The sequence below is a fragment of the Mycobacterium sp. NGS66 genome (genome assembly GCF_059812225.1).
In genome coordinates this window covers 504,090-619,432 of record NZ_JCALCG010000001.1, presented here as the reverse complement: position 1 = coordinate 619,432, position 115,343 = coordinate 504,090, and the positions used below count along the sequence as shown (strand labels likewise).

Annotated in this window: 101 protein-coding genes and 2 pseudogenes (2 of these 103 cut by a window edge); 55 read left to right on the top strand and 48 right to left on the bottom strand. The window is 65.3% G+C overall.

What is annotated here, in order from left to right:
• On the top strand, positions 1–440 hold the 3' portion of the coding sequence (locus AC5Y2L_RS03025) for a phosphoenolpyruvate carboxykinase (GTP) (RefSeq protein ID WP_499934377.1). It extends 1,390 nt beyond the left edge of the window; the window shows 440 of its 1,830 coding nt (coding positions 1,391–1,830); its start codon lies beyond the left edge, outside the window; its stop codon occupies positions 438–440.
• A gap of 279 nt (positions 441–719) precedes the next feature.
• On the opposite strand, the gene soxR is transcribed toward AC5Y2L_RS03025, so the two are convergent.
• Positions 720–1,184: a redox-sensitive transcriptional activator SoxR gene (gene soxR / locus AC5Y2L_RS03020; protein WP_499934379.1), complete on the bottom strand. Its 465-nt coding sequence runs from the start codon at positions 1,182–1,184 to the stop codon at positions 720–722.
• Between the two features lie 55 nt (positions 1,185–1,239).
• Between soxR and AC5Y2L_RS03015 the strand changes: the two genes are divergently transcribed.
• The 4 genes from AC5Y2L_RS03015 (at position 1,240) to AC5Y2L_RS03000 (ending at position 5,626) form a co-directional block, all read left to right on the top strand.
• The gene (locus AC5Y2L_RS03015) at positions 1,240–1,953 is read left to right on the top strand and encodes an SDR family NAD(P)-dependent oxidoreductase (protein ID WP_499934380.1); all 714 of its coding nucleotides are present in this window, start codon (positions 1,240–1,242) and stop codon (positions 1,951–1,953) included.
• On the top strand, positions 1,950–3,011 hold the full coding sequence (locus AC5Y2L_RS03010; protein WP_499934381.1) for an S-adenosylmethionine:tRNA ribosyltransferase-isomerase: 1,062 nt from the start codon (positions 1,950–1,952) through the stop codon (positions 3,009–3,011). The genes AC5Y2L_RS03015 and AC5Y2L_RS03010 overlap by 4 nt, the downstream gene beginning before the upstream one ends.
• 143 nt (positions 3,012–3,154) lie before the next feature.
• Positions 3,155–4,672, top strand: coding sequence for a fatty-acid--CoA ligase FadD4 (gene fadD4, locus AC5Y2L_RS03005; protein WP_499934382.1), 1,518 nt, complete (start codon positions 3,155–3,157; stop codon positions 4,670–4,672).
• Positions 4,673–4,675: 3 nt separating this feature from the next.
• The gene (locus AC5Y2L_RS03000; RefSeq protein ID WP_499934384.1) at positions 4,676–5,626 is read left to right on the top strand and encodes an enoyl-CoA hydratase/isomerase family protein; all 951 of its coding nucleotides are present in this window, start codon (positions 4,676–4,678) and stop codon (positions 5,624–5,626) included.
• 7 nt (positions 5,627–5,633) lie between these two features.
• On the opposite strand, the gene AC5Y2L_RS02995 is transcribed toward AC5Y2L_RS03000, so the two are convergent.
• From AC5Y2L_RS02995 to AC5Y2L_RS02985, 3 genes are all read right to left on the bottom strand, one after another.
• Positions 5,634–7,079 carry a hypothetical protein gene (locus tag AC5Y2L_RS02995; protein WP_499943540.1) on the bottom strand — a complete coding sequence of 482 codons (1,446 nt, stop codon included), beginning with the start codon at positions 7,077–7,079 and terminating at the stop codon, positions 5,634–5,636.
• Positions 7,080–7,237: 158 nt separating this feature from the next.
• The gene (locus AC5Y2L_RS02990) at positions 7,238–8,674 is read right to left on the bottom strand and encodes a DUF7937 domain-containing protein (protein ID WP_499934386.1); all 1,437 of its coding nucleotides are present in this window, start codon (positions 8,672–8,674) and stop codon (positions 7,238–7,240) included.
• Between the two features lie 281 nt (positions 8,675–8,955).
• A complete protein-coding gene (locus AC5Y2L_RS02985; protein WP_499934388.1) occupies positions 8,956–10,149 on the bottom strand; it encodes an acyl-CoA dehydrogenase family protein in 1,194 nt (397 codons plus the stop codon).
• Positions 10,150–10,157: 8 nt separating this feature from the next.
• Between AC5Y2L_RS02985 and AC5Y2L_RS02980 the strand changes: the two genes are divergently transcribed.
• Genes AC5Y2L_RS02980 through AC5Y2L_RS02970 form a run of 3 tightly spaced genes read left to right on the top strand, consistent with a single transcriptional unit; the run spans position 10,158 to position 13,662 of the window.
• Positions 10,158–11,174: a MaoC family dehydratase gene (locus AC5Y2L_RS02980; RefSeq protein WP_499934389.1), complete on the top strand. Its 1,017-nt coding sequence runs from the start codon at positions 10,158–10,160 to the stop codon at positions 11,172–11,174.
• A 35-nt stretch (positions 11,175–11,209) separates the two neighbouring features.
• Positions 11,210–12,364 carry a CoA transferase gene (locus tag AC5Y2L_RS02975; RefSeq protein ID WP_499934391.1) on the top strand — a complete coding sequence of 385 codons (1,155 nt, stop codon included), beginning with the start codon at positions 11,210–11,212 and terminating at the stop codon, positions 12,362–12,364.
• Complete coding sequence (locus AC5Y2L_RS02970; protein WP_499934392.1) at positions 12,358–13,662, top strand: amidohydrolase family protein; 1,305 nt, start codon at positions 12,358–12,360, stop codon at positions 13,660–13,662. The genes AC5Y2L_RS02975 and AC5Y2L_RS02970 overlap by 7 nt, the downstream gene beginning before the upstream one ends.
• Before the next feature lie 4 nt (positions 13,663–13,666).
• Here the strand turns inward: AC5Y2L_RS02970 and AC5Y2L_RS02965 are convergent, their stop codons facing one another.
• Entirely contained in the window at positions 13,667–14,566 is a 900-nt protein-coding gene (locus AC5Y2L_RS02965) for an alpha/beta hydrolase (protein ID WP_499934641.1), read from the bottom strand.
• A 121-nt stretch (positions 14,567–14,687) separates the two neighbouring features.
• On the opposite strand from AC5Y2L_RS02965, the gene AC5Y2L_RS02960 reads away from it, so the two are divergent.
• The 3 genes from AC5Y2L_RS02960 to AC5Y2L_RS02950 all read left to right on the top strand — a co-directional run bounded on the left by AC5Y2L_RS02960 (position 14,688) and on the right by AC5Y2L_RS02950 (position 18,198).
• Entirely contained in the window at positions 14,688–15,896 is a 1,209-nt protein-coding gene (locus AC5Y2L_RS02960; RefSeq protein ID WP_499934393.1) for an alpha/beta hydrolase fold domain-containing protein, read from the top strand.
• Positions 15,897–15,939: 43 nt separating this feature from the next.
• Entirely contained in the window at positions 15,940–17,349 is a 1,410-nt protein-coding gene (locus AC5Y2L_RS02955; RefSeq protein ID WP_499934394.1) for a WS/DGAT/MGAT family O-acyltransferase, read from the top strand.
• Between the two features lie 69 nt (positions 17,350–17,418).
• Positions 17,419–18,198, top strand: coding sequence for a crotonase/enoyl-CoA hydratase family protein (locus AC5Y2L_RS02950; protein ID WP_499934395.1), 780 nt, complete (start codon positions 17,419–17,421; stop codon positions 18,196–18,198).
• Positions 18,199–18,264: 66 nt separating this feature from the next.
• Here the strand turns inward: AC5Y2L_RS02950 and AC5Y2L_RS02945 are convergent, their stop codons facing one another.
• Positions 18,265–18,855 (bottom strand): TetR/AcrR family transcriptional regulator, encoded by a 591-nt coding sequence (locus AC5Y2L_RS02945; protein WP_499934397.1) that lies wholly within the window; start codon positions 18,853–18,855, stop codon positions 18,265–18,267.
• 77 nt (positions 18,856–18,932) lie between these two features.
• Between AC5Y2L_RS02945 and AC5Y2L_RS02940 the strand changes: the two genes are divergently transcribed.
• The 3 genes from AC5Y2L_RS02940 to AC5Y2L_RS02930 all read left to right on the top strand — a co-directional run bounded on the left by AC5Y2L_RS02940 (position 18,933) and on the right by AC5Y2L_RS02930 (position 21,331).
• A complete protein-coding gene (locus AC5Y2L_RS02940; protein WP_499934398.1) occupies positions 18,933–19,475 on the top strand; it encodes a methyltransferase family protein in 543 nt (180 codons plus the stop codon).
• Between the two features lie 69 nt (positions 19,476–19,544).
• On the top strand, positions 19,545–21,038 hold the full coding sequence (locus AC5Y2L_RS02935; RefSeq protein ID WP_499934401.1) for a class I adenylate-forming enzyme family protein: 1,494 nt from the start codon (positions 19,545–19,547) through the stop codon (positions 21,036–21,038).
• A complete protein-coding gene (locus AC5Y2L_RS02930; RefSeq protein WP_499934402.1) occupies positions 21,035–21,331 on the top strand; it encodes a hypothetical protein in 297 nt (98 codons plus the stop codon). The genes AC5Y2L_RS02935 and AC5Y2L_RS02930 overlap by 4 nt, the downstream gene beginning before the upstream one ends.
• Here the strand turns inward: AC5Y2L_RS02930 and AC5Y2L_RS02925 are convergent.
• A complete protein-coding gene (locus AC5Y2L_RS02925; protein ID WP_499934404.1) occupies positions 21,314–21,973 on the bottom strand; it encodes a TetR/AcrR family transcriptional regulator in 660 nt (219 codons plus the stop codon). The genes AC5Y2L_RS02930 and AC5Y2L_RS02925 overlap by 18 nt on opposite strands.
• 367 nt (positions 21,974–22,340) lie before the next feature.
• On the opposite strand from AC5Y2L_RS02925, the gene AC5Y2L_RS02920 reads away from it, so the two are divergent.
• The gene (locus AC5Y2L_RS02920) at positions 22,341–23,126 is read left to right on the top strand and encodes a crotonase/enoyl-CoA hydratase family protein (RefSeq protein WP_499934405.1); all 786 of its coding nucleotides are present in this window, start codon (positions 22,341–22,343) and stop codon (positions 23,124–23,126) included.
• Between the two features lie 108 nt (positions 23,127–23,234).
• Here the strand turns inward: AC5Y2L_RS02920 and AC5Y2L_RS02915 are convergent, their stop codons facing one another.
• The 4 genes and pseudogenes from AC5Y2L_RS02915 to AC5Y2L_RS02900 form a co-directional block, all read right to left on the bottom strand.
• Positions 23,235–24,707: an aldehyde dehydrogenase gene (locus tag AC5Y2L_RS02915; protein WP_499934406.1), complete on the bottom strand. Its 1,473-nt coding sequence runs from the start codon at positions 24,705–24,707 to the stop codon at positions 23,235–23,237.
• Between the two features lie 44 nt (positions 24,708–24,751).
• A complete protein-coding gene (locus AC5Y2L_RS02910) occupies positions 24,752–25,519 on the bottom strand; it encodes a class I SAM-dependent methyltransferase (RefSeq protein WP_499934408.1) in 768 nt (255 codons plus the stop codon).
• Positions 25,520–25,554: 35 nt separating this feature from the next.
• Entirely contained in the window at positions 25,555–26,934 is a 1,380-nt protein-coding gene (gene tnpB / locus AC5Y2L_RS02905) for an IS607 family element RNA-guided endonuclease TnpB (RefSeq protein WP_499934409.1), read from the bottom strand.
• A 1-nt stretch (position 26,935) separates the two neighbouring features.
• Positions 26,936–27,509: pseudogene (locus AC5Y2L_RS02900) on the bottom strand (IS607 family transposase).
• A gap of 84 nt (positions 27,510–27,593) precedes the next feature.
• Here AC5Y2L_RS02900 and AC5Y2L_RS02895 point away from each other — a divergent pair.
• Positions 27,594–28,748 (top strand): glycosyltransferase family 4 protein, encoded by a 1,155-nt coding sequence (locus AC5Y2L_RS02895; protein WP_499934411.1) that lies wholly within the window; start codon positions 27,594–27,596, stop codon positions 28,746–28,748.
• Between the two features lie 14 nt (positions 28,749–28,762).
• Here AC5Y2L_RS02895 and AC5Y2L_RS02890 read toward each other — a convergent pair whose 3' ends face one another.
• Together AC5Y2L_RS02890 and pgfA are read right to left on the bottom strand one after the other, a co-directional pair.
• Positions 28,763–30,493, bottom strand: a complete 1,731-nt coding sequence (locus AC5Y2L_RS02890) for an MmpA family trehalose lipid delivery protein (RefSeq protein WP_499934412.1) — start codon at positions 30,491–30,493, stop codon at positions 28,763–28,765.
• Between the two features lie 8 nt (positions 30,494–30,501).
• Positions 30,502–31,746, bottom strand: coding sequence for a cell envelope lipid trafficking protein PgfA (pgfA, locus tag AC5Y2L_RS02885; protein ID WP_499934414.1), 1,245 nt, complete (start codon positions 31,744–31,746; stop codon positions 30,502–30,504).
• Between the two features lie 161 nt (positions 31,747–31,907).
• Between pgfA and AC5Y2L_RS02880 the strand changes: the two genes are divergently transcribed.
• The gene (locus AC5Y2L_RS02880; RefSeq protein WP_499934415.1) at positions 31,908–33,071 is read left to right on the top strand and encodes an acyltransferase family protein; all 1,164 of its coding nucleotides are present in this window, start codon (positions 31,908–31,910) and stop codon (positions 33,069–33,071) included.
• Between the two features lie 9 nt (positions 33,072–33,080).
• On the opposite strand, the gene AC5Y2L_RS02875 is transcribed toward AC5Y2L_RS02880, so the two are convergent.
• From AC5Y2L_RS02875 to AC5Y2L_RS02865, 3 genes are all read right to left on the bottom strand, one after another.
• A complete protein-coding gene (locus AC5Y2L_RS02875) occupies positions 33,081–33,830 on the bottom strand; it encodes a PP2C family protein-serine/threonine phosphatase (RefSeq protein WP_499934417.1) in 750 nt (249 codons plus the stop codon).
• A gap of 126 nt (positions 33,831–33,956) precedes the next feature.
• Positions 33,957–35,429: an AMP-binding protein gene (locus AC5Y2L_RS02870; RefSeq protein ID WP_499934418.1), complete on the bottom strand. Its 1,473-nt coding sequence runs from the start codon at positions 35,427–35,429 to the stop codon at positions 33,957–33,959.
• Entirely contained in the window at positions 35,426–36,406 is a 981-nt protein-coding gene (locus AC5Y2L_RS02865; protein ID WP_499934419.1) for a phosphotriesterase family protein, read from the bottom strand. Before AC5Y2L_RS02865 ends, AC5Y2L_RS02870 begins: the two co-directional genes overlap by 4 nt.
• A gap of 118 nt (positions 36,407–36,524) precedes the next feature.
• Here AC5Y2L_RS02865 and AC5Y2L_RS02860 point away from each other — a divergent pair, with 118 nt between their 5' ends.
• From AC5Y2L_RS02860 to AC5Y2L_RS02850, 3 genes are all read left to right on the top strand, one after another.
• Positions 36,525–38,234 (top strand): acyl-CoA dehydrogenase family protein, encoded by a 1,710-nt coding sequence (locus AC5Y2L_RS02860; RefSeq protein WP_499934421.1) that lies wholly within the window; start codon positions 36,525–36,527, stop codon positions 38,232–38,234.
• A 245-nt stretch (positions 38,235–38,479) separates the two neighbouring features.
• Positions 38,480–39,151: a TetR/AcrR family transcriptional regulator gene (locus tag AC5Y2L_RS02855; protein ID WP_499934423.1), complete on the top strand. Its 672-nt coding sequence runs from the start codon at positions 38,480–38,482 to the stop codon at positions 39,149–39,151.
• Between the two features lie 10 nt (positions 39,152–39,161).
• Complete coding sequence (locus tag AC5Y2L_RS02850; RefSeq protein WP_499934424.1) at positions 39,162–40,100, top strand: R2-like ligand-binding oxidase; 939 nt, start codon at positions 39,162–39,164, stop codon at positions 40,098–40,100.
• A gap of 67 nt (positions 40,101–40,167) precedes the next feature.
• Here AC5Y2L_RS02850 and AC5Y2L_RS02845 read toward each other — a convergent pair whose 3' ends face one another.
• On the bottom strand, positions 40,168–41,544 hold the full coding sequence (locus AC5Y2L_RS02845; RefSeq protein ID WP_499934426.1) for an NADP-dependent succinic semialdehyde dehydrogenase: 1,377 nt from the start codon (positions 41,542–41,544) through the stop codon (positions 40,168–40,170).
• Positions 41,545–41,611: 67 nt separating this feature from the next.
• Between AC5Y2L_RS02845 and AC5Y2L_RS02840 the strand changes: the two genes are divergently transcribed.
• The 5 genes from AC5Y2L_RS02840 (at position 41,612) to AC5Y2L_RS02820 (ending at position 47,949) form a co-directional block, all read left to right on the top strand.
• Positions 41,612–43,261 carry an acetolactate synthase large subunit gene (locus AC5Y2L_RS02840; RefSeq protein ID WP_499934427.1) on the top strand — a complete coding sequence of 550 codons (1,650 nt, stop codon included), beginning with the start codon at positions 41,612–41,614 and terminating at the stop codon, positions 43,259–43,261.
• Positions 43,262–43,263: 2 nt separating this feature from the next.
• Positions 43,264–44,190, top strand: a complete 927-nt coding sequence (locus AC5Y2L_RS02835; RefSeq protein WP_499934428.1) for a LysR family transcriptional regulator — start codon at positions 43,264–43,266, stop codon at positions 44,188–44,190.
• Between the two features lie 225 nt (positions 44,191–44,415).
• Positions 44,416–45,678 carry a PucR family transcriptional regulator gene (locus tag AC5Y2L_RS02830; protein ID WP_499934430.1) on the top strand — a complete coding sequence of 421 codons (1,263 nt, stop codon included), beginning with the start codon at positions 44,416–44,418 and terminating at the stop codon, positions 45,676–45,678.
• Positions 45,679–45,809: 131 nt separating this feature from the next.
• Entirely contained in the window at positions 45,810–46,178 is a 369-nt protein-coding gene (locus tag AC5Y2L_RS02825) for a VOC family protein (protein WP_499934643.1), read from the top strand.
• 865 nt (positions 46,179–47,043) lie between these two features.
• A complete protein-coding gene (locus tag AC5Y2L_RS02820; protein WP_499934431.1) occupies positions 47,044–47,949 on the top strand; it encodes an Abi-alpha family protein in 906 nt (301 codons plus the stop codon).
• Here AC5Y2L_RS02820 and AC5Y2L_RS02815 read toward each other — a convergent pair.
• The 3 genes from AC5Y2L_RS02815 to AC5Y2L_RS02805 form a co-directional block, all read right to left on the bottom strand.
• A complete protein-coding gene (locus tag AC5Y2L_RS02815; RefSeq protein ID WP_499934432.1) occupies positions 47,929–49,290 on the bottom strand; it encodes a hypothetical protein in 1,362 nt (453 codons plus the stop codon). The genes AC5Y2L_RS02820 and AC5Y2L_RS02815 overlap by 21 nt on opposite strands.
• A 155-nt stretch (positions 49,291–49,445) precedes the next feature.
• Complete coding sequence (locus AC5Y2L_RS02810; RefSeq protein WP_499934434.1) at positions 49,446–49,682, bottom strand: hypothetical protein; 237 nt, start codon at positions 49,680–49,682, stop codon at positions 49,446–49,448.
• Positions 49,683–50,027: 345 nt separating this feature from the next.
• On the bottom strand, positions 50,028–50,435 hold the full coding sequence (locus AC5Y2L_RS02805; RefSeq protein ID WP_499934435.1) for an ankyrin repeat domain-containing protein: 408 nt from the start codon (positions 50,433–50,435) through the stop codon (positions 50,028–50,030).
• Positions 50,436–51,089: 654 nt separating this feature from the next.
• Here AC5Y2L_RS02805 and AC5Y2L_RS02800 point away from each other — a divergent pair.
• From AC5Y2L_RS02800 to AC5Y2L_RS02785, 4 genes are read left to right on the top strand one after another with little or no spacing between them, the layout of a single operon-like run.
• Positions 51,090–51,260: a hypothetical protein gene (locus tag AC5Y2L_RS02800; protein WP_499934436.1), complete on the top strand. Its 171-nt coding sequence runs from the start codon at positions 51,090–51,092 to the stop codon at positions 51,258–51,260.
• The gene (locus tag AC5Y2L_RS02795) at positions 51,260–52,510 is read left to right on the top strand and encodes a PucR family transcriptional regulator (RefSeq protein ID WP_499934437.1); all 1,251 of its coding nucleotides are present in this window, start codon (positions 51,260–51,262) and stop codon (positions 52,508–52,510) included. Before AC5Y2L_RS02800 ends, AC5Y2L_RS02795 begins: the two co-directional genes overlap by 1 nt.
• 10 nt (positions 52,511–52,520) lie before the next feature.
• On the top strand, positions 52,521–53,558 hold the full coding sequence (locus AC5Y2L_RS02790) for an FUSC family protein (RefSeq protein WP_499934439.1): 1,038 nt from the start codon (positions 52,521–52,523) through the stop codon (positions 53,556–53,558).
• A gap of 45 nt (positions 53,559–53,603) precedes the next feature.
• Positions 53,604–54,299 (top strand): alpha/beta hydrolase, encoded by a 696-nt coding sequence (locus AC5Y2L_RS02785; RefSeq protein WP_499934440.1) that lies wholly within the window; start codon positions 53,604–53,606, stop codon positions 54,297–54,299.
• 22 nt (positions 54,300–54,321) lie between these two features.
• Here the strand turns inward: AC5Y2L_RS02785 and fdhD are convergent, their stop codons facing one another.
• From fdhD to AC5Y2L_RS02765, 4 genes are read right to left on the bottom strand one after another with little or no spacing between them, the layout of a single operon-like run.
• A complete protein-coding gene (fdhD, locus tag AC5Y2L_RS02780; RefSeq protein WP_499934441.1) occupies positions 54,322–55,155 on the bottom strand; it encodes a formate dehydrogenase accessory sulfurtransferase FdhD in 834 nt (277 codons plus the stop codon).
• Positions 55,156–55,168: 13 nt separating this feature from the next.
• Positions 55,169–57,547 (bottom strand): FdhF/YdeP family oxidoreductase, encoded by a 2,379-nt coding sequence (locus tag AC5Y2L_RS02775; RefSeq protein WP_499943533.1) that lies wholly within the window; start codon positions 57,545–57,547, stop codon positions 55,169–55,171.
• Positions 57,544–58,647 (bottom strand): cytochrome d ubiquinol oxidase subunit II, encoded by a 1,104-nt coding sequence (cydB, locus tag AC5Y2L_RS02770; protein ID WP_499934444.1) that lies wholly within the window; start codon positions 58,645–58,647, stop codon positions 57,544–57,546. Before cydB ends, AC5Y2L_RS02775 begins: the two co-directional genes overlap by 4 nt.
• 27 nt (positions 58,648–58,674) lie before the next feature.
• Positions 58,675–60,123: a cytochrome ubiquinol oxidase subunit I gene (locus tag AC5Y2L_RS02765; RefSeq protein WP_499934445.1), complete on the bottom strand. Its 1,449-nt coding sequence runs from the start codon at positions 60,121–60,123 to the stop codon at positions 58,675–58,677.
• A gap of 601 nt (positions 60,124–60,724) precedes the next feature.
• Here AC5Y2L_RS02765 and AC5Y2L_RS02760 point away from each other — a divergent pair.
• The 3 genes from AC5Y2L_RS02760 to AC5Y2L_RS02750 all read left to right on the top strand — a co-directional run bounded on the left by AC5Y2L_RS02760 (position 60,725) and on the right by AC5Y2L_RS02750 (position 63,547).
• A complete protein-coding gene (locus tag AC5Y2L_RS02760; RefSeq protein ID WP_499934446.1) occupies positions 60,725–62,002 on the top strand; it encodes a sulfite oxidase in 1,278 nt (425 codons plus the stop codon).
• A 194-nt stretch (positions 62,003–62,196) separates the two neighbouring features.
• Positions 62,197–63,273, top strand: a complete 1,077-nt coding sequence (gene moaA, locus AC5Y2L_RS02755) for a GTP 3',8-cyclase MoaA (protein ID WP_499934448.1) — start codon at positions 62,197–62,199, stop codon at positions 63,271–63,273.
• 10 nt (positions 63,274–63,283) lie between these two features.
• On the top strand, positions 63,284–63,547 hold the full coding sequence (locus AC5Y2L_RS02750; RefSeq protein ID WP_499934449.1) for a MoaD/ThiS family protein: 264 nt from the start codon (positions 63,284–63,286) through the stop codon (positions 63,545–63,547).
• Here the strand turns inward: AC5Y2L_RS02750 and AC5Y2L_RS02745 are convergent.
• On the bottom strand, positions 63,509–64,825 hold the full coding sequence (locus tag AC5Y2L_RS02745; RefSeq protein WP_499934644.1) for an ROK family protein: 1,317 nt from the start codon (positions 64,823–64,825) through the stop codon (positions 63,509–63,511). The genes AC5Y2L_RS02750 and AC5Y2L_RS02745 overlap by 39 nt on opposite strands.
• Before the next feature lie 778 nt (positions 64,826–65,603).
• Complete coding sequence (locus AC5Y2L_RS02740; protein ID WP_499934450.1) at positions 65,604–65,816, bottom strand: TOBE domain-containing protein; 213 nt, start codon at positions 65,814–65,816, stop codon at positions 65,604–65,606.
• A 292-nt stretch (positions 65,817–66,108) separates the two neighbouring features.
• Between AC5Y2L_RS02740 and AC5Y2L_RS02735 the strand changes: the two genes are divergently transcribed.
• The 3 genes from AC5Y2L_RS02735 to AC5Y2L_RS02725 all read left to right on the top strand — a co-directional run bounded on the left by AC5Y2L_RS02735 (position 66,109) and on the right by AC5Y2L_RS02725 (position 70,189).
• The gene (locus tag AC5Y2L_RS02735) at positions 66,109–66,456 is read left to right on the top strand and encodes a hypothetical protein (RefSeq protein ID WP_499934645.1); all 348 of its coding nucleotides are present in this window, start codon (positions 66,109–66,111) and stop codon (positions 66,454–66,456) included.
• Between the two features lie 172 nt (positions 66,457–66,628).
• Positions 66,629–68,083, top strand: a complete 1,455-nt coding sequence (locus tag AC5Y2L_RS02730) for a catalase (protein WP_499934451.1) — start codon at positions 66,629–66,631, stop codon at positions 68,081–68,083.
• A 351-nt stretch (positions 68,084–68,434) separates the two neighbouring features.
• A complete protein-coding gene (locus tag AC5Y2L_RS02725; RefSeq protein WP_499934453.1) occupies positions 68,435–70,189 on the top strand; it encodes a GMC family oxidoreductase in 1,755 nt (584 codons plus the stop codon).
• Positions 70,190–70,300: 111 nt separating this feature from the next.
• On the opposite strand, the gene AC5Y2L_RS02720 is transcribed toward AC5Y2L_RS02725, so the two are convergent.
• The 4 genes from AC5Y2L_RS02720 to AC5Y2L_RS02705 all read right to left on the bottom strand — a co-directional run bounded on the left by AC5Y2L_RS02720 (position 70,301) and on the right by AC5Y2L_RS02705 (position 74,545).
• On the bottom strand, positions 70,301–71,551 hold the full coding sequence (locus tag AC5Y2L_RS02720) for a KasA/KasB family beta-ketoacyl-ACP synthase (protein ID WP_499934454.1): 1,251 nt from the start codon (positions 71,549–71,551) through the stop codon (positions 70,301–70,303).
• A 430-nt stretch (positions 71,552–71,981) separates the two neighbouring features.
• Positions 71,982–72,308: a GNAT family N-acetyltransferase gene (locus tag AC5Y2L_RS02715; protein WP_499934455.1), complete on the bottom strand. Its 327-nt coding sequence runs from the start codon at positions 72,306–72,308 to the stop codon at positions 71,982–71,984.
• Positions 72,309–72,415: 107 nt separating this feature from the next.
• A complete protein-coding gene (locus AC5Y2L_RS02710) occupies positions 72,416–73,093 on the bottom strand; it encodes a TMEM175 family protein (protein ID WP_499934457.1) in 678 nt (225 codons plus the stop codon).
• Between the two features lie 180 nt (positions 73,094–73,273).
• Complete coding sequence (locus AC5Y2L_RS02705) at positions 73,274–74,545, bottom strand: PucR family transcriptional regulator (protein WP_499934647.1); 1,272 nt, start codon at positions 74,543–74,545, stop codon at positions 73,274–73,276.
• Positions 74,546–74,733: 188 nt separating this feature from the next.
• On the opposite strand from AC5Y2L_RS02705, the gene AC5Y2L_RS02700 reads away from it, so the two are divergent.
• The 4 genes from AC5Y2L_RS02700 to AC5Y2L_RS02685 all read left to right on the top strand — a co-directional run bounded on the left by AC5Y2L_RS02700 (position 74,734) and on the right by AC5Y2L_RS02685 (position 78,636).
• Complete coding sequence (locus tag AC5Y2L_RS02700) at positions 74,734–74,898, top strand: hypothetical protein (protein ID WP_499934458.1); 165 nt, start codon at positions 74,734–74,736, stop codon at positions 74,896–74,898.
• Positions 74,898–76,073, top strand: a complete 1,176-nt coding sequence (locus AC5Y2L_RS02695) for a PucR family transcriptional regulator (protein WP_499934459.1) — start codon at positions 74,898–74,900, stop codon at positions 76,071–76,073. The genes AC5Y2L_RS02700 and AC5Y2L_RS02695 overlap by 1 nt, the downstream gene beginning before the upstream one ends.
• A gap of 290 nt (positions 76,074–76,363) precedes the next feature.
• Positions 76,364–77,134, top strand: coding sequence for a lysophospholipid acyltransferase family protein (locus AC5Y2L_RS02690; RefSeq protein ID WP_499934648.1), 771 nt, complete (start codon positions 76,364–76,366; stop codon positions 77,132–77,134).
• A gap of 14 nt (positions 77,135–77,148) precedes the next feature.
• Entirely contained in the window at positions 77,149–78,636 is a 1,488-nt protein-coding gene (locus AC5Y2L_RS02685) for a long-chain-fatty-acid--CoA ligase (RefSeq protein WP_499934460.1), read from the top strand.
• 86 nt (positions 78,637–78,722) lie between these two features.
• Here AC5Y2L_RS02685 and AC5Y2L_RS02680 read toward each other — a convergent pair whose 3' ends face one another.
• Positions 78,723–78,860, bottom strand: coding sequence for a hypothetical protein (locus AC5Y2L_RS02680; protein WP_499934461.1), 138 nt, complete (start codon positions 78,858–78,860; stop codon positions 78,723–78,725).
• Between AC5Y2L_RS02680 and AC5Y2L_RS02675 the strand changes: the two genes are divergently transcribed.
• From AC5Y2L_RS02675 to AC5Y2L_RS02650, 6 genes are read left to right on the top strand one after another with little or no spacing between them, the layout of a single operon-like run.
• Positions 78,859–80,100, top strand: a complete 1,242-nt coding sequence (locus AC5Y2L_RS02675; RefSeq protein WP_499934463.1) for a cytochrome P450 — start codon at positions 78,859–78,861, stop codon at positions 80,098–80,100. The genes AC5Y2L_RS02680 and AC5Y2L_RS02675 overlap by 2 nt on opposite strands.
• A gap of 52 nt (positions 80,101–80,152) precedes the next feature.
• Positions 80,153–81,154 (top strand): PDR/VanB family oxidoreductase, encoded by a 1,002-nt coding sequence (locus AC5Y2L_RS02670; protein WP_499934464.1) that lies wholly within the window; start codon positions 80,153–80,155, stop codon positions 81,152–81,154.
• Entirely contained in the window at positions 81,151–82,215 is a 1,065-nt protein-coding gene (locus AC5Y2L_RS02665; RefSeq protein ID WP_499934465.1) for a Rieske 2Fe-2S domain-containing protein, read from the top strand. Before AC5Y2L_RS02670 ends, AC5Y2L_RS02665 begins: the two co-directional genes overlap by 4 nt.
• Before the next feature lie 7 nt (positions 82,216–82,222).
• Positions 82,223–83,731 (top strand): flavin-containing monooxygenase, encoded by a 1,509-nt coding sequence (locus AC5Y2L_RS02660; protein ID WP_499934467.1) that lies wholly within the window; start codon positions 82,223–82,225, stop codon positions 83,729–83,731.
• A gap of 1 nt (position 83,732) precedes the next feature.
• Positions 83,733–85,304 (top strand): succinic semialdehyde dehydrogenase, encoded by a 1,572-nt coding sequence (locus AC5Y2L_RS02655; RefSeq protein ID WP_499934468.1) that lies wholly within the window; start codon positions 83,733–83,735, stop codon positions 85,302–85,304.
• Between the two features lie 11 nt (positions 85,305–85,315).
• Positions 85,316–87,061 carry a GMC family oxidoreductase N-terminal domain-containing protein gene (locus AC5Y2L_RS02650; protein WP_499934469.1) on the top strand — a complete coding sequence of 582 codons (1,746 nt, stop codon included), beginning with the start codon at positions 85,316–85,318 and terminating at the stop codon, positions 87,059–87,061.
• A gap of 66 nt (positions 87,062–87,127) precedes the next feature.
• Here AC5Y2L_RS02650 and AC5Y2L_RS02645 read toward each other — a convergent pair whose 3' ends face one another.
• The 4 genes from AC5Y2L_RS02645 to AC5Y2L_RS02630 form a co-directional block, all read right to left on the bottom strand.
• Entirely contained in the window at positions 87,128–88,570 is a 1,443-nt protein-coding gene (locus tag AC5Y2L_RS02645) for a lipase maturation factor family protein (protein WP_499934470.1), read from the bottom strand.
• Between the two features lie 69 nt (positions 88,571–88,639).
• A complete protein-coding gene (locus tag AC5Y2L_RS02640; RefSeq protein ID WP_499934649.1) occupies positions 88,640–92,851 on the bottom strand; it encodes an alpha-(1->3)-arabinofuranosyltransferase domain-containing protein in 4,212 nt (1,403 codons plus the stop codon).
• A 40-nt stretch (positions 92,852–92,891) separates the two neighbouring features.
• Complete coding sequence (locus AC5Y2L_RS02635; protein ID WP_067239410.1) at positions 92,892–93,065, bottom strand: DUF2613 domain-containing protein; 174 nt, start codon at positions 93,063–93,065, stop codon at positions 92,892–92,894.
• 186 nt (positions 93,066–93,251) lie between these two features.
• Positions 93,252–93,470: a hypothetical protein gene (locus AC5Y2L_RS02630; RefSeq protein ID WP_499934472.1), complete on the bottom strand. Its 219-nt coding sequence runs from the start codon at positions 93,468–93,470 to the stop codon at positions 93,252–93,254.
• Positions 93,471–93,602: 132 nt separating this feature from the next.
• Between AC5Y2L_RS02630 and AC5Y2L_RS02625 the strand changes: the two genes are divergently transcribed.
• The 4 genes from AC5Y2L_RS02625 to AC5Y2L_RS02610 all read left to right on the top strand — a co-directional run bounded on the left by AC5Y2L_RS02625 (position 93,603) and on the right by AC5Y2L_RS02610 (position 96,057).
• Complete coding sequence (locus AC5Y2L_RS02625) at positions 93,603–94,760, top strand: glycoside hydrolase family 3 N-terminal domain-containing protein (protein WP_499934474.1); 1,158 nt, start codon at positions 93,603–93,605, stop codon at positions 94,758–94,760.
• Positions 94,761–94,814: 54 nt separating this feature from the next.
• Entirely contained in the window at positions 94,815–95,456 is a 642-nt protein-coding gene (locus AC5Y2L_RS02620) for a TetR/AcrR family transcriptional regulator (protein ID WP_499934475.1), read from the top strand.
• A gap of 68 nt (positions 95,457–95,524) precedes the next feature.
• Positions 95,525–95,776: a type II toxin-antitoxin system Phd/YefM family antitoxin gene (locus tag AC5Y2L_RS02615; protein ID WP_499934476.1), complete on the top strand. Its 252-nt coding sequence runs from the start codon at positions 95,525–95,527 to the stop codon at positions 95,774–95,776.
• Positions 95,773–96,057, top strand: a complete 285-nt coding sequence (locus AC5Y2L_RS02610; protein ID WP_499934478.1) for a type II toxin-antitoxin system RelE family toxin — start codon at positions 95,773–95,775, stop codon at positions 96,055–96,057. The genes AC5Y2L_RS02615 and AC5Y2L_RS02610 overlap by 4 nt, the downstream gene beginning before the upstream one ends.
• A 47-nt stretch (positions 96,058–96,104) precedes the next feature.
• On the opposite strand, the gene AC5Y2L_RS02605 is transcribed toward AC5Y2L_RS02610, so the two are convergent.
• Together AC5Y2L_RS02605 and AC5Y2L_RS02600 are read right to left on the bottom strand one after the other, a co-directional pair.
• The gene (locus tag AC5Y2L_RS02605; RefSeq protein ID WP_499934479.1) at positions 96,105–96,947 is read right to left on the bottom strand and encodes a MaoC/PaaZ C-terminal domain-containing protein; all 843 of its coding nucleotides are present in this window, start codon (positions 96,945–96,947) and stop codon (positions 96,105–96,107) included.
• A gap of 21 nt (positions 96,948–96,968) precedes the next feature.
• Positions 96,969–98,333 carry a 3-oxoacyl-ACP reductase gene (locus AC5Y2L_RS02600; RefSeq protein WP_499934481.1) on the bottom strand — a complete coding sequence of 455 codons (1,365 nt, stop codon included), beginning with the start codon at positions 98,331–98,333 and terminating at the stop codon, positions 96,969–96,971.
• A gap of 163 nt (positions 98,334–98,496) precedes the next feature.
• On the opposite strand from AC5Y2L_RS02600, the gene AC5Y2L_RS02595 reads away from it, so the two are divergent.
• Positions 98,497–99,816 (top strand): acetyl-CoA C-acetyltransferase, encoded by a 1,320-nt coding sequence (locus tag AC5Y2L_RS02595; RefSeq protein WP_499934483.1) that lies wholly within the window; start codon positions 98,497–98,499, stop codon positions 99,814–99,816.
• Positions 99,817–100,134: 318 nt separating this feature from the next.
• On the opposite strand, the gene AC5Y2L_RS02590 is transcribed toward AC5Y2L_RS02595, so the two are convergent.
• On the bottom strand, positions 100,135–101,970 hold the full coding sequence (locus tag AC5Y2L_RS02590) for an acyl-CoA dehydrogenase (RefSeq protein ID WP_499934485.1): 1,836 nt from the start codon (positions 101,968–101,970) through the stop codon (positions 100,135–100,137).
• A 197-nt stretch (positions 101,971–102,167) separates the two neighbouring features.
• Between AC5Y2L_RS02590 and AC5Y2L_RS02585 the strand changes: the two genes are divergently transcribed.
• Both AC5Y2L_RS02585 and AC5Y2L_RS02580 read left to right on the top strand, forming a co-directional pair.
• Positions 102,168–103,193 (top strand): isopenicillin N synthase family dioxygenase, encoded by a 1,026-nt coding sequence (locus AC5Y2L_RS02585; protein ID WP_499934486.1) that lies wholly within the window; start codon positions 102,168–102,170, stop codon positions 103,191–103,193.
• A gap of 6 nt (positions 103,194–103,199) precedes the next feature.
• Positions 103,200–103,691, top strand: coding sequence for a flavin reductase family protein (locus AC5Y2L_RS02580; protein WP_499934488.1), 492 nt, complete (start codon positions 103,200–103,202; stop codon positions 103,689–103,691).
• Here the strand turns inward: AC5Y2L_RS02580 and AC5Y2L_RS02575 are convergent.
• From AC5Y2L_RS02575 to AC5Y2L_RS02555, 5 genes are all read right to left on the bottom strand, one after another.
• Entirely contained in the window at positions 103,688–103,843 is a 156-nt protein-coding gene (locus AC5Y2L_RS02575; protein WP_499934489.1) for a hypothetical protein, read from the bottom strand. The genes AC5Y2L_RS02580 and AC5Y2L_RS02575 overlap by 4 nt on opposite strands.
• Before the next feature lie 44 nt (positions 103,844–103,887).
• Positions 103,888–104,634, bottom strand: a complete 747-nt coding sequence (locus tag AC5Y2L_RS02570) for a succinate dehydrogenase/fumarate reductase iron-sulfur subunit (RefSeq protein WP_499934491.1) — start codon at positions 104,632–104,634, stop codon at positions 103,888–103,890.
• On the bottom strand, positions 104,634–106,562 hold the full coding sequence (locus tag AC5Y2L_RS02565; protein WP_499934493.1) for a fumarate reductase/succinate dehydrogenase flavoprotein subunit: 1,929 nt from the start codon (positions 106,560–106,562) through the stop codon (positions 104,634–104,636). Before AC5Y2L_RS02565 ends, AC5Y2L_RS02570 begins: the two co-directional genes overlap by 1 nt.
• Positions 106,563–106,590: 28 nt before the next feature.
• Positions 106,591–107,418, bottom strand: coding sequence for a succinate dehydrogenase subunit SdhC (gene sdhC, locus AC5Y2L_RS02560; RefSeq protein ID WP_499934494.1), 828 nt, complete (start codon positions 107,416–107,418; stop codon positions 106,591–106,593).
• A 74-nt stretch (positions 107,419–107,492) separates the two neighbouring features.
• On the bottom strand, positions 107,493–107,798 hold the full coding sequence (locus AC5Y2L_RS02555) for an Rv0250c family protein (RefSeq protein ID WP_499934496.1): 306 nt from the start codon (positions 107,796–107,798) through the stop codon (positions 107,493–107,495).
• Between the two features lie 83 nt (positions 107,799–107,881).
• On the opposite strand from AC5Y2L_RS02555, the gene AC5Y2L_RS02550 reads away from it, so the two are divergent.
• Positions 107,882–108,652 carry an isocitrate lyase/PEP mutase family protein gene (locus tag AC5Y2L_RS02550; protein ID WP_499934497.1) on the top strand — a complete coding sequence of 257 codons (771 nt, stop codon included), beginning with the start codon at positions 107,882–107,884 and terminating at the stop codon, positions 108,650–108,652.
• Positions 108,653–108,873: 221 nt separating this feature from the next.
• Here AC5Y2L_RS02550 and AC5Y2L_RS02545 read toward each other — a convergent pair.
• Positions 108,874–109,334 (bottom strand): annotated as a pseudogene (locus AC5Y2L_RS02545) (Hsp20/alpha crystallin family protein).
• Between the two features lie 214 nt (positions 109,335–109,548).
• Here AC5Y2L_RS02545 and nirB point away from each other — a divergent pair.
• Together nirB and nirD are read left to right on the top strand one after the other, a co-directional pair.
• Positions 109,549–112,098 (top strand): nitrite reductase large subunit NirB, encoded by a 2,550-nt coding sequence (gene nirB, locus AC5Y2L_RS02540; protein ID WP_499934498.1) that lies wholly within the window; start codon positions 109,549–109,551, stop codon positions 112,096–112,098.
• A gap of 13 nt (positions 112,099–112,111) precedes the next feature.
• The gene (gene nirD, locus AC5Y2L_RS02535; protein WP_499934499.1) at positions 112,112–112,468 is read left to right on the top strand and encodes a nitrite reductase small subunit NirD; all 357 of its coding nucleotides are present in this window, start codon (positions 112,112–112,114) and stop codon (positions 112,466–112,468) included.
• Positions 112,469–112,611: 143 nt separating this feature from the next.
• Here nirD and AC5Y2L_RS02530 read toward each other — a convergent pair whose 3' ends face one another.
• From AC5Y2L_RS02530 to AC5Y2L_RS02515, 4 genes are all read right to left on the bottom strand, one after another.
• Positions 112,612–113,064, bottom strand: coding sequence for a TetR/AcrR family transcriptional regulator (locus AC5Y2L_RS02530; RefSeq protein ID WP_499934501.1), 453 nt, complete (start codon positions 113,062–113,064; stop codon positions 112,612–112,614).
• Between the two features lie 31 nt (positions 113,065–113,095).
• Entirely contained in the window at positions 113,096–113,875 is a 780-nt protein-coding gene (locus tag AC5Y2L_RS02525) for a sirohydrochlorin chelatase (protein WP_499934502.1), read from the bottom strand.
• Positions 113,872–115,017: a uroporphyrinogen-III synthase gene (locus AC5Y2L_RS02520; protein ID WP_499934503.1), complete on the bottom strand. Its 1,146-nt coding sequence runs from the start codon at positions 115,015–115,017 to the stop codon at positions 113,872–113,874. The genes AC5Y2L_RS02525 and AC5Y2L_RS02520 overlap by 4 nt, the downstream gene beginning before the upstream one ends.
• A gap of 89 nt (positions 115,018–115,106) precedes the next feature.
• Positions 115,107–115,343: the 3' portion of a nitrate/nitrite transporter gene (locus AC5Y2L_RS02515; protein ID WP_499934505.1), read on the bottom strand. The gene runs 1,206 nt beyond the window's last position; 237 of the gene's 1,443 nt are visible here — the last part of the coding sequence; the start codon falls outside the window, past its right edge; its stop codon occupies positions 115,107–115,109.

Here is a 115,343-nt window from a genome sequence, read left to right as displayed (position 1 = left end):
TGGCCATGCTGCCGTTCCTGGGCTACCACGTCGGCGACTACTTCCAGCACTGGCTCGACCTGGGCAAGAACCACGACGAATCCAAGCTGCCGAAGGTGTTCTTCGTCAACTGGTTCCGCCGCGGCGACGACGGCAAGTTCCTGTGGCCCGGCTTCGGCGAGAACAGCCGCGTGCTGAAGTGGATCGTCGACCGCATCGAGCACCGGGCCGGCGGGCAGCAGACCCCGATCGGCATTGTGCCTGCCGTCGAGGACCTGGACTTGGAGGGGCTCGACGTGGACCCCGACGATGTTGCCAAGGCGCTGGAGGTCAAGCCCGACGAGTGGCGCAAGGAGCTGCCGCTGATCGAGGAATGGTTCGAGTTCGTCGGCGAGAAACTGCCCACCGGCGTCAAGGACGAGTTCGACGCCCTCAAGCAACGCTTGGCCGAGGCCGAGTAGCGCGAGGCCAAGTAGCGCGAGCAGACGTAAAATTCCCCCAAAACAGGCGTTTTGGGGGAATTTTGCGTCTGCTCGGCGCGCTGACCTTTTGGCTGTGAATCCTCGGCTTTGGCTGTGAATCCTCCGCTTTCGGTGTACGGCCAGGGTGGAAATTTGCGTGGATTCCGGCCCTACTGTCACACCGAAAGCCGTGAGTTCACACCGAAAGCCGTCAGTTCACACCGAAAGCCGTGAGGTCACAACGAAAGCCGTGAGGTCACACCGAACGCGCGACACGGATCACCCCTCCCGTGATCGGCGCAGCGACTTCGGCAGGTACACCGCACCGGGCCCTGCAGCCGCAGCCCAGTCGGCCGGATTGGAGATCGCGCACCGCTGCAGCGACAGGCAGCCGCAGCCGATACACGAGTCCAGGTTGTCGCGAAGCGCCATCAACCCGGCGATCTGCTCGTCCAGGCGGGCACGCCAGCTTTTGGACAATCGAGTCCAATCGGCTCGGGTCGGGTTGCGTCCGTCGGGCAGTTTGGCCAACGCCGCCGCCACTTCGTCCAGGCTCAATCCGACGTTTCGGGCAGCGCGGATGAACGCCAAACGCCGCAACATCTGGCGCTCGAACCGGCGCTGATTGCCGGCCGTGCGAGTCGCACGAATCAGACCCTGGCTCTCGTAGAACCGGATAGCCGACGGCGCGAACCCACTGCGATTCGCTATCTCGCTGACGGTGAACAAGTCCCGCTTGTCCATATCGGTTCCCCTTGGCCCTTGACTTAAAGTTAACTTTAACTACCAGTATGGCGGTATGACGCAATCTACGCCCCCTTCTGTTGCCATCGTCACCGGAGCCGCACGTGGGTTCGGCCGAGCCGTGACCGCCGCCTTGCTCGACCGCGGCTGGACCGTCGTCGGCGACGCCCGCCGCGCCGACGAGCTGGAAAAGACTGTCCGAGAACTGAATTCAGCGCGCCTGATCGCCAAGCCGGGTGACGTCACCGATGCCTCGCACCGGCGCGCACTGGTGGGCGCGGCCACCGCCGCCGGACCGCTTCGGCTGCTGGTGAACAACGCGAGCCGGCTGGGGCCAAGCCCACAACCGCTTTTGGTCGATTATCCAGAAACCGAGCTGCGGGCCGTCTACCAGACCAATCTGTTCGCACCGCTGGCCCTGATCCAGGCGACCCTGCCGGTGCTTGCCGACAACGCCGGGACCATCGTCAACCTGACTTCCGATGCGGCCGTTGAGCCGTACCCGGCGTGGGGCGGTTACGGCTCGTCGAAGGCCGCGCTCGACCAGCTGTCGGCCGTGCTGGCGGCCGAGGCCCCCGCCGTGCGGGTTTACGCATTCGACCCCGGTGACATGCGCACCGAAATGCATCAGGCCGCCTTCCCCGGCGAGGACATCTCCGACCGGGCCGAGCCGGAGTCCGTCGTGCCCGCGTTGCTGCGGCTGCTCGACACCCGACCGGCGTCGGGCCGCTACCGCGCGGCCGACCTGATGGCTGGAGCCGGCCGATGACCGTCGCCGCTCTCGGGACACCGCACACCCAGTTCCAGCGGCCGACGGCATCGGACGCCAGCGAACCACCGGAGGCGCGCGGCGTCGCCCGCGACGCGGTGAAATTGCTGGTCGCGCGGCCGGGACGGGTCAACCACGCCCGCTTCGCCGATCTCGGCGATTACCTCCAACCGGGCGACCTGTTGGTGGTGAACAACTCCGCCACCCTGCCCGCCGCGATCGACGGCGGTCGCAATGGGCAGCCCATCGCCGTGCATTTCTCCACCGCGCGCGCCGAAAAGCTATGGGTGGTCGAGCTGCGCTCGGCCGGCGCGGCGACAGGGCACTTGACCGACATCCGCCCCGGCGAACGCATTGAGATGCCCGGCGGCGGCGCGATCGTCATCCGGTCGTCCTATCCGGAACCCGGGACCGACGGCGCGCGGTTGTGGACGGCGCAGGTGGTGCTCGAAGGCGACGTGGTGAGCTACCTGGCCCGCTACGGGCGACCGATCCGGTATTCGTACGTGCCTCGGCCATGGCCGTTGCGCTACTACCAGACCGTATTCGCGCGGCATCCGGGCAGTGCCGAAATGCCAAGCGCGGCACGGCCGTTCAGCGCCGAACTGGTTGCCGGGCTGGTGGCCGACGGCATCGGGTTCGCGCCGATCACATTGCACGCCGGGGTCTCCTCGGCGGAGGCGGGCGAGCCGCCGGCCCCCGAGCTGTTCCAGGTGCCCGACGCCACCGCCCACCTGGTAAACCTCACACATTCCACCGGTGGACGGGTGATAGCCGTCGGAACCACGGTGACCCGGGCTCTCGAGTCGGCCGCCAATCCGGACGGGGTGGTGAACCAGGCCGTCGGCTGGACGGATCTGGTGCTCGGTGGGGACCGACCGGCCCGGGTGGTCGACGGACTCATCACTGGATGGCACGATGCCGGCGCCTCGCATCTGCTGCTGCTGGAGGCCGTCGCCGGCCCGGGCCTGGTCGCCACGGCGTATCGGGAGGCTGTCGAAAACGGCTATCTGTGGCATGAATTCGGCGACAGCGCTCTGCTGCTGCCGGACAAGTAGCGCGAACAGACGTAAAATCCCCTGAATCAGGCCTGATTCAGGGGATTTTACGTCTGCTCGGCAGGGTCACCCCGGTTCGCATTCCGGCGGCATGAAACCGACGCCTCGACGCCCGTCGCGTCTACGCATCGTAAAGTTCAGCCATGCAAATCCGTGAGCATGTCGGCAGCGGAAAACCGGCGGTCATCTTGCACCCGTCCGGCACGGTCATCACGTTCGACGAGCTGGAGGCTCGCGCGAATCGGCTGGCGCATTACTTCCGTCGCGCGGGCCTGCGCGAAGGCGACGCGGTGGCGATCCTGATGGAGAACAACGAGCACATCCACGCCGTGATGTGGGCCGCTCGCCGCAGCGGCCTGTACTACGTGCCGATCAACACGCACCTGACCGCGGCGGAGGCCGCCTACATCATCGACAACAGCGGCGCCAAGGCGATTATCGGGTCAGCCGTCTTGCGTGAGACCTGCCAGCAACTGCAGGAACACCTGCCAGGCGGACTGCCCGATCTGTTGCTCCTCGCCGACGCTGACTCGGACGGCTGGGAGCGCTACCCGGATTGCGTTGCGGACCAACCGGATACGCCGATCGGCGACGAGATCGAGGGTGACCTGCTGCAGTATTCCTCGGGCACCACCGGCCGGCCCAAGGGCATCAAGCGCGAACTGCCGCACCTGCCGCCCAGCGAGGTGCCCGGCATGATGTCGGCTTTGGTCGGGTTCTGGATGACACCCGAGTCGATCTATCTGAGCCCGGCGCCGCTTTATCACACCGCGCCGTCGGTATGGTCGATGAGTGCGCAGGCCGGCGGCATCACGACGGTCGTCCTGGAGAAATTCGACCCTGAGGGTTGCCTGGACGCTATCCAGCGCTACCGGGTGACCCACGGGCAGTTCGTGCCGGCGATGTTCACCCGGATGCTGAAACTGCCTGAGACAGTGCGTAATTCATACGATCTGTCCAGCTTGCAGCGAGTCATGCACGCGGCCGCGCCGTGTCCGGTGGAGATCAAGAAGCAGATGATGGACTGGTGGGGCCCGATCGTCGACGAGTACTACGCGTCCTCCGAGGCGATCGGGTCGACGTTGATCACCGCCGAGGACTGGCTGGCGCATCCCGGGTCGGTCGGCAAGCCGATGCTTTGCGAGATACACATTCTCGACGAGCACGGCAACGAATTGCCGCCGGGACAGCCCGGCGAGATTTACTTCGGCGGCGGATATGCGTTCGAATACCTCAACGACACGGCGAAGACCGCGGCGTCGCGGGACAAGCACGGCTGGGTGACGGTCGGTGACGTCGGCTATCTCGACGACGAGGGCTACCTGTACCTGACCGACCGGCGGCACCACATGATCATCTCCGGCGGGGTGAACATTTACCCGCAGGAAACCGAGAATCTTCTCGTCACCCATCCAAAGGTGTTGGATGCGGCGGTGTTCGGCGTTCCCGACGACGAGATGGGCCAACGGGTCATGGCCGCGGTGCAAACGGTGGATCCGGCCGACGCCACCGACGAGTTCGCCGACGAGCTGCTTGCCTGGCTGCGGGATCGGTTGTCGCACTTCAAGTGTCCACGGTCGATCGCGTTCGAGGCGCAACTGCCGCGCACCGACACCGGGAAGCTCTACAAGAACGAGCTGATTAAAAAGTATTCGGCCTGACCGATGCTGCGGCTGGTCGACCTGTCGAGTCCGCCGGATCCCGGCTCCGAGGTCCGCGCGGATTCTCCGCCGGGCGTCTTCGTCGCCTTCGGCTCGGCCGCCGATTTCGCCAACGCCGAAACATGGCTGGAAATAGCGTCTTTCACGCTGACGGAGGATCCCTGCCGAGATCGCCGAGTGGTCACCGTCGACTCGGTTCCCAAAGTGCTGGGCGAGCTGACGCAGCGCTGTGAGCGCTGGCCGCATGCCAGCAGCGTGTGCGACGACGTATTGCGTACCGTGGACCCGAACGGCGCGACGCTGGCCGGGGTGATAACCGAGTCGCTGGCTTACTCGACGCTGCAAGCCGGGCCGGAATTCGCGCGCTGGCTCGACGAACGCGGTCCGGCCCGCATGCCCGACATTGCCGAGCCCGTTCAGGCTGAGCGCGACGGCGATTCGCTGCGGATCAGGTTCAACCGGCCGCAGCGCCACAACGCGTTTTCCACCGACGCCCGTGCCGCACTGCTGGAGGCGCTCACCGTCGCGCAGCTGGACCCGTCAGTTAGCGAAATCGTCTTGAGCGGCAACGGGCCGTCGTTTTGCAGCGGCGGCGACCTCGCGGAATTCGGCACCTTCGCCGACCCGGCGAGCGCACACCTGGCGCGCACCCGCCACAGCCCCGCGCTCGCGCTGGACGCCCTCACTGCCCGGCTGGGCCGGGCTTGCCGCGCCGAGGTGCACGGCCGGGTGCTGGGCAGCGGGTTGGAAATGTCCGCTTTCTGCGGATGGGTTGAGGCACAGGATGATTCGGTATTCGGCCTGCCCGAGCTGGGCCTCGGTCTGATTCCCGGAGCCGGCGGCACCGTCAGCATCACCCGCCGGATCGGCCGTTGGCGCACGGCGTATTTAGTGTTGTCCGGTCACACCATCGACAAACCGACCGCGCTGGGCTGGGGCCTGATAGATGCTTGACCCGGTGTCAGCGTTCAGGGCGTGATAGGACTGCGATCTCTACATCGCCGGTCTCACCGATAATGATCGCTTTGTAGTCGCCCGCTTCGCCATCGCGGCCTCCGTCGAAACGGTGCTGGGCTTTACCGGACGGCGTGACGAGCGTGACGACCTCACATTCCCTGCTCTTGGTGTGGGTCTTGCAGTACACCGCGAACCCTTTGCCGTCCGGATCAGGGATGTTGACGACTGCGTACCCACCGTCAACGTAGGGGCCTATCGGTTCGACCTTGATCGTGGCGGTGCTATCGACGCGCACCGTACCGACGACCTTCGCGACTTTTGTCAGCTCGGTGGGGTCAGACCGGGTCAGCGCCTTGATGATTGGCAGCTCGGCATCTCCGATCCAGCTGAGCACGTCGGCAACCATCGCGAATACCGTGCGGGTGGCGCTGATCTTCCAGCCGCCGTCGGAGCGGACGGCCACCAGATAGTTCAGACGCTCGACCAGTGGGGTGAACGGGCCGATGGTCGACTTGTCCCCGAGGCAGGCTCGCTGATGGTTGCTCGGGTCGTCTTCCGTCAGGCAGCGGCCATCCCAGTCGATCGCATGCATTTCGCCGTCAGATGTGGCCATCAGGTGCAGATTCTCTGGCCGCACCCGGGCGGCGTTTTGGTCCAGGGAGATTAGGGTGAACCGGCTTTTGGTCACTTCGAGGGAAAAGTTACTGCGGCTCAGTTTGTCCAGTCTGGCGTCGAACAGGTTGCGGTAGGTCTGCAGGAGGCGGCCCTCCACCCCTCCCGTGGCACGAGCGAACTCGGTGATGTTACGGGCATTGAGCGTTTTGGCCAGCGCCGACACGTAGCCTTCGGCCGCTTCGACCGGGGAGGCGAAACCGGGCGAGTCGGTAACCGGTGAAGTTCCCCGGCCGTCTTCTTCGGAGATGTACTGGAAGAGGGTGTAAAGCGGGCTGACATACCAGCTGCCGCCGCGTTGGACCGTCATGACAAACGGCGACTGCTGGCGGCCATCGATCCGCAGGGTCCGGGTATGGCCGTCCGTCGTCACGTCGGCGCCGCGGACGGTGATGGTCGTTTGCTTGGCGGTCAATCCCTTGGTGTCGAAATACTTCTTGAGGGGACCGGATGCCTTCGCTGGAGCGAAAGACGCTGCGATATCGGCATTTTCGATGCTGACTTTTGTCAGCCCACTCTGTTGGGCTTCGGTGTTCAACTTGAGGTTCTTGACGCTCACCTGCACGCCGGCGTCCTTGGTGCCGCCGCGGAGATCGCTCTGCTCGCCGAGCGCGGACGAGATCCGCCTGGCTTGTTTCGCCACGTCAGTGAGCCCGGCGAGCTCGTCGGGCGGCAGCAACAACCCCAGCCGCGTCAGGTCACCGGCTTCGATGGCCGCGATTGCCCGGGTGACCGCCTCTTGCGGCGAGGCCGCCCCGCCGAAAAGCCGCGACAGCACGGTCCGGTGCAGCACGACGCCGCCTACCAGGAGTAGGCAGACGACGAGAGCTGTTGCGCTCCAGCGCAACAGCGTTGACCCGGTCGGACCCCGGCTGGGGTAATGCGGGCCCGGGAACGGCGCTGGTGCTTGCCAAGTCGCTTGCGGTCCTTGGGGATTCATGGCGTCGGCGGCCTCATCTGTTGGCGGGCGTGCAGCGCGGCGCGGACTTCGGGGTCGGTGGACTGCGCCAGCCAGGCAAGCAGATCGGGTGGCGCGGCCGGATTTCGTGCGATGATCGGCCACAATGCGCCGTGCTGCTGCGCGAGGCTGTACAGGACGTGGGGAGGCGTAGCGGGGTCAGCGGCGATGACGGCCGGATCCGGCGGACCGTTCATTGGTCCCGGAGCCGCCGTCGGGAAGAAGGACCGGATCGGGCTGGGCAGCGTCACAAATGCGGCGGCCGCGGCAGGCAAGGCGAACGCCGCGATCACCTGCGGGCCGGTCACCACTTCCCATCGGTTCGGGCTTGATCCCAGCACCAGGATCGACACCAAGCCGGTGACGCCTTGGACCGTCGACGCCACCAGGACGGGCATCCGGCAGCGTAATGCGTTGAGGGCGATCTGCTGTCGCGCCCAATCCGCCGCGACGGCGCCCAGCCCCGCGCAGATCAGGGTGGTGAACACCGCAGCGGTCAGTGCTCCGCTCAGGGTGACGTTGGCGATTATCTGTGCCAACAGCAATAGGTCTGCGACGACCACCAGGCCCAGGACGCCGCGGGCTGCGGCGAGCCACGGCTGTGCGCCGGATAGCTCGCCGGGTCGACGGAGCGAGGGAGAGGTGGCGATCAGCGCGGCGATCATGGTGAGAGAGAACCCGCCGAACGGCAGGTGCAACGACGCGGCAGCACCGAGACTGAATCGCCCGACGGCCGCAAGGACGCTCCACATCAACGCGCCCGCGCCGGCGGCGGCGAGCACCAGCCGCCCGGGCGAGTCACCGTGCGAGGCCCGGCGGGCCACCCTGCAGACCGCAATCACCCAAATCACCAGCAGCACCGCCTGAGTGACCGGCACCAAGACCAAGGCCCGCAATTCCAGCACCCCGGACAGCGACCGGTAGGCGGCGAGCAGCACGCCGAGCAATGCCAGTGCCGCGCACACCGGAAGTGCCGCGGACGTGACAGTCAGAACGGCTCGCCATAGGCGGGTGTTGCCCTGCGATCCGCCGTCGATCAGGTCCGAGCGGCGCGGCAGGGCGGCCAGCACCGACGCGGCCGCCGCGATCCACGCGCCGGGGGCGGGCGCGAATTTCGTGGGGCCCCCGTCGATGGAGCCGATGATCGCGTCGATGACGAAATAGGTTGCGGCGCAAAGCCCTAGCGGTGCAGCCGTGACGAGCTTGGCGATCCGGAGCTTGGCCGGCGTCCAGCTGGGGCCGAACATGCCGGTTCGGCTCAGGTAGGGCAGCACGGTCGCGCACAGCGCCAGCACGCAGCCGACGATGACTTCCGGTCGGCGGTAGGCCCTTTCGGCCATTGTCCAGGGCAGCAGCAGGATGACCGGCCACGCGACGACGGTGACGGCGTCCACCGCGAAGTCACCGCGCGGCACACCCGCGAACGGACTCGAGCGCGGTTTTCGCGGCGGTTGGAAAGGCGGTGGGAACTGCGGTGCCTGGAAAGGCGGCTGGAAAGGCGGTTGGAAAGGCGGCTGGAAGTGCGGGGGAGCGGCCGGGTATTGCGGGCCGTAAGCGGGCCACTCCGTCCCGCCCGGCGCGGTCTGCCACATCCCTGGCTCTGACAATGCGTTTCCTGTGATCTGGGTGCGCCGAAAGGCCGATGTCGACTAGATACTGCCACACCAAGGCGGGCGTCCGGTGCGCTCGGGCGCGGCTAAATCCCGCCCCTGGCGACCAACTGATCGGCGATCACGTTGCGCTGGATCTCGTTGGTGCCTTCACCGACGATCATCAGCGGAGCATCGCGGAAGTACCGTTCGACATCGTATTCGGTCGAATAGCCGTAGCCGCCATGGATTCGGACGGCGTTCAGAGCTATTTCCATCGCGGTCTCCGACGCGAACAGCTTGGCCATCCCGGCCTCCATATCGCAGCGCTCGCCACTGTCGTACCGCTCGGCGGCGTAGCGGGTCAGCTGACGGGCGGCGGTCAGCTTGGTCGCCATTTCGGCCAGATAGTTGCCTACGGCCTGATGCTGCCAAATCGGCCGGCCGAACGCTTCCCGTTGCTGGGCGTACGCCAACGCGTCCTCGAGGGCCGCCGACGCAACGCCCAGCGAGCGCGCGGCGACCTGGATACGGCCGGTCTCGAGGCCCTTCATCATTTGCGAAAAGCCTTGTCCCAGCTGGCCGCCCAAGATCGCCGACTCGGGAATCCGGTAGTCGTCGAACGACAGCTCGCAGGATTCGACACCCTTGTAGCCCAGCTTGGGTAGGTCGCGCGACACCGTCAGCCCGGGCCCGTGCCCCACCAGCGCGATCGAGATGCCCCGATGACGTGGCGTGGCATTCGGATCGGTCTTGCACAGCAGGGCGATCAGCCCGGAATGGCGTGCGTTGCTGATCCACGTCTTGGCACCGTTGATGGTCAAGCCGCCGGAGCCGTCCGGCAGCGCAGTGGTCGTCATGTTCTGCAAGTCCGAGCCGCCGCCCGGCTCGGTCAGCGCCATGGTGGCCCGCAGCTCGCCGGTTGCCATCGGCGGCAGATATGTCCGTCGCTGTTCCTCGGTGCCGAACAGCGTCAGCAGCTTGGCCACCACGGTGTGTCCGCCCATCGCGCCGGCCAGGCTCATCCAGCCGCGGGCCAGCTGTTCGGTGATGCGGACATAACACGGCATCGAAACCGGCGACCCGCCGTATTCCTCGGGAACAGCCAGGCCGTAGATGCCGATCCGCTTCATCTGCTCGATCCACGCCTCGGGGTAGGTGTTGGCGTGCTCGACGTCGCGGACGGTCGGTTTGACGTCGCGATCGATGAATGCCCGGACCGTGGCAATCAGCATCTCTTCTTCGTCGTTCACCTGAGACCGCCTCCCGCGTTGACCCTCGGTTGGACAGCCTGCCAGCATGTGGCGTGGTGAATGCGAACGGGTACGCGGGGGTGCGCGAGGGCGGGCCCTACTTCGACGACCTGTCCGTTGGGCAGGTGTTCGACTGGGCGCCGGCGGCGACCCTGTCGTCGGGCTTGGCCGCCGCCCACCAGGCCATCGTCGGCGACCGGATGCGGCTGGCACTCGATGCGCAACTGTGCGCCGCGGTGACCGGCACGCCTGGTCCGCAGGTACATCCGGGACTGGTGTGCGACGTCGCGATCGGGCAGTCGACGCTGGTGACTCAGCGCGTCAAAGCCAACCTGTTCTACCGCGGGCTCAGGTTTCACCGATTCCCCGTCATCGGTGACACCATCTACACCCGAACGGAAGTCGTTGGGCTGCGGGCGAACTCGGCCAAACCGGGGCGGGCGCCGACGGGCCTGGCGGCGCTGCGGATGATCACGATCGACCAGGCCGACCGGTTGGTGCTCGACTTCTACCGGTGCGCGATGCTGCCTGCGGGCCCGCAGTTCGATCCCGCCAATGCGCCGGCCGACGATCTGTCCGCCGTCGGCTCAGACCCATTGGCGCCGGCCTCCGATCCCACCGCGGACTGGGACGGCGAGGTATTCCGAAACCGCGTGCCGGGACCGCATTTTCACACCGGTCTCGCGGGTGCGGTGCTACACAGCACCGCGGACGTGGTCAGCAGCGCGCCCGAGCTGGCCCGCCTTACCTTGAACATTGCTGCCACACACCATGATTCGCGTGTCAACGGCGCTCGGCTGGTCTATGGCGGGCATACCATCGGGCTGGCCCTCGCCCAGGCCAACCGGCTGCTGCCCAATTTGGTGACGGTCCTGGGCTGGCAGTCCTGCGACCACACCGGCCCGGTATACGAGGGCGACACCCTGTACAGCGATCTGCATGTGGAGTCCGCGGAGGCGACGGACCACGGCGGGGTGCTGGGGTTGCGGTCGGTCGTGTACGCGGTCGGCGATTCGGCCGACGGGCCCGACCGGCCCGTGCTGGACTGGCGCTTCAGTGCACTGCAGTTTTAAATGCCCCATGCGGTGGCTACAGCACAATGGTGGCCATGACTGGTGAGCTGGCACGCTGGGCTGACAGCGGGCTGGCCTATCTGACCGGTCTGCCCGACGGGCCACCCGACTTCTCCCGGGCCAACGTGTTGACCCGTGCCGAACGGATCACCCCCGACGCGGCCTGTTTGCTCGCCGGCCGGGCCGGCTTGCTCGGGCTCAGCCGCGGCGGACGCATATCGGCCGGCGGCGCCACCCGGCTGCTGCGGACTCGGGACGGCTGGGGGGCGATCACGCTGTCCCGCCCCGACGACGTCGCCGCCGTACCCGCCCTACTGCAGGTCGACGACATGCCCGCCGACCCCTGGCCGAAGCTGACAGCTTGGGCCGCAACGCGTTTCGTCTCGGAAATGGTGGAGCGAGCACGGCTGCTCGACATTCCGGCTGCCGCATTGGGTGAGACAACCCCCACATCACCGCGGATTCGCCGAATGGGCGACGCGGTCCCCGGGCGCGGGCTGGCGGGTCTGCTGGTGGCCGATCTGTCGTCGATGTGGGCCGGCCCGTTGTGCGGGAAACTGCTGGCCCGCGCAGGAGCCACCGTGGTCAAAGTCGAAAGCCGCCGCCGCCCAGACGGAACCCGCGGCGGAAACCGAGCCTTCTTCGATTGGATCAACGGCGAAAAACTGTCCTACTGCCTGGATTTCGACCGCCAAGCCGACGAGTTGCGGCAGTTGCTCACCGTCGCCGACATCGTGATCGAGGGTTCGCGGCCCGCGGCGCTGGCCCGGCGTCGGCTCGGACCGGAACACATTGCACCGGGGGCGGGACGAATCTGGTTGCAAATCGGCGGATACGACGACCCCGGACGACCCGCCTTCGGCGACGACGCCGCGGTGGCCGGTGGCTTGGTCGGTGCCAGCAGCGACGGGCCGGTGTTCTGCGGGGACGCCATCGCCGACCCGCTGACCGGGCTGGAGGCAACGTTGGCCGTGACCGAATCGCTGGGCCGGGGTGGCGGCGAACTGGTTCAGGTGGCCATGGCGGCGGTGGCCGCCGGCTATGCGAACTTACCGGCGGTGTCGCCCGTCTCGGCGTATCCGGCACCGCCCCCGCAGCCTCCGGTGGTAACCACGTCAGCGCCCGAGCTCGGCGCCGACGACGCTAAGGTTCGCCGACTGATTGCCCAAAGGCGCTGTCTCTCATGCTGATTCAGGGTGCTACGCTGCTGGACGGCAGAACCGTCGACATCCGCGTCGGCGAGCAGATCGAGGAAGTCGGCAGCGGGCTGGTGGCAACGCCCGGGGAGGGTGTGCTGTACGCCGGGGGCGGAGCCGTGCTGCCCGGCCTGCACGACCACCATGTGCACGTGCGATCCGCTGCGTCGGCGTTGGATTCATTCTTGGTCGGGCCGCCCGGGGTCAGCACCAGAGATCAACTGGCGCAACTGTTATCGAACGCCACACCCGGTCCCGACGGATGGATCCGCGCGGTCGGCTATCACGAGTCGGTCGCCGGCGAGTTGGACCGTGCTGCCATCGACGCGGTGGTGCCCCACATTCCGGTGCGCATTCAGCACCGCAGCGGCGCACTGTGGATGCTCAACTCCGCCGCGCTGGGCCGCATCGGCATGGCCGAGCATGCCGACGGCCGCCTGCGCAGTGCCGACCCTGGCTGGTCGGACGCGGTGCAGCGGCGCGAGACAAATCTGGCCGAACTCAGTCGGCGGATCACCGCAACCGGCGTCACCGGCGTCACCGACGCAACGCCCGACGTCAGCGCCGACGACATGGTGTCGCTGATGGTCGCGCACCGCCGCGGTGAATTCCGGCCACGGCTGCATTTCTTGTCACCGGGCAAGATAATCCTGCAGGACGACCGGCTGGACCTGGACTCCCTGACGGCCTGGATCGCCGAGCAGCACGACGGTGGCCGGCCCGTGGCCGTGCACTGCGTGACCGCGGCTCAACTGGTGGTGACCATCGCGGCCCTGCGCGAGGCCGGCAGCCATCCACTCGATCGCATCGAGCACGCATCGGTTGTGCCAGACGACAATCTGAGCGACCTCGCCGATCTGCAGGTCACCGTCGTCACCCAGCCGAACTTCGTCGCCGAGCGCGGCGATCATTATCTCGCGGACGTCCCCGCCGCCGAGCACGGTCAGCTGTGGCGGGTGGCATCGTTGCTGAACGCGTCGGTGCCGGTGGCGCTTTCTACCGACATGCCGTTCGGGCACGGCGACCCGTGGACTGCGATGCGCGCCGCGGTATATCGCACTACGCTGTCCGGCGCCGTCCTCGGTGCGAACGAATGTGTCTCGGCGCGAACGGCTTTGGAAATGTTTTTGGGACGTTCCGATCAGCCGGGCCGGGTCAGGACGGTGGCGGTCGGGCAGCCGGGGGACCTGTGTGTGCTGAACGAGCCACCGGCGACGGTACTGGCCGAGCTGGACGCCGGCATGGTGGCCGCCACCGTCATCGGCGGTCAACTCGTGTATTTCGCCATGTGACCGCTCACACCGACAGCGCGAGCCCGGACCGCAGGGCATCGCATTGACTCGCGAAGAACCGTTGTGACACCGGCGCTTTCGGCGCAACCAGGTCGAAGCCGTGGAAGACACCCGGCACCACTTCGACCTGGCACGGTACGCCCGCATTCTGCAAGCGTTCTGCGTACGCAAGATCTTCGTCATGGAACAGGTCGTTGTCGCCCACGCCGATCCAGGCGGGCGGCAGGCCACTCAGGTCGGCGCGCCTGGCCGGAACAGCGACCACCGGATCGGCGGCACCCAGATACGCCGTCCAGCCGAACCGGTTGGCGCGCGCATTCCACAGCCGGTAGTTCGGCTTGTCGGCGGCCTCGCAACTGCGGTCGTCGAGCATGGGATACACCAGCAGCTGGAATGCCGGGGACACTTCGCCGCGGTCGTGGGCCAGCAGCGCCAAGGCCGCCGCCAGGCCACCGCCCGCGCTGGCGCCGCCGATCGCCACCCGGCCCGGGTCAACCGCAGGCAAGGTGGCCAGCCAGGTCAACGCCGCGTAGCAGTCCTCAAGGGGCGTCGGATACGGGTGTTCCGGTGCGAGTCGGTAGTCGACCGATGCGACGGTGATGCCCAGCCTTTTGCTGAAGCCGCGGCAGACCCGGTCGTCCTGCCGTGCGGTGCCCATCACGAATCCGCCGCCGTGAATCCACAGCAGGGCGGGCGTCGGTCCGTCCCCGCCGACCGGCCGGAACAGCCGGACGCCGGTCCCGGATTCCAGCGTGAGCACCTCGACGTCGTCGGACGGGCCGCGACCCCTTATCACCGCACTCAACCTGCGGACCAGCGGCAAGGTCCGCGGACCGACCAGTTGGCGTGGGGCGATGCGCGCGATGCGGCGCAGATCGGGGTGAACATCGGCGGTCGGAGCGATCGGCACCAATTCAGTATGCGTGCGGCGCCTCGGGGATCGGCGCGAGGCCAAATTTTCGCCGACGCAGATTTGGTGCCGCAAACGTGGTTGTCCCCATTCGGGTGGGGGTACGCTGCCAACCATGACGGCGAGGGGACCGCGCATGACGCCCTGTATGAGATGGTTGCTACGGGCCCGGCCCACCGACTATATGCTGGCCCTCAGCACTGCAGGGGCTTCGCTACCGATCGTAGGTAAGCGCCTTGAGCCGCTGGGCACAGTCACCGCCGTGAGTGTCTGGGGCGCCCGGCACGCGCCAGAATTCGCTGCCGCCGCGGCCCGCGGCTGGCTGACGCGAGGAGCCGATGTCAAAGAAGTCCGCCGCCGCGAACGCGAGAGCACACACGAGGTTTCCGTCACGGCGTTGCGCGGTGTCGTCTCGTCGGCGGACCTGGACGCCGAGTGGCCCACGGCCGAGCGCACGCCGCCGATTTGGGAGGCGTTGCGGCAGCGGCGGCACCTCTACCGCCGCGCCGTCCACTACGGCGACAGTCCCGCCCAGATGCTCGACGTCTGGCGGCGTAACGATTTGCCCACCGAGCCCGCCCCGGTGCTGATCTTCGTACCGGGTGGTGCCTGGGTGCACGGTAGTCGCACCCTGCAAGGTTCCGCGTTGATATCTCGACTGGCAGAACAAGGTTGGGTGTGCCTGGCGATCGACTACCGCGTCGCGCCGCACCACCGCTGGCCGCGCCACATCGCCGACGTCAAGACCGCCATCGCGTGGGCGCGGGCCAACGTCGACAAGTTCGGCGGGGACCGCAATTTCATTGCGGTGGCAGGCTGTTCGGCCGGCGGGCACCTGTCTGCGCTGGCCGGGCTCACCGGCAACGATCCCGCCTTCCAGGCCGCGCTGCCCGAAGGTGCCGACAGCTCGGTGGACGCGGTGGTGGGCATCTACGGCCGTTACGACTGGGAAGACCGCTCGACCCCCGAAAGGGTCCGGTTCGTCGACTTCCTGGAGCGGGTGGTGGTCAGGCGGTCGATAGACCGTCATCCCGAAGTGTTCCGGGCTGCCTCGCCGATCGCGCGTGTGCATCGAAATGCCCCGCCGTTCTTGGTAATTCACGGCAGCAAGGACACCGTGATCCCGGTGGAGCAGGCCCGTAGTTTCGTCGACCGGTTACGTTCGGTGTCCAACTCATTGGTCAGCTATGTCGAGCTGCCCGGGGCTGGTCATGGCTTCGACTTGCTCGACGGTCCCCGTGCGGGTGCCATGGCGCACGCGACGGCCCTGTTCCTCAATCAGGTGTATCGCAACCGCACGCAGTTCGCGAAACGGGTTATCTGAGCGGCTGCCGATTGTAAGGTTCCCGTATGAGTAGGGGCCTGCGGTGAAACGGCTCAGCGGCTGGGACGCGGTACTGCTGTACAGCGAAACTCCCAACGTGCACATGCACACCATCAAGGTCGCCGTGATCGAACTCGACGAGGAGCATCGGGGTTTCGATATCAAGGCGTTCCGTCAGGTCATCGCCGACCGGATGGACAAGCTCGTGCCGTTGGGCTATCAGCTGGTCGACGTCCCGCTGAAGTTTCACCACCCGATGTGGCGGGAGAACTGCGAAGTCGATTTCGAGTACCACATTCGTCCGTGGCAGCTGGCGCCGCCGGGTGGCCGTCGCGAACTGGACGAGGCGATCGGACAGATCGCCAGTACGCCACTGGACCGGGCCTACCCGCTGTGGGAGATGTACTTCGTGGAGGGCCTGGCCAACCACCGGATCGCCGTCGTGGTCAAGATCCACCATGCGCTTGCCGACGGTGTGGCGTCGGCGAACCTGATGGCGCACGGCATGGACCTGATGCCCACCCCGCAGAGCGGCTCGTACACGCCAGATCCGGCGCCCACCAAGGCGGAATTGATGACTTCGGCGTTCGTGGACCATATCCGCCACATCGGGCGAATCCCCGCGACGGTCCGGTACACGGCGCAGGGCATCAACCGGGTGCGACGCAGTTCGCGCAAGTTGTCGCCGGAACTGACGCGGCCGTTCACCCCGCCGTCCACCTTCATGAACCACATGCTTACCCCTGAGCGCCGATTCGCCACCGCCACACTGGCTTTCGCCGATGTCAAGGCGGCCGGCAAGAAGCTCGGCGTGACCATCAACGACATGGTGCTGGCGATGTCGAGCGGGGCGCTGCGCACCCTCCTGTTGCGGTACGACGGCAAGGCCGAGCCGCTGCTGGCGTCGGTCCCGGTGGCCTACGACTTCTCGCCGGAGCGGATCTCCGGAAACCGGTTCAGCGGCATCATGGTGGCGCTGCCGACCGACTGCGACGACCCGCTGGAACGCGTCCGGGCCGCCCACGAGAATGCGGTGTCCGCCAAGGAAAGCCACCAGCTGTTGGGGCCGGAACTGATCAGCCGCTGGGCGGCGTACTGGCCACCGGCGACGACGGAAGCCTTGTTCCGGTGGATGGCGGGCCGCGACGGGCAGAACAAGGTGCTGAACCTGAACATTTCGAATGTTCCCGGTCCTCGCGAACGCGGGAAGGTGGGCGGCGCGCTGGTCACCGAGATCTATTCGGTGGGTCCGTTGACCGCTGGCAGCGGCCTGAACATCACCGTGTGGAGTTACGTCGACCAGCTCAACATCTCCGTGCTCTCCGACGGCGCCACCGTCAAGGACCCGCACGAGGTAACCGAGGCCATGGTCGCCGACTTTGTCGAAATACGCAGGGCCGCTGGGCTTTCCGAGGATCTGACGGTCGTCGAGACCGCGATGGCGCCGGCTTGATCGAGGCTTGAGCCGCCATTACATTGACCGGCCGGTTCGTCAACCGGGCCGACCGTTACCATCTGCACTGTGAGCGACGAAGCGAACACCGAACCCGAGGTCCTGGTCGAGCAGCGGGACCGGATCCTGATCATCACCATCAACCGGCCCAAGGCCAAGAACGCGGTCAACGCGGCGGTCAGCCGAGGGCTGGCCGACGCGATGGACCGCCTCGACGGCGACAATGGCCTTTCGGTGGGAATCCTGACCGGCGCGGGTGGCTCGTTCTGCGCGGGCATGGATCTCAAGGCGTTCGCCCGCGGCGAGAACGTCGTCGTCGAAGGCCGCGGGATGGGCTTCACCGAACGTCCGCCCGCCAAACCGCTGATCGCGGCGGTCGAAGGTTACGCGCTGGCCGGCGGGACCGAGCTGGCGCTGGCCACCGACCTCATCGTGGCGGCCAGGGACTCCGCATTCGGAATTCCCGAGGTCAAGCGGGGGCTGGTGGCCGGTGGCGGCGGGCTGCTGCGGCTGCCGGAGCGCATTCCGTACGCCATCGCGATGGAGTTGGCGCTGACCGGTGACAATCTGTCCGCCGAGCGTGCGCACGAGCTGGGCCTGGTGAACGTCCTGGCCGAGCCCGGGAAGGCGCTGGACGCAGCGATCGCGCTGGCGGAAAAGATCACCGCCAACGGGCCGCTGGCGGTGGCCGCCACCAAGCGGATCATCGTCGAATCCCGCGGCTGGAGCCCGGAGAACAGGTTCGCCGAACAGGTCAAGATCCTGGCCCCGATCTTCATGTCCAACGACGCCAAAGAGGGCGCGATCGCGTTCGCCGAGAAGCGCCCGCCCCGCTGGACGGGGACTTAGCCTGCCGAGCAGACGCAAAATCCCCTATCCTGGGCCGAAATAGGGCGACTTTGCGTCTGCTCGCCACTATCCCGTCAGGTAGCGCTCGACGGTCGGGCCCAGCCAGGCGACCAGATCCTCGATGCTGGTCGACGCGATCGGCTCGATCTTCAGCTGGTAGCGGGCGAACGCCAGCCCGGCCAGGTGACTGGCCACCAACTCCACCCGCAGCTCCGCGTCCTGCACGCCGAACTCGGTGGCGACCCGCTCGGCCATCGGGCCGGCGAGGCTGTCGTGCAACACCTTTCGCGCCTGGGGGTGCATCGCCGCCGAGCGCCATAACGTCAGCAGCGGCTCATATTCGGCCCCGCGGTCCCAGTGTTCGAGGAATCGGCGGACCAGCCGCGCGCCGAGGTCTTCGGTGCCGTCCTCGAGCAGTGCGGCCAGATGCTGCAGGGGATGCTCGGGACCGGTCAGTGCCGACGCGGTGAAAAGCCCTTCCTTGCTGCCGAAGAAGTAGTAGACCATCGCCACGTCCACTTCGGCGTCGGCGGCGATGCCGCGCACGGTGGCCCGGTCGTAGCCGTCGTGCATGAAGCGTTCGCGCGCGGCATCGATGATGCGCTGCCTGCTCTGCTGACCGGTGCGCCACCGGCCGCTGCGCCGCGCCTCCGGCATCCCGGCAGCATACTTCAACGCCCGTTGATCAAACCGCCGACATGGGCGTACATTCATTCTTGAACGGAGGTTGAAGTATGGTTACCAACACGCATGAGCGACGGCTCTGGTGGCGCCACCTGCTCTCGATCCTGGTCGCGCCGATCACGATGACGCTTGTCATACCCGCGCTGATCGTGAGCCCGGCGAACGTGCGGACGCCGGACCTGAATTCGCCCGCGTCCATCGCGCTGGCGACCGTCGGCGTCCTGTTGATCGCCGCGGGACTGGCGCTGATGGTCTGGACGAACGTGCTGTTCCACCGCATTGGCAAAGGCACGCTCGGTGTGGGCCCGGTGCTGGGCGAGCCGGTGCATTTGGTCGTGCGCGGACCGTACCGGCACGTCCGCAACCCGATGATCACCGGGGTGCTCTGCGTCCTGCTGGGGGAGGCGGCGGTCACCGCGTCCGCCGCGCTGCTCGGTTGGTTCGCGATCTTCTTCACGGTGATGGCGGTCGTGATCCGGTTCTGGGAAGAGCCCCATCTGGTGCAGCGCTACGGCGCCGACTACGTCGAGTACCGGCGCAACGTTCCGCGATGGATTCCCCGAATGTCGCCCTGGCGGCAACCGGCGGCGTAACGAGCCCCCGTAGCATGGGTTACACTACGGCCTAGATTTGTAAAGGCCGAAAACCCGGAAAGATCGCGGATGAGCGTTTCGTTGCTGCTCGAGATGGCGGCGTCGAGTCACCCGGATCGCACGGCTGTCGTCGACGGCGACTTGCGGCTGACGACGCAGCAGCTCAGCGACCTCGCCGACGGCGGCGCGGGCGTCATCGCGGCTTCGAAAGCCCGCCACGTCGCCTACGTCGGCACTGGCGGTGCGCTGTTACCGGTGCTGATATTCGCCGCGGCGCGAGCCGGGCTGGCGTTCACCCCGATCAACTACCGGCTATCCGCCGACGGCATCCAAACCCTGATCCGCCGGTTGCCCGAACCGCTGGTGATCGTCGACGATCGCTATCGGGAGATGCTCGGCGACGTGGCGCAGCGGGTGATGGTCTCCGATGACTTCTTGACGGCCGCGCGCAGCGCCGAGCCGGTCGCCGAGTTCGCCGACCCCGACGCCGTGGCCATCGTGCTGTTCACCTCGGGCACCACCTCGCAACCCAAGGCGGTCGAGCTCTCGCACAACAACTTGACCAGCTATGTCACCGGTACGGTCGAATTCGAGTCAGCAGATCCCACGGACGCCGCGCTGATCTGCGTGCCGCCGTACCACATCGCCGGCGTCGGCGCCGCGCTGTCGAATCTGTACGCCGGCCGCAAGATGGTCTATCTGCCCAATTTCGATGCGCAGGAATGGGTTTCGCTGATCAACGCCGAACACGTCACCACCGCGACGGTGGTGCCCACGATGCTGGACCGCATCGTCACCGTGCTGGAGAGCGGGCACCACGAACTGCCCTCGCTGCGCAACCTGGCCTACGGCGGCTCGAAGGTGGGCCTGCCGTTGGTTCGCCGGGCGCTGCAGCTGTTGCCGAATGTCGGCTTTGTCAACGCGTATGGGCTGACCGAGACCAGCTCGACGATCGCCGTGCTGACCCCGGACGACCACCGCGCCGCGTTGTACTCCTCGGATCCGGCCGTCGCCAAGCGACTTGGATCGGTGGGGCAGCCGGTGCCCGGGATCGAGCTGCAGATCCGCGCCGAAGACGGCACCGTGTTGGGGCCGGGGCAGAGCGGCGAGTTGTTCGTGCGCGGTGAGCAGGTGTCCGGCCGCTACACCGGGATCGGCTCGGTTCTCGACGAAAATGGTTGGTTCCCAACGAAAGACATCGCCGTGCTCGATGCGGACGGTTACCTGTTCATCGGCGGGCGCAGCGACGACACCATCATCCGCGGCGGCGAGAACATCGCACCCGCGGAGCTCGAGGAAGTGCTGGTCGAGCACCCGCAGGTGCGCGATGTCGCCGTCGTCGGCGTCGAGGATCCGCAGTGGGGCCAGGCAATCGTCGCGGTGGTGGTGCCGGCCGACGACGTCGAGCCCGACCCCGACGAACTGCGGGAGTACGTCCGCGAGAGTTTACGCGGATCGCGTACCCCGGACCGCGTAGTGTTTCGCCACGAACTGCCAACTACCGCTACCGGCAAGGTACTTCGCCGAGAGATCATCGAAGAGCTAGAAGGATTACACGCATGATCAAGAACGGAACCCGCCTGGCCAGCCAAGTCTGCGACACCCAGGTGATCGTGGTCAGAAGCGCCGACAGCCTTGACGACCTGCGCTGCGGCGGTGTCCCGATGGTGGAGCTTGGTGGCGAGCGGAAGGGTGAACTCGACCCTGCCTTCGCCGACGGCACCATCATGGGCAAGCGCTACGTGGACGAAAACGGGGCCGAGGTGCTGGTGACCAAGCCCGGGGCCGGAAGCCTCAGCGTGGGCCAGACCGCGTTGCAGCTCAAAGAGGTCAAACCGCTACCCGCCAGCGACTGAACTGCTGCCCGCGGTCGCCCTTTGCGGCGGAACTTGCCGCGAGACGAATTCCCTTGCCTTGATTAGGAATTCGAGCTGTTCGGCAACTTGGCGCAACGGGAGCACGCTGCGCGTCGAGCGGCACAGCACTATTGCGCCCTCCATCGCGGAGATCGTCATCACCGCAAGCGAAGCGGCATCCGCGTCACCAAAGCCCTCGGCAACGAACGCGCGGGTCATCGCGGTACACCACCGCCCCAAGATGGCGCCCGCCTCCGCGGACAGCTCCGGTTCGTCGTCGGCGCCGCAGCCGATCGCCGCGGCGACCACCGGGCAACCGGCGTTGAAGTCTCCGTCGATCAGCAGGCGTTCCCAGAACTTGACGTACTCGCGCAGCAGGGCCTTGGCGCCCCGGTCGACGGCCTCGTCGATGGTGGCGGTGATCAGATCACCGGAGTACCGCAGCGCCTCGGCGAGGATCTGGATGCGGCCGTCGGGAAAGTGGTAGTACACCGAGCCGCGCGGCGCGCCGCTGCGGGCGAGCACCTCGTCGATCGTCACGCCGGCCGCACCGCGTTCGCGCATCACCTCGGCGGCGCTGATCAGCATCTTCGTCCGGGTGTCGCATCGCTTTGCCGACGCAGGATCCTTGAGCGGGGTCATGCAGCGTGATTCTGTCGCAGGGCCGGCCAGTGCATATTGCGTGGGTGAAACCAGGTCGGGCGACGGCGCAGGTCCGGCATCTCTCGGGTGAATTGATAGCCGGCCACGTTGAGTTCGAGGATCCACATAATCTTCTCCAGCCGTGGGCTGCTCCCTGGCGGGTGCTGCTCTTATGCGCCGGAGTTTCTCGCCGACCCATAATTATGGTGAATAGCATATGAGACAACCATCTAGTAAGCAAGTCCATTCCCGGTTAACAGTGCGTGTACTGGGAAGAGCCGTTTCGGGGCCTGAGCGGACGTGACGCTGATTCCGACCAAGAGTATGAGGTATTGCATATTAGCTAGGGCTGCGTTTGACTAGCCCGATGAACTTGGACACCGTGACCCTCGAGCGGGACGGGCACGTTCTGCTGATCGGCCTGAACCGGGCCCACAAACGCAATTCGTTCGACCGCGCAATGCTGACCGACCTGGCCCGCGCATACGGGCTGCTGGAATCCGACCCATCGATACGCGCCGGGGTGTTGTTCGCGCACGGTGACCACTTCACCGCAGGGCTGGATCTGGTCGACGTCGCTCCGGCCATCGCCGCCGGCGAGCGGCCGGTCCCGCCAGACGGCCGCGACCCCTGGCGGCTGGACGGGCCGTGGACCACCCCGCTGGTGGCGGTCGCACACGGTTGGTGCATGACCTTGGGCATCGAACTCCTGCTGGCAGCCGACATCCGCATCGCCGCCGCCGACACCCGGTTCACGCAACTCGAAGTGCAACGCGGGATCTATCCGTTCGGCGGCGCGACGATCCGCCTACCTCGCGACGCCGGCTGGGGCAATGCCATGCGCTGGCTGCTCACCGGCGACGAGTTCGACGCCGCCGAGGCGCACCGCATCGGCCTGGTCCAAGAGGTGGCCGACGACGCGGCGGCAGCGCAGGCCCGGGCCCGGGAGATCGCGCAGACCATCGCCGAACGCGCCGCGCCGCTGGGCGTGAGAGCCACGCTTGCATCAGCGCACACAGCACGTGAGCAGGGCGAGGCAGCCGCGATCCAGGGGCTCGTCCCGGCCATAACCGAATTGTTCGCCAGCGCGGACGCCGCAGAGGGCGTGCAGTCGTTCATCGAACGACGCCAGGCCCGCTTCCAAGGCCGCTAGCGACGCTAAACAGCCCCGGGGTGTCGCCCAGCCAAACGCCGAACGTGCTCTCACGGCGAAAATTTGGCCCATTTCTCGCCGTGAGAGCACGTTCGGCGCTAAGGGTCGCTAGCTCTGGACCGTGTAGCCCATCGGCATCAGCACGCTCTTCTGCTGGGTGAAGTGCTCGACGCCTTCCGGCCCGTTCTCGCGACCGATGCCGGAATTCTTGTAGCCGCCGAACGGACAGCACGGGTCGAAGGCGTACCAGTTGATCGCGTACGTCCCAGTGCGGATCTTCTCCGAGATCTCGATACCGTGCGGTACATCGGCGGTCCACACGCTGCCGGCCAGCCCATACACCGAATCATTGGCGATCTTGATCGCGTCGTCCTCGGTGTCATACGGGATGATGCAAAGCACCGGCCCGAAGATCTCCTCCTGGGCGATCGTCATCTTGTTGTCGACGTCGGCAAAGACCGTCGGCTGCACGAAGAAGCCGTTGTCCAGGCCCTCGGGACGGCCGCCGCCGCACACCAGTCGCGCGCCTTCCTCGACGCCCTTGGCGATGTAGCCTTCGACGCGGGCGCGCTGTTTCTCCGAGATCAGCGAGCCGATCTGGGCGGCCGGGTCCGACGGCGGCCCAACCGGTAGCGCCTGCACGAAATTGCTTACCGCCTCGACGATCTCGTCGTACCGCGAGCGTGGCGCCAGGATCCGGGTCTGGCCCACACAGGCCTGGCCGGTGTTCATGATCCCGGAGAACACCAGCATCGGCACCGCGGCGGCCAGGTCGACGTCGTCGAGCACGATAGCCGCCGATTTACCACCCAACTCCAAGGTGCACGGCTTGAGCATCTCGGCGGCGCGGCGGCCGATCTCCTTGCCGACGGCCGAGCTGCCGGTGAACGTGAACAGGTCGACGTCGCGGTTCGACGTCAGCGCCTGCCCGGTTTCGATCCCGCCGGGTACCACCGACAGCACGCCCTCCGGCAGGCCGGCTTCGGCGAACACCTCCGCCAAAGCGTTTGCGGTAAGCGGTGTTTCGGCGGCCGGCTTGAGCACCACCGTGCAGCCCGCCAGCAACGCCGGGCCCAGCTTGTTGACCGCCAAGAACAGCGGCACGTTCCACGCGACGATCGCGCCGACCACACCGATCGGCTCGCGATGGACAATGCTCTGCCCGTAGGAGCCGTTGCGGACCTCCCGCCACTTCACCTGGTCGACCGCCGGGCCGGCGAAGAAGTTCAGCGCGCCCATCGAACCCATCCAATGCATCGTTTCGACGGTGGTCGGCGGCTGTCCGGTCTCGTCGGCCAGCAGCTTGGCGAACAGCGGCTTACGCTCCTCCAGCACCTTGGCCGCCTTCGCGATGACGGCCGCGCGCTCCTTTGGCGGCGTCGAAGGCCAGGGGCCGTTGTCGAAGGCGGCGCGCGCCGCGGCGACGGCGGCGTCCACGTCGGCCGCGGCCGCCAACGGCACCCGGCCGACGTATTCGCCGGTGGCCGGGCAGTGCACCTCGATGACCTCCGACGTCGACGGCTCCGTCCACTTGCCGCCGATGAAGAGTTTGTCGTATTCGGTCGTTTGGCTGTGGCTCATGGCGCCACCCTACCCAAGCGGAAGCAAGATTAGAACATGTTCCATTATCGCGGTTGAAGCACCAGCACCAGATTGCTGACCAAGAACTCGCGCAGCACCGGCACCGACGTCATCCACCAGGCCCATCGCGGGTGGTAGCGGGGGAATGCGGCGATCGCAGCGCCGGTGCCGGCGGCCCACTTCAGGCCGTTGGCGGCGGATACCGCGAACAACGACGACCCGTAGTCGTTTTTAGCCGGATGACCGTGCTTACGGGCATACCGCGCCGCGGCCCGGTGTCCACCGAGATAGTGGCTCAGGCCCATTTCATGTCCGCCGAACGGGCCCAGCCAGACCGTGTAGGACAGCACCGCCAGCCCGCCCGGCCGGGTGACGCGCAGCATCTCGTCGCCCAGCTGCCAGGGCCGCGGCACGTGCTCGGCGACGTTGGACGACAAGCAGATGTCCACCGAGTCGTCGGCGAAGGGCAGCGCCATGCCCGACGCCCGGACGAACATGCCTGAGCCGCGGGGTGTGGCCGGCCCGGTCGCATGCATCTCGTTCGGGTCCGGTTCGACACCGATGTAGCGGATGCCGGCGTCGTCGAACGCGCTTCCGAAATAGCCCGGCCCGCCGCCGACGTCGAGTAGGGTGCGGCCGACGGGCGACTCACCGTGAATGGCCCGCCACAAATCACCGATCATGGTCGCGGTGTCGGCGGCCAGTGCGCCGTAGAAGCGCGCCGGGTCCGGCTGTTCGTAGCGGAACTCGGACAGCAGCCGCAGCGAGCGGGCCAGCGTCGCCCGCCGCGCGAAAATTTCGGTCGCCGCCACTCGCCACACCGTTGCAAGTGAGTGATCTTTAGTGGTCACGCGACTTGCACCCCGTCTCGGGGTTGTTCCCCGGCCGGGTAGCCGGTTCCCTTCCGCGCTTCACGGCCACCCGCCGGGTGAGGCCCGGTCTTACGGTCGGCTCCACGCTTGACGGCGGCCCCAACTGGGCCGACGACGCTAATGGTGTCCTCGTAGCGTGCGAGGTTGATCGCGGCGCAGTCATCACGCTGATGCGTGACCGAGCAGCCGTGGCATTGCCAGTGTTCGACCCAGCCGATGTCCTGCACATGCCCGCAGGCGTGGCAGGTTTTCGACGACGGGAACCAGCGGTCAGCGACCACCAGCGCCGACCCGTACCAGCCCGCCTTATAGGACAGGTGCCGGGCCGGAGTGCCCAGGGCGGCATCGGAGAGTCCGCGCCGTCTGGCACGCGCCCCCGCAAGGCCCTTTTGGCGCAGCATCGCGGCCGCGTCCAAGCCTTCGACAACGATGCGGCCGTGGGTCTTGGCCAATCGTGTTGTCAGACAGTGCAGGTGGTGGGTACGGACATCGTTGACCCGGCGGTGCAGCCGGGACATCTCGGTGGTGCGCTCACGGTAGCGCCGCGAGCCTTTCCTACAGCGCGACCGGGCCCGCGACACGTGACGCAGCTCGCGCAACGCGGCGTTAAGCGGGCGCGGGTTCTCGACGCGTTCGATCACGGTGCCATCTGGGGTGGCGATCGTCGCCAGCCGGCGGACCCCGACATCCACGCCGATCCGTGAGTCGGGCTGCGCAACCGTCGGTTGCTGCGGGCGCTGCACGAGTACTCGCACACTGGCGTCGAGACGGGTGCCGCTGCGGCGCACCGTGATTGCCAGCACCCGCGCCCGGCCTTTAGTGATGAGCCGCTCGATACGGCGGGTGTTCTCTTGTGTGCGCACCCTCCCGATGACCGGCAGCGTCAGATGGCGGCGATCAGGTTCCACGCGCATCGCTCCGGTCGTGAACGACACGCGATCGAAGTCGCGGCCCTTCTTCTTGAACCCAGGGAATCCGACGCGTTTGCCAGCGCGTGTACCCGCACGGGAACTCTGCCAATTCCAGTACGCGGCGACTGCGCCGGCAATGCCATCGGCGTAGGCCTCTTTCGAGCACTCCGGCCACCACACCACACCGGTCTCCGCGTTGACGCATACGTCGTCCTTGACGCTGTTCCACCGCTTGCGCAGCACCCGCAGCGACGGTTTCGCCGTTTCGACGCCGGTCTCACGCCACGCGTCGATATCAGCTTTCAGCGCGGCCACGGTCCAGTTGTAGGCCTTGCGGCGAGCACCGAAATGGCGCGCCAACGCGCGGGCCTGGTCGGCGGTCGGATCCAGCGTGAACCGGAACGCCTGCACCGTCCAGCCCTCAGAAATCTCGAACTTCGCCACCTCAGGCCGCCTCGCCTTTCCCGGCGTCAGCCGCCGCACCGACGGCACGCCTAGCACGGTTGGCAGCCGCGCGTTTGCCGTAGAGCCGCGCGCACATACTGGCGAGAAACTCCGTCATATCGCCCGCCAAATCATCATCGACCTCAGCTAAGTCGACCACGACCCGCTCGCGGCCCTGCGCCGCGAGCGCAGCTTCGACATACTCAGAGCCGAACCGGCAGAACCAATCCCGATGCTCCACCACGATCCCGCCCACCAACGAGTCGCGCAGCAACGCAACGAACTTACGGCGATGCTCCGACCCGACCTCGGTCACAACCTCATCGACCGAGATCTCGTCGGCCCTAGCCCACGCGGTCACCCACGCCACCTGCCGATCCCGATCGGGCTTTCTGGTCCGCTGACGACACCCGCGCGTACACCGCCGTCCGCCCACGACCAACGGTCTCGGCAACCGCATCGTTCACCAGAATCAGCCGTCCCACCTTCCGGGCCGGGCCCGGCAAAGCCCAGTGCGAAACCAGCGACTCCACCCGCGTAACACCGTCGCACCCCGCCCACACCGCCAAATTCATATACCTGTTCCTACAGCACACCACTGACAACGCGACGCAACACTCGCCACACCCTACGGCCGTCAACGGTTAGGCTGACGACTTATGTCTGACCTGCGCTCGGTGCTGCTCCTGTGCTGGCGCGACACCGGGCACCCGCAGGGCGGCGGCAGCGAGACCTACCTGCAGCGCATCGGCGCCCAACTGGCCTCCTCCGGTATCCAGGTCACCTTGCGCACCGCGCGCTACCCAGGCGCGCCACGACGTGAAGTCGTCGACGGTGTGCGCATCAGCCGGGCGGGTGGGCGGTACTCGGTATACATCTGGGCGTTGTTGGCCATGGTGGCGGCCCGATTCCGGCTCGGCCCGTTGCGGCGAGTGCGGCCCGACCTCGTGGTCGATACTCAGAATGGCTGGCCCTTCCTGGCCCGGCTGGTATACCGCCGACGGGTGGTGGTGCTGGTGCACCACTGCCACCGCGAGCAATGGCCGGTGGCCGGGCCGGTGATCGCCAAGGTCGGCTGGTTCGTCGAGTCGACGCTGTCGCCGCGGCTGCACCGGCAGAACCAGTACCTGACGGTCTCGCTGCCTTCAGCCCGCGATCTGGTTGCCCTGGGCGTGGGCACCGAGCGGATCGCGGTAGTACGCAACGGGCTGGACGAGGCGCCGGCACCGACGTTGTCCGGGCCCCGGGCCGCAGCCCCAAGGGTGGTCGTGCTGTCCCGACTGGTGCCCCACAAACAGATCGAGGACGCGCTGGAAGCCGTCGCGGAGCTACGGCCGCGCATCCCGGGTCTGCACCTCGAGATCGTCGGCGACGGGTGGTGGCGGCGGCGACTCGTGGAGCATGTGCAGCGGCTCGGCATCGGCGACGCGGTCACTTTCCACGGCCACGTCGACGACGTGACCAAACACCATGTGCTGCAAAGCGCATGGGTACACGTGCTGCCGTCGCGCAAAGAGGGGTGGGGACTCGCGGTGGTGGAGGCCGCGCAGCACCGCGTGCCGACCATCGGGTACCGGTCCTCCGGCGGACTGTCGGACTCGATCGTCGACGGGGTGACCGGGGTGTTGGCGGACGACCGCGCCCAATTGGTCGATCGGCTCGAACAACTGCTGTCCGATCCGCTGCTGCGCGACCAGCTCGGCACCAAGGCGCAGGTCCGCAGCGTCGAATTCTCCTGGCGGCAAAGCGCGGACGCGATGCGCACCGTGCTGGAAGCGGCGCAAGCCGGCGACTTCGTCAGCGGCCTGGTTTAGGGCGTCTGCTCGCGCTACGACGGGCGCCGCTGCCGACCGGTGAGCACTGCGCCGCCCACGCCGCCGACCACGAGCAGCGCCAGCCACGCCCAATGCGCCGTCATCGTCGCCCGCACACGAGTAACAGGCACGCCCTCGGTGTGCCCGCCGATCCAATACACGGCGATCTGGCCATCCCGATAGGCCGGTGTCAGCGCGTCGACCGTTCGCGCGGCGTCACCCATGTCGCCGGCGGTGTCTGACTCGACCACTAGCCACGTCACCCCGGCGGCGGCCAATGTGGTGGCATCCTGCCCGGACCGCAGCAACTCCTGCACCGAGCGCGCGTGCGTCCCCTCCCCGGGGACGGTCACCCCGGAAATGGTCAGATCGCCGGTGGACAGGACGTCGGCGCGCACCCAGCGGGGCAGTGGGTCGAGTACCGGCGCCGGACCCGACCAGAAGAACATCCGCATGGTCCCGGACGGCAGCACGGCCACCGTCCCGGGCCGCGCATTGATGGTGGCCGCCACCGCACTCCAGCCGGGCGGGTAGCGCACCGACTGAACCTTGCCCCAGACGCCCCAGGCCAGATCGGGCAAGGCCAGCATCAGCGCGACGCAGCAGACCAGCGCCGTCAACCCGGGCTGCGACAGGCGGCGCAGCGTCACCACCGCCCCCGCGCCGGACAGCGCGTATCCCGGCATCGCCAACGCCACCCACTTCTGCCCGTCGCGCAGCACACCGAAGCCGGGGAAGGCGTCGACCAGCCCCCGCAGCACCTGCAGGCCGGGACCCGTCGCCAGCGCGGCCGGGACCACCACCGCCACCGCCGCCAGCGCGAGCAGCGGCACCGCAGCCGGGCGCCGCGCGACCGACGGCAGCCCGACGGCCACCACGCCCAGCAGTACCACGGACGACGAGATGGCCAAAAGCGTTGTCCGCGAACTGGGTACGGCCTCGCCGTTCCAGATGCCGCCGAGGGCGGCCAGGCTGCCCAGCGTGCCCAGCCCAGGCTCGGCGCGAGGTGCAAAGGCGGTTACCCCGAGTGCGTTCGCCGGTTCCGACGGCAACGACGAGCCCAGCACCGCCGCCACGAGCCAGGGTGCCGCCGCCACCACCGTCGCTCCCAAAGCCACCGCGGCACAAAGCCAGCGGGGCTGGGACGCACCTGGGTCGGCAGCCGGAACGGCCACGCTGACCAATGCCACCGCTGCGGCCAGCAGCAGCCCCGTCGGGGTCAGCCCGGCCAACGCGATCCAGAAGCTCAGTCGGAGGAACCCGCTCCATGCCCCGTCGGGCACCGACCGCAAAGTCAGCATCGTCGCGGCAATCCACGGCAGGCAGCCATAACCCACCAGCAGGCTCCAGTGCCCCTGCAGCAGCCGTTCGGCGACATAGGGGTTCCAGATGGCCAGGGTGATGGCGACGAACTGGCCGGCGACGCCCGCCGCGGGGAGGGCCACTGCCACCAATCGTGCCGCGCCCCAGCCGGCCAACCACAAACCCAAGACGAGCAGCGCCTTCACCACGATGCCGCCGTCGATCACCTGGGAGGCCAGCGCCACGGCGAAATCCTGCGGGGTCGCCCGTGGCGCTGCCGTCAGCCCCAGGGCGGTGTCGGAAAGATACGACCGGGGGGTGGAAACGGCGTCGCGGAGCAGCAGATACCCGGGCTGTAGCACTGGCCCGACCACGAGTAGCGCGAGCAGCAATGCGTAGCCGGGCCGGGACCAGGACTGTGCCTGGCGCAGTGCTGCCGTCACCCCTGTCGTCAGGCCTGCACGGTTGGGGCGCCGGACTCCGGAGGATCGGGCGGCTTGGGATCCGGCGGGCTGGGCTCCGGATGCAGGTCCGGTCGCTGGGTGGGCAACTTCTCGGTCTCGGCTTCTGCGCCCGGCACCGGTTCGTCCAACCCGTAGTAGTCATGGTCGCCGCGATCCAGGCCCGGGTCGGTCAGGGCGCTCTCGGTGCGCAGGCTGAACGAGGCCAGCAATCCGCCGCCGACCAGCGCGATCAGGCCGACCGCGGTGAAGGTGATCGGCAGCACCCGCGACCACAGCGCCAGCCGGTCACGCTCGTCGCGGGCCGCGTTGACCTGGGATTCGACGGTCTCTTCGGTGGACGTGACCGTGTAGTCGGCCAGCCGCAACTCCGGCTTCATCTTGTCGCGGGCGAAGTAGTGGTTGGCATGCTCGGTTTGCTTGACGATGGTGCCGGTCACCGGGTCCACCCAGAAGGTCCGCTGCGCGGCGTAGTAGCGGGTCATGGTGATCTGTTCGTCCGGCTCGCCGGCGACACCCCACATCTTCGCCGAGGTGGTGATCTTGCCGTCCTCCCGGTTGGTCAACAGCGACGGGTACTCGATGGGATCGGCCAGCGCGCCGTCGGCGTTGTAGCCGACGTTCTGCTTGAACCGGTACGTGGTCAACCCATTGACGTCTTCTTCGGCCTCGAAGGAGGCGTCAAACGGCTTCTGCGCGATCGGGTCGAAGTATTGGTACGTCTGCTTCTGCGTGTGGAACGGGAACCGGTAGGACAGCCCGGTGTGGCGCAGCGGGGTGGTGGTCGGCGGGCTCTCGTCGTTGAAGGCGCGCGGCTTCTGCACGGAACCGCCGGTGTGGGTGTCGTCGGAAACCGCCATCGCCGTCTTGCGGTTGAGCGTGACGAAGTCCACGATCGCCAGCAACAGTCCACTGTCTTTTTGCTTGTCGGTACGCCGCACGGAAGTACCCACCTGAAACGTCACAACGTCGGCGGTGGCCGGGTTTTCGACGGTGATCTGCTGCTGGGACACCAGCCGCACGTTCTGGTTGGTGACGACGTGGTCAGTCGACAAGGACGCCGCGTCGATCGCGGTTCCGCTGCCGTTGCTGACCAGGGTGGCGTCGAGGTTCAGTGGGATTTTGGTGATCCGGCTGCTGGTATAGGTCGACAACAGCAATGCCGCGATCAGCAGAGCGGCCCCGAGCCCGATGATCCCGCATGCGCCGAATCGCAACATGACTGCTCGGTTCACGTTCGCTGGGACCTCCTCCTGATGCATTGCAGCCCATGGGACTCGTCGGTCGCGACCCGCTAAGACCTGACCAAGCAGCGAGGCAAACCCGTTCGACCCTAACAGCTACGTATTCGGGTGTACCCGATTGTCCCGCGCCGCAGCCCGGGCAAACTAGGACGATGAGCGATGCCCAGCAGGTCGGTGGGGTGCGCAGATTTCTGCCCGCGGTCGAGGGCATGCGCGCCTGCGCGGCCGTCGGCGTCGTGGTCACCCATGTCGCATTTCAGACCGGCCACTCCAGCGGGGTGTTCGGCCGGTTGTGCGGCCGGTTCGATCTGGCCGTCGCGGTGTTCTTCGCCTTGTCCGGGTTCCTGTTGTGGCGCGGACATGCCGCGGCCGCACGCGATCTGGGGCCACGTCCGCTGACCGGGCACTACTTGCGGTCACGGGCGGTCCGCATCATGCCGGCCTATTGGGTGGCGGTCGTGGTCATTCTGCTGCTGCTGCCGGACGCGGACCATGCCAGCCCCACGGTGTGGCTGGCCAACCTGACGCTCACCCAGATCTATGTGCCGCTCACGCTCACCAGCGGATTGACCCAGATGTGGAGTCTGTCCGTCGAGGTCACGTTCTACCTGGCGCTGCCGGTCCTGGCGTGGCTGGCCCGCCGGATTCCGGTGGCCGCGCGGGTGCCGGCGATTGCGGGGCTGGGCGCTCTTAGCTGGGCGTGGGGCTGGGTACCGCTGAGCGGCGGTCCGGGGATCACGCCGCTGAACTGGCCGCCGGCGTTTTTCTCCTGGTTCGCCGCGGGCATGCTGCTGGCGGAGTGGGCTTACAGCCCGATCGGGTGGCCGCACCGGATGGCGCGCCGCCGGCTGCCGATGGCCGTGATCGCGGTGCTGGCCTATCTGGTGGCGGCATCCCCGCTGGCCGGTCCGGAGGGGTTGGTGCCGAGCACCGCCGTCCAATTCGCGGTGAAGACGGCGATGGGTTCGCTGGTGGCGTTCGCTCTCGTGGCGCCGTTGGTGCTGGACCGGCCGGACACGTCGCACCGGCTGCTGGGCAGCCCGGTGATGGTGACCCTGGGACGTTGGTCGTACGGCCTTTTCATCTGGCACTTGGCCGCGCTGGCGATGGTTTTCCCGGTGATCGGCACGTTCCCGTTCACCGGTCGGATGCCCACGGTGCTGGTGCTGACGGTGATTTTCGGGTTCGCGATCGCCGCCGTGAGTTACGCCCTGGTCGAGTCGCCATGTCGGGATGCGTTGCGGCGCTGGGAGAAACGCGCACATGCGGCGGACACCGCGGTGGTTGATCCGGAAGCGGAAGCCATCGCTCCCTGACGCGCGGTGTTACCCGCCGACGACGTCGATGACGATGGTGGTGATGTTGTCGGGTCCGCCGCCGTGGTTGGCCGCGTCGATCAGCGCCGCGCAGGCATCGCGGGGATTGGGTTGGGAACCCAGGATCTGCGCCAGCGACGCGTCGTCGACGACTCCGTGCAGACCGTCGCTGCACAGCAGCATGCGGTCACCGGGCTGGAGATCGACCGGGGTGACGTCGGGATGGGCCGGCGGCGGCATGCCGACATGCCGGGTGATGACGCTTCGGGACGGATGCTCGCGGGCATTCTGCGGCTCGACTTCTCCCGCGTCGACCAACGCCTGGACCAGGCTGTGGTCTCGCGTCAGGCGATGCAGCTGCTGGTTGCGGTACAGGTAGCCGCGGCTGTCACCCAAGTGGCCGACCAGCGCGCGCATACCGCGGACCACCACGGCCACCACCGTGGTGCTGGCCCCGGCGAGCCCGGGGTCGTGGTCGCCGCTGGTGCGCAGGTTGTTCGAGATTTCGGCGATCGCGGCGGCCAACCGCTCCGGCGCACTCGGGTCGTCCAGGCCGACGGAGTCGAGGTGGCGTTGCAGATATTGCGGTAGCAAGTCGACCACCATTTCGGCGGCGCGGTCGCCATGGCTGCTGGAGGCGACGCCGTCGGCGACTATGAACAGACCCTGCTCGGCGTAGATGCCCAAGCGGTCCTGATTGCTGGTTCGTTGACGGCCGGTATCGCTGAGGCCCGCGTAATCAACGGCGTGTGTGGGCATTTCGCCACCAGCCTCCCCGCTCCTGGTCCGTTCCCGACGGCCTCGCGCCGCCGGAAGTGTTGAGAAATGTTGAGAAATATAGTCTCAATCCAACACCCATGTTTGCGATTCCGCGACTCACCGTCGTCAACTAACTTGACCAGATCGCAACCGCGCGATGATCTCGTCTCGCACCGCCGACCGCCGTGCCTTGCCGGCGTCGTCGCGCAGCGGCGTACCGACGAATTCGACGAGATGCGGCACCTTGTACGCCTCGATGCGTTCGCGCAGGAACTCCTTGACTGCAGCGGCGTCCAGCGCTGACCCGTGCACGGTGTGCACCAGCGCGTACGGGACTTGGCCCAGATCACCGTCGTTCGGGTCGGGGACACCGACGACCAGACACGACAGCACGTCCGGGTGGGCCGAGAGCGCACCCTCGATCTCGGCGGGGTAAACGTTGCGTCCGCCGACGGTGAACATGTCGACCCGGCGGTCCGACAGGTACAGAAACCCGTCGGCGTCGAAGTAACCGAGGTCGCCCAGCGAGTCCCAGCCGTCGCGGGTTTTCGCGTTGACGCCGACGTAGCGGTACGTGGGTGCGCTGCCGGGGCTGGGTCGCATATAGATCTCGCCGACGACGCCGGGTGGGCACTCCCGACCGTCGTCGTCGAGCACTTTCATTTCCCCGGCGACCACCGTGCCGACCGAGCCGCGGTGGGTCAGCCACTGGTCGCCGGAAATGAACGTCAGCGCCTGTAATTCGGTGCCGCCGTAGAGTTCCCACACCTTTTCTGGCCCGAGTATGTCGATCCAGGCCTGCTTGACGGCCGGCGGGCAAGGCGCTCCCAGGTGCCAGAACCGCCGGATCGACGACAGGTCATAGGAACTCGGGTCCGCGTGGTAGATCGGCAGCACCCGCTGCATGATCGTGGGCACCGTGGTCAGGAAGGTGACCCGATACTCGGTGATCAGCCGCAGGAACTCGCGCGGGTCGAAGCGGCGCATCAGCACCAGGTGGTGGCGCATCAGCAACGCGATCACCGCTGTCGTGCAACCGGTGTTGTGGCTCAGCGGCACCGGCACCAACGTGGTATCGCCTTCCTGCGCGCCCAGCGGATATCCGATCGACGGCGGGACCCGGCTGTCGCCACCGGCCTCGATGAGCTTGGGCCGGCCCGTGCTGCCGCCGGAGGCCAGCGACTTCCAGCATGGCGACACCGCTTCCGGTAGCGGCGCGTCGGACAAGTTCGCGTCGGGAACGAAACCTGCTGGGACACTGGGGATTCCGTCGCAGGAGCGGCCGACCAGCAGGGCGCGCGGCTTGAGCCGCAGCAGGCCTTCGAACTCCGCGTCGGGCAACCGCGGTGACAGCGGCTGGGGCACCGCGCCGAGTTTCCAGCACGCCACCGCGGCCTGCACCCACTCGATGGAATTGGGCAACGCGATGGTCACGTAGTCGCCGGTGCCGACCCCGCGCTCGGCGTAGGCGCGCGCCAGCCGGTTGGTCGAGGAGTCCAGTTCGGCGCGGGTGATCGTGCGTCCGTCGCCGCTGACCGCCGGTTCGTCGGGAGCAAGTCGGGCCAATGCCGAAATCTGCGCGCCGATCGGCGCCGTCACTGATAGGCGCCCTGCCGCTCGAAGATCCGACGAGGGTTGTCCACCAGCATGGTGTGCAGCTGCTCGTCGGTGACGCCGCGCTGCTTGAGCGCGGGGATCACGTCGTTGTGGATGTGCAGGTAGTGCCAGTTCGGGGCGGCCACCGCCAGAAGATCTTCGGGCAGTGCGTCGAAGTAGCAGTTGGCGTCGTGCGACAGCACCATCTTGTCGGCGTGCCCCCGTTCGCACATCTGCGCCACCGTGTTGACCCGGTCCTCGAACGGCAGGTACACGTCGATGCCGAATCGGTCCATGCCGATATAGGAGCCGGCGGCGATCAGCTCCTCGAGGTAGCCGAGATCGGTGGTGTCGCCGGAGTGGCCGATTACCACCCGGCTCAGGTCGACGCCTTCTTCTTCGAAGATGCGCTGCTGCTCGAGCCCGCGGCGCAGGCCCGCGTGGGTGTGCGTGGAGATCGGCACTCCGGTGCGCTTGTGCGCCTGTGCGACCGCGCGCAGCACCCGCTCGACGCCGGGGGTGACGCCGGGCTCGTCGGTGGCGCATTTGAGAATGCCTGCCTTGATGCCGGTGTCGGCGATGCCCTCTTCGATGTCCCGGACGAACATGTCGGTCATGATTTCCGGGCCGTCCATCGGCGTGCCCGGGCCCAGATAGTGGAATCGGAACGGAACGTCGTTGTAGGTGTAAAGTCCGGTTGCCACAACGATATTCAGCTCCGTAGCCGCCGCAACGCGCGCGATCCGCGGTATATAGCGGCCCAATCCGATCACCGTCAGGTCCACGATGGTGTCCACGCCGCGGGCCTTCAGCTCGTTGAGCCGGGTGATGGCGTCAGCCACCCGTTGCTCTTCGTCGCCCCAGGCTTCCGGATAGTTCAGCGCGATTTCCGTGGTCATGATGAACACGTGCTCATGCATCAGCGTGACGCCGAGATCGGCGGTATCGATGGGTCCGCGAGCGGTATTGACTTCTGCCACGTAAGCGATGCTAGGGCGCTTCGGCTGGTTTTTATAAGGCTTCCCGCGGTGCAGCCCCGGCAGCCGTGCGGTTGCAGTACCGTCTACCCGTCGTTAGTCGGAACCGGCGGGAGCCACCATGCTGCTCAATCCCAACAAATTGACACGTCGTTACCCTGACGCGCGCTCGGCGGAAATCATGGCCGCGACGGTGGACTTCTTCGAGTCCCGCGGAAAGGCGCGCCTGAAGCACGACGATCACGAGCGCGTCTGGTACTCCGAGTTTCTCGACCATGTCGGGCGGGAGCGGCTGTTCGCCTCCCTGCTGACGCCGACCGAGTACGGCGCCGCCGATTGCCGCTGGGACACCTATCGGATCAGCGAGTTCGCCGAGATCCTGGGCTTCTACGGGCTGAACTACTGGTACCCGTTCCAGGTGACCGCCCTGGGCCTGGGCCCGATCTGGATGAGCGACAACGACGACGCCAAACGTAAGGCCGCCGCTCAATTGGAGCAGGGCGAGGTGTTCGCGTTCGGCCTGTCCGAGCAGACCCACGGCGCCGACGTCTACCAGACCGACATGATCCTGAGTCCGTCGGAACACGGGTGGACGGCTAACGGCGAGAAGTACTACATCGGCAACGCCAACGTCGCCAGGATGGTCTCTACGTTCGGCAAGATCGTCGGCGACACCCCGGAAAAGGACGAGTACGTCTTCTTCGCCGCCGACTCCCAGCACGATCGCTACGACCTGATCAAGAACGTCGTCAACTCGCAGAACTACGTGGCGAACTACGCGCTGCGCGACTACCCGGTCACCGAGGCCGACCTGCTGCACCGCGGCATCGGCGCGTTTCACGCCGCGCTCAACACCGTCAACGTCTGCAAGTACAACCTGGGTTGGGGCGCCATCGGCATGTGCACCCACGCGATGTACGAAGCGGTCACGCACGCGGCCAACCGCTACCTATACGGCACCGTCGTCACCGACTTCACCCACGTGCGACGGCTGCTCACCGACGCCTACGTGCGCCTGGTGGCCATGCGACTGGTCGCCAGCCGGGCATCGGACTACATGCGCAGCGCATCGCCGAACGACCGCCGTTACCTGCTGTACAGCCCGCTCACCAAGGCCAAGATCACCAGCGAGGGCGAGCGGGTCATCATCGCGTTGTGGGATGTCATCGCCGCCAAGGGAGTCGAGAAGGACACCTTCTTCGAGACGGTGGCCCGTGAGATCGGACTGCTGCCCAGGCTGGAGGGAACCGTCCACATCAACATCGGGCTGCTGGCCAAGTTCATGCCCAACTTCCTGTTCGCTCCCGACGCCGCACTGCCCCTGATTCCGCGCCGGGACGACGCGGCCGACGACTCGTTCCTGTTCGCCCAGGGACCAACGGGCGGCCTGGGCAAGGTGCGCTTCCACGATTGGCGCGCGCCGTTTGAGAGCTACGCGCATCTGCCCAATGTTGCGCTGCTGCGTCAGCAAATTGAGGTGCTCGCCGAGATGCTGGCCGCCGCCACCCCGGATGCGGCACAGCAGAAGGACATCGACTTCGCCTTCGGCGTCGGGCAGATCTTCGCCTTGGTGCCCTATGCGCAGCTGATACTCGAGGAAGCCCCGCTTTCTGGTGTGGATGAGCCGCTGATCGACGAGATCTTCGCGCTGCTGGTGCGCGACTTCAATACCTATGCCGTCGAGCTGCACGACAAGGCAGCGACGACGGACGAGCAGGCCCGCTTCGCCATGCGGATGGTCCGCCGTCCGGTCAACGACCCGGCCCGCTACGACCAGGTCTGGCGGGAACATGTGCTGCCGATCAACGGCGCATATGCGATGCGCCCGTAGGGCGCTAGTTCGCCGGTCGAGTGTGAATCTGTGGCGTTGGCGGTGAAATCAGGGCGGCGAAATCGCGCATATCCCGCCGTGTCTTCACCCTGAACGCCGTGTCTTCACCCTGAACGCCGTGGTTTCACTCGCGACGCCGTGGTTTCACTCGCGACGCCGTGGCTTCACACCAAGACACCTGCACTCCTTGACTGTGAGCTAGCTCACCGTAGAATGACCAGTGGTCATTCCTGCTAGGAGGCGCAATGCCGACGGTCACGTGGGGACGAGTCGATCCGGCCCGTCGGGCGGCCATCGTCGAAGCCGCGGAAGCCGAATTCGGGGCGCATGGGTTCTCGCAAGGCAGCCTGAACGTCATCGCGCGACGCGCCGGCGTCGCCAAGGGCAGCCTGTTCCAGTACTTCGCGGACAAGCGCGACCTGTATGCGTTCATCGCCGACGTCGGCAGCCAGCGCGTGCGGTCCTACATGGAGGCGCGCATCCGCGAACTCGACCCGAGCAGACCGTTTTTCGAGTTCCTCACCGACCTGCTCGACGACTGGGTCGCCTACTTCGCCGACCATCCGCGCGAGCGCGCGCTGCATGCCGCCGCGACGCTGGAGGTCGACACCGATGCCCGCATCAGCGTGCGGTCCGTCATTCACCGCCACTACCTCGAAGTGTTGCGGCCGCTGGTGCGCGACGCGCTGGCCCGCGGTGACTTGCGGGCGGATTCGGACACCGACGCTTTGCTTTCGCTGCTGTTGCTGATCTTCCCGCACCTGGCGTTGGCGCCGTATATGCGCGGCCTGGACCCCGTTCTCGGGCTCGACGAACCCTCGCCGGACCAGCCCGCGTTGGCCGTGCGCAGGCTCGTCGCGGTGCTGGCCGCCGCGTATTCGCCTGTCCCGCAACCCATTAGCCCTAAGACGATCTGAGGAGGTCGACATGAAGCGCACGCATCTGGGCTCGCTCGCCGCGGGTGGCCTGAACTGGGAGAGTCTGCCGCTCAAACTGTTCGCCGGCGGCAACGCGAAGTTCTGGAATCCGGCCGACATCGACTTCTCCCGCGACCGGGCGGACTGGGAGCGGCTGACGGATATCGAACGTGACTACGCCATCCGGTTGTGCGCCCAGTTCGTCGCCGGTGAGGAATCGGTGACCGAGGACATTCAACCGTTCATGTCGGCGATGCGGGCCGAGGGGCGGCTGGGCGACGAAATGTATCTGACGCAGTTCGCATTCGAGGAAGCCAAGCACGTCCAGGTGTTCCGGATGTGGCTCGACGCCGTCGGCGTCACCGGCGACCTGCACAGCTATCTCGACGAGCTGCCCTCCTACCGGCAGATCTTCTACGACGAATTACCGGAATGTCTCGACGCTTTGCGCACCGATCCGTCGCCGGCCGCGCAGGTGCGCGCGTCGGTCACCTATAACCACATCGTCGAGGGCATGCTGGCCCTGACCGGCTACTACGCCTGGAACAAGGTCTGTGTGGAGCGCGGGATTCTGCCCGGCATGCAGCAGCTGATCCGGCATATCGGCGACGACGAGCGACGTCACATGGCCTGGGGGACCTTCACCTGCCGTCGGCACGTGGCCGCCGACGATGCCAACTGGACGGTCTTCGAAACACGGATGAACGAGCTCATCCCGCTGGGACTGGGCCTGGTCCAGGACGGCTTCGCCCTCTACGACGACCCCAAGCCGTTCGACCTGTCCGAAGACGAGTTCCTGCAGTACTCCACCGACAAGGGCATGCGGCGCTTCGGGACGATCAGCAGTGCGCGCGGACGGCCGCTCGAGGAGATCGACTTGGATTACTCGCCGGTGCAACTGGAAGACACCTTCGCCGTCGAGGACGCCCGGGCGCTCGCCGCCGTCTAACGCCGAGCAGACGCAAAATCCCCTAAATCCTTTGGAAATTGGGTGATTTTGCGTCTGCTCGCCTAAGTCAGCCGATCCAGACCGTCTTGGCGTTGCAGAATTCGCGGATCCCCAGACCCGCCAGCTCACGGCCGTAGCCGGAGCGCTTGACGCCGCCGAACGGCAGCTCCGGGTAGGACACGGTCATCCCGTTGATGAACACCTGGCCCGCGTCGATGCCGTCGATGAAGCGCTGCTGCTCGGCCTCGTCGTTGGTCCAGGCGTTGGACCCCAGCCCGAAGGTGGTGGCGTTGGCGATCTCGATCGCTTCGTCGACGTCGGCGGCCCGGTACACCGAGGCGACCGGGCCGAACACCTCCTCGGTGTACAGCGCCATGTCCTTGGTGATGTCGGTGACCACCGTCGGCGGGTAGAACCACCCCGGCCGGTCGAGTCGCTCACCGCCGCAACGGATCACCGCGCCGGCGGCGGCGGCGTCCTCCACCTGCTTGGCGACCTCGTCGCGGCCCGACTCGGTGGCCAGCGGACCGACGTCGGTGTCCGGGTCGGTGGGGTCGCCGACCCGCAATGCAGCCATCCGCTCGACGAACTTGTCGACGAACGTGTCGTAGACCTCCGCGTGCACGATGAACCGCTTGGCGGCGATGCAGGACTGACCGTTGTTCTGCACCCGGGCGGTGACGGCGGTCTTGACCGCCTCGTCGAGGTCGGCCGACGGCATCACGATGAACGGGTCGCTGCCGCCGAGCTCGAGCACCGTCGGCTTGATCTCGTCACCGGCGATGGCGCCAACGGACTGCCCGGCCGGCTCGCTACCGGTCAGTGTGGCCGCCGCGACCCGCGGATCGCGCAGGATGGTCTCCACGGCGCTGGACGGAACGAGCAGCGTCTGGAAGCAGCCTTCAGGGAAGCCACCGCGGGTGATGACGTCGGACAGGTACAGCGCGCACTGCGGCACGTTGGACGCGTGCTTGAGGATGCCGACGTTGCCGGCCATCAGCGCGGGTGCGGCGAACCGAACGGCCTGCCACAGCGGGAAGTTCCACGGCATCACCGCCAGCACCACCCCCAGCGGCTGATAGCGGGTGTACGCCTTTTTGGCGCCGACCTTGCCCGCGTCGGCCGGCTCGTCGGCGAGCAGCTGCTCGGCGTGCTCGGCGTAGTAGCGAAATCCCTTGGCGCACTTGATCGCTTCGGCCTTGGCTGAGGCCAGGGTCTTGCCCATCTCCAGCGTCATCATGGCGGCGGTCTGCTCGGCCTCGGCCTCCAGCAGGTCGGCGGTGGCGTTGGCCCACTCGGCACGCTGGGCGAAGGTGGTATTGCGACGGTAGTCCAGGAATCGCTCGTAGGCGCGGGCTATCGCAGCTTCGACTTCCTGGTCGGTCGCGGGGTTGAAGGTCTTGACTGTTTCGCCGGTGGCCGGGTTGATGGTGGCGATGGGCACGGTGACATCCTCTGCTGCTTGTCTAAGCGGAAGGTTTCCAACCCAGCCTGCCACTATCGTGGCCGATGTGACTACCGCCGCTCAGTTGATGGTGAAGTGCCTGGAGAACGAGGGAGTCTCCGTCGTCTTCGGGCTCCCCGGCGAGGAGAACATCCGCTTCGTGCAGGCGCTGGCGTCCTCGGACATCCGCTACGTGCTCACCCGGCACGAGCAAGCGGCGGCGTTCATGGCCGAGATGTACGGCCGGGTGACCGGGCGCGCGGCGGTGGTGTCGGCCACCCTGGGGCCGGGCGCGATCAACATGCAGCTCGGCGTGGCCGACGCCACGACCAACAGCACCCCCATGGTCGCGATCTCGGCACAGGTGGGCCACGATCGCGAGTTCAAGGAATCGCACCAGTACGTCGACCTGGTGTCGATGTACGCACCGATCACCCGCTGGGCGGCCGGCGTGCCGACCGTGCAGGCCATACCGGAGATGTTCCGCAAGGCGTTCAAGGTCGCTGAGGCCGAACGCCCCGCGGCGGTGTACCTGGCCGTGCCGGAGCACATCGATACCGACGAGGCCGACTATCCCGAGCTGAAACCCTTGCCGCGCAACGTCGTTCGCGCCGACGCGCCGGCGTTCCGCCAGGTGGCGCGGGCCGTCGACATCCTGCGCGAGGCGAAGTGCCCGGTGGCGCTGGCCGGTCACGGCGCCGCCCGCGGCGACGCCACCGCGGCCCTGGTCCGCTTCTCCGAAGAGCTCGGCATCCCGGTCGCCAACACGTTCCACGGCAAGGGTGTCATGCCCGACGACCACCCCAACACCATCGGGACGCTGGGCTTCATGCGCCACGACTACGTCAACTTCGGCTTCGACAACGCCGACGTGATCATCGCGGTGGGCTACGAGCTACAGGAATTCGATCCGGTCCGGATCAACCCGAACTCCGACAAGAAGGTCATCCACGTTCATCGGTTCCCGGCCGAGGTCGACCTGCACTACTCGGTGGACGTGGGGATCATCGGCGACATCAGCGCCTCGCTGGATGCCTTGACCGAAGCGCTGGAAGGGCACCGCTTCGGGGGTGATGAAAACATCCCGGGCTCCGGTCTGCTTGCCGAGGAATTCGCTCGGGGACAACAGGATTCACGTTATCCGCTGGCTCCGGCGCGGGTGGTGGCCGACACCCGCGCCGCGTTGGGCCGCAGTGACGTCGTGCTGGTGGACACCGGCGCCACCAAGATGTGGATGGCGCGGCTGTATCCGACCTACGAGCACAACACCTGCCTGGTGTCAAACGGGTTGTCCACCATGGGTTTCGCGTTACCCGGAGCGTTGGGAGTCAAGCTGGCGAAGCCGGACGTCAAGGTGCTGGCGGTGGTCGGTGACGGCGCCTTCCTGATGAACTCGCAGGAGATCGAGACCGCGGTCCGCGAACGGATACCGCTGGTGGTGCTGATCTGGGAGGACGGCGGATACGGCCTCATCGAATGGAAGATGGATCTCGAACTCGGCGACCACTACTACGTGAAGTTCAACAACCCGGATGTGGTGAGCTACGCGGAAAGCTTTGGCGCCAAAGGATATCGGATTAACGCCGCCGAGGAATTGTTGCCGACGCTGAAGGCCGCGCTAGACGACGACGGCGTGTCGGTGATCGCCTGTCCGGTCGACTATTCCGAGAATCTGCGGTTGACCGACCGGCTCGGCGAGTTGGACGAGACGTTGTAGTCATGCAGTTCCGGCAGCTCGAATACTTCGTAGCGCTGGCTCGAGAGCGTCACTTCGCCCGTGCCGCAAACGCCTGCTACGTGTCCCAACCGGCGCTGTCGGAAGCTATCCGCAAGCTCGAACACGAGCTGAAGGTGCCGCTGGTCCGGCGCGGGAAGAAGTTCGAAGGTCTGACGCCCGAAGGCGAGCGCCTGGTGTTGTGGGCGAGACGGATCCTGGCCGATCACGATGCACTCAAACACGAAGTCACGGCCCTGCAGACCGGTCTCACCGGCGAGCTACGGCTGGGCGTGGTCCCGGCCGCGTCGAGTATCGTTGCGCTGCTTACAGATCCGTTTTGTGCCGCGCACCCGCTGGTACGCGTACGGCTGGAAGCGAGTCTGCGATCGAGTGAAATCGTCGAAAGAGTCCGCCAATTCGACCTGGACGCCGGGGTCATCTACCCGCATGGACGAGACACCGCTGAGCTTGTGGTCACGCCGTTATACAAGGAACAGCAGGTTCTTATCGCCGGCAGCGAGTTGCTCATTGGCCAATCTGAGACGATCTCCTGGTCCGATGCGCTGGAACTGCCCATGTGCTTGCTCAATCAAGAAATGCGTGGCCGCAAACTCATCGACGACGCGCTGGCCACACAGCAGCTCGCGGTGACACCGCAGCTGGAAACCGACTCCGTGGCGACGCTGCTGGCACACGTCGGAACCGGGCATTGGTCAAGCATCGTTCCGCAAACCTGGATCCACACACTTCACCTTCCCGCCGGCACCCGGATACTGCGGCTGCAAAACCCGTCGGTCTCGGCCTTGATTGCGCTGGTCACCACTGCCGTCGAGCCGGGCTCGGTGCTGACCCGTGCCTTTCTGCAGACCGCGCAGAACGCCGGGATCGAAGACGTGCTGCACAGGCCGATCGTGCCTGCCATCAGCTGACGCGGCCGTTGTAATCGGCCGCGCCTATCACACGGTCGGAATTGCGTCTTGGACACCCTCGCGGACATCACGCGACACTAAATGTGCTTCGAAGCGACGCATCCACTGGCCACACGGCCGAATTCACTCAGGAGAAATCATGACCAAGAGCCGGTGCATCATGTACCGCGGCTCGGTGGGCGCCGCTGAAACCCGCACCACCTTGACCAAGAGCCGGACGCCGTAATGCAAAGTTTCGGACGTTCGATCAACGGCGCCGACGGCGTAGACAAAAGGGACGGAGGCGGTTTCGCGAACCTGCGCTCTATGCCAACGCTGTCCGGGTCGCCCAAACCGCGACGCCGTCAACCAGTGCGAGCCGACGCCGGCACCACCTGGAGCGTCCTGGTGGCCGCGTTGCTCGACGAGCAGGCCGACGTCGCCGGCCGCGTCCGCGAGGCCGTCGTATCGCGGCTCCCGGCCTACCGCGCACTTCCCCGCGAGACCTTCGATGCCGAGGTGAGATTGGAGGTCGAGCGGGTCTTGCGGTGTGCCTGCGCCGGCCTGGACGAGCGAGAACTTGTCGAGCTCGCCGCGATCGGAGAGGCCCGGGCGCGCGACGGCATACCTGTCGACGACATGCTGCGTGCCTGGCGCATCGGTGTCGAGGTCGTCGTCGAGTGCGCGCGCGAGGCGGCACAAAAAGTGGACGTCGACGACGCGTCGGTGCTGGAGTTCGTCCAGTCGGTGTTGGCCTGGTCGGATGTCGCCATGGTCACGACTGCCCGGGCGTATCGGCGGGCTGAACTGGCGCTGGCGCTTGCTGCAGACGAAAGCCGCGCGGCATTCGTTCGGGGGGCACTGTTGGGTGCGCTGCCGGCCGCCGAGTTGCGGATGCACGCCGAGGTGTACGGGCTGGATACCGACGCGGAGTATGTCGCTGTCCGTGCCCGGGTCGGCGACGACGGGCCCCAGTTCCGGATGGAACAGGAACTCGGTTTTCAGAATCCGACGCAAAGCCGGCCTGGTTTGTGTGCGCTGGTCGACGGCGACCTCGCTGGTTTCCTGATCGAGCCGCCGCGCCATGTCGAGGGCGTCGTCGGTGTTGGGCCGCCCAGGACGCTGCTGCGGTTGAACGAGTCCTACCGGATGGCGGCGCGCGCACTGGTGACCGCGGAGGCCTGCGGCCTGCGCGGCGCCCACGACATCGCCACGCTGGGGCTGCGTACCGCCGTGGCAATGGACGCCGACGTCGGCGAATTGCTACGCAAGCGCTACTTGCAGCCGCTGTCAGCAAGCGGTTCGAGCCGCGATCTGATAGCCACGCTGCGCACCTACCTGGCCTGCGGAATGCACGTAGAGCGCACGGCGGCAAGGCTATTCGTCCATCAGAACACCGTGCGCTACCGGCTCGCGCGCTTCGAAGAACTGACCGGGGCCAGCCTGCGCGACACCGAGGTGCTCACCGAGGTGTGGTGGGTGCTTGAGCTTTCAGCGATGCGGACGTAGCGGATGGCGGCGCGAGTGTGAACTGGCCGACGCTCAAACGGCGTGTCGCGTCGTGGTTTTCACACTCGGCAGGCGTCGGCTACGATCGTGCGCAGCTCGGCGATGCCGATGGTGTGATCTACGGTGTATTCATGCACCGCATGGACTACGTCATTCAGTATGTCGAATCGCTTGAGCGCTCGATGACGTTCTACCGCGACGTGATCGGCCTCAAGGTGCGCATCGAGGGCGACGGCTACGTCGAATTCGAGATGCTGAACACCAAGTTCTCGCTTTTTGAGCGGTCCAAGCTGCCGGAGCTCATCGGCCGCGAAGCCGGCACTGCGCCATGCGGCGAGATCGGGTTCCTGATCGACAACGTAGATGAGGAAGCGGAGCGGCTGAAACGTCTCGGTGTCGAGATCCTCAGCGGCCCCGTGGATCGGCCATGGCGCGAAAGGACGCTCCACATCGCCGACCCGGACGGCAACGTCATCGAATTCGCGCAGAAAATAAGGTGATTCGGTGTTGATGGACGGCAGTGAGCGGCCAGGCCGCGCCGTTGCAGGCCCAATTGCCCTAGCGTCAGAGCGATCTCGCAGCCTTGTTTGTCGCTCGTCACAACATCCTTTTCTCGATCTTGTAACGACGCACAAGATCGCGGCGTTGGTGGCGGCCCGCAACGCCACTCTCAATATCGCAACCTACTGTCGAACCACGAATAATCTTGTCTGCCAACAGGTATGGAAACCCCTCTTGCCTTCCGCGAGTGGTGCCACATACGAGTTTGTCAGCAGCGGGAGACGATTTCGACCGTAGTGGCGAAAGTCGTAGTGCCGTAGAATGTCAGGGCACCCACAGCCGAGAAAGCGGCATCAAGGCACATAGCCAGCCGTTGAGGACTCAACCGAGGACTTTATGAGCAGTCCAAGTCCCGAGGAGAAGCCAGCCTCAGCGCTTCCTCTTGGCGATCTGAATTTGGAATCGCTAGGGGAGTTCGGTACCTCCCTGATTCTGCTCAGGAACCTCGCCACCGAGATTTTCAACGCGGTCGAACATGTGCGGCTCGCAGGCACGAGTGTCTGGACGGCCTTGAACTATCTGCGTTATCCAGACAGCGGAGACCGTACGTCCACCGGGACTGCCGCCCCCTTGGGTGACCTCTCCGGACTGTTGACGGGCAATGTCGCCGGGCGCGGATCGGGGGATAATTTGCTGAATCCCCTTGGCGCAGTTGGCCGTACCGCCGGTGCAACCGACATACGCCGGCTACTCAAGTTTTCCGGAGGCACGACTTCCCGCCCCGCCGCATCTCATGAAACCGGACCTACAGAGGCAAATGCCGCGTCGGCGAGCGAGCCGGGTTTGTGGAGCCCCTTCGCAGCGATGGGCGACGCGGTGAATGACATCCTGACGGGTAGCCGCAAGTCCGAGACGGCAACGGCCGACCGTGACCTGTCGACTGGTGGCAATGGTTCAGCGACAGACACTGGGGCATCGGACAAATCAGCCCCAAATCTGGGGCTGCTGGGCAACAATCCCCTCACCGATCTTGTCGGCAAGACGGTCGGTACTGCCACTAGGCCGGTCGTCGAGCAGGTCGGCGAAGGGTTGCGGCATGTGGCTAACCCCCTCGGGCTCGGTGGTGTCGTTGACGTTCTCGACGACGTAGTGGGAACCGTGATGGGACGGGCTCCGCGGGATAGCACCGATTCCCTGCGAAAGCGCGGGAACGCGCTGATCAAGATCTCGTACAAACCCGAGTGCCAGCGCCGCGACGTGCACCCGTCATTTTCCCGCATACTCGACGAGCTGCTCCCCGACGAGGCACGAATTCTGCGCTTCCTGAGCGTATCCGGTACTCAACCCATGATCGACGTGCGGACCAAGACGCTGTTTCAACTCGGTTCCGAACTGCTGCTCAGCGGAGTCAGCATGGTCGCACAAATGGCCGGATGTCATTGGTGTGACCGTGACCAGCACTATTTCGCGAATCTCAGCAGGCTGGGATTGATCGAGTTGTCGCGTGAGCCGGTGGCTGATTACCGCCGATATGCACTGTTGGAGGTGCAGCCGGAGCCGCGGCACGTGATGGAAAGCGTACCGAAGTCGATAACCATTTACCGCAGCATCAAGCTCACCGCGTTCGGCCGACAATTCGTCGATGTCTGCATCGATACGGAAGGCTATAACGCCGGCGGGTGGGACACCGACGGCCGACGAGACCGAATCCGGGGGGCCGAGCCCGCGCCCAGGCACCAGTTGTGGGGCTTACCAGCCGAAAAGGAGTAGGTGGATCGCGCCGACGACAACGCCGAGCAGACCACCATGGACATACAGCAACCACGCGTCCTGCTCAATGGCGCAGTAGAGCATTTCACCGAACTCCGCCGGTGGAAGTTCACGAAACTTCTCCGTCGCAAAGGTCTCAATTTTCCCCGCCTTCTCGTCATTGAACTCTGGCGAGAAGAACAATTCGGGCGCGAAATTGACGACTTCCAGACTGGCTTTCTGCTGCAGTGATTCTATATTCACCAGACCCAGCGTCTGAGCCACCGTGGCGAACACGGGCGTCAGCGCTCCGACCACCTCTTCGGACACCACCTCCGCGATGTAGGACCTGGTCTTGTCGGCGCTGGTGCCGAAGAGCAGTTCCCGCGCGAAGTTCGTTACCGTAAGTACTTCGGTGGACAGCATTTTGGCGAATTGGGCGGCGGCCTCGTGCTGGCGCTTGGGCAGCAATCCTTGCCTCCACAGATATTTGTACCGCGGTTGCGGGTCGCCGGGTTCGAACACAACCTTGATGGCGAGGATGTTGACTACCACACCGATGATGGCGGCACCGATCAGCACAGTGAGCCAGGACGGTATCGCGCTGAGGACGGGCGGGTGAAATTCACGGACGAAAGTCAGATACACCGCCAGTGGAAACCCGAATACGAAGCCCAGAGCACCAATACGGACCATGAATTTCAATTCTGGCCCGCCAAATCCCTTGAAGATGTCGCACAGAATTCCGGGATTGCATCGCAAGTAATTGACGGTCATCAGCTTTACGTTCAGCAGGTCGTCTATGTGTTCGCCGATCCGTGCGAAAGCACGGCGCGATATCGTGGGAAGGCGTTCTTCAATGGTCGCAAGCACTGCCTGCCGAGCGGGGGAGGGCAATAGCTGCCACAGCACGGAGTGCTGGCTTTCAAGAACGTCTGTCGCTAACCGATGGATGCTCGGCCGCGCTGTGTCCGCTAACTGTTCTGCCAAGCGCTCTGGTTCTAGCTCCTGGTAGAAGTCTGCGATGCCGCCGATCCTGGCAATCGACAAATCCACGATCAGGCTGGCCATCTTTTCCGCCCGACAGGGGATGAAACCCTGGAAACCCAGAATGCCGCCGGGCGCGAAAACCGGCAGGATCTGGGCCTTGCGCGGCAGAAACGGAAAAAGGGTTTTGAGGCCGCGCATATGGAACCCGGTGAAATTGACCGGTGCGAATAGCATGAGCACGCCGGTCCAGTTGGTAATCAGACCCGCGATAGCGCTGAAGATCGGCACGCTGACAATGTCCACCACGAACTGGGACTGGCCGGTCAGCTCTTCCCAGTCAATGAGTGGGCCAGTTGCGGTCAGCTCTATCATGTTTCCCTCACACACCGGGAATTTGACCGGTAATTGCTGACTCGCCGGCTTTTGCCGCGCCGCGCAGTCATATAGTGCCGAAGTACAATCGATAAGTCAGAGACCCTAATCCCCACCCGGCCACACGCGCGGGTGGGGATCAAGTAACCGCGGCGCTATTTCTTCCTGGCAGCGGTCTTCTTCTTTTCTTCGACCTTGGCGAGCTTCTCGATCTGCTCGTTCAGGCTCTTCGACCGAGCCCGAAGCGACTCGATGCTCGAATCCTTCGTGTCCTTGGCCATGTCGGTGACATCGGTCTCGAGTTTCTCGGCGTTTTCGAGCAAATCGTCTACAAACTCTTTGGTGTTGTCGAGCAGCTTCGACACGAGGTTGAAAACGCTGGGTTGTGCCATTGTGCAGTTCCTTCCTTCATGCCGGGCCCCCGTGGTTGGGCCTATACACCTACCCGGCGGGTCAGACAGTACGCAAGTTGTCGGCAAATGTATTCGCGTCGAGTTGAATTTTGGTGATAACTACAACCCCAGCGCCGCCGACGTGGACGCCGCAACAAGGCGTTCGCACCCCCGCGACCCCCTCCACATTCGGGTAGGCATCGGTGGTTTGGCAGATCGCGACCCCGGCTTTGGAAGCGGCTTCAACGTCACGCCGAAACTTGAACAGATGGTCGCCGCTCGGCGCCTCTGCCCGGCGGCCCGATGATGAATTTAGTTGAGATCAAGGCGTGCACCTACTTTCGGTCAAAGCCCGAACATTTCCAGGTAGCCGGTGCGGCCGAAGATACCAGCCGTATCAACGGCATTGGGCCGACCCGCGTGCGGGTTGGCGCCTGCCTCGACCAGCAGCCGGACCACTTGGTCTTCGCCCTTGAACACCGCGCCGGCCAGCGGAGTCTGCCCGCGGTCGTTAGCCCGGCCGACGTCGGCTCCACGCACGGTCAGTGCTTGGACAGTGGCGGGATGACCGTGGTAGGCCGCGAGCATCAGCAGTGTGTCGCCGACCGAATTGGTCAAATTCACCGGAACGCCGGCATCTATGTACGCGGCCAGCGTCGCGGCGTTTCCAGATCGCGCCAGGTCGAAGAGCCGGCCGGCCAACTCCGCGAGCTCAGCGGGAACGTCGCGATCGGCGTTGCCGGGACTGGTCATGCGAACCAACTTACGCAAACGTCGCCGGCTCACCACGTGATCACCTCACCGGGCCGCAAGCGGCATACCCCCGACATTGGTGCTCGACTTTGGCGGCCGCTGCGATTGCTTCGCCGAAACCTCAAGAGCCCAACGGACTTCCAAGATGACCTCGGTGTCACTGAGGTCTTTGCCGATGAGTTCTTGGAACCGTGCGACCCGGTAGTGCCAACGGCGACAGGGCCTGCATCGTCCCGCACCCTGGTTGTGGACGACGTTGATGAGTGCCGATCTTCGTGCTGTCGAAACGTGGGCATGTCGCGGTCTCGAATTCGATGTCGCGGGTGGTATCACGTTGCAAAATGACTTGCCCAGCATTGTAGGGACGAGCGTGGCTGATGTGCCTGGGGGCTTCCACCCGATGCAAAATAATCGGACCCAGAACGCAGTGAAAGAGCTTGCTGTGCAACACATCTCATACGCTACGACGGCGATCTCCGAACCCCGGCTGACCGCCGACCTGGACACTAACCTGAGCCAAGCCGGGTTTTATGAGTTCCCCATCGTTTGTGGTGACTTCCAAACGGCAAGCCGCAAACTTCGGATACGGCTCCGTTGTGACTCCGTGGGACAGAGCGAACAATGTCCTGATCGGGAGAAAGGACGATGCCGGAGATGCCGATCCGTGAGGCGGCTGAGTTGCTGACAGTCAGCGACGAAACCGCACACCGACGGATCGAGCGGCGTGCCTTGGTCGGCTCTGACGGATCCGGTGGGACGGTCAAGCCGGTGGCCGCCGCTGACACCGAAGATCGCAGCACATCTACCAAGAGCCATACGTTGTGATGCAACGTTTAACGCATCCAATCAACGGCGTCGACCGCATTGACAAGCCCGAACGACACACCTATGAGAGTCTGCGCTTCACGTCGGCACCGCCCTCGTCGGCGGACGCCACATGGAGCATCCTCGTCAGCACATTGCTCGACGAGTATGGCGAGGTCGCCGGTCGCGTCCGCGACACCATTGCGGCCCGAATACCGACTTATCGCGCAGTTCCCGGCAAGTCCCTGGAGGACGAGGTGGGCCGTGAGGTGGAACATCTGTTGCGGTGTGCCCGCCGTAGCGATGCCGCAACGGACGAGCCTATCCTCGACGAGCTTGCCGCCATCGGTGAGGCGCGGGCCCGCGATGGCATCCCTGTCGACGACATGCTGCGTGCTTGGCGCATCGGTGTCGAGGTCGTCGTGGGATGCGCACGGGAGGTGGCCCAAGAGGTGGGCGTCGACGACGCTTCTGTGCTGGAGTTCGTCCAGTCGGTATTGGCGTGGTCCGATGTCGCGATGGTGAGGACGGCCAGCGCACATCGGCGCACTGAACTGGCGCTGGCGCTGGCGGCAGACGAAAGCCGCGCGGCGTTTGTGCGGGGAGCGCTGCTGGGTACGCTGCCGGCCGCGGAGTTGCGAATGCACGCAGAGGTGCACGGACTGGACCCCGCTGCGGAGTACGTCGCGGTGCGTGCTCGGCTCCAGGATGACGACGGTCCGCAACTCGGGATCAAACAGGCGCTGGGCTTCCAGGACTCCGCACCGAGCCGGCGTGGTCTGTGCGCAATCGTCGACGGTGATCTCGCTGGATTTTTGACCGAGCCGCCGCACCACGTCGAGGGGGTCGTGGGTTTTGGGCCTCCCAGGCCGCTGCTGCGTCTCAGCGATTCATACCGGATGGCGGCGCGCGCGCTGGTAACGGCGGAGGCGTGCGGCTTGCGGGGCGCCTACGACATCGCGTCACTCGGCCTGCGTTCGGCCGTTGCGATGGACGCCGATGTCGGCGAAATGCTACGGAAACGCTACTTGCAACCCCTGTCCCTGGGCGGCTGGGGTCCAGAACTCATCGCGACGCTGCGCACGTATCTGGCACACGGGATGCATGTGGAGCGTACGGCGGCAACATTGTTTGTTCATCAGAACACGGTGCGGTACCGGCTTGCACGCTTCGAAGAATTGACCGGAGCCAGCTTGCGCGATACCGAGGTGCTCGTCGAAGTCTGGTGGGCCCTTGAGCTTTCGGCGATGCGGTGTGGTGACACTCCGTAAAGTTCCGGGCATGTTCACTGGCGGCGCGGCACGTCGATTGCGACGCGCTATGTGGCCGATCACGCAGACCACCATCGCCGCTGCCCTTGGCTGGTACCTCGCCCACGACGTCCTAGGGCACAGGGAGCCATTTTTCGCGCCGATCTCCGCGGCGGTGTGTTTGTGGATGACCAATCGGGTACGGGCGGAACTGGCCATCGAGATGATCATCGGCGTCACGTTGGGCATCGGTGTGGGCACCGCTGTGCTGGCCGCGCTCGGAACCGGCACGATCGGTATGGGTGTGGCTGTTCTGCTTTCGCTGACTCTGGCGGTGTTGATTGCGCAAGGCTTCAGCGCCCAAAGAACGATGTTCGTCAACCAAAGTGTGATTTCGGCAATCCTGATAATGGCGTTGCCGCACACCGGGCTTGGTGTGGAACGGCTGTATGACGCGCTGATCGGCGGCGGCCTGGCGGTGGTATTCAGCATCTTGCTCTTCCCTAAGAATCCGCTGGCCGTCCTGCGCGATGCCCGCGCGGACGTGTTATCCGCGCTGCAGGAGATCTTCGCCGAAATAGGACGACGCACAGTTGATTCGGCGCCGTCCGATCAAAGCTGGACACTTGCCGCGGCCGATCGGCTCCATCGGCAACTGGCGGGCCTTATCGAAGCTCGCAGTACCGCAACTCAATTGGCACGTGTCTGCCCGCGCCGCTGGCCATTGCGCAACTCGGTGCGCGCCGCCGATCACCAAGCGGCGCACTTGGCGCTGTTCGGCAACTCGGTGCTGCAGCTGGCGCAAGTTGTCACATCCGCGCGCGGCCTCGGTGATGCCGATGGCAAATCGGTGCGTGCCGCGGCCAGCGACTTGGCTGATGCGGCGGCAGCTGTGGGCGCTGGTGAGCCGGAAATCGCTGTGACGCAGCTAAACTCCGTGCGACGCCGCGCCGCGGCACTACGCCCGCCCGGCCCGGTCAACGAAGTGGCGCTGGTCGTCGTCATCGATCAGTGCGTCGACGAGCTGCAACAAGTAGTCGATCCCGAGGCACCCAGAGGTGTAGCTTGACGCTAAGATCGCTGAGTATTCCAATCGATGTGAGGAGTGATCGCGATGGCCGAAAAGCCGGCAGTTGTTCTGGTTCACGGCTTTTGGGGCGGAGCTGCCCATTGGGCAGGCGTCATCGTCGAGTTGCACAAACGAGGCTATGAGTCGCTGTTCGCCGTCGAGAACCCGCTGACCTCGCTCGCCGATGACGCGGAACGGACCCGCAAGATGGTCCGGCAAGTCGATGGTCCGGTGTTGCTGGTTGGTCACTCCTACGGTGGGGCGGTGATCACCGAGGCCGGTGACTTGCCCAACGTGGTCGGATTGGTCTACGTCGCGGCGTTTGCTCCCGACGCCGGCGAGAGCCCAGGCCAGATCAGCCAAGAAATTCCGCCGGCTGCTATCGACAACTTGACGCCGGATTCGGACGGATACTTGTGGATCAGGCAAGACAAATACCACGAAAGCTTCTGCCAGGATTTGCCGGCCGAGCAGGCCCTGGTCATGGCGGTCACCCAAAAAGCGCCACTGGCATCGACTTTCGGTGACAACGTCACTACGCCGGCGTGGCGCGCGAAGCCGAGCTGGTATCAGGTGTCAACCCAGGACCGCATGATCCACCCCGATAACGAACGGCGCATGGCCCAGCGGATGAATCCGCGTCAGCTCCTCGAGCTCGATGCCAGTCATGCATCGCTAGCCTCACAGCCCGTTGCAATCACCGACCTGATCGACGAGGCGGCGCGCGAACTGGGCGGCTGATCCAGAGGTCGGTTTAACACCGCTACTCGGACTGCCTCAAGATGCGATCGGGGCGGCTGTAGACGTTCATGGACGCCCCGCGCAGGAAGGCCACCAGCGTCAGCCCGGACTGGGTAGCCAGATCCACTGCCAACGACGACGGGGCGGAAACTGCGGCCAGCACCGGGATTCCGGCCATTACTGCCTTCTGGGTCAACTCGAATGACGCTCGCCCGCTGACCAGCAATACGTTGCTGCTCAGCGGTATCCGGTCTTGCCCAATCGCCCAGCCGATCACTTTGTCCACCGCGTTGTGGCGGCCGATGTCCTCGCGGACCACCAGCATGATGCCGCCGCCATCGAACAACGCCGCCCCGTGCAGCCCGCCGGTACTGGCGAATACTTGCTGAGCCGCCCGCAATCGCTCCGGCATCGCGGTCAGCGCCTGTGCATCGATCGTGATTGGGTCGTCACCGGGGCAGTATCGACTAGCCGTCTGCACCGCTTCCAGTGACGCCTTGCCGCAGATGCCGCATGACGAGGTGGTGTAGAAGTTGCGGGTGATGTGCGTGTCCGGCATCGGCACATGGGGCGCCAAAGTCACGTCGAGCACGTTGTAGGTGTTGAGGCCGTCAGCTCGGGCGCCGCGGCAATAGCGCATGTCAAGCACATCGTCGCGGTGAGCAATTACCCCCTCGGTGAGCAGAAAACCCTGTGCCAGTTCGAAATCCGAGCCAGGCGTGCGCATCGTCACCGTCAACGGACTGCCGTTGACCCTGATCTCCAGCGGTTCCTCCACAGCCAGCGTCTCCGGCCGCGGAAACACGCCACCGGCGGCAACGTGACTAGCCGGTCGGCGGGTCGTCACCCGGCCCATGCGGACTCCATGCTCATCGGGCCGCCGACAACGTGACCTCGACCGAAACATGCTTCATTACAGGCTGACCGCTCTGCTTGTTGTAGTCGTCGATCGCGCAGAGCACGTTGAGCTCGGGCATATAGCCCGCGGCGCTGCCCCGCGGAATGTTGTAGCCCACCGCGCGGTAGCCATACACGCTGCGGCGGCTGCCGTCGCGAGCAATGCTGGTGATGTCGATGCGGTCGAACTCGTTGATGCCCATAGCGGCCATGTCCGCGGTGTTCATGAAGAGCAGCGTGCGCAGGTTCTTCACGCCCCGATAACGGTCGTCGTCGGAGTACACGGTGGTATTGAACTGGTCGTGTGAGCGCATGGTCCCCAGTACCAGCCGACCCTCGGCGGGAATCACGTTCGGCAGTGCGGCGGCGGAGAATTCGGCCTTACCGGATGGTGTGAAAAACACGAGCTCCCTGGCTGGCTGGCGGATGCGGAAGCCCAGTGGCTGACGAACTCGACGATTGAAGTCCTCAAAACCATACAGTCCCTTGGCCATTCGGTCGCGGATCCGGTCGTAATCGGCGATCAGGTCTTGCCACGGCGTTCGTGAATCAGGCAGCGTTGCCTGCGCCATGCCCGCGATGATCGCTGGTTCGGAGCGCAGGTCGGGAGAGGCAGGTTCCTTCATGCCCACTGACAGATGTACCATGCTCATCGAATCCTCAACCGTAATCGATTGCGGCACACCGCCCTGCCGATCGATCTCGGTACGAGCGACGCACGGCAGGATCAAAGCCTGGCGGCCGTGCACGAGGTGACTTCGATTGAGTTTGGTAGAGACCTGCACGGTCAGCTCGCAGCGGCGCAGCGCCTCAAAGGTGTAGGCGGTGTCGGGTGCGGCCAGCGCGAAATTGCCGCCCATGCCGACGAATACCGTGACATCGCCACGGTGCATCGCCTTGATCGTGGCCACCACGTCCAGGCCGTGCGCGCGCGGAACGTCGATCTGACAGGCGGCGGCGATGCGATCGAGGAAATCGTCAGAGGGGTGGTGGTCGACGCCACAGGTTCGGTTGCCTTGCACGTTGCTGTGCCCGCGAATCGGGCACGGCCCGGCGCCTTCCCGACCGATGTTGCCGCGCAACAGCAGCAGGTTGACGATCTCCCGAACCGCGTCAGGGCCGTGGGCGTGCTGGCTCACGCCCAGGCACCACGCGATGACAGTGGCTCGTGCCTCCCGGTACACCCTGGCCAGGGCGTGAATCTGCTCGACCGGAACGCCCGACTGGTGCTCGATCTCCGGCCAGCTCACGGCCTCGCACGCCGCGCGGTACTCGGCGAAACCGTGCGTGTAGCGGTCGATGAACAGTTGGTCGATCGCGTCGGGATCGTTCTGAGAAGCCTCGAGCAACGCTTTGGCCACCCCGCGGATCAGTGCGAAATCCCCGCCGATGCGCGGCTGGATATTCATCGTGCTGATGTCGGTGGCCCGGAACAGTGCCATGTCGATCATCTCGTGCGGCACGATGGTGCGGGTCGCGGCCGCTTCGATCAACGGGTTGATGTGCACGATCTGAGCCCCGCGGCGGTATGCCTCGGCCAGTGCGGTCAGCATTCGCGGAGCATTGGATGCGGCGTTGACGCCCATGATGATGAGGGCTTCGGCGCTTTCCCAGTCGGCCAGGTCGACGGTGCCCTTGCCGGTGCCCAGCGACGCCAGCATGGCCGTACCGCTGGCCTCCTGGCACATGTTCGAGCAGTCCGGGAAGTTATTGGTGCCGAATTCCCGCACCCACCACTGGTAGAGGAAGGTTGCTTCGTTGCCCAGCCGGCCTGAGGTATAGAAGGCGGCACGGTTGGGCGAATCCAAGCCTTGCAGGGTCTGCCCGACGAGTTCGAACGCCGCGTTCCACTCGATGGGCACGTAGTGATCGGTTGCCGCGTCGTAGACCATGGGTTCGGTGAGCCGGCCCGCGTCTTCCAATGCGAAATCGCTCCAGGTCGTCAATTCGGCGACGGTGTGCTGGGCGAAGAACTCCCGGCCTACCCGTTTGGGGTCCATCTCCCAGGTCGAGTGCTTGATGCCGTTCTCGCAGATATCCAAGCGCAGGCCTTTGCGGTCATCGGGCCACGCGCAACCGGGACAGTCGAATCCGCCGTTCTCGTGGTTCATCCGCACGATGATCTGCGGGCCTTCCAGGATCTCACGGCGTTGCAGCAACACTTTGCCTACGCTGAACGAGGCCCCATACCCTGCCGCAGGGTGGTGGTAGTCGCGCTTTTTCGGGCGGCCTTTGCCCGGGCCGCATCCCGGTGCCGCAGTTTCAGGCGTTCCCTGGCCCAGTAGCACCTCGGCCGGTGCGTCGGTCGTCGGGCCGGCCGGGGTCGGTTCGCCCGGTGATGTCGTAGTCATGCGGCAATCTCCTCAGTATCTGCTCGTTGCGTGGTTCGTGCTGCGGCCCTGGGTAATCCGATTGAGGCCGGTATGCCTTCGGCGGAGATGCGCCGGCGGAACACCCAGTAGGTCCAGCCCTGGTACACCAGCACCGCTGGCGCGAAAATCCCTGCGGCCCAAGTCATCACCTTCAACGTGTAGGGCGTCGACGAAGCGTTGTAGATGGTGACGCTGAAGTCCGGACTCAGCGTCGACGGAACAAGATCGGGATAAAGAGCCCCGAAAAGCAGTACCACCACCGAAGCGACCACCAGGGTCGTGCACACAAAGGTCCAGCCTTCTCGCGGGTTACCGGTCATGACTTTCAGCCCCACCCATTGACGCCAGACCAGCCCGACCGCCACCAGCTGGGCAGCCACGCCAACCGCCAGCACATACCAGGTCCACTCCTTACCGTGCGCGAGCTGAGTCCATAGGCCGAATGCAGCGACTACGACAGTCACCGGCAACGACCATGCGGTGGCGACGCGCAGGGCGTCCTCCCGCACTCCCTGGGCGGTTTTGAGGACGAGGAACACGGCGCCGTGAAAGAGAAACAGTGCGGCTGTCGCTATACCGCCGAGCACCGTGTACGGGTTGACGATGTCACCGAAGCCAAGGTGCACGCGGTGATGGGCATCGACCGGAAGTCCGCGCACCAGAATGGCAAAGGCCATGCCCCACAGAATGCCCGGTAGCCATGATCCGGCCGCAATCCCGAAGTCCGCCAAGGCGCGCCACTGGGTATCGTCGATCTTGCCCCGCCACTCGATGGCCACCACCCGCAGAATCATGCCGAACAGGATGGCCAGCAGCGGTATGTAGAGCGCGGAAAAGACGGTGGCATACCAGTTCGGGAAGGCCGCGAACATCGCCGCGCCCGCGGTGATCAACCACACCTCGTTGCCGTCCCACACCGGCCCAATGGTGTTGAGGACGGCACGGCGATGCGCTTCCGGATCGCCTTTGGCGATGCGGCCGAGCGGCACCATCAGCATTCCGACCCCAAAGTCGAAGCCTTCCAGGATGAAAAAGCCGAGGAACAACCCGGTGAGGATGACGAACCATAGCTCCTGCACGGTGAATCAGCTCCTCTCAGTGGGCTTCTAGTAAGCGAAAGACAGCGGTGCCAACTCAGCCGCTTTGGGTGGGCTGGCCGGCGCGGGTTCGGCGTCGTGCTCCTGCGGCCCGGCCATCGCATAGCGCCGCAGCAGCCAGAACCAGATCACCGCCAGCACCGCATAGACCAAGGTCAGTGTCGTCAGCGACAGCACTACCGTCGCGACGTTGTGATCCGAAACCCCTTGCGCCACGGTGATATGAACATTCGGGTCACCGGTCGGATTGGGCACTACGATCCAGGGTTGCCGGCCCATCTCGGTGAATACCCAACCGGCACTGTTGGCGATAAACGGGGTCGGCAGAGTGATCAGCGCCAACCGGGAAAGCCACCGTTGTCGCGGAACCCGGCCGCCGCGTGTCATCCACAGTGCCGTGAGGGCAAACAGCACAGGCACCGCCAGCAAGCCCACCATCACGCGGAAGGACCAGTAGGTGACGAACAGGTTAGGCCGGTAATCGCCTGGCCCATATTGCTTTTCGTATCGCTGCTGAATGTCCTTGACGCCTTCGAGCGTGACACCACTGAACTTGCCCTCGGCCAAGAACGGCAGCACGTACTGCGCTTCGATGACGCGCGTGATGCTGTCGCAGTTGTTGTGGGTGCCCGCGGTCAGAACCGAGAAGTACGGATCGGTCTCGGTGTGACACAACGATTCTGCCGACGCCATCTTCATGGGTTGCTGCTGGAACATCAGCTTGCCCTGCACGTCGCCGGTGAAGAAGAGCCCAACGGCCGCGGCCAGTACCGCCAGACAACCGAGAATCGTCGCGGGTCTGTGCATCGTGCGCGCATCCGGCGCCTGTGGGTCGCGGACCATCCACCACGCGGATACGGCGGCAACGAACACCCCGGCGGTCAGCCAAGCGCCGAGCACCGTGTGGGTGAACGCCGCAATCGCGGTGTTGTTGGTGAGCAAGGCCGCAATGCTGTCCAGTTCGGCACGTCCGGTCTTCGGGTTGAAATGTGCGCCTACGGGGTGCTGCATGAACGAGTTCGCCGAAATGATAAAGAACGCAGACACATTCACGGCGATAGCCACCACCCAGATGCAGCCCAGATGGATCAGCCGCGGCAGCCTGGTCCAGCCGAAGATCCACAGCCCGATGAAGATCGACTCGAAAAAGAACGCCGCCAGGCCCTCCATCGCCAGCGGCGCACCGAACACGTCGCCGACGAACCGCGAATACTCGCTCCAGTTCATGCCGAACTGGAACTCCTGCACCAGCCCCGTCGCCACGCCCAAAGCAAAGTTGATCAAGAACAACTTGCCGAAGAATTTGGACAACCGATACCAGGCGACGTTCCCCCTGATCACCCAAATCGTCTGCATCAGCGCAATCAACGGGGCCAACCCGATGGTGAGCGGCACCAAAATGAAGTGGTAGACGGTCGTGATCCCGAACTGCCACCGGGAAATGTCGACGATATTCATCAGCGCTCCGATCTGCAGCAGTTCACGCTTGCCTGCCCCCCCAAGCAACTTGCGAAAGACTGTATTGAGTTTGCACACCGCCGTCTAGGTTCAATTCCGCGGCTGTCGCTAGCCGCCTGCCGGTTGCCCTGGCAGCCCGGATCGCTCCTCGTGGCCGCCGACGCCTGCGCCGAACCCTCCTTATTGCTACCAGGTTTCGGCCGCCGGGCCATCCACACGCGACGCTTTGGCCGACCTCCACCGATCCGGGCTTGGGCAGCAGTCACAAGGGAGCCGGCGGGTAGTGGATGATCCACTTTGGCCGCACGATCAAAATTTCCTATCAATCGGAACTCGCTACAAACGCAGTTGCGGATTTCGGCCGTGACACATTCCGTGAATGAGTGCCCATGGATTCATATGTTCCGCCGACGAGGTTCTCACGTCCAGTGCTGCGCTGCGGAACTCGTCGATTTTGGAGATTTTTCCAATGGATCTCGCGATTGCTCAGTGAATAGTTGCTTCTGCCCGCTCTCTGCCGGCCTGACCGACAAAGTTGCGGTGCCGAATTCATTCCGACCGGGACGGCGACAGCGATTCCGAAGCAGCGCAGGGAGGCACCATGACCACCACGAAACAGAGCTATCCGACTGCGAACGGCAAGCGCTTCACCCTGGAGGTGCCGCCTGCTGCTCTCGCGGCGTCGAGGTCGGAAAACCCGGATATACCCCCGTACAAGGACTATCAGCACACCGACCGTCTCGATAACTTCACCGTGATGGAGGTCGCCGGCAAAAGCCGCTGCCACGGCATGCACCTCGAGGGCCTGACCTACCCGGTCACCCCGATCGGCATGCATTACCTGCTGATCCACTACGACGTCCCCGAAATCGACGAGAAGACCTATCAGGTCAAGGTCGGCGGCCTGGTGAAGAACAAGCTCAACCTGGACATGGACTACTTCCGCAGCAAGCCAAAGGTGACCATCCCGGCCACGATGGAATGCTGCGGCAACGGCCGTGCCTCCCAACGCTGGCGCCTCTGGGCGCACGTGCCGTGGAATCACGACGCGATCGGGACCGCCGAGTGGACCGGTACACCGCTGCGCGGGGTACTCGAGGACGCCGGCGTCCTGGACAACGCGGTGGAGATCCTGTTCACCGGTAAAGACAAGGGCATCCAGGGGCCGCCGGATGGAGCGGAAGTGCAACACTTCCAGCGCAGTCTCACCGTCGATTATGCGATGGACCCCGCCAACGATGTCTTGTTGTGCTACGAGATCAACGGCCAGCCGCTGCCGCCGCAGCACGGATTCCCGCTGCGGTTACTGGTCCCGGGCTGGCTGGGAATGACCAACGTCAAATGGATCGATTCGATCGAGGCGATCGACTGGCGGCTCACCAAGAACCAGATGAAGTGGTACAGCTACGCCGAAGACGACAACTACAAGAACCTCACCATGGCCACCTTCCAGCAGGTGCGGGCGATGATGATCCCGCCCGGCATCCCCGATTTCGTATGCCGGATCCGCCATTTGGAGGAGACGGATGCCGTCGAGCTGCGTGGCCGCGCCTGGTCCGGCGGCCGTTCCATCGAGAGCGTGGAAGTCAGCGTCGACGGTGGTGACACTTGGTCACCGGCAAAGCTCGATAAGCCATTCGGCAAGTGGGCCTGGGTCGGCTGGTCGTTCACCTGGAAGGACGTCACCCCGGGTGAATACTTGCTGCAGTGCCGCGCCACAGACAGCGAGGGCAACACCGCGAAGGACGACGACTTCGCCAGAGACTACTACGCGATGGACAACACCATGCCGCACATGGTCGATGTCAACGTGTATCCGAAGGGCACCCTGACGACGGGTAACCAAATCGAGTTGAAGTTCCAGTTCCCGTCGCTCTGACACCATTCGGCATCGCCGATGCAGCGGTGAAAGTCACTGCAGGACAGGCAGTTACGGAGCCTGCCGGGTGGCATGGAGATGCACCGCCCGAGCGGCTCACGACGTGCTGAGAAGGGAATACTATTGCCAGGCAGTAGGATTCGGAGTAGCTGTGTTGAGCTTTACGTCGGACCTGCTTTCACGATGAAGGCACCATGACCGTCACCACGCTCGGCATTCCATCGGTCCGGCTGCGGTCCCCGGGTCCGGCCACGGCGTACCCGGCCAAAGGCCCGCTGATTGACAGCTATGGGCGGGTGGCCACGGATCTGCGAGTGTCGTTGACCGACAGGTGCAATCTGCGGTGTACCTACTGCATGCCCGCCGAGGGCCTGCCTTGGCTGCCCGGCAAAGCGCTGCTCCGCCCCGATGAGATCATCCGGTTGGTGCGCATCGCCGTTGCGCAGTTGGGCGTTACCAAGGTGCGATTCACCGGTGGAGAACCGTTGCTTGCCAGGCATCTTGAGCACATCGTCGCCGCAACCGCCGCGTTGCGCCCTCGGCCGGAGATATCACTGACCACCAACGGCGTGGGATTAGCCAAGCGTGCGCACGCGTTGGCAAAAGCCGGACTGGACCGGGTGAACGTGTCGCTGGACAGCGTCGACCCCGCGCACTTTGCGGCCATCACCCGCCGCGACCGGCTCGCCGACGTGCTGGCCGGACTGGCCGCTGCATACCAGGCCAGGCTGCGACCGGTGAAGGTGAACGCGGTGCTGCAGCCTCGGACCGGACTCGACGATGTGGTGCCGCTCGTGCGTTTCTGCCTCGACCAGGATTACCAGTTGCGGATCATCGAGCAGATGCCGTTGGACGGCGGTCACCAGTGGCGCCGCGACGCCGAGGTGACGGCAGATCAGGTACTGGCGGTGCTGGGACGCCGTTTCAGGCTGGAACCCGATACCGTGCCGCGCGGCTCGGCCCCGGCGGAGTTGTGGCAGATCACCGATCCCACAACGGGGCGCACCGGAAAAGTCGGCATCATCGCCTCGGTGACACATGCGTTCTGCTCGACATGTGATCGCACCCGGTTGACCGCCGACGGACAGATCCGCAGTTGCCTGTTCGCCACCGACGAGACCGACCTGCGCCAGCTGTTGCGCCGTGGCGCAAGCGATTCCGCGGTCGCCGCGGTTTGGCGCGCAGCCATGTGGGGTAAGCCGGCGGGCCACGGGATCAACGACCCGGGTTTCGTCCAGCCGGCGCGGCCGATGAGCGCGATCGGCGGCTGAAATGTCGACAATGGCGCTCGGATCGGGCCAGATCACCGTGCGATACTTTGCCGCCTCCCGCGCCGCAGCCGGGTGCGATTCGGAGCTGTTGATCGTTGGTGCCGAGACGACACTGGCCCAGGTCGTCGATGTGCTGGGGCGGCAGAATCCCGACCTGGCCCGGGTGCTTTGCCGATGCTCCTTTTTGTGTGACGGCATCACCGTGCGTAATCGCGCTCAGCCGTTGGGATTTGGCTCAACGATCGATGTTCTGCCGCCCTTCGCCGGTGGATGAGGAAACTTGGACGCGGGGCCCTTGGCGTGCGGTTCGGCGCATCGCGGCCAGCGGATCGGCGTACAGGCCGCTCAGGGATACGATGCCGGCGCCGGACTTGTGGACTCGGTTGCCGAAGACCGTGCTGCGGATATCGCGGAATGGCAGCACCGAGCGTGCCGTGAACGCCTCCCTCACGTCCCTCATCGCCTCCGGATACTCCGTGAAGCCTTGACCACCCACCACTATCTCGTCGGGGTTGAAAAGGTCGCGCAATAACGCGACCGCTTCGCCCAGCACTCGGGCCCGCTCTGCCAACAGTTCTTTCGCTCGTTGGTTGCCGGCTCGCGCTACCCGCAGCAGTTCGGTGATGGCGGTTTCAGACGAATTCGTGCGGCTCGTCGTGGCGGGGGGCAGGATCCGAAGCCGGCGAGCTGCCGCTAGGACCGCATCGTCGCTGACCGTCGACTCGAATTGCCCTGTACCACCGAGGAGTTCAGACCGCACGGGGAGAGTCGCGATAGTACCGGGTCCGCTGACGGGGCAATGTACCCGGCCGCCGATCACCAGTGCATAACCGACAGTCTCGCGCACGTAGACATACAGACTGGTCGGCGCGCTGGGCACGAATGTTCGTGTGCCGAGCAACAACTCGGCACCGGCCATGGCGTCGACGTGGGATGCCACCGAAACTGGCAGGCCGAGTGTTTCGGCCAGCACCGCCCCGACCGGGGCCTGCCGCCAACCGAGGCCAGGGTGGTCGACGTGGCCGGTGGTGCTGTCAACCACGCCACCGATCGCCACCCCGACCCATAGCAGGCGGCGTCGGCGCCAGCGCCTCAGGTACCGCTCTGTGCAGGCGGCCAGCGATGCCAGCGCAGGCGCGGGAGGACTCAGCACTGTGGGAGTTTCGACGGTGTCCAGCGTGCGACCGAGTAGGTCGGTAGCCACGATGCTGGTGGTTCGCGGGCCGATGTGGATGCCTAGCGTCAGGAAGGGTTCGTGGTTGATGTCGACGGGTACCCGTGGTCGTCCGATCCCCCCGTAGACGGCGAGGTCCGCACGCTCGCGCAACAAACCGACGTCGAGGAGCGCAGTGACCTGACGACACACCGCGGCGATGCTCAGCCCTGTGACCTCGGCGACGACGTCACGTCCAACCGGACCGTGCAATCGCACGGCCCGGAAGACGGATGCTGCAGCGGAGTCAGGCAGGTGTAGCGCCGGCGGCACGACAAGGTGTAAGCGCAGGGGGCGGTCGCGACCGGACGGATGTTCACGGACGGATGCCGGGCGCATGAACGTCGTTGTAAATCCCGACGGCGCTTCCTTGGTGCGCCCGTTCATGTTTGGGCGTTCAGCTAAGCAGGTGGCATCAGCGCGCGTTGACGAATAACGGCTAACGGCAATCGGATCGGGTTTCAGCACCGTCGAACGGTTCGTCAACAGTTCCTACCCTGGGTCGCGCTTCCAAGCCGGCCGTTGTACTCGACACCAAAGCTGCACACGGCGGCTGGGTCCCGGTCCTGCGATTGAGTTTCTGTGCGCTCTCGATGCACCGCTATAGAGCGGCGCCCTAGATTCAGACCGCAAGTCTTGGGAGCCGCTACAAGAGAATGGCCGAAGCGAAGCGTTCAATGGACGTGCGTTTGCTTCCCGTCTCCGCCAGAAAGGACTGGCAGTTGCAAATTCCCACCGTCAAGTCGGGTGCCGGCCGCCGCGTATTCCGATGATCGAGAGGCCGTAACCCGTTGGATGCCAGGGGATTTCACGCTCTGCTACAACGGCACCATGCTGGCCTGCGTCGACAGGCGTCCGGATGCGGAACTAAAGAAGCCGAAACAAACTGACCAGTCAAGGAGATTCGTCGGTCTAGTCTTCAGCTCGGCCAGTCCGACGGCTCCCTATTGCGGCGGTCTCTCTCGACCATGAGTGCCGCCATGCTGCGCGCGGCGCTGACCGACCAGCCGATTCGGCTGGGTGAACATGAGGAGCTGGTGGACGACCCGGCCGCGGGCGCCGTCGTTGCCCGCACGGCAGGTGGTCCTCGCAGGTGGTCGAGGAGCCGATCGGCGACTTACTCGACGCCGATCGTCACTTCTGTCGACTTGACGAATACCGTTGCCGGCTGGCCGGCCCTGATGCCCAATTCGGTCGCGGCATCCTTGGTAATCGACGACGTGACGATTTGATCACCACCGTCGAGCCGAACCTTGACAATCGCCGTGACGTTGCCAAGTTCGACCTCAGTGATCGTTCCCTTGAGTTGGTTTCGAGTCGATAGCCGCATTTCGATCCTTTCGTCGCCGGTCTCGAGGAGCCTAACTCACATTCTGGCCAGGGGAGGCCCGCTGGGTGCTGTTGTAGCGACTACCAAAGCGGCGGGAGAAATGGACTCGACGCCTTGGAATCGACTCTGTTGATATTTGAGTGCGCTGAGCAGAAAGTTGACTGCAGCGTGCGCAGCGACGGCAAAGGAGACTGAGGTCGGTATGCAAGCTAAAAATGAAATCACGCCGCGCGAGGTGGTGCGCCGCGGGCTGCTGCTCGAAGCCCTCGGCCAACCTGTCGATCTGAACGCCGTGGACTGGTATGTCAAACAACGCAATCCTTCGGCGGCGCCGTCGGAAGTACAGAACGAAACCCTGGAGGTCATCCGTTCGTTGGTGAACGACGGGCTGGCCAGGCTGGGCGCCCAGGTCATGTTGGGCGAACATCTGGGCGGTGTGGCCACCGAAGGTGAACGATTCGTTGCCTGGGACCAGCCGCTGGAGCGGTCTATGCACAAGATCTCGCACGTCTACCTCAAGCATTACGACGATCCTGAGAGGTGGATGTATGCCGCGTGGCTGCAGCTCACGGACAAAGGGCAAGAGTTCGCGCGGTCAATCGAACAGTCCGATATCGATGCGTACCGAAAGTCCGAGTAGCACTCCATTGGTACACGCGCTGCGGCTTCCGCTCAGTCGCCGCATTGAGCCATCGGCGGGACGCCCGAACCTCCCCCCGGGCCGTCCCGCCGATTCAACGCAACTCCGCTAACGCCAAGTTGATCGAATTGCTTTATATCAACCGAGATTTCACACCCGAGAGGATGCTGATATGACTGAGAATTTTACGACGACAAATGCGGGTGCTCCGGCGCCCAGCGACGAGCTGTCGTTGACGGTGGGTCCGGATGGCCCGGTCCTGTTGCAGGATTTCTATCTCATCGAGCAGTTGGCTGCGTTCAATCGGGAGCGGGTCCCTGAGCGGCAACCGCACGCCAAAGGTACCGGGGCGTTCGGCAGGTTCGAGGTCACCAATGATCTGAGCGCCTACACCAAGGCCGCGGTGTTCCAGCCAGGTGCCAAGACCGACGTGTTTGTTCGGCTGGCCACCAACGCCGGTGAGCGCGGCAGCGCCGACACGCTGCGGGACACCCGGGGATTTTCGGTGAAGTTCTACACCACCGAGGGCAACTTCGACCTCGTCGGCAACAACGTCCCGATCTTTTTCATCCGCGACCCGATCAAGTTTCCGCAGATGATTCGCTCGGCCAAGCGCCGCGCGAACAACGATTGCCACGACCACAACATGCAGTGGGACTTTTGGACGCTCTCGCCCGAGACGGCGCATCTGGTGACGCTGGTGATGGGCGATCGCGGCATTCCCAAGACGTTCCGGCACATGAACGGCTATGGGCTGCATACCTTCAGCTTCCTCAACGCCGCCGGGGAGATCTCCTGGGTCAAGTTTCACTTCAAGACCAATCAGGGCATCGAGTGGTTGACCCAGGAAGAGGGCGATCGGCTGGCCGGCACCGACCCGGATAGCTGCATGCGGGATTTGTATGACGCGATCGACCGCGGGGAGTATCCGAGCTGGTCGCTGAAGGTGCAGATCATGCCGTTCGAGGATGCCAAGACCTATCGGCTCAACCCGTTCGATGTGACCAAGGTGTGGCCGCATGCCGACTATCCGCTCATCGATCTGGGCACCATGACATTGGACCGCAACGTCACCGACCACCACACTGAAGTCGAGCAGGCGACCTTCGCGCCGCACGCGCTGGTGCCCGGCATCGGGCTCAGCCCGGACAAGCTTCTGCTCGGGCGCAGTTTCGCCTACGCAGATGCACACCGCCACCGCGTGGGGGCCAACCACAACCAGATCCCGGTCAATGCCCCAAAGTGTCCCGTGCGCAGTTATTCCAAGGACGGGCAGATGCGTTTCGTCAACTCCACCGACCCCGTGTATGCACCCAACTCCTACGGTGGGCCGAAAGCCGATGAGGACCGCGCGTCGGTGGTGAAATGGGCTGTTGAGGGAGGAATGATGGTGCGCAGCCCCTACACGCTGCGTCCCGATGACAACGACTGGAGTCAGGCTGGCGCCCTGGTGCGCGACGTCATGGACGATGCGCAGCGAGAACGCCTGGTACACAACATCGTTGGCCATGTCTGCGCGGGCGTGAAGGAACCGGTGCTGTCGCGCGTCTTCGAGTACTGGCGCAACATCGACGCCGACATCGGCCAAAGAGTCGAACAGTGCGTCCGCGCCGCAAACCTCCGGTAAGGCGAAAGTCGTTCTATCGCAAGGCGAGGTGCGCCGTGGCATCAACGCGCCGAGCGTGCAGTCACTGCGAGAATTCGGCAGATTTTTCGCCGTCAGTACACGCTCGGCGTGTCGACAAGAGGTAGTCACTTCGTGTCTTTCAGCTCCAAGGGCTCTACCGGGGTGCGCTTGTAGCGGCCGCCAAAGCACGGCGAGAAATCTCGCCGAATTACGGAGCCGACTACATGGAGATCCAAACGGCATACGCAGATGCTGCTAATTGCACGAATTAAATCCGTAGCTGCGTGGCAAATGACGCCTAAGGCGCGAAGGTGCGGCCCCGCTGGATACCCGACGTTGGAGGAGGAACTCATGTTATCGGACGAACTCAGTGCCCCAGATGGCGGTCGGTTCGACTTTGTTGTTGTCGGTGGCGGCACGGCGGGGAACGTCGTTGCAGGCCGCTTGGCCGAGAATCCCAACGTCACGGTTCTGGTCGTCGAGGCCGGCGTCGGCAATCCCTGGGAACTTGACGGGGTCAACACGCCGGGAACAGCGATGGAGCTCCGCCACAGCCCGTATGACTGGGATTACCTCGCCAAATTCGTCGATCGTGGCGTGTGGCAGCGCATCGACAAGAACGAGACCCGCGGCAAGATCCTCGGGGGCAGCTCCGCGGCCAACTACTTCAGCTGGATTCCCGGCTGCAAGCCGACCTACGACCGGTGGGCGGAATACGGTGGCTCGGAATGGACTTGGGAGCCGCTACTTCCCTACCTCCGCAAGAGCGCGACCTATCACGACGACCACGGGACATTCTCGCCCGACATGAAGAGGATCGGTGCCGGCGGTCCGCTGCCCATTTCGCACAACAACATCCCCGAGTTGCAGGCATTCCGCGACATTGTCGCGCAGGCCTGGAAATCGCGCGGCCTGCCACTGACCGAGAACATCTACGACGGTGAGATGAACGGCCTCACTCATGCGGTCAGCACCATCTACCGGGGCGTGCGTTCCGGCAGCTACCTGTTCGTGAAGGACAGGCCCAACATCACGATTCTGCCCGAGGTTCGCTCCAAGCGTCTGATCATCGATTACGCCGACCGCACCTGCAAGGGTGTGACGGTCATCGACGCCTCCGGCAACGAACGCAACTTCTACGCCAACCGGGAGGTCGTCCTCTCCCAGGGCGTATTCGAGAGCCCGAAGCTGTTGATGCTCAGCGGTATTGGTCCCGGCCGTGAGTTGGCCAAGCACGGTATCCCGGTAGTTGTCGACTCGCGCCACGTCGGCCAGCACTTGTTCGATCACCCGGGCGTTCCGTTCGTGCTGCGGATCAAGGAAGGCTATGCCATCGACAACGACCTGCTGCGCGCCGGCCCCAAGCAGGACGCCGCCGTCGCGGCCTACCAGAAGGACCACTCCGGTCCGCTGGGCTCCGGTCTGCTCGAGATGATCGGCTTCCCGCGCGTCGACGAGTACCTGGACAAGGATCCGGTTTACCGTGAGGCCAAGGCCGCCAACGGTGGCCTCGACCCCTTTTCGCCGGAGGGACAGCCGCACTTCGAGCTCGACTTCGTTCCAGCGTTCGGCAGTGCGTTCCAGTGGCAGTACCCGACCCCGCCGGAGGGTGATCACATCACGGTGATGGTCGACCTGGTCCGCCCGGCGTACGACGGCGGCGAGGTGACGCTCAACAGCACTGACCCGTTCATGCAGCCCAACATCAACCTGAACTATCTGTCCAACGAGCTCGACATCATCGCGCTGCGCGAGGGCATCAGGCTGGCCTACGACATTCTCACCAAGGGCGACGGCTTCAAGGACATCGTCATCAGCCAGTACCCGTGGGACATGCCTCTGCACTCGAACGAGCTGATGAGGACATCCATCCAGGACCGAGTCCAGACGTCATACCACCCCTGCGGTACCAACCGGCTGTCCAAGAACATCGAGCAGGGTGTGGTCGACCCGAAGCTGAAAGTACACGGCGTCAACAAGCTTCGTGTCATCGATGCTTCCGTCTTCCCGATCATCCCTGACTGTCGCATCCAGAACACCGTCTACATGGTTGGCGAGAAGGGCGCAGACGCGATCAAGGCCGACCACAAGGATCTATTCAAGTAGTCAGCGAACTTTCGGTTGGCCCGGCAACGGTGCCGGGCCAACCGATGCCCAAATATGAAGAGCGTCTCTGTAGTTCGGGTAAAGGATGGCTGCACACCGCCGATATCAGGCTCAGTACTTGCCGAAGGCCAAGGCGACGTTGTGGCCGCCGAAGCTGAACGAATTGCTGATCGCGTATTGGTAATCGCCAGGCCGAGGCTTCTCCGCCACGACGTCGAGATCGATGTCCGGATCGAGGTTGCGTAGGTTCAACGTCGGCGGAATTACGTTGTCCCGCAGCGCAAATACCGTCAGTATCGCCTCCACCGCGCCGACTGCGCCGATCGAGTTACCGAGCGCCGCCTTCGGCGCATAAACCGCCGGCCGGTGCGCTCCGAACGCAGTGTTGATCGCCTTCGCTTCGGCCAGGTCACCGGCATCGGTACCGGCGGCGTGCGCATTGACGTGCCCGATATCCGTCGGTTGCAGTCCCGCCAGCTGGATCGCCCGGGTGATCGCGTGTGCGGCGCGCACGCCTTCGGGGTCTAGCGCCACAGCGTCGTAACCGTCGGATGTGATGGCCGCGCCCATCAGCCGGGCCAGGATGGGGGCGCCACGAGCTTTGGCGTGCGCCTCCGTCTCGACGACCAACAGCGCGCCCGCTTCGCCGAAGACAAATCCGTTGCGGTCCTTATCGAACGGTCGGCAAGCACCGGCAGGATCGTCGTTGTCGGTCGATAGCATGCCCATTCGAGAGAACGCTGCGACGGGCACCGCCTCGATCTTGGTCTCGATGCCACCGCAGATCGCAATGTCCGCCTCGCCCAGCACAATGTGCTGCCAGGCGCGAGCTATGCCCTCGGCACCGGAGGCGGCGCCCGACGTCGGGGTGAAGATCCCCGCCCGGGCCTTGTGTTCCAAACCCACCCAGGCGGATCCGGAGTTGGGCATCGCCATCAGCACGCCCAACGGGTTGACACCCTTCATACCGCGTTCGCGAATGTCGTAATACCAGAAGGCCATATCCTGGGTCGAACCCATTCCGGTGCCGATGGACACCATCAGCCGGTTCGAGTCGACCTCGGGTGACCCGGCACTCGCCCATACCCGCCGGCCCAGCACGATGGCCATCTTCTGCAGGAACAACATTCGGCGTCGTTCTACCCTGGTCAACTCGCTGTCGAAGTCCTCGAGCAGCTGCGCGCCGATGTGTACCGGTGCGTCGAACAGGCCGACGGCCTCGCTATCGAGCTTGCGGATCCCGCTCTGACCGTCCAGCAGCTTCTTCCAGGTGTTGTCGACATCGGTGGCGAGTGCGGTCGTCATTGCGGCACCAGTGACGACGACGTCAGGGAATCCATTTGCGGTCGAGAACCCTGTCATAGCGTTGCCTCATTCCTCAAAGCGCCACCCGGTAAACCAATTGGGCGCGGGCCACTCGCGCCGATTACTCCGCCAAAAGGTCGGCGCACCCAGTCAGATATTGCATGTGGTTGTTGCAGGCCTCTTCGGACTCGATGGCGATGGCACGTTAGCGGTTGGCAAATCAGATTCACCGCCCAGGTTTCAACTTATGCACCTACGGTGAGGGAAACAACTCGACATGCTAAATCGGCGAATTTGTCTGGTGTGTAAATTTCCAATTTGGCCGAACTGCACGGTGATTGCCACCGGACTCTCGCTATGGCATCACCAGCCACTCTAGTACCGAAAACACCGGCCATGCTGCGTTTTTCGATGCGGTATCGCCGCTAGTATCGCGCCGGTAACCGAGGTACTCGAGGTTGCGGTAGCAACCTTGAGTATCTCCGGCTCAAGCCAATTCAGCCCGCACCACGGCATGCGCCTGCGGAGTGATGGGGTCGAGGATGTCGTCGTAATCCTCGTGTTTGTCGACGTAGGCGGCGACAAATGGGCAGATCGCCACGATCCGGATTCCTGCGGCGCGGGTATCGTCCAGCGCGAACGCGATCAGCGTGCTGGCCAGGCCGCGGCCGGCGAACTTGTCGTCGATCTCGGTGTGGTAGAAGATGCGCTGACTGCGGGTGTCGACGTAGGAGGCCAGGCCGGCGTAGACGCCGTCGGCACTGATCTCGTAACGCTTGAGCTCGCCCGCATTGATGACGGTGGGTTCCCTCACTGCGCCGCCTCCCGGTCGCGTGAACAGTCCTCGGCCTTTTCGTCGTCCTAGCACGGGACCCCCTATGGCAGTGTCGGTCGCTGGTAACGACGCTACCGCCTGAACGGTTATTTGCGCCGCACGGATCCCAGCCCCCCGCTGGTGAGGCCGTAGAAGACGGGCAGCGCCACAAAGACCACCAGCGCGATCGCCGGCAACCACAACGCCCCGACGATGCCCGCTGCCAGATAGGCCACGATGCCGACGATCGCGCGCATGCGCTCGGCGCCGAACATTTCGCGGTGGGCGCCCTCCTCGAGCAAACGGTGGCGGTGACGGTGGACCTGATGGTAAAGCAGCAGCCAGCTCGCGCACATCGCGGTGGCGATGCCGGCGTACAGGGCCACCGCGGCACGTGCGTCCGTGCTGTCGATGCCTTCGATGAACGCCTGAGACAACACAGCGGTGGGAAACGGGATCAAGGCTGTGGTCAGCAGCAGGGCGAGGTTGGCAAAGTGCACGCCGGGGTTGACGCGCTGGATACCAACGAATGTTTGATGGTGATTCAGCCAAATGACTGCGATGTAGGCGAATGACGCGAAATATGCGAGATACGAAGGCCATTGGCGGCCCAGCGCCGACAGCAACTGACCCTGCGCGTGCACTGGTGGCTTCAAGTCGAGCACCAGCAGGGTGACCACGATCGCGAATACTCCGTCGCTGAATGCCTCGAGCCGGTTCGTATCGGGTAACGGCAGACTGGGCTGCTCGACGGTTCCATCGTGGTCGTCCGATTCTGGTCGCATGGCTGAATCCTCGGTGGTCGTGGCGTGAGCTCACGGTTTCCTTGTGAACCTACGGATTTCATTGTGAGCCTGTGGCTTTGGGTGTGCGCGTAGGGCGGGAATCTGGCCGATTTTCCGCCCAGGATTCACAACCAAAACCCACGATTCACATCCAACGCCAAGGATTAGCAGCCGACCCGCTCACCCCAGCACGGCCGCGCCGAACCAGTGGCACAGCAGCAACGCAACCTCGACATCCAAGCGGTCGTCGGCGATGGGCCGGCCACGTCGTTCGACGGCCCGGTTCACCCGGTATTTGACCGAGTTGGAATGCAGGTGCAGCTCTTCGGCGGCGGCCTTGTGGCTCCCGCCGGTGCGCAGGAAGACGCGCAGCGTTTCGCGCAACCGCTCGTCGGCTTCGGTGTCGGACGCCAGCGGCCCGAGCACCTCGGCGATCCACGCCGAGGCGGACTCGACGTTCTCGCCGAGCAGCGCCGCTATCGCCAGGCCCGGATCGTTGGGGGTGATGATCCGCCGGCTGTCGGTGCCCGACGCGATCGCCACCGAGCGGCCATGTTCAGCCTGCTGATGTGAGCGGCGGAAGCCGTCGATTCCCGGCAGCGGGTTGCCGACCGCGATAGACGGCCCATCCGGTACCGACTCCGCGAACTTGCGAATCGTGGCGAGCGCGTTCGGCGCCGAATCGCGCGATAGCGGGATCCAAGCCCAACCGGTCACCCGGTCCACCGAAATGAACAACGGATTTTCCTGCGCGCCAACCGATTCAGCCAGCTTGTGCACGAAGCGTTCCATCGAGTCCAGCTCGATTGCGTCGGTCGAGCTACACCACGTGACGATCGCGACGTGCAGACGGCGCAGCGGGTAGCGGATGTCGAGGGTCGCCGTGTCGACATCGGCGTCGCCACCGGCAAGCAGCTCACGAACATGTAGTGCGCGGAAGGTGTTTCGGTTGCTCAACCATCGATCGCGCTCGTCCTGATAGGTGGCCACCACCCGTAACGAGACCAGGTCGATGTATGCGAACGACACCGCCGCCATCTGCTCGTAGACGTCCAGAGCCAGTTGCGGATCGAGGCCCGATGCCCGAATCTCGTTGAGCACGAACTCTAATGCCGCCCGATGCCCGAGCCGGTAAGCCCGCACCAATGCGTTCGCCGAAACCTCGCGCTGCGCCAACCGTCGGGCGTACTCGAGCGCGGCAGTAGGTGGCTCGATGTGCTCGACGGGTATGCCGTTGCGAACCGCCGAGAAGAACGTGTCGACGTTGGACGTCACGGTGTCGCGCAGCAATTGCACCAACTGCGCGTCACCGGCCAGCTCCGTGATCTCGCTGACCACCAGTTGCTGGATTGACTGCGTCGCCGCCTCCAGTTGGTCATCGAGCCTGGCGGCAACCAGCGCCGCGGTCTTCGCAACGATCGCGGGGTCGGTCCCACTGCCGTTCGCCCCCATGGTCCGAACGTAGTCGGCGTTGTCTTCGCAAGACAACGGCTTGCCGATAGTTGGTCGCCGCAGGACGTCGACCCGCAGGCGCGTTCTCCGTAACTTCTTCACCAGCGCAGGGCGGCCTCGAATTCAGCCCCGAGCGTCTGATCAACGAAATCCAACTGTCTTCGCTTTGCGGAGAAAGGAGAGACTCCATGCTCGGCTTGGTCATCTATCTGGTCATGATCCTGCTGCCCGTGCTGATCCCGCTCGGCGTCACCGTTACGCACGCGGTCGGCGAGTTTCGGACCGACCGGACGGGTAGGGCGGCCGCCAAGTCGCTGCCGGCTCGGCCCATTCCCGCTGCCGCTCGGGCCTGATGACACCCCAACTGGTGACCCTGCCGGGCCGAGCGCCGGAAGCCCGAAGCGGCAGCGTCTTGTTCGAGACGATGCTCGACGAGCACAAAGAGCTTGCCGACCGCATCGGTGAGGCCATGCAGGCCCGGCTTCCGGCGTACCGCTCAATTCCGCGGCAGACGCTCGCCGCGGAAGTGGGACTGCAGGTTCACCGGGTGCTGGTGTCCGCCGGCGGCGGCCATGCGGATGTCAGCGACGACGAACTGGCGGAGCTGGCCGAGATCGGTGAGGCGCGGGCCCGCCAAGGTATTCCCGTCGATGACATGCTTCGCGCCTGGCGGATCGGTGTCGAAGTGGTCTTCGGTTATGCGCGCGAGATCGTCCGACGTTCCGCCGTCGAAGACGGCCAGATACTGGAATTCATCCAGTCGGTGCTGGCATGGTCGGACGTCGCGATGGTCGCGACGGCCAAGGCGCATCGCCGCGCCGAAGTCGCGCAGGCCATCGCCGAAGAAGAACGGCGCACGGCCTTCGTTCGAGGTGTGCTGCTGGGTACGCTCCCCGTCGCCGAGGTCGCCGTGCACGCCGAAGTGTACGGGCTCGACCCGGCAGGCGAATATGTCGCGGTCCGGGCCCGGCTTGTGGACGGGGTGCATCGACGCCAGCTGGAGCGGGCGCTGGGTTTCGGTGCAGCCGATCAGCGCCGACGCGGACTGTGCGCGGTCGTCGACGGCGACATCGCGGGATTCCTGAGTGAGCCGCCGCCCAGCACCATCGACGGGGTCGCCGGGTTCGGCCCACCGAGATCGCTGAAGCACCTTGCCGAGTCGTATCGGCTTGCCGCCCGCGCGTTGATGACGGCGCAGGCGTGCAATCTGCGCGGTGCCTACGACATCGGTTCGTTAGGGGTGCGGGCAGCCGTCGCAATGGATCTCGATATCGGTGAAATGCTCAAGCAGCGATATCTAGAACCGTTGGCCGCCGGCGGTTCGGCCACCGAATTGCTGGCGACGCTACGCGCCTATCTGGCCTGCGACATGCACGTGGATCGAACTGCCAAGCGGTTGTTCGTTCATCAGAACACCGTTCGTTACCGGCTGACCCGGTTCGAGGAATTGACCGGCGCAAGTCTGCACGAGACAGAGGTGCTCGTCGGGCTGTGGTGGGCCCTCGAGCTTTCCGGAATGCGTTTGTGATGGCCGCCAAGGTCGACTGGGAAATCTCGGAATCGGCTCTGATGACGTGCGGTCACAGCGGACGGACACTCGACCGTGTGTCTGTGCCGGGCCGCGTCTCTCCCAGCTGAACCGGACGACGAAAACGAGGAGAACCGATGGTGACGACGACAACCCCGCGCAACGGGTTGACGGACATGATCGAGACCGTGCCCAACGGCAAGGCGCGGCCGCCGCAGGGATGGCTGGCGCAACTGGTCGCCGCGCGCACTGGCGAGTCCGAACAGCTTCGCGGCCCCAACGCAAAGTTCATGCGCTACGTGCAGAACCCGATCTGGAACTTCTTGTGCGACCACTATTTTCGCCTCGAGATCGACGGCTGGCACCGGATCCCGGACGAGCCGTCGCTGCTGATCGGCATCCATTCCGGTGGCGCCTTGACGATGGACGCCTGGACGTTGGTGCATTCGTGGTACCGCCGCTTCGAAGGCCGCCGAATCCTGCACGGCACCGCCCACGACGTGCTGATGGCCGCACCGCTGCTGGGTGACTACTTCAAGGCGGTCGGCGTCATCCCGGCTTCGCGGCAGGGTGTCACCAAAGCGCTGGCCGCCGGCCACGACGTAATCGTGTGGCCCGGCGGCGAGCAAGACGCGATGCGTAGCTGGCGTCATCGCGACAAGGCGCTGTTGTTCGGCCGCAAAGGCTTTGTCCGCCAAGCGATTCGCTCCGGCGTACCCATCGTGCCGGTGGCGACCATCGGCGGGCACGACACCGTCTTCGTGTTGTCCGAAGGCCGGTTCATCGCCCGCTGGACGGGCCTGGGCAAGCGGCTGCGCGGTGCCACGGCGCCGATCATCGCCGGCGTGCCGTTCCCGCTCGCCATCGAGATCCTGCCCGCCCACCTGCCGCTGCCGGCAAAGATCCGCACCGAGTTCCTGGACCCGATCCACGTCGACACCGACCCTGAACGCGCCGACGACACCGAATACGTCAACTCGATATACGACCAGGTCGAAGGCGCGATCCAAGACGGCATGGATCGCCTCGCCAAACGTCGCAGCTTCCCGATTCTGGGTTGATCCGAGGTGACGTGATGACCAGCCTGGCGGAGAACCTGACAGCGACCGCGCGCCGCCAACCCGACCGCGTCGCGCTGCGCCTCGACGAGATCGAAATCCCCTACGCGGGACTCGATGCCGCCAGCGCCTGCCTGGCCGGCTTGCTGGTCGAGCGGGGCCTGCGTCCCGGCGACCGCGTCGGCGTCATGTTGCCCAACGTCCCCTACTTCGCCGTCGCCTACTACGGCGTGCTGCGTGCCGGCGGGGTGGTGGTGCCGATGAATGTACTGCTGAAAGAACGCGAGACGACCTTCTACCTCTCCGACTCGGCGGCCAAGGCGGTGCTGGCCTGGCACGAGTTCGTCCCGGCCGCCCAGGCGGGCGCGGACGCCGCCGGGGCCGAGTGCATCGCGGTAATCCCGGGTGAGTTCGAAGAGCTGATCTGCTCCGCCGCGCCCGTCGCCGAACCGGTTCCGCGTCTGGAGACCGATACCGCTGTCATCCTCTACACCTCGGGCACCACCGGAACGCCGAAGGGCGCGGAGCTGACTCACGCCAACCTGCGACACAACGCCGAGACGGTGGCGCGGATGCTGGACCTCTCGGCCCACGATGTGATTCTTGGCGCGCTGCCGCTGTTTCACGCGTTCGGGCAAACCGCAGGCTTGAACGCCGCGGTCGCAGCGGGAAGTTGCCTGACGCTGATTCCGCGGTTCTCACCCGAGCGGGCGCTGGAGATCATCGAGCGTGACCGGGTCAGCGTATTCGAAGGCGTACCAACGATGTTCGCCGCAATGCTGCACAGCGCCGCGCGTCCCGACACGGGTTCACTGCGGCTGTGCATCTCCGGCGGGGCCGCGATGCCGGTCGAGGTGATGCGCGCCTTCGAAAGCGCCTTCGACGTTATGGTGCTCGAGGGCTACGGACTGAGCGAAACCTCTCCGGTGGCCTCGTTCAACCATCCCGGGCGGGAGCCCAAACCCGGCTCGATCGGCACGCCGGTCGACGGCGTCGAGATGAAGCTGCTTGAGCCGGGCCACGACGGCGTCGGCGAAATCGCCATCCGCGGACCCAACGTCATGAAGGGCTACTGGAACCGGCCCGACGCGACGGCCGCGGCCATCGATGCTGACGGCTGGTTCCGCACCGGCGACCTGGCACGCGTCGACGCCGACGGCTACTTCTTCATCGTCGACCGCTTCAAGGACATGATCATCCGCGGCGGCTACAACGTTTACCCGCGTGAGATCGAAGAGGTCCTGCACGAGCATCCCGCCGTTCGCGAGGCCGCGGTGATCGGGGTCCCGGACGAGCTGCTCGGCGAAGAGGTCGGTGCCGCGATCGCCCTACTACCCGGAGCCGAGGCCGACGTCGCGGCGATCCGCGACTTCGTCAAGGAGCGGGTCGCCTCGTACAAGTACCCGCGGCGGATCTGGTTCGTCGACGAACTGCCCAAGGGCCCGACCGGCAAGATTCTCAAACGCGACATAGCCGTTCCGGCAGTCCCGGTAGAGGCGCTATGAAATCGCTTGCGATAGAGGGATTTTGGCTGCAAGCACTCGCGCACCCACGTGACTCGACGTGGTCGCGATTCGATTGCGTGCCGGCGTCAATCTTTGCCCTCAAACCATTTACCGTCAAGGCGCATCGGCGCAGACTGAACACCATCAGCAGCCCCTTCGACGGCAAGTCCCATCGCAACGCCCGAAACGCAAAGTAATTCAACGTAAGTAAAAGGAGCAGCCATGACAGCCATCCACGAACGGGATCTCGACACTGTCGACCTGGCCGACCAAGCGGTGTGGGACGACGGCCCGCCTTATGAGCTGTTCGCTCGGATGCAGCGCGAAGACCCGGTGCACTTCAGTCCACAACGCAACCGGCCGGAAGAGGGCGGGTTCTGGGACATCACGACCTTCGAGGACGTGCGTACCGTGAGCCGCGATCACCGGACGTTCTCCTCGGAAAGGCGCGGCATCTTCCATTGGGATGAGATAGGCAGCATCTCATTGGATCTTCAGCGACTGCAGCTGATTTCGATGGACCCGCCGCGCCACGACCGACTCAAGGCGATGGTCATCAAGGAGTTCACCCCGGAGGCGGTCGCTGGTCACGAGGGGCACGTCAAGCAGATCATCAGCGGTGTGCTCGACAGCGTGGCCGACAAGGAGCGATTCGACCTGGTCGCCGATGTCGCGCGGCCCATCCCGGCCCGGGTGATCGGTTCGCTGCTGGGCACTCCGCCCGAGGACGATGCCACGCTGGTGCACTGGACCAACGTGTTCACCGCGTTCGAAGATCCGGAAATCCGCAAGCAATGGGATGACCCGACGGGAGTGGTCACCGAGATCGTCGAGTACACCCAAGGTCGGATCGCGAAGCGCGACGGCTCGCTTGGCGGCAACCTGCTTGACGCCATGGTCAACGCCGAGGTTGACGGCGAGAAGCTCAACGAGCTGGAAATCGCCACGTTCTTCGTGTTGCTGATGTCGGCGGGCAACGACTCGACCCGGGCAACCTACAGCTCGACGATGCTGGAAATCATGCGCAACCCGGAGCTGCGTCAGCAGCTGCGCGAGCACCCCGAGCTGATTCCCGCGGCGGTGGAAGAGGGGCTGCGCATGTATCCCGCGTTCGCGTTCATGGCACGGGCCGCCACGAAGGACACCGAGCTGAAAGGTAAGCAGATCAAAGAAAACGATCGGCTGCTGCTGTGGTACATCGCCTCCAACCGTGACGAGTCGGTGTTTCCGAATCCGCACACGTTCGACATCACCCGAGAGGGCCTTGCGGACAAACACCAAGCCTTCGGCGGTCGGGGGCGCCACTTCTGCCTCGGCACCAACCTCGCCCGGCTAGAGCTGCGGCTGTGGATTCAGCAGACATTGGAACGCTTCCCCGACCTCGAACTCGATGGCGAGCCGAACCGGGTGCGGGCGCTGTTCCTCAACCAATACAACTCAATTCCGGTGCGGAGAACACAGTGACGATCCGCGCCAACGACGATGCAGAGCTTGGCGATGAGGAGGAGTGGCGCGCATGACGACCACAGAGACAACCCGGGCCAGGGCGGCCTATCGTGAGGTCGAGATCGATGCCGAGGTGCGCGGGCGTGAAACGGTCTCCGACGGCGTCGTCACGCTGACGCTTGCGGACCCGACCGGCGCCGACTTGCCCGAGTGGGCACCGGGCGCGCATATCGACCTGATGCTGACGCCGTCGCTGGTGCGCCAGTATTCGCTGTGCGGCGACACCGCAAACCGTGCCGAGTGGCAGGTCGGGGTCTTGCTCGACCCGAACAGTCGCGGCGGATCCCAGTTCGTGCACGACAAGCTGCACGAGGGTGCCACGGTACGGGTTCGTGGTCCGCGCAACCACTTTCCGCTGGTGGGTTCGCCGCGGTATCTATTCATCGCCGGCGGCATCGGCATAACACCGATGCTGCCGATGATCGCGGCTGCTGAGGCGGCGGGCGCAGACTGGCGTCTGGTCTACGGCGGCAGGACACGGTCGTCGATGGCCTTCGTCGACGGCTTGCAGCGCTACGGTGACCGAGTCACGGTCTGTGCTCGGGACGCCCAGGACGGGGCTAACTTTCGGGAGTGTCTCGGCACGGCGCTGTCCGCCCCGGGAGACAACACGCTGGTGTACTGCTGCGGACCCGAGGGACTGCTGACCGCTGTCGAGGAGGCGTGCAAAACCTGGCCCGACGGCAGCCTGCACATCGAGCGGTTCTCGGCCAAAGCGCTCGAGGAACCGTCACCGGATGCGCTGGCGACATTCGAAGTGGAATGTCAGCGCTCCGGCGTGACTGTGACTGTGCCACAAGAGAAATCGATCTACGAAGTTTGCGAGGAAGCCGGCGTCGACGTGCTGGGCTCCTGCATGGAAGGTGTCTGCGGCACCTGCGAGTGCGACATCATCGAGGGCGAGGGCGATCATCGCGACTCGGTACTCAACGACTCGGAGAAGGCAGCGAATCAAAGCATCATGATCTGCGTTTCGCGCTCCCGCTCAGAAAGGCTGGTGCTCGACCTATGAGATCCAACTACCCGTTCAATTGTTGGTATGTCGCTGCGACCAGCGACGAGGTTGGGCAAGGTCTGCTGGCGCGTCGCCTGCTCGATAAGCCGGTGCTGTTGTATCGACGTGGCTCCGGTGAAATCGTGGCGATGGAGGACCGCTGCATCCACCGGGCCTATCCGCTGTCCGAAGGCCGGCGCGACGGGGACCGGGTGATCTGCGGCTATCACGGTTTCGGCTACGACCCCGACGGCTGCCTGGTCGACGTGCCGTCGCAGGAGAACGTGCCGCCCGGCGCCCGCGTGCGCACGTACCCGGTGCTTGAGCAGTCGCCGTTCATCTGGATTTGGCTGGGCGATCCTGGCGTTGCCGCGCTGCGCCCGCCGCCGCGGGTGCCGTGGTACGGCGATGGCACCGGCTGGGCGAGCACCACCGAGGTGCTGCGTGTCGAGGCGAATTACCTGCTGTTGCACGAGCATTACCTCGACCTCACCGACGTCTTCGTGATGCATCCGGAGGTCGTGCCGCCGGATATCGAGGTGCTGCCCCAGCTCAACGAGGTGGAAGTGTCCGAAAGGTCCGTCTCTTACTCCCGGGTGACGCCACCGAGCAGGCTTGCGCCGTGGGAAATGGAGATCACCGGTCTTCCCGCCGACACGGTCGGCAGCCGGCGTGAGGAAGGTACATTCGTCTCACCGGCACTGCATGTCCAGCATTACGCCATCGCCCCCGAGACTGGCGCCCAGGACGGAAAAGGCCACGAGCTCTTGCGGATTCAGGGATTCACTCCAGAAACCCCGCAAACCACTCATGTCTTCCTGCAGATGGCCCGCAATTTTGCGATTGACGACACCCGCATCACGGAGTTTCTGCGCACCATGTTCCATGAGTGGGCGAAGCGGGATGCGGTTGTGCTGGAAACGATTCAGCGTCGCCTGGGCGAGGAGACGGTGCGCCGGCGTGACCTCAACGTGAAGGCCGACCGGGCTGCCGTCAAGGCGCGGCGCATTGCGTTGGAAATGGTCGACGAGGAATCCGGGCGGTTCATGTTGAGCCGGATTCTCACCGCACCCAGATGACTTCCGGATGACAATGGCGGCAGGGAATCGCAACGAAGTCACCATCATCGGTGCGGGTTTCGGCGGTGTCTGCATGGGTATCAAGCTGCGCCGGGCGGGTATCCCGTTCACCATTCTGGAGAAAGGCGACCGGGTTGGCGGGGTATGGCGGGACAACACCTACCCCGGCGCGGCGTGCGACATCCCGTCGCACCTTTACTCGTATTCCTTTGAGCCAAGCCATGACTGGTCACGCAAGTACGGCACGCAACCGGAGATTCAGAGCTACATCGACCATTGCGCGCAAAAGTACGGTGTGATCGACCACGTCCGCTTCGGTCAGGAAGTGGATCGGGCCGAGTTCGACGAAGGGTCGAGTCGATGGCTGGTCGCACTGGACAATGGGGACACCGTCGAGTCGAGATACTTGGTGGCCGCCACCGGCCAGCTGAGCCTCCCTGCCGATCCCAAGTTCCCCGGCTTGGAATCGTTTGCGGGCAAGGTCTTTCACTCCGCACGGTGGGACCACGAATACGACCTGCGGGGCAAACGCGTCGCGGTGGTCGGCAGCGGCGCGTCGGCGATTCAATTCGTCCCGCAGATCGCGCCCCGGGTTGCGCGGCTGCATCTGCTGCAACGCTCGGCTCCGTATGTGCTGCCCAAGCCGGACCGCCCGTACACGCCACTGGAAAAGTATCTGTACCGGCATTTCCCGGCCATGCTGGTCGCGAGTCGCACCCGGCAATATGCCTACCACGAGGCGCGGGTGCTGCCTCTGACGAAGGGAATCGGGGTAAAGGCGATCGAAAAGGCTTGGGAGCGTTACTTCCGCGCTCAAGTCAGTGACGACAAGCTGCGCGACATGTTGCGGCCGGACTACGCGATCGGTTGCAAACGGGTGCTGATCTCCAACGACTGGTACGCCGCGCTGAGCCGCTCGAATGTGGAGGTCATACCTGCGGGCCTGATCGAAGTCACCAGCCGGGGCATCGTGGCCGCCGACGGTAGCCGGCGGGATGTAGACACGATCATTTTCGGCACCGGCTTTGCCACCAACGACTTTCTGGCGCCGATGAACATCATCGGGCGTGACGGTCGTGAGATACACGAGGTTTGGGCCGAGCGAGGCGGCGCGGATGCCTTCAAGGGGATCTCGGTGCCGGGGTTTCCAAATCTGTTTCTGTTGTACGGGCCCAACACCAACCTGGGACATAACTCCATCATCTACATGCTGGAGACCCAGACCGACTATGTGCTCGAGGCAATGCGACATGCCGCCAGTCATGGCGCCAAGTGGCTCGACGTGCGCCCCGAGGCCCACGCCGAGTTCAACAAAGACCTGCAAGACCAGTTGAAAAAGACTGTCTGGCAGGCCGGTTGCGATAGCTGGTATGTCACCGACGCGGGCAAGAACACCAACAACTGGCCGAGCTTCACCTTCGACTATCGCCGGCAGACCCGCTACTTCGACCCGGTGCACTACCAGAGCGACGCCACGCCGGTCCGGGAACTCGATCGCGACTTCGTTAGGAATTGACATGGCCACGCTGCACCTCACCGACACTGGGCCCGCCGCAGCCCGGCTGAAAGCCCTTGCGGTGCAGGTTCAAACCGTCAACGGTACCGCTGCCATGACAGTCACCAACGCGATGACCGGAGACCCGCTCGGAGAGGTCCCGCGCTGCACTTCCGAGGATGTGGCTGCGGCCGCCCAGCGTGCCCGGTCGGTTCAGCCGGGGTGGGCGGCACTGCCGATACGGGAGCGCGCGGCGGTCTTGCTGCGGTTCCACGATATGGTGCTGGACCGCCAGGACGAAGTCCTCGACCTCATCCAACTGGAGAACGGCAAGGCGCGTCGGCATGCGTTCGAGGAGGTCATCGATGTCTGCCTCACGGCACGGTACTACGCGCACACCGCCGCCGATTACCTGAGCCCCAAACGGCGACAGGGCGCGCAACTGGTCCTGACGAGGGTGACCGAACTCCACCACCCCAAGGGGTTGGTGGGCATCATCTCGCCGTGGAACTATCCGCTCACCCTCGGTATCAGCGACGCACTTCCGGCCATCGTCGCGTGCAATGCCGTCCTGGCCAAACCTGATAGCCAGACGCCCTTTTCGGCGCTATGGGCGGTGCGACTGCTCGAGGAAGCCGGCATGCCCGCCGGCGTCATAGCAGTCGTCACCGGCTCGGGTGCGGAGCTCGGCGCTTCGATCGTCGAGCACTCCGACTTTCTGATGTTCACCGGGTCGACCGCAGTGGGCCGCGACGTCGCGGCACTGGCCGGCCAGCAGCTGATCGAGTGCTCGATGGAGCTGGGCGGCAAGAACGCACTGCTGGTCCTCGACGACGCCGATATCGCCAAGGCAGTCGACGGTGCGCTGCGCGCCGCCTTCTCCAACACCGGGCAACTGTGCATATCGGTGGAACGGATCTACGTACCGGCAAAGTTTTGGGACGCCTTCTCCAGCCGCTTCGCGGCAGCTGCGCAGGCCATGAAACTTTCTGCGGCACTGGACTATTCAGCGGATATGGGATCGCTGATCTCCGAGAAGCAACTCGCAACGGTGAGTCGCCACGTCGACGACGCGGTAGCAAAGGGGGCGACGGTGCTCGCGGGCGGTAAAGCGCGCCCGGACATCGGCCCCTACTTTTACGAGCCCACCGTGCTTACCGGGGTCCGGGAAGGCATGACGGCATTCGCCGACGAGACGTTCGGGCCCGTGGTCTCGTTGTACCGCGTCGACAGCGAGGAAGAGGCGATCGACAAGGCCAACGACAGCCCCTATGGCCTGAATTTCAGTGTGTGGACTTCCGATCCAAAGCATGGCCGGCGGGTCGCGGCACGATTGCAGGCCGGCACTGTGAACATCAACGAAGCCTATGCGGCCGCGTGGGCGTCGGTCGATGCCCCGATGGGCGGGATGAAGGCCTCGGGTATCGGTCGCCGCCACGGCGAGCACGGGATCCTGAAATACACCGAGTCGCAGACGATTGCGGTGGAACACTTGCTTCCGGTCGGCGCGCCACGTTGGCTTCCCGCCGATCGTTACGCGCGGGTTATGAGCATGGGTCTGCGCGCACTCAAACGACTGCCCGGCGTGAGATAGGAGAACATGCGATGTCTGAACAATTCGATTATGACGTGGTGGTCATCGGGTCGGGCTTCGGCGGCAGCGCCACGGCATTACGGCTGACGGAGAAGGGTTACCGTGTCGGCGTGCTCGAGGCGGGCCGACGTTTCACCGACGACCAGTTCGCGAAAACCAGTTGGGATGTGCGCAATTTCGTGTGGGCGCCGAAACTGGGCTGCTTCGGGATCCAGCGCATCCACCTCCTGCGGGACGTCGTGATCCTGGCCGGCGCCGGTGTTGGCGGCGGATCGCTGAACTACGCGAACACCTTGTACAAGCCGCCCGCGCCGTTCTTCAACGATCCGCAGTGGAAGCACATCACTGACTGGGAAGACGAGCTGACGCCCTACTACGATCAGGCCCAGCGCATGCTCGGCGTGATACGCAACCCGCACATGACCCCGGCCGACGAGATCATCAAGTCGGTCGCCGAGGACATGGGGGTGGCTGGCACCTTCATCCAGACACCGGTCGGCGTGTTCTTCGATGAACCCGGAAAAACCGTTGCCGACCCGTTCTTCGGAGGCGCCGGGCCCGAGCGCACCGGCTGCACCGAATGTGGCAACTGCATGGTGGGCTGCCGGTACGGCGCCAAGAACACGCTGGTGAAGAATTATCTGGGCCTCGCCGAACGCGCCGGCGCCACGGTCCATCCGCTGACCACCGTCACGTCACTGCAACAGCGTTCCGACGGAGCGTGGAACGTCGACACCGTGCGCACGGGCGCGGTGCTGCGCAAGAAACGCCGAACGTTCACCGCGCCGTACGTGGTGCTGGCCGCGGGCACCTGGGGCACCCAGAACCTGCTGCACAAGATGAAGGACACCGGCACGCTGCCCAACCTGTCCGACCGGCTCGGCGCCCTCACCCGTACCAACTCCGAATCAATCCTGGGCGCAATGAAATACAAGGTCGATCCCGCCCTGGACCTGACCCACGGCGTGGCCATCACCTCCTCCATCCACCCCACCGGCGACACCCACATCGAGCCGGTCCGCTACGGCAAGGGCTCCAACCTGATGGGCATGCTGCAGACCCTGATGACCGACGGGGGCGGCCGTTGGCCGCGGTGGCTGAAGTTCCTCGCCGTTGCCGCGAAGAACCCGGCGGCCCTGCTGCGCGTGCTGATCGTGAAGACCTGGAGCGAGCGCACGGTCATCACCTTGGTGATGCAGCACCTGGACAACTCCATCACCACCTTCACCAAGCGGGGACTGCGCGGGCGGCGCCTGTCGAGCCGGCAAGGCCACGGCCAGCCCAACCCGACGTGGATCCCGGTCGGCAACGAAGCGACCCGCAGGATCGCGGAGAAGATCCACGGCGTGGCCGCCGGAAGCTGGGGTGAACTTTTCAACATCCCGATGACCGCACATTTCCTCGGCGGCTGCGTCATCGGCGCGGACCGCGAACACGGTGTCATCGACCCCTATCACCGGGTTTTCGGCTACCCCACCCTCAGTGTCGTCGACGGCTCGGCCGTCTCGGCGAACCTGGGGGTGAACCCGGCACTGACGATCACCACGCAGGCCGAACGGGCCGCGGCGATGTGGCCCAACAAGGGGGAGCAGGACCAGCGGCCCGAGCAGGGTCAGGGCTACCGCCGGATACAGCCGATCGCCCCGAACAAACCCGTGGTGCCGGAAGGCGCGCCGGGCGCATTGCGGCTCCCGGTCGTCGAGATCCGCCCCAACGCCGTCGGCGCACCGCAGGCGCCGGGTGCTGGAGTCGCCTGAGGTCGGCACGGGGCTCTACGTCAGCCGACTAGAGGCACGAAGAGCGACACCGATCGTTGATCAGGCTCAGCCCTGGCGCGACATAGGTCTCCGCAGCGTCACCGGCGGGACGTACATGCCGATTCGGGTGCGATGCCACCAGGCGTGCTCGCTGCGCAACTCGGCCCAGGTGGTGAAGCGGTACTGGTACAGCTCGGCGCGCACGTATCGGGGCGGTGCTTCGGGGAAGGGGTTGTGCTGCAACAGACGTAGCGTAGCCCGGTCGTTGCGCAGCAGCCGCTCCAGGAACGGCTGCAGCCAGGGCTGTGCATAGCCGGGCGAGATCGCGGCAAACCACATCAACCAGTCCAGCCGAAGATGGTAGGGCGCCCACTGCCGCGGCAATCGGCGCACTGCACCGGGCTTGCCCTTGAATCCGTATTCCTTCCAGACGGTCTGACCGGTGATATGGGCTTCGTCGGTGCCCTCGATCACCACCTCCCGACGGATACGCCCGATACTGCCGAAGGCGCCGTAAGTATTGACTAAGTGAAAAGCGTTGAAAGACACGTTCATTCGCTGATGCGAGGACAACAGGTTGCGGGCCGGCCAATAGCTCAGCACCAGCACCCCTGCGGTGAAGGCGATCACCAGCACGGCGAACCAGCGTGGCGGCCCCGGCATGGGCGGCGCGGTCACGTGCAGCAACCCCGCGACCGACGACTGGTCGATCGCGCTGCAGGCCAGGACGATCGTGATCCAATTGAGCCAGGCAAAGTTACCCGACGCCACCAGCCACAGCTGCGTCACGACGATGATTGCGGCGGCCACGCTTGCCACCGGCTGCGGCGCGAACAATCCGAACGGCACGACGAGTTGCGCGAAGTGGTTGCCCGCCACCTCGATTCGGTGCAGCGGCTTGGGCAGATGGTGGAAGAACCAACTCAACGGCCCCGGCATCGGCTGCGTCTCGTGGTGGTAGTACAGGCAGGTCAGGTCGCGCCAGCACGGGTCGCCGCGCATCTTGATCAGCCCCGCGCCGAACTCGACACGGAACAGCAGCCAGCGCACCAGCCACATCGTCAGCACCGGCGGCGCTACCCGGTCATTGCCGACGAAGATCATCAGGAACCCTGTCTCGAGCAGCAGCGACTCCCAGCCGAACGAATACCACGTCTGCCCGACGTTGACGATCGACAAGTAGAGCACCCACAGCGTCAGCCAGATGACCATCGCGGCCCACAACGGTGCCGCATCGGCCGCACCGGCGACCACGGCCGCCGACAGCCCCGCTCCCGACCACGCGACGGCCGCGAACAGCCGATCCGAATAGCGAAGGTGAAAGACGCTCGGCGCTTTCCAGAACGACACAGCCGCCAAAAACCGTGGTATCGGCAATAATCCGTGCTCGCCGATCAGGGCCCGGAACTGCATCGCGGCCGCCACGAACGCGATCAGGTAGATCGTCGCCACGCCGCGCTCGAGCACCAATCTGCTTAACCAGTACTCAGGTGCCGAAAACCATCCCATGGCCGTAACTCCTCGGACGGTGGTGTATCCAAGTGAATCAGCCGTAAACGTGTTAGCCAACCCGTGAAATTACCCGTCGCGCGGCGACTGTCCGCGCGTACGCATCGGCACCACGGAGGCGGCGACCATCGCGAGCGAAAGAAGAGCCAGCAGTTGCACATTCGCGGAGTGGCCGGCGTAGCCGTCGACCGAGCGCCACGGGTGCCGGGACAGCGTGGCCCCGGCCAGGATCAGCCCGCCGGCGCTTAGCCACCTGGTCACCCGGTCGCGTCGGCCCGCATCCCTGAGCACATACCGCTGGGCAAGGGCCGCGCCCGCCACCACGACACCGGCCACCCCGGAGATCATTGCCCCGGCGGCCAGAACCGCGATGGCGGCCCACGCCCCGGGCTCCCAGGGTTGTGCGGGCGGGTCGTCGGGATCTGCCTGCCTGGTGCGCCATAACGCCAGCAAGACCAGCAATGGCAGGAAGGCGAGGCCCACCGCCAGACCCGCCCGGTACAACGAGTTGGAGACGAACGTCAGCGTGATGGTCCCGGTTTCACCGGGCGGCACTATCCAGCCCTGCTGCCATCCGTTGACGGCGACTGGAGTCAACCGCGCGCCGGCGCTGGTGCGCGCGACCCAGCCCGGGTTGATGCTCTCCGGGACGACCAGCACCCGGCTGGTGGTCGAGGCGGGTGCGCGCACCTCGCGGCGGTCGGAGCTCCACGCTTGGGTTGCCGCGAAAGTTACTGCGGCACTGGGTGATTCAGCGGTTCCCGAGACAGGCAGCCGCACGCCGTCCACGACGAACTGCGGCCCGGGGCTGATCAGCAACTCCTGCTTGCCCGCCGGCAGCTCGATGGGGTCGGGCTCACAGGCGAGCGCCGCCAGCGGTTGGCCGTCCAGCAGCGCGCCCACCGTGGTGCGGATAGAGGTGTGCACAAACCTGCCGGCGACCGCGATGACCGGCCCGTGCGCGCAGTCGACGACGATCTCACGAGCGCGGTTGCGGTTGGCGTCGGCGGGTGCGATCGGGCTGCCGTCGGTGCCTAGCACCGCGATCTCGGCCAGCCCCGGCGGTTTGAGCTGGTCGAACCCCAACGCGGTGCGGTCGATCACGTCGTCCCAGTCGAGCAGGCTGACGGTGACGGTGTCGGTGAGCCGCGCGTGCACCGACAGCGTCTGTTGCTCGTCGGGCTTCAGTTGCCGGACCTGCGGCCCGTCGCCCAGGTTGATCGCGACCATCGTTGGGTGTGCCGGCAGCGTCGAGCGGCTGAGGGCCAGGCGCAACCCGCTGACTTCGGTGGGTCGCGGCAACTTGAGGGTCAGTGTCGGCGGCGTCCTCTGCTGCACCACCCGCTGCGGCGCGGTCCACGCGGTGGCCGGGTCACCGTCGGTGGCCGCGTACGACGAGCCGAGGATGTCCACCACGTCGGAATCGCCGTGGGCGCGAGTGGTGTCCGGTTCGGCGACCAGATCGGCCAGTTGGGGACCCTGCCGGGGCCGCACCCACAGCGTCGGCGTTACCGACACCGGACTGGGGACGGTAAGCGTCCGGCTGAAATTGACCGGCTCCTCCGGTGTCAGCGCCATGGCCGCCGCACAGCGCGTACCGTCGGGCGCCTGAGCGCACCCCGGTCTGCCCAGCAGCTCCGACCCCAGGTCCCAGCCGGCAACGGCGGAACCCGGCGGCGGCCCGGGAACCAGCACGGTGTGGCGCAGGTCGACCGGGTGAGCGAACCCGGAAGCGTCGTACTCGGTCACCGTCAGGTCGGTGATACCGAACTGCACGCCGGCCGACCCGTCATCGGTTGCGGTCGCGGTGATCCGCACCCACGGTGTCTCTCCGTACGGCAGCGGGGCGGTCAGTGGCTTGCCGGGCTCGCTGAACCGCAAAGTGGTTGTCCCGGTGGCCGTTTCGATCTGGACGCGACGGACTTGGGCGCCGACGGCGGTCGCGCTGGGTGTCAGGGTGATGACGGCGTTGCTCACCGGTCGGTCGAAATCCACGCGCAACCACTGTCCGAGGGCAGTCTGCAGCGAGTTGGACACCCAGGCGGTCGCCGGGTCGCCGTCGATGGCCGCAGCCGGCGAGGTGGCCGGGGTGACATCGGGCAGCGCGGTGGCATCCGACGCCGAGCTCGACGCCGTGACGCGGCCGCCGTTCCAGGCGCCGAAGACGGTGTCTGCACCGGCAACCGGGTAGTCGGGCACCCGGTTGAAGGTGTGCCGGGGGTCGTCAACCGTCCGGGTTGCCGACGAGTGGTGGTCGACCCGGCCGTAGTCGGTTTCGCGGGCCACCGGGGTGTCGGTGACGATGACGCCGGTTTGGGCGGGCAGTCCCGCGGCGCGGGCGTCGGGGGTCATCAGCACCGGACCCAGGCCAGGCTGGCCACTCAGCCGTCGCCGTTCGTCGAGCCGCAGCAGCACCTCCGGCCCACCGGCGACACGGGTCAGCCGATCGATGTCGGCAAAGTAGGGCACGCCGGCGTTGTCCGCCGAGTCGACGCGATAGATCTCCACGGCGGGGTAACGCGGCCGCAGCCCGCTGTCGGTGACGAAGCCGGCCAATGTGCCCGCGCCCACCGGCGCGCCGAACTCCGCCATCTTCTGCAACCCGGGCGAGCCCGCGATGGCGCGATGAACCAGGATCGGACGCGCCGACCTGGAGGTTTCCGGATCCAGATCGTTGCGCACGACGACGTAGGAAATCCCTTGGCGGGCAAGAGTATCCGCCAGACCGGCGGAAGGACGTCCGGCGGCGAAGAGCCGTTGCACCGAATCCAGCGCCCGGATGGTCTGCGGCGGCGTCAACGGGATCGAGTCGCGCACTCCCCACGGGCTACTGCCCAGCACCTGCAGCGGCTCGTCGTGGCTGGTACCCCAGACCTGGGTGGCGAACGGCGCGCCCGGAACCACCAGCACCCGCCCTGCGTGGCCAGAGCCAGCGTTGTGCTTGTCGAGCCAGTCGGCGGCGTCGCGCCAGTACTTGGGTATCGCGGCGAACGTGCCCGGCGGCGCGAGCCGGCCCGTCCACGCCAACGAGGTGCTGACCATCAGCGCGGTCAGCACCACGATGCCGACCGCGAGGCGCTTGTCCCGTTCGGGATGGGCGAGGGTGTGCAGCCATTCCGTCAACCGCGTGCCGGCCCGCAGCGGTATCCGGCCCAGCAACTGTGCGATGCCCAGCACCAGCGGGATCCGGATCACCGAACCAACCTTGTGCACGTTGCGCAGGGGCGCGCCGGCCGCATCCAGGAACGCTTGCACCTCGCCGGCCACCGGTGAGCCGAGCCCGCCGCTGTAGCCGACGGCCATGAGTACCACTCCGGTCAGCAGCATCGTGACCAGCCGGCCGCGGGCGGGCATGTCCCGGCAGGCGAGACCGGCCAAGCCGGCCGCCGCGACCAGGGAAGTGCCCAGAATGGCAGCTGACGTCGAGACCAGCGGCGCGCCCGCGGTCGCGTCCGGGGCGACGAACGGGGTCCAGCTGTCGGTGCCGCGCAGCATTTCCGTCAGCGACGACCACTGCGTCGTCACGCCGGAGGATTCGATGAAGTCCAGGAACGGGGGACTGACCTTGCGCAGCAGGATCAGCGCCACCGCCCACCATGACATCGCCAGGGCGAGCGCCAACACCCACCAGCCGGTGTAGCACCACCACCGCCGGTTCGGCCGGTGACAGGCCCACCAGATCACCGCCGGTAGGCAGCCGGCCAGCGTCGCGATGGCGTTGACGGCGCCCATCAGCGCGACCGCCGCGCCGGCCTGCGCGGCCAGCACCCGCACCGGCCGACGAGAAGTCCCGCGCAGCGCCAGGATCGTCGGCAGCAACACCCACGGCGCCAGCATCATCGGCAGGGTTTCCGACGAGATCGACCCCAGGGTGGTCAGCACCCGCGGCGACAGCGCGAACGCCACCGCGCCGATCAATCGCGACGTCGGGCTGCCTATGCCCAGCGCCTCGGCGACCCGCAGCAGCCCCCAGAAGCCGGCCGTGAGCAGCAGCGCCCACCACAACCGCTGGGTGATCCACCCCGGCACTCCCAGCAGGTGGCCGGCCAGGAAGAAGGTGCCATGCGGAAACAGGTATCCGTAGGCCTGGTTCTGCGCCTGGCCGAACGGTAACTCGCTGTTCCACAAGTTGGTGGCGCGGGCCAGGAAGCGCAGCGGGTTGGCCGTCAGGTCGAGTTTGGTGTCTGGGGAGGTCTGTCCCGGCGACTGCGCGAACGTCAACGCCAGGTCGGCGGCCCCGGCCACCAGCAACCATTTACGCGACAGTGGCACGACGGGCACCGTCTCCGCCGGTGACGCCTGCGCCGGCGTCACCGCCGGGCTAGCTACGGTTGCCGTACTCGACCCGGTTGAGCACCGACGACGACGGGTCGCCCCCGGGAAGTGGCGGCTTCGTGTCCTGCTGCACCATCAAGGTGACCCCGAATATCGCGGCCGCGCCCAGCAACAAACCAACCACCACGCTCGCGGCGGCGGGCGCAATGATCCGGTTCATCGATTGGGCTCCTTGCGGGTCTGCGGTCGCGGCTTGGCACGTCTACTGGCGAGGCCCCGGGAGAGCCCCGGAGAGCCAAGGCAGCGTAAGCGCCAACCTAGCAGAACAGCATTGGGCGTCTGATTCCCGATGGTGGCGACCCGCTTCGCCCGGCGCCGCCGCGCTCGCGATCGCCACGCACGACGCTTAGCGCAGTCCCGGCGGCAGCCTGTTGCGGCAACTCTGCACGCTGTTGCAGGGCACGGGGGGCACGCGGAAGCCGTATTCCACCACATGGGGCGCGCCCGGCGCCGGCTGGCGCTGAGCCGGCATGCGGTCGTCCGCCGTGGCACCGATTGTCGCAGCGGCGGCGATCAACAATCCGGCCGCGATGCCGGCTCGCGCACCCCGCGATAACCCGGTCATCGCCGGCTCCTCCCTGCCAGTCAATAGGAGCTTTGGCAAAGGTAACAGTATTTGACCTGCGGAGCACCGCAAACGACATCTTTCGGCGCGCCCGTGGCCACGCCGCTCGGACCGCCATGACAACATGGCCCGATGGCTTTTCGGCGCACACTCGCTGTTGCTCTGGCGCTAGGAGTCGCAGCATCGACCCTGGCGGCGTGCGGTCACACCGGGCGGCCACCGACGGCCACGTCAACCAAAGTCACCGCTGCTCCTCCCGCGCCCCCGCTGTGCACCGACCCGACCGCCGTCCCGGCCGGACTGTCGCTGCAGGAGAAGCTGGCCCAGCTCCTGATGGTGGGCGTGCAAAACGCCGACGACGCCAAGACCGTGGTCACCACGTATCACGTCGGCGGCATCTTCATCGGCAGCTGGACCGACATGTCGATCTTCGACGGCGCGCTGACAGAGATCGTGAAAAGCGCGGGCAAATTACCGCTGGCCGTGAGCGTCGACGAGGAAGGCGGCCGGGTCTCGCGGCTCAAGAAGCGGATCGGTGAGTCACCGTCGCCCCGCGAGCTGGCGCAGACGCAAACCCCCCAGTACGTCCACGACTTGGCGCTGGAGCGTGGCCGCAAGATGCGCGGTATGGGTATCACGATCGACTTCGCCCCGGTGGTCGACGTCACCAGCGCGCCCGACGACACCGTGATCGGGGACCGGTCCTTCGGCGCCGACCCGAAGAAGGTCACCGACTACGCCGGGGCCTACGCGCAGGGTTTGCGTGAAGCCGGCCTGCTGCCGGTGCTCAAGCATTTTCCGGGCCACGGGCACGGCTCGGGTGACTCGCACACGGGCGGGGTCGTCACGCCGCCACTGAGCGACTTGCAAAACAGCGACCTGGTGCCGTATCGGACGCTGGTGACCGGCGACCCGGTCGGCGTTATGGTCGGCCACCTGCAGGTTCCCGGGCTGACCGGTGACGAACCGGCCACGCTGAACCGGGCGGCGGTGCAGCTGTTGCGGACCGGGACCGGCTACGGCGCCCCGGCTTTCGACGGCCCCATCTTCAGTGACGACCTGTCCAGCATGGCCGCCATATCGGACCGCTTCGGCGTATCGCAGGCGGTGCTGCGCAGCTTGCAGGCCGGCACCGACATCGCGCTGTGGGTCACCACCAAAGAGGTGCCGGCGGTGCTGAAGGAGCTGGAACAGGCCTACAACGACGGCAAATTGGACAAGGCCGCGGTTGATGCCTCAGTGGTGCGAATCGCGAAGATGAAGCACGTCAACCCAGGGTGCGGGCGCTAACCCGCCCGTGCTTTGCCTACTCTGGAGTCAGATAGACAGGCTAGAGAGGCATTCATGGCGGGTGGTACCAAGCGGCTACCGCGTGCGGTCCGGGAACAGCAGATGCTGGACGCCGCCGTGCAAATGTTCTCGCTCAACGGCTACCACGAAACCTCGATGGACGCCATCGCCGCCGAGGCGCAGATCTCCAAGCCGATGCTGTACCTGTATTACGGCTCCAAAGAGGATTTGTTCGGCGCCTGCCTGAACCGGGAAATGGGCCGGTTCATCGACGCGGTGCGCGCCGACATCGACGTCGACCGAAGCCCGAAAGACTTGCTACGCAACACAATTGTGTCGTTCTTGCGGTACATCGATGCCAACCGGGCATCGTGGATTGTGATGTACACCCAGGCCACCAGCTCGCAGGTGTTCGCCCATACGGTGCGCGAGGGCCGCGAACAGATCATCGAGTTGGTGACCGCGCTGGTGCGGGCCGGCAGTCGCAGCCCGCGGCCCGACGTTGAGTACGAGATGCGGGCGGTCGCGCTGGTGGGTGCCGGTGAGGCGATGGCCACCAGGGTCAGCACCGGCGATATCGATGTCGACGAGGCGGCCGAGCTGATGATCGAACTGTTCTGGCACGGCTTGCGCGGCGGACCGGCCGAACGAGAATCCGGCTCGAATCAGCAGGGCCCCAACGTCGCCGCGGGCTGAAGTCATGAAACGCCGACTGGGACGACGGTCTTGTGTGACACGCCCTTAATAGGTCAGAATATTGACCTATGGCCGAGATAATTCCGTTCTCCGAAGCGAAAGTCCACTTGTCCGAACTGGCCGACCGCGTCGAACGGGAGCATGCGCGTGTCCTAGTCACGCGTAACGGACGGCCGTCATTCGTACTGGTGAGCCCCGACGACCTCGACGCACTCGAAGAGACGCTCGACATCCTGCGAGATACCGAGCTCGTCGCCTCGCTGAAACGGTCGCAGGAAGAGGCCGCTCAAGGGAGAACGCGGCCCCTGCCGTCTGCGTGAGTTCCGAGCCTACGGTCCCGTACGAGCTCCGCATCACTCCTGAGGGACTGCGTCACCTGAACCATCTCCCGACAAAGATCCGCGACGCAGCGCTGGCCGCGCTATATGGTCCCATCCGCGAAAACCCGCACCGGCTCGGCAAAGCGCTAGTGGGCGAACTGGCCGGCCTTTTCTCGGCACGACGCGGTGACTACCGGATCATCTACAGCGTTGACGAGAAGGCCAAGATCGTTGTGGTGCATAGGATTCAGCATCGAGCATCGGTTTACCGCCGACGATGATTAGCTCGGTGCGCGAACGGCACCCAATCGCGGGCTGAAAAAAGGCTCTACAGCGGCCGGACGTTGCCGGTCAGGTAGGGGTATCCCTTCGCGATATTGCGCAACGCGAGATCCCAGCCGTCGCCCTCTTTTTCGACGTAGAGCCCTCCGGTGCCCGGAAGCGCGAAAGGTTTGCCGAACTTCACCGAATACCGCACCTGGTCCGGAAATTGCGCCTCGATGTTGGCCAATACCGCTGCCGCACTGAACATTCCGTGTGCAATAACAGTGGGGAAGCCGAATAGCTTGGCGGCGACCGGGTTGGTGTGGATCGGGTTGTGATCGCCGCCGACGAAGGCGTACCGACGGATCTGGCTCGGCGTGATCCGCAGCACGGTGCTGGGCGGCGGCAGCTTGGGCTCCTTCTGCGGCGGCGGCTTGGGTTCGTCGGACAGGCTGGTTCGTTGCTGGTGCAGGAACGTCGTCACCTGGTGCCAGGCGGTGTCGTTGCCGACGTTCACGTCGGTCACCAAATCGACCAGCAGACCCTTCCGGTGCTCGCGCAGGTTTTCCGCGTGTACCTGCACGCCGACGGTGTCGGTCACCGCGATCGGCCGGTATTGCGTGATGTGGTTCTCCAGATGGATGGATCCCATTGCGGCAAAGGGGAAGTCGAACGCGGTCACCAGCGACATCATGGCGGGGAAGGTCAACGCGAAGGGGTAGGTCAACGGCACGTTGTTGCCGTAGCGCAGACCGGTGACCGACGCGTAGGCGGCCACGTTGGTGTGGTCGATCGGCAGTTCCTCCACCTTGACCGTGCGGTCGGGCAATGTGTCTCCGCGCGGCACGAACGGCATCGCCCCGGCGGCCGCCCGCAGCATGTTTCTCAGGCCGCTTGGTTGGTTCATTCGGTTCCCTCCGGACCTTCGTCAGGCGCCCAGCATGGCTTGCCCGCAGACGCGGATGACGTTGCCCGTCACCGCATTTGAAGCTGGGCTGGCGAAGTAGGCGATGGTCTCCGCGACGTCGACGGGCTGGCCGCCCTGCAGCAGCGAGTTCAGCCGGCGGCCCACCTCCCGGGTGGCCAGCGGAATGGCCGCCGTCATCTGGGTTTCAATGAAGCCCGGTGCGACGGCGTTGATCGTGATGCCCTTCTCGGCAAGCCCGGGCGCCAGCGCCTGGGTGAGGCCGATCATCCCGGCCTTGGTGGTGGCGTAGTTGGTCTGCCCGCGATTGCCGGCGATGCCCGCCATCGACGACAGGCCGATCACCCGGCCGCCCTCGCCGATGCTGCCATTCCCGATCAGGCCTTCGGTAAGCCGTTGAGGGGCAAGCAAATTCACAGCCAACACCGCGTCCCAGCGGGCGTCGTCCATGTTGACCAGCAGCTTGTCGCGGGTGATGCCGGCGTTGTTGACCAGGATGTCGGCGCGCCCGCCGTGGTGGTCACGCAGATGCTGGGTGATCTGGTCGACGGCGTCCTCAGCCGTCACGTCGAGCCATAGCGGGGTGCCGCCGACCTTGCTGGAAGTTTCGGCCAACGCCTCCTCGGCGGATTCCACGTCGATCGCGACGACGCGGGCGCCGTCGCGGGCGAACACCTCGGCGATGGTCGCGCCGATGCCCCGGGCGGCACCGGTCACGATCGCGATCTTGCCGTCCAGCGGCCGGTCCCAGTCCGCCGGTGGCGTCGAGTCGGCGGCCCCCACGTAGAAGACCTGGCCGTCGACGTAGGCGGACTTGGCCGAGAGGATGAACCGCATGGTGGATTCCAGGCCGGTAGCGGCCGGCTTGGCGTCCGGAGACAGGTACACCAGCGCGACGGTGGAGCCGCGGCGCAGCTCCTTGCCCAGCGACCGGGTGAAACCCTCCAGCGCGCGCTGCGCGATCCGCTCGTCGGTGCTGCCGGCCGCCTCGGGTGTGGTGCCGACAACAACCACCCGCGCGCAACGGCCCAGATTGCGCAGCAGCGGGGTGAAGAACTCATGCAAGGCTTTCAGCCCGGGAGGTGAGGTGATGCCGGTGGCGTCGAAAACCAGGCCGCCGAACGAGTCGGCCCACCGTCCGCCCAGGTTGTTGCTCACCACGTCGTAGTCGCCGTCCAGCGCCGCGCGCAGCGGCTCGACCACTCTGCCCTCGCCGCCGATGAGCAGGGATCCGGTCAGCGGGGGATCGCCCGGCCGGTACCGGCGAAGGATCTCGGGCTGCGGAACGCCGAGTTGCTTGGCCAGAAAAGATCCCGGGCCGGAGTTGACGACCTGGGATAACAGATCGGGGGAACGCTTGGGTGCCACTGAAATGCCTTCCGTGTTGGGCTGCCGTTCGCTTCTGCTGCGTCGGGCGTGTCCGCGTATAGGGCAACCGTATCTCGGGACGAACTTACTTCAGAGTAAGAACAGTGAGTAGTATGGCCCATACCGGCCTACCCCAAACTGACGGATGACAGACGGAGACGACGTGGCCCCTGCTCAGAACAATTCTCAGACCAGACGGCGAGTCGCCGTGCTGGGTGGCAATCGCATCCCGTTCGGACGGTCGGACCGTGCTTATGCCGAGGCATCCAACCAGGACATGTTCACCGCGGCCCTCGGTGGGCTGATAGACCGTTTCGGCCTGGCGGGCCAGCGGTTGGGTGCGGTGATCGGCGGCGCGGTGCTCAAGCACAGCCGGGATTTCAACCTGATGCGCGAATGCGTGCTGGGCTCCGAGCTATCGCCCTACACGCCGGCGTTCGATCTGCAGCAAGCCTGCGGCACGGGCCTGCAGGCCGCGATTGCCGCGGCCGACGGGATCGCCGCCGGCCGCTACGAGGTCGCCGCAGCCGGTGGCGTGGACACCACCTCCGACGCGCCGATCGCCCTGGGCGACGACCTGCGCCGCACCCTGCTCAAGGTGCGCCGGTCGAAGTCCAACGTGCAACGGCTGAAGCTGCTGGGCTCCTTGCCGGCCAACCTCGGGCTTGACCTTCCGGCCAACAGCGAACCGCGCACCGGGCTGTCGATGGGCGAGCACGCCGCCATCACCGCCAAGCAGCTGGGGATCAAACGCGTCGATCAGGACGAGCTGGCCGTCGCCAGCCACCGCAACATGGCCGACGCCTACGACCGCGGCTTCTTCGACGACCTGGTCACCCCGTTTCTGGGGCTCTACCGCGACGACAACTTGCGCCCGGACGCCAGCGTGGAGAAGTTGGCGGCGCTGCGGCCGGTATTCGGCGTCAAGGCCGGCGACGCGACGATGACGGCGGGAAATTCCACTCCGCTGACCGACGGCGCCTCGGTGGCCCTGCTGGCCAGTGAGCAGTGGGCAGAAGAACATTCGCTGGCTCCGCTGGCCTACTTCGTCGACGCCGAGACGGCGGCGGTCGATTACGTCAACGGAAACGACGGGCTGCTGATGGCGCCGACCTATGCGGTCCCGCGGCTGCTGGCCCGAAATGGCTTGAGCCTGCAGGATTTTGACTTCTACGAAATTCACGAGGCGTTCGCCTCGGTGGTGCTGGCTCATCTGCAGGCGTGGGAGTCCGAAGAGTATTGCAAGGAGCGGCTGGGGCTGGATGCCGCGCTGGGGCCGGTTGACCGGACCAAGGTCAATGTCAACGGCTCGTCGTTGGCTGCCGGACACCCGTTCGCTGCTACCGGTGGACGGATTCTGGCGCAGGCGGCCAAGCAGATCGCCGAGAAGAAGGCTGAGCAATCCGGCGACGGCCCGGTGCGTGCGCTGATTTCGATCTGTGCCGCCGGCGGCCAGGGCGTGGCCGCGATTCTGCAGGCCTGAGCTGGGCACCCGGCGCCCGGGGCCGACGACTAGGTTCTATCAGCGGTTTGTAACCCGAATGAACGGGTATCTGAGATTTCGGATAGCCCCGTGTTGTGGTCTGACCCCCCGACCCCGACGGCAATGCGGGGCTTCCTTTCAAGCGATCGCCGGTCAGCGGAGACGGGCGTCCGGAAAGGGCCGCCGTTGGAGTGAGGGGATCCAGCGGCGGTCTTTTTGGTGGCTCTTGCGGCGGGTGATTTGCGCCCGGATGACCGAAATCCCCCGCTCCGGAGTGGACGCGGGGGACTCGGGATTGATCTGGTTGGTCCAGACGGCTTAGAACGCCGCCTCGTCGAGTTCCATGATGTCGTTGTCCAGCGTCTCGATCACCTCGCGGGTGCTGGTCAACAACGGCAGGAAGTTCTTGGCGAAGAACGACGCCACGGCGATCTTGCCCTCGTAGAAGGACCGCTCGGCACCGCTGGCGCCGGCGTCGAGCGCGGCCATCGCGACCGCGGCCTGACGCTGCAGCAACCAGCCGATGACCAGGTCGCCGACGCTCATCAGGAAGCGGACCGAGCCCAGCCCCACCTTGTACAGGCTGGCGACGTCCTCTTGCGCTGCCATCAGGTAGCTGGTCAGCGAGGCCGCCATCGCCTGGACGTCGGTCAGCGCCTTGGCCAACAGCTCGCGCTCCATCTTCAGCCGGCCGTTGCCGGACTCGCTGTCGACGAACTGCTGGATCTCGCCTGCCACGTGGGCCAGCGCCACACCCTTGTCGCGGATGATCTTGCGGAAGAAGAAGTCCTGCGCCTGGATGGCAGTGGTGCCCTCGTAGAGCGAGTCGATCTTGGCGTCGCGGATGTACTGCTCGATCGGGTAGTCCTGCAGGAAGCCGGACCCACCGAACGTCTGCAAGCTCTCGGTGAGCTTGGCATAGGCCTGTTCGGAGCCCACGCCCTTGACCACCGGCAGCATCAAGTCGTTGACCTTGGCCGCCAGCTTGGCGTCCACCCCGTGGACCGCCTCGGCGACCGCGGCATCCTGGAACGTCGCGGTGTAGAGGTACAGCGCACGCAGACCTTCGGCGTAGGCCTTCTGGGTCATCAGGGACCGACGCACGTCGGGGTGGTGCGTGATGGTCACCCGGGGGGCGGTCTTGTCCGTCATCTGGGTCATGTCCGCACCCTGAACCCGGGACTTGGCGTACTCCAGGGCGTTCAGATATCCGGTCGACAGGGTGGCGATCGCCTTGGTGCCGACCATCATCCGGGCCTGCTCGATGACCTCGAACATCTGCGCGATGCCGTTGTGCACCTCGCCGACCAGCCAGCCCTTGGCGGGCACACCGTGCTGGCCGAGCGACAGCTCACAGGTCGCCGACACCTTCAGGCCCATCTTGTGCTCGACGTTGGTGACGAAGACGCCGTTACGCTCGCCCAGCTCGCCGGTCTCGAAGTCGAACAGGAACTTGGGTACGAAGAACAGCGACAGGCCCTTGGTGCCGGGGCCGGCGCCCTCCGGGCGGGCCAGCACCAGGTGGAAGATGTTCTCGAACAGGTCGCCGGAATCAGCCGACGTGATGAACCGCTTGACGCCGTCGATGTGCCACGATCCGTCGTCCTGCTGGACGGCTTTGGTCCGTCCGGCGCCCACATCGGAGCCGGCGTCCGGCTCGGTGAGGACCATGGTCGATCCCCAGCCGCGCTCGGCGGCGATGATCGCCCACTTCTTCTGCTCCTCGGTGCCGAGGTTGTAGAAGATCTGCGCGAAACCCGCGCCGCCGCCGTACATCCAGGCCGCGGGGTTGGCGCCCAGAATGTGCTCGTGCAACGCCCACAGCAGCGCCTTGGGCGCCGGGGTGCCGCCGAGCTCCTCGTCCAGGCCGACCTTGTCCCAGCCGCCTTCGATGACCGCGCGAACGGACTTCTTGAACGACTCCGGCAGGGTCACCGAGTGGGTTTGCGGATCGAAAACCGGTGGGTTGCGGTCGCCTTCGACGAACGACTCAGCCACCGGCCCTTCGGCGAGTCGGCTGATCTCCGCCAGCATTTCGCGGGCGACGTCAGCATCAAGATCGCTGTACTCGCCGGCGCCTAACGCCTTGTCAACGCCGAAGACCTCAAACAGGTTGAAGACCTGGTCACGGACGTTGCTCTTGTAGTGGCTCACTACATTCCTCCTCGTTGAGAATGCCACTTGTGGTTGGGCACTAGGGCTAAGTTACCCACCAGTAACACCGCTAAACTATATCCGTCGGACAGTCCAATGCAAGTCAATGTGAGCTAAATTTCACTATCTAACTAACCAACCGGTTGGGAACGCTCGGGCGGGTCATTGACCTGCGGCGATGGGAACACAAAAGGAGTGTGGTGAACGTCACGGCACTCCCCGTTGTGGACCTGCGCGACGAGCCGGGCGCGCTGCGCGACGGCCTGCGCGAGGCCGCCCACGAGGTGGGCTTCTTCTTTCTGACCGGCCATGGAGTGCCGGTTGCCCTGGTCGACAGGCTGCTCGATGCGGCACGACGGCTGTTTGCCCTGCCGCAGGCGGACAAAGACGCGATCGCCATGACGCGCAGCCCCCATTTCCGCGGCTACACGCGGCTCGGCGGGGAGTTGACCCGCGGCGAGGTGGACTGGCGCGAGCAGATCGACGTCGGGCCGCAACGCCCGTCGATCGGAGGGCCCGGCAAGCCCGACTACCTGTGGTTGCAAGGGCCCAACCAGTGGCCCCCCGCGCTACCGGAACTCCCGGGCGTCATCGCCGAATGGGACGCTGCGCTCTCCCGGGTCGCCCGCACGTTGCTGCGGCACTGGGCGGTGTCGCTGGGCAGCCCGCCCGACGTGTTCGACGCGGCCTTCGCCGAAGCACCCGCGACGCTGATCAAGGTGATTCGCTATCCGGCGCGGGCGGCCACCTCGCAAGGCGTTGGCCCGCATAAGGATTCGGGAGTCTTGACGCTGCTGTTGGCCGAGCCGGGCAGCCGTGGACTGCAGGTGCGTCTGCCCGATTCAGGGCGCTGGATCGAGGTGCCGCCGATGGACGCGGCGTTCATCGTCAACATCGGTGAGTTGCTGGAAGTCGCAACCAGCGGCTACCTGCGGGCCACCGAGCATCGGGTCAACCTGCGGCCCTCGGCCCGCGAGCGACTTTCAGTGGCGTACTTCTTCAATCCCCGGCTGGACGCGCGGATACCGGTGCTGTCGCTACCGGCCGAATTGGCCGCCCGGGCCGGGGTGCGGCCGGACCCGTCGGATCCCATCTTCGCGGTGTATGGCCGCAATGCGTGGAAGAGCAGATTGCGTGCGCACCCGGATGTGGCTGCGGCACACGGATATGCACCCGGTAGGCTCCAAACGGAGAATCCCGTTCTCGGCTCGAGGGGCGAATAAGGTCCGGTGAATCCGAATACCAATCTGACACCGTCGTCACTGCGCGAGGCTTTCGGCCACTTCCCGTCCGGCGTGGTGGCCATCGCGGCGGAGGTCAACGGGGTTCGCGAAGGCCTGGCTGCCAGCACCTTCGTTCCGGTCTCGCTGGAACCTCCGCTGGTTTCGTTCTGCGTGCAGAACATCTCGACCACCTGGCCCAAACTCAAGGACGTGCCGATGCTGGGCATCAGCGTGCTCGGCGAATCGCATGACGAGGCGGCGCGCACGCTCGCCGCCAAGACCGGCGACCGGTTCGCCGGCCTGGAGACGGTTTCCCATGAATCCGGGGCGGTGTTCATCAAGGGCACCGCCCTGTGGCTGGAGAGCGCGATCGAGCAGCTGATCCCGGCCGGAGATCACACCATCGTGGTACTGCGGGTCAACCAGGTCACCGTCGATGCCGACGTGGCACCGATTGTGTTTCACCGCAGCGCTTTTCGAAGGCTCGTCACCGGTTAGGGGCGGCGACCAAGTTCTTCTCGATAGCGCTGTATCCGCTGCTCGATCTCGGCGGCGTCCCCTTCGCGGCCTTCTTTGCGCGCAAGGTCCGCGCGGACCGACAGTTCCCGAATCGCCGTCCGAATGTCGTTGATGCTGGTGGCTTGCTCCATGGGTTTCGGGTACCCGATAGCCCCGCGAGCTAAAGCCGGCTTGTTCAGCGGCGGAAGAGCTTGTTACCCAGCCAGACCACCGGATCGTATTTGCGGTCCACGACGCGCTCTTTCATCGGGATCAACGCGTTGTCGGTGATCTTGATGTTCTCCGGGCAGACCTCGGTGCAGCACTTGGTGATGTTGCAGTAGCCCAGGCCGAAGTCGTCCTGCGCCTGGTTGCGGCGGTCCAGGGTGTCCAGCGGATGCATCTCCAGCTCGGCGACGCGCATCAAGAAGCGCGGGCCGGCGAACGCCTGCTTGTTTTCCTCGTGATCGCGGACCACGTGGCAGACGTTCTGGCACAGGAAGCACTCGATGCACTTGCGGAACTCCTGAGAGCGCTGCACATCGACCTGCGCCATCCGGTATTCGCCGGGCTGCAGCTCCTTGGGAGGCGCGAACGACGGGATCTCGCGGGCCTTCTCGTAGTTGAACGACACGTCGGTGACCAGGTCGCGGATCACCGGGAAGGTGCGCATCGGGGTGACGGTGACCGTTTCGTCCTCGGCGAACGTCGACATCCTGGTCATGCACATCAGCCGGGGCTTGCCGTTGATCTCCGCCGAGCAGGACCCGCACTTGCCCGCCTTGCAGTTCCAGCGGACCGCCAGGTCGGGCGTCTGGGTCTGTTGCAGACGGAGGATGACGTCGAGCACGACCTCGCCGTCGTTGACTTCGACGGTGAAGTCGCGCAGCTCGCCGCCGCTTTCGTCGCCGCGCCATACGCGCAGGCTCGCGTTGTAGCTCATCAGCTCTCCGTCCTCGGGGTCCGTCCCGGATGGTCGGCCAGCTCCTCGTCGGTGTAGTACTTCTCCAACTCGGAGATTTCGAAGAGCTCAAGCAGGTCAGGCCGCATCGGTACCTGTGGCTCGCGGGTGATGATGACGCGCGAATCGCTGGTGTCGCCGTAGCCGATCCGGCACACCAGCAGGGTATTGCGCCAATTGGCGTCCATGCTCGGGTGGTCGTCGCGGGTGTGGCCGCCGCGGCTCTCGGTTCGCTCCAGGGCCGCCTTGGCTACACACTCGCTGACCAGCAGCATGTTGCGCAGGTCCAGCGCCAGGTTCCAGCCGGGGTTGTATTGGCGGTTCCCCTCCACCTGGACGTTCTGGTACCGCGCCCACAGCTCGTTCAACCGCTTCAGCGCCTGGGTGATCTCGTCCTCTTTGCGGATGATGCCGACCAAGTCGTTCATCACCTGCTGCAGGTCGAGTTGCAGCGTGTACGGATTCTCCGGCGCCGAGCCGTCGGTCGGTCCCTCGAAGGGCTTGACCGCCACCTCGGCGGCGGCGTCGACGGCTTCTTGCGAAACGGTCGGGCGGCTGCTCAGTGCCCGCACGTAGTCGGCGGCGCCGAGGCCGGCCCGACGGCCGAATACCAGAAGATCCGACAGCGAGTTGCCGCCCAGCCGGTTGGAGCCGTGCATGCCGCCTGAGCACTCGCCGGCGGCGAAGAGCCCGGGAACCGTCGCCGCCCCGGTGTCGGCGTCAACCTCGACGCCGCCCATCACGTAGTGGCAGGTGGGGCCTACCTCCATCGGCTCCTTGGTGATGTCGACCCCGGCCAGCTCCTTGAACTGGTGATACATCGACGGCAGCCGCCGGTTGATCTCCGCGGGTGTCAACCGTGAGGCGATGTCGAGGAAGACACCGCCGTGCGGGCTGCCCCGTCCGGCTTTGACCTCCGAGTTGATCGCACGCGCGACCTCGTCCCGGGGCAGCAGGTCGGGGGTGCGACGGGCCGAGTCGTTGTCCTTGAGCCACTGGTCGGCCTCTTGCTCGGTTTCGGCGTACTGGCCCTTGAACACCGGCGGGATGTAGTCGAACATGAACCGCTTGCCCTCGGAGTTCTTCAGTACTCCGCCGTCACCGCGAACACCTTCGGTGACCAAGATCCCCTTCACGCTGGGGGGCCACACCATTCCGGTCGGGTGGAACTGGACGAACTCCATGTTGATCAGCGTCGCCCCGGCCCGCAGCGCCAACGCATGCCCGTCGCCGGTGTACTCCCAGGAATTCGACGTCACCTTGAACGACTTGCCGATCCCGCCGGTGGCCAGCACGACGGCGGGTGCCTCGAAGACGACGAACCGGCCGCTCTCGCGCCAGTAGCCGAACGCGCCGGAGATGGCGCCGTGGTCCTTGAGCAGCTCGGTGATGGTGCATTCGGCGAACACCTTGATGCGGGCTTCGTAGTCGCCCAGCTCGGCGTGGTCCTCTTGCTGCAGCGAGACGATCTTCTGCTGCATGGTGCGGATCAGCTCCAGGCCGGTGCGGTCGCCGACGTGCGCCAGCCGCGGATAGGTGTGTCCGCCGAAGTTGCGCTGACTGATCCGGCCGTCTTTGGTGCGGTCGAACAACGCGCCGTAGGTCTCGAGCTCCCAAACGCGGTCCGGTGCTTCCTTGGCGTGCAGCTCGGCCATCCGCCAGTTGTTGAGAAACTTCCCACCCCGCATCGTGTCGCCGAAGTGGGTCTTCCAATTGTCCTTCGGGTTGGTGTTGCCCATCGCGGCTGCGCAGCCACCTTCGGCCATCACCGTATGTGCCTTGCCGAACAGAGATTTGCACACCACGGCCACCCTGAGGCCGCGTTCGCGCGCCTCGATGACCGCGCGTAACCCAGCGCCGCCGGCACCGATCACGACTACGTCGTATGAGTGCCGTTCGACCTCAACCATGGAACCTCGCTCAGCTTTCGTTACTTGTTCAGCCGTAGAACCTGATGTCCGTGAAGGCGCCGCTGGCCAGCATGCTGATGTAGAAGTCGGTGAGCGCCAGGGTTCCCAACGTGATCCACGCGAATTGCATGTGGCGTGTGTTCAACTTGCTAACTTGCGTCCAGATCCAATACCGCACAGGGTGTTTCGAGAAATGCTTGAGGCGCCCGCCGGTGACGTGGCGGCAGGAATGGCAGGAGACGGTGTAGCACCAGAGCAGCAATACGTTGACCACCAAAATGACGTTGCCCAAACCGAATCCGAACCCGCTGGTCTTGTTCGAATGGAATGCCATGATCGCGTCGTAGGTGTTGATGACCGAGACCACCAGCGCGACGTAGAAGAAGTACCGGTGGCTGTTCTGGATGATCAGCGGCAGTTTCGTCTCACCGGTGTAGTGGACGCGCGGCTCAGGAACCGCACAGCCCGTCGGCGACTGCCACACCGACCGGTAGTAGGCCTTGCGGTAGTAGTAGCAGGTGATCCGGAACCCGAGCAGAAACGGTAAAACCAGCATTCCCAACGGAATCCACCACGGGAAATGTCCGAACCAGACACCCAGGTGGCTAGAACCCGGAACGCAGGACGCGCTCACGCATGGCGAGTAGAACGGGGTCAGGTAATGGTATTCGTCGACCCAGTAGTTGCGGCCCAGCATCGCCCGGGTACCGCCGTAGATGAGGAAAGCCAACAAACCGATGTTGGTAATCAGCGGCGCCTGCCACCACCGGTCGGTGCGCAGCGTCCGTTGCTGGATTTCGGCGCGGCCAGGCGAGAAGACGCCGGACGCAGGACGGTTCGCCGTGGGTGCGCTCATCTAGTGTTCCTCTTCGAACGGGCTGTCTCGACGAAGGGTACACAGACGAAACCCCACCTTTTTAGGCGGGCTTGTCAGTACCTACTGTGACCTCCGACACCCTCGTCGTCGACGTCGCGCCAGAAATCGCGGTCGTAATCGGTGTCGGGGATGGCGATTTTGTCGCCGGCCTGTTGCACAGTGGCACGGTCCAAGTCCAATTCGGTGATATCGGTGTCGAGCAGTTCGACGTCGCTGAGGATTCGGTCGGCGTCGATCACGATGCGACGCATCGCGGGGCTGTCGCCATAGCGGATCTTCAACGAGGTCACGCACCGCCGCAGACCGCCGATGAGGTCGTGCAGTTCGGCGAGTTCGGTAATGCCGCTTGGGGACGTCAACGGATCTCCTAGAAACAGACGGTCGTCGGTACAGCGTCGGCCGTGGTACGGATCACAGTACTCTCTCGATACTATCCACTCCCATGGGAGTCGTCGCGGGTCAACGCACACCGGCCGACCGTGCTTCAGCGCTGCTGGCACTGCACCGGCCGGGTGAGCCGGTGGTGCTGCCCACGGTGTGGGACGCCTGGTCCGCGCGCCTGGCCGTGGACGCCGGATTCCCCGCGCTGACGGTGGGCAGTCACCCGGTGGCGGATTCGGTGGGCAAACCGGACGGCGAAGGCATGTCTTTCGAGGATCTGATCACCCGGGTCGCGCAGATCACCGCCGCGGTCGACGTTCCGGTGTCGGTGGACATCGAATCGGGCTACGGGCTGCCTGCGCCCCGCCTGATCGACGGGCTGCTGAGTGTGGGTGCCGTCGGGCTGAACATCGAAGACACCGTGCACTCCGAAGGCGGACGACTACGGTCCTCTGGTGAGCACGCCGACCTGGTTGGTGGGCTGCGCTCGGCGGCCGATGCGGCCGGGGTGCATATGGTGATCAACGCCCGCACAGATCTGTTTCTGCGCAAGGACGGTGCGGATTCGGACCGTGTCGAGCGTGCGGTGGCGCGACTGTCCGAGGCCGCCGCGGCCGGTGCCGATGTGCTCTATCCCGTGGGCCGCCATGACCCGGATACGTTGCGGCGCTTGACCGCCGAGCTGCCGCTGCCGGTCAACGCGATCGCGGTGCCCGACCAGGACGACCCGGCCACGTTCGGGCCGTTGGGCGTGGGCCGGATCAGCTTCGGACCTTTCCTGCAGTACGCGCTGGCCGCCCGGGCCAAGGAACTGCTGACCCGTTGGAGGTGAAGCTGCGGCGTTCGGTGTGAAGCTGCGGCGTTCGGTGTGAAAGCTCGGCTTTGAAAGTGAATCCAGGGCGCTGATCTGGCGTTTTCTCCGCCAAGGCTGCACCACCAAAGCCCACGCTGCACACCCAAAGCCGAGCCTTCACAACCGATCACCCGCGTTGCACGGCAAATCCGGCGAGGCCGCGGTGCCCCGCCGGATTTCAGCCGATTGCCGCGCAGCGACTACTTCGTGATGGCGATGCGTTGCGGCTGCTTCCCGGCTGGGTTCTGGTAGGCACCGGCCACCCGGACCGTCAACACGCCGGCGTCGTAGGAGGCCGAGACGGCTTCACTGGTGACGTGCGCGGGCAGTTGGAAGGACCGGCGGAACGATCCGTAACGAATCTCACGCAGAACCCGGCCGTGATCTTCCCCGGCGTGCTCGTCGCGGTGTTCGCCGTGGATTACCAGACGGCCGTGGTCAACTGCCACGCTGACATCCTTGTCTACGTCGACACCAGGCAATTCCAGGCGGACCAGCGCGTCGTCGCCGTCCTTGACGATCTCGGCGGCAGGGGTGAACGCCGGACTAAAGCCGCTGCTCACCGGCTTGAACCAGTCCGCCACTGCGGCTGGACCGAAAAGTCGCGTAGCCACCGGTCGGTGTCCCAGGCCGGACGAGACCACAATGCGAGGTTGCTCATGAACATCTCCTTACGCTTGCTTGTGAATTTGCTGTGGCCGGCGCTTGCCAGCCGGCTATACAGACAAACTTGAGTCGATCACACTTAAGTTCCACCTGGCCGTTCGCCCCCGCAGAACACCGTCACATAGGTCGCTGTGAGGTGTGAGGACGCCGTCATATGGGCGTCACATTGAGCGACTTTGCCTTAATTTCGGACCCCTACCCTGCTTTCCATGGCCCAAGCCGCAAGCTCCTCCACCCGCCACGTCATCGTGGTCGGGCACGGCATGGTGGGCCATCGGTTGGTGGAGGCGCTGCGCGCCCGCGACACAAACGGGTCCTGGCGGGTCACCGTTATGGCCGAGGAGGCCGACGCCGCATACGACCGCGTCGGTCTGACCTCCTACACCGAGAGCTGGGATCGAAGCCTGCTGGCCTTGCCCGGTAACGACTATGCCGGCGACGAGATGGTGCGACTGCTACTGAGCACCCGCGTCGCCGAAATCGACCGCAGCACAAAGTCGGTGATCACCGCCGACGGCGGGCGGCACAGCTACGACACCTTGGTGCTGGCCACCGGGTCATACGCATTCGTTCCGCCGGTGCCCGGACACGACCTGCCCGCATGCCACGTCTACCGCACCCTTGACGACCTCGACGCCATCCGGGCCGGCGCCCAGGAAGCAGTCGCGTCGGGTCAAGCAAAAGCAGGAGTGGTGATCGGTGGCGGTCTGCTGGGGCTGGAAGCCGCGAATGCCTTGCGCCAGTTCGGATTACACACGCACGTCGTCGAGATGATGCCGCGGTTGATGGCGCAGCAGATCGACGAGGCCGGTGGCGCACTGCTGGCCAGGATGGTCACCGACCTCGGGATCGCGGTACACGTCGGAACGGGGACCGAATCCATTGACTCCGTTGAGCATTCGGACGGATCTGCCTCGGTGCGAGTACGGCTCACCGACGGTGCGGTCATCGACGCGGGCGTGGTGGTATTTGCGGCCGGTATCCGGCCTCGCGACGAGTTGGCCCGGGCGGCGGGCTTGGCGATCGGCGAGCGGGGCGGTGTGCTGACCGATTTAGCCTGCCGGACAAGCGATCCCGACATTTACGCGGTGGGCGAGGTGGCAGCGATCGAGGGCCGTTGCTACGGCCTGGTCGGACCCGGTTACACCAGCGCTGAAGTGGTGGCCGACCGGCTACTGGACGGCGCCGCGGAGTTTCCCGAGGCGGACCTTTCGACGAAGCTCAAACTGCTCGGCGTCGACGTCGCGAGTTTCGGCGACGCGATGGGGACAACCGAGAACTGCCTCGAAGTGGTCATCAACGATGCGGTCAACCGCACCTACGCCAAGCTGGTGCTGTCCGACGACGCCAAGACTCTACTCGGCGGTGTGCTGGTGGGTGATGCGTCGTCGTACGGGGTGTTGCGCCCCATGGTCGGCGGCGAGTTGCCCGGGGATCCGCTGGCGTTGATCGCACCGGCCGGGTCGAGTGGCGGCGTCTCGGCCCTGGGCATTGGGGCACTGCCGGATTCGGCGCAGATCTGCTCCTGCAACAACGTCAGCAAGGGCGATTTGAAGTGCGCGATCGCCGACGGCTGCGGCGATGTTGCGGCGCTAAAAGCTTGCACTGCGGCCGGTACGTCATGCGGCTCGTGCGTCCCGTTGCTCAAGCAGCTGCTGGAAGCCGAAGGCGTGGAACAGTCCAAGGCGCTGTGCGAGCACTTCAGCCAGTCGCGGGCAGAGCTGTTCCAGATTATTTCGGCCACCGAGATCCGGACGTTCTCCGGCTTGCTGGAGCGCTTCGGTCGCGGAAAGGGTTGCGATATCTGCAAACCCGTCGTCGCCTCGATCTTGGCCTCCACCGGCTCGGACCACATCCTCGACGGAGAGCAAGCGTCACTGCAGGATTCCAACGACCACTTTCTGGCGAACATACAAAAGAACGGCAGCTACTCGGTGGTCCCACGGGTTCCCGGCGGTGACATCAAGCCCGAGCACCTGATCGTGATCGGCCAGATCGCACAGGACTTCGGCCTGTACACCAAAATCACCGGAGGCCAGCGCATCGACATGTTCGGCGCCCGGGTGGATCAGCTGCCGGCCATCTGGAAGCGGCTCGTCGACGCCGGGATGGAATCCGGCCACGCGTACGGCAAGGCGTTGCGCACCGTGAAGAGTTGCGTGGGCAGCGACTGGTGCCGCTACGGTCAACAGGATTCGGTGCAGCTGGCCATCGATCTGGAACTGCGCTACCGCGGATTGCGGGCGCCGCACAAGATCAAGCTGGGCGTTTCGGGTTGCGCGCGGGAATGCGCCGAGGCCCGCGGCAAGGACGTGGGCGTCATCGCCACCGAGAAGGGCTGGAACCTCTACGTCGGTGGCAACGGCGGCATGACGCCCGAGCACGCCCAGCTCTTGGCCAGCGACCTGGACACGCAGACACTGATCCGCTACGTCGATCGGTTCCTCATGTACTACATCCGGACGGCCGACCGGCTACAACGCACGGCGCCCTGGGTCGAATCGCTCGGCCTGGATCACGTGCGTGAGGTGGTGTGCGAAGACTCGTTGGGGCTGGCCGCCGAATTCGAGGCGGCGATCCAACGCCATGTGCAGAACTACAAGTGTGAATGGAAGGGCGTCCTAGAGGATCCGGACAAGCTGTCGCGGTTCGTCTCCTTCGTCAACGCTCCGGACGCCGTCGACTCCACGGTGACGTTCACTGAACGTGCGGGACGCAAAGTGCCTGTACCCATTGGCATTCCGCGGGTCAGATCTTAAATAGGGAGGAAACATGACGCTTCTCAACGATATTCAGGTGTGGACCACCGCCTGCGACTACGACCACCTGATTCCAGGCCGTGGTGTCGGTGTGCTGCTCGACGATGGGAGCCAGGCGGCATTGTTCCGGCTGGACGACGGGACCGTTCACGCGCTCGGCAATGTCGACCCGTTCTCCGGCGCGGCCGTGCTGTCCCGCGGGATCGTCGGCGACCGGGCGGGTCGCGCCACGGTTCAATCACCCATCTTGAAGCAGGCTTTCGCGCTCGACGACGGCAGTTGCCTGGACGACCCCAGGGTGTCGGTGCCGGTGTATCCGGCGCGCGTCACGCCGGCCGGCCAAATCCAGATCGCCCGGCTCGCCGCCTAGCGGCTTCACCGAAACTGTAAATTTGCAGCGAAAGTTCGAGAAGAAGCCTGCAAAATTACAGGCTCGGCGCTCCGCACCATCGAAACGTGGCGATCGCAAGCGCGGCGAAGCCGGGCGCGGCGGGTCGCCACCATCAGAAATAGTCAGAGGTGAATGTCGCCCACCAGGTAGCGCTGCATGGTAGGCCCGATGGCGTCGACGAGCTGTTCCACCGTCATCGAGTGCAATGGCTCCGACCGCACCCCATACCGCATGATGCCCAAACCGACAAGCTGAGAGGCGCACAACGAAGCCCGGATCGCGATTTTGTCGGCCCCCAAAATCTTGAGCAGCGGGTTGAAGACCGGTCCGATGAACATCGACTGGACGATCTCCGCGGTCTTCGCCAGCCCCGTCGACGCGATCGCGCTGGCGGCGAACGGGCCGCCACCGGCGGCGTCCCAGGTGGTGATCAGCATGTACAACGTCGTGCGGCCCACCTGATTGACTCCGCCGGTGACGATCCGGTCGATGAACTCCGGTGTGCCGAACGGTAACCGCAGCATCTTCGCCACCGGGTCGAGGAGCCCACGCGATGGCTCTTCGCGACGCGCCATGTTGCCAGGATTGCCGCTACGGGGCCAAAGATCAAGTTTGGCCGATGTCGGCGTGGCTGACCGACGAAGCTTGGTGCTCGACGCATTTCGGTGCATGCCGACGGTGGCGGTTGCCGGATCGACACAGCACGCCGTCTGGAAAACCTTGGAACCGCGCCGCGATCAACCGGGCCAGGCCGGGATGGGTGCCCAGCGGCGGTGTCACCACGTCGGCGCCCGAGGCATGCAACCGTTGTTGAAACAGTCCGTCAGCAAGTAGATAGGAGGCAACCGCAACGCGGCTCGCGCCACGTCGCCGCGCGTCCGCAACTGCGGTACGCACATCGGGGCCACCGGTTGCCGCAAACGCCAAGTCAACCCGCGTGCCGGTGAGCGTGGCCAACAGCGCGGCGGCCGTCCGCAGGTCCGCACGGGCCCGGCGATCGGATGTGCCCGCGGCCGCCAAAATCACCGAATCTTCGGGACCGCAACCGGTTTGCGCCAGTTGTTCGGCGAGAATCCGGGCGATCTGCCGGCTCGGCCCCAATGCGGGGGTGACGGTGACGTTCGGGTGTCCGCTGGCCGCGACGTGAGCGGGAAGGTCGGCGCGGACGTGATAGCCACGCGACAGAAACGCCGGCACCACGATCGCGGGCCGCGCCGATAGAGTCGCATACCGCGAAAGCAGCTCGCTGGGAGTGGGTCCCAGTACGTCGACGAACGCCACCCGAACCGTTTCGTCGACCAGCGCGCCGACCTGCGCGGCCAGGTCCCCGATCATCGCCACCCCGCCCGGCCTGCGGGTGCCGTGCGCCACCAAGATCAGATTCATCGCGTACCCGTTGGCGAGTCGACGGCGAGCCGATAGCCACGCTTGACCACCGTCGCGACAATGTTCTTGTCGCCCAATGCCGTTCGGAGCCGCAACACGGCCGTGTCCACCGCATGGGTGTCATTGCCATTGCCCGGCAGCACACGTAGCAGATCGCTGCGGGTCACGACGTCACCGGGACGCTTGGCCAGCGCACGCAATATCGCCATCCCCGATGGCGACAGGGTTTTGACCGATCCGTCCACCAGCACGCTGGTCCCGCGGACATCGACCGCATGGCCGGCGACCTTCACCGTGCAAGAGCCCAGTATCGGCAGCTCCTCGGCGATATGGCGGGCCAAGGCTCCCAACCGCATTCGTTCGGGCGATGACGTCGGGATGCCTTTGCGGATCAGCGGCCGCGAGGTCACCGGGCCGACGCACATCGCGTGCACATCGGTGCGCAGGGCCTCCAGTACCTGATCCTGGATGTCCAGCTCCCGGCTGCGTTCCAGCACGGCCGCGGCGGCCGGTGCCGAGGTGAAGGTGACCGCATCGAATTGGCGTCGTGCTATCCCGGTGACCAGCTGGTCGAAATCTCCGCCCAAAGGCGTTGGCTTCCAACGGTAGACCCGGATCGGCACCACTTCGGCACCCGCGTAACGCAATCCGCCGAGAAACTCCGGGAACGGATCCCACGCGTCGGCAGCACCGTGCAGCTGGACGGCGATACGCGCACCGGACAGATCGGATTTCAGCAGGTATTCCAGTACCTCCTGGGAAGACTCCGATTCCGGAGACCACTCCTCGTGTAGGCCGGCGGCACGCAACGCCCCGGTGGCCTTCGGCCCACGCGAAACGATCCGAACCGACGACAGCGACTCCAGAAGCTGGCTGGCCAGCCCCCAACCCTCGGCGGCGGCGACCCAGCCGCGGAAACCGATGCCGGTGTGCGCCACCAAGATGTCGGGCGGGTCGGCAATCAACTGCTCGGTGTTGCTGTGCAGCTCGTCATCGTCGGGCAGCGCGATCATGTTGATCGCGGGGGCAGCGCAGACCTCGGCGCCCTGTCGGTGCAGCAACGCGCACAACTCCTCGGCACGCCGGGCCGACGTCACCGCAATCCGGTAACCAGTTAGTGGCGCAGAGTCTGACTGGCCCATATGAACTGTGTATTCCTGGTTGATTTCCGTTGCGTTACCGCGCAATTGCTGACGCATTGCCCGTAGTGGGGCGTGAATCACACGTGAGCTCAGACATGCGCCAGACCCAATTCGCGCTTCGTCTCCGCCAGCCCCGCGGCTGGGACCGGTCGACGCACGTACATCGCCCAAGTCAGCAGCGCAGCACCGACATAAACAATCAAGAACACCCAGTAGGCCGCGGTCCCGGTTCCGCTGCGCAGGTAGGATTCGCGCAGCGCCAAGTCGATTCCGACGCCGCCGAGCGCACCGACTGCCGCGCAGAAACCGATCAGCGATCCCGACAT

Coding starts and splice junctions, on each gene's coding strand:
- AC5Y2L_RS02550 (WP_499934497.1), top strand. CDS start 107,882: ATGGGAGTCGTCGCGGGTCAACGCACACCGGCCGACCGTGCTTCAGCG.
- AC5Y2L_RS02660 (WP_499934467.1), top strand. CDS start 82,223: ATGACAATGGCGGCAGGGAATCGCAACGAAGTCACCATCATCGGTGCG.
- AC5Y2L_RS02925 (WP_499934404.1), bottom strand. CDS start 21,973: ATGACCCCGCTCAAGGATCCTGCGTCGGCAAAGCGATGCGACACCCGG.
- AC5Y2L_RS02815 (WP_499934432.1), bottom strand. CDS start 49,290: ATGATAGAGCTGACCGCAACTGGCCCACTCATTGACTGGGAAGAGCTG.
- AC5Y2L_RS02775 (WP_499943533.1), bottom strand. CDS start 57,547: ATGACTACGACATCACCGGGCGAACCGACCCCGGCCGGCCCGACGACC.
- AC5Y2L_RS02750 (WP_499934449.1), top strand. CDS start 63,284: ATGGCGCTCGGATCGGGCCAGATCACCGTGCGATACTTTGCCGCCTCC.
- AC5Y2L_RS02670 (WP_499934464.1), top strand. CDS start 80,153: ATGACGACCACAGAGACAACCCGGGCCAGGGCGGCCTATCGTGAGGTC.
- AC5Y2L_RS03010 (WP_499934381.1), top strand. CDS start 1,950: ATGACCGTCGCCGCTCTCGGGACACCGCACACCCAGTTCCAGCGGCCG.
- AC5Y2L_RS02625 (WP_499934474.1), top strand. CDS start 93,603: ATGGCTTTTCGGCGCACACTCGCTGTTGCTCTGGCGCTAGGAGTCGCA.
- AC5Y2L_RS02655 (WP_499934468.1), top strand. CDS start 83,733: ATGGCCACGCTGCACCTCACCGACACTGGGCCCGCCGCAGCCCGGCTG.
- AC5Y2L_RS02930 (WP_499934402.1), top strand. CDS start 21,035: ATGATCAAGAACGGAACCCGCCTGGCCAGCCAAGTCTGCGACACCCAG.
- AC5Y2L_RS02675 (WP_499934463.1), top strand. CDS start 78,859: ATGACAGCCATCCACGAACGGGATCTCGACACTGTCGACCTGGCCGAC.
- AC5Y2L_RS02975 (WP_499934391.1), top strand. CDS start 11,210: ATGACTGGTGAGCTGGCACGCTGGGCTGACAGCGGGCTGGCCTATCTG.
- AC5Y2L_RS02895 (WP_499934411.1), top strand. CDS start 27,594: ATGTCTGACCTGCGCTCGGTGCTGCTCCTGTGCTGGCGCGACACCGGG.
- AC5Y2L_RS02800 (WP_499934436.1), top strand. CDS start 51,090: ATGCCGATCCGTGAGGCGGCTGAGTTGCTGACAGTCAGCGACGAAACC.
- nirD (WP_499934499.1), top strand. CDS start 112,112: ATGACGCTTCTCAACGATATTCAGGTGTGGACCACCGCCTGCGACTAC.
- AC5Y2L_RS02740 (WP_499934450.1), bottom strand. CDS start 65,816: ATGCGGCTATCGACTCGAAACCAACTCAAGGGAACGATCACTGAGGTC.
- AC5Y2L_RS02875 (WP_499934417.1), bottom strand. CDS start 33,830: ATGCCCACACACGCCGTTGATTACGCGGGCCTCAGCGATACCGGCCGT.
- AC5Y2L_RS02860 (WP_499934421.1), top strand. CDS start 36,525: ATGCTGCTCAATCCCAACAAATTGACACGTCGTTACCCTGACGCGCGC.
- AC5Y2L_RS02820 (WP_499934431.1), top strand. CDS start 47,044: ATGGGCGACGCGGTGAATGACATCCTGACGGGTAGCCGCAAGTCCGAG.
- AC5Y2L_RS02690 (WP_499934648.1), top strand. CDS start 76,364: ATGCGCTACGTGCAGAACCCGATCTGGAACTTCTTGTGCGACCACTAT.
- AC5Y2L_RS02835 (WP_499934428.1), top strand. CDS start 43,264: ATGCAGTTCCGGCAGCTCGAATACTTCGTAGCGCTGGCTCGAGAGCGT.
- soxR (WP_499934379.1), bottom strand. CDS start 1,184: ATGGACAAGCGGGACTTGTTCACCGTCAGCGAGATAGCGAATCGCAGT.
- AC5Y2L_RS02710 (WP_499934457.1), bottom strand. CDS start 73,093: ATGCGACCAGAATCGGACGACCACGATGGAACCGTCGAGCAGCCCAGT.
- AC5Y2L_RS02935 (WP_499934401.1), top strand. CDS start 19,545: ATGAGCGTTTCGTTGCTGCTCGAGATGGCGGCGTCGAGTCACCCGGAT.
- AC5Y2L_RS02970 (WP_499934392.1), top strand. CDS start 12,358: ATGCTGATTCAGGGTGCTACGCTGCTGGACGGCAGAACCGTCGACATC.
- AC5Y2L_RS02920 (WP_499934405.1), top strand. CDS start 22,341: ATGAACTTGGACACCGTGACCCTCGAGCGGGACGGGCACGTTCTGCTG.
- AC5Y2L_RS02760 (WP_499934446.1), top strand. CDS start 60,725: ATGACCACCACGAAACAGAGCTATCCGACTGCGAACGGCAAGCGCTTC.
- AC5Y2L_RS02805 (WP_499934435.1), bottom strand. CDS start 50,435: ATGACCAGTCCCGGCAACGCCGATCGCGACGTTCCCGCTGAGCTCGCG.
- AC5Y2L_RS02685 (WP_499934460.1), top strand. CDS start 77,149: ATGACCAGCCTGGCGGAGAACCTGACAGCGACCGCGCGCCGCCAACCC.
- AC5Y2L_RS02830 (WP_499934430.1), top strand. CDS start 44,416: ATGCAAAGTTTCGGACGTTCGATCAACGGCGCCGACGGCGTAGACAAA.
- fdhD (WP_499934441.1), bottom strand. CDS start 55,155: ATGGGCCGGGTGACGACCCGCCGACCGGCTAGTCACGTTGCCGCCGGT.
- AC5Y2L_RS02790 (WP_499934439.1), top strand. CDS start 52,521: ATGTTCACTGGCGGCGCGGCACGTCGATTGCGACGCGCTATGTGGCCG.
- AC5Y2L_RS02985 (WP_499934388.1), bottom strand. CDS start 10,149: ATGCTGGCAGGCTGTCCAACCGAGGGTCAACGCGGGAGGCGGTCTCAG.
- AC5Y2L_RS02570 (WP_499934491.1), bottom strand. CDS start 104,634: ATGAGCTACAACGCGAGCCTGCGCGTATGGCGCGGCGACGAAAGCGGC.
- AC5Y2L_RS02915 (WP_499934406.1), bottom strand. CDS start 24,707: ATGAGCCACAGCCAAACGACCGAATACGACAAACTCTTCATCGGCGGC.
- AC5Y2L_RS02945 (WP_499934397.1), bottom strand. CDS start 18,855: ATGCCGGAGGCGCGGCGCAGCGGCCGGTGGCGCACCGGTCAGCAGAGC.
- AC5Y2L_RS02520 (WP_499934503.1), bottom strand. CDS start 115,017: ATGGGCCAGTCAGACTCTGCGCCACTAACTGGTTACCGGATTGCGGTG.
- AC5Y2L_RS02960 (WP_499934393.1), top strand. CDS start 14,688: ATGACGGCGAGGGGACCGCGCATGACGCCCTGTATGAGATGGTTGCTA.
- AC5Y2L_RS02850 (WP_499934424.1), top strand. CDS start 39,162: ATGAAGCGCACGCATCTGGGCTCGCTCGCCGCGGGTGGCCTGAACTGG.
- AC5Y2L_RS02615 (WP_499934476.1), top strand. CDS start 95,525: ATGGCCGAGATAATTCCGTTCTCCGAAGCGAAAGTCCACTTGTCCGAA.
- AC5Y2L_RS02745 (WP_499934644.1), bottom strand. CDS start 64,825: ATGCGCCCGGCATCCGTCCGTGAACATCCGTCCGGTCGCGACCGCCCC.
- AC5Y2L_RS02810 (WP_499934434.1), bottom strand. CDS start 49,682: ATGGCACAACCCAGCGTTTTCAACCTCGTGTCGAAGCTGCTCGACAAC.
- AC5Y2L_RS02785 (WP_499934440.1), top strand. CDS start 53,604: ATGGCCGAAAAGCCGGCAGTTGTTCTGGTTCACGGCTTTTGGGGCGGA.
- AC5Y2L_RS02605 (WP_499934479.1), bottom strand. CDS start 96,947: ATGAACCAACCAAGCGGCCTGAGAAACATGCTGCGGGCGGCCGCCGGG.
- AC5Y2L_RS02765 (WP_499934445.1), bottom strand. CDS start 60,123: ATGAATATCGTCGACATTTCCCGGTGGCAGTTCGGGATCACGACCGTC.
- AC5Y2L_RS02630 (WP_499934472.1), bottom strand. CDS start 93,470: ATGACCGGGTTATCGCGGGGTGCGCGAGCCGGCATCGCGGCCGGATTG.
- AC5Y2L_RS02665 (WP_499934465.1), top strand. CDS start 81,151: ATGAGATCCAACTACCCGTTCAATTGTTGGTATGTCGCTGCGACCAGC.
- AC5Y2L_RS02855 (WP_499934423.1), top strand. CDS start 38,480: ATGCCGACGGTCACGTGGGGACGAGTCGATCCGGCCCGTCGGGCGGCC.
- AC5Y2L_RS02635 (WP_067239410.1), bottom strand. CDS start 93,065: ATGAACCGGATCATTGCGCCCGCCGCCGCGAGCGTGGTGGTTGGTTTG.
- AC5Y2L_RS02530 (WP_499934501.1), bottom strand. CDS start 113,064: ATGGCGCGTCGCGAAGAGCCATCGCGTGGGCTCCTCGACCCGGTGGCG.
- nirB (WP_499934498.1), top strand. CDS start 109,549: ATGGCCCAAGCCGCAAGCTCCTCCACCCGCCACGTCATCGTGGTCGGG.
- AC5Y2L_RS02720 (WP_499934454.1), bottom strand. CDS start 71,551: ATGACAGGGTTCTCGACCGCAAATGGATTCCCTGACGTCGTCGTCACT.
- sdhC (WP_499934494.1), bottom strand. CDS start 107,418: ATGAGCGCACCCACGGCGAACCGTCCTGCGTCCGGCGTCTTCTCGCCT.
- AC5Y2L_RS02880 (WP_499934415.1), top strand. CDS start 31,908: ATGAGCGATGCCCAGCAGGTCGGTGGGGTGCGCAGATTTCTGCCCGCG.
- AC5Y2L_RS02645 (WP_499934470.1), bottom strand. CDS start 88,570: ATGGGATGGTTTTCGGCACCTGAGTACTGGTTAAGCAGATTGGTGCTC.
- AC5Y2L_RS02680 (WP_499934461.1), bottom strand. CDS start 78,860: ATGGCTGCTCCTTTTACTTACGTTGAATTACTTTGCGTTTCGGGCGTT.
- AC5Y2L_RS02565 (WP_499934493.1), bottom strand. CDS start 106,562: ATGGTTGAGGTCGAACGGCACTCATACGACGTAGTCGTGATCGGTGCC.
- AC5Y2L_RS02700 (WP_499934458.1), top strand. CDS start 74,734: ATGCTCGGCTTGGTCATCTATCTGGTCATGATCCTGCTGCCCGTGCTG.
- AC5Y2L_RS02650 (WP_499934469.1), top strand. CDS start 85,316: ATGTCTGAACAATTCGATTATGACGTGGTGGTCATCGGGTCGGGCTTC.
- fadD4 (WP_499934382.1), top strand. CDS start 3,155: ATGCAAATCCGTGAGCATGTCGGCAGCGGAAAACCGGCGGTCATCTTG.
- AC5Y2L_RS02705 (WP_499934647.1), bottom strand. CDS start 74,545: ATGGGGGCGAACGGCAGTGGGACCGACCCCGCGATCGTTGCGAAGACC.
- AC5Y2L_RS02525 (WP_499934502.1), bottom strand. CDS start 113,875: ATGAATCTGATCTTGGTGGCGCACGGCACCCGCAGGCCGGGCGGGGTG.
- AC5Y2L_RS02725 (WP_499934453.1), top strand. CDS start 68,435: ATGTTATCGGACGAACTCAGTGCCCCAGATGGCGGTCGGTTCGACTTT.
- AC5Y2L_RS02940 (WP_499934398.1), top strand. CDS start 18,933: ATGGTTACCAACACGCATGAGCGACGGCTCTGGTGGCGCCACCTGCTC.
- AC5Y2L_RS02730 (WP_499934451.1), top strand. CDS start 66,629: ATGACTGAGAATTTTACGACGACAAATGCGGGTGCTCCGGCGCCCAGC.
- AC5Y2L_RS02620 (WP_499934475.1), top strand. CDS start 94,815: ATGGCGGGTGGTACCAAGCGGCTACCGCGTGCGGTCCGGGAACAGCAG.
- AC5Y2L_RS02695 (WP_499934459.1), top strand. CDS start 74,898: ATGACACCCCAACTGGTGACCCTGCCGGGCCGAGCGCCGGAAGCCCGA.
- AC5Y2L_RS02825 (WP_499934643.1), top strand. CDS start 45,810: ATGCACCGCATGGACTACGTCATTCAGTATGTCGAATCGCTTGAGCGC.
- AC5Y2L_RS02795 (WP_499934437.1), top strand. CDS start 51,260: ATGCAACGTTTAACGCATCCAATCAACGGCGTCGACCGCATTGACAAG.
- moaA (WP_499934448.1), top strand. CDS start 62,197: ATGACCGTCACCACGCTCGGCATTCCATCGGTCCGGCTGCGGTCCCCG.
- AC5Y2L_RS03000 (WP_499934384.1), top strand. CDS start 4,676: ATGCTGCGGCTGGTCGACCTGTCGAGTCCGCCGGATCCCGGCTCCGAG.
- AC5Y2L_RS02575 (WP_499934489.1), bottom strand. CDS start 103,843: ATGGAGCAAGCCACCAGCATCAACGACATTCGGACGGCGATTCGGGAA.
- AC5Y2L_RS03015 (WP_499934380.1), top strand. CDS start 1,240: ATGACGCAATCTACGCCCCCTTCTGTTGCCATCGTCACCGGAGCCGCA.